This is a genomic window from Bacillus cereus group sp. TH152-1LC (assembly GCF_027710505.1).
In the GTDB taxonomy this organism is placed as follows: domain Bacteria; phylum Bacillota; class Bacilli; order Bacillales; family Bacillaceae_G; genus Bacillus_A; species Bacillus_A mobilis.
In genome coordinates this window covers 1-115,343 of sequence record NZ_JAQFNK010000003.1, presented here as the reverse complement: position 1 = coordinate 115,343, position 115,343 = coordinate 1, and the positions used below count along the sequence as shown (strand labels likewise).

Here is a 115,343-nt window from a genome sequence, read left to right as displayed (position 1 = left end):
TTTCGAGCTTGTTCGGAACTTGGATTAAAAACAGTTGCAATCTATTCTAAAGAGGATAGTGGTTCTTATCATCGTTATAAAGCCGATGAGTCCTATTTAGTTGGGGAAGGGAAAAAGCCAATTGATGCTTATCTAGATATTGAGGGCATTATTGAGATTGCGAAAAGTAATCATGTAGATGCAATCCACCCTGGATATGGTTTCTTGTCAGAAAATATTCAATTCGCAAAACGTTGTGAAGAAGAAGGAATTATCTTTATCGGTCCAAAGAGTAAGCATTTAGATATGTTTGGAGATAAAGTGAAAGCAAGAACACAAGCGCAGCTAGCACAAATTCCCGTTATTCCTGGTAGTGATGGACCAGTAAATTCAATAGAAGAAGTCAAAGAATTTGCTGAAAAGTATGATTACCCGATTATTATTAAAGCTTCCCTTGGCGGTGGCGGTCGTGGTATGCGTATTGTACGTACTAGTGAAGAATTAAGAGAGTCGTATAATCGAGCGAAGTCAGAAGCAAAAGCAGCCTTTGGTAATGATGAAGTATACGTAGAAAAATTCGTTGAAAAACCTAAACATATAGAAGTTCAAATTTTAGCAGATGAAGAGGGCAATGTTGTTCATTTATATGAGCGAGACTGTTCTGTACAACGTCGTCATCAAAAAGTTGTAGAGATTGCACCTAGTGTGTCACTTTCAGATGATTTGCGTCAGCGTATTTGTGATGCTGCTGTTAAGTTAACGAAAAATGTAAATTATTTAAACGCAGGAACAGTAGAATTTCTTGTAAAAGGTGATGAGTTTTACTTCATAGAAGTAAATCCACGTGTTCAAGTTGAACATACGATTACAGAAATGATTACAGGAGTGGATATCGTTCAATCGCAAATTTTAATAGCTGATGGACATGCATTACATAGTAAAATGGTAGGTGTTCCGAAGCAAGCGGAAGTAGTTGTACATGGATTTGCAATACAATCTCGTGTAACGACTGAAGACCCATTAAATAATTTCATGCCGGATACAGGGAAAATTATGGCATACCGATCAGGTGGTGGTTTCGGTGTTCGTCTTGATACAGGTAATAGTTTCCAAGGTGCTGTTATTACACCGTACTATGATTCTTTACTTGTAAAAGTTACAACATGGGCACTTACTTTTGAACAAGCTGCTGCGAAAATGGAACGTAACTTAAAAGAATTCCGTATTCGTGGTATTAAAACAAATATTCCATTCCTAGAGAATGTAGTAAAACATAAGAACTTCTTATCAGGAGAATATGACACTTCATTTATTGATGCGTCACCTGAACTATTCTTGTTCCCTAAACGTAAAGACCGTGGAACGAAAATGTTAAATTACATTGGGACAGTAACAGTAAATGGCTTCCCAGGAGTAGGGAAAAAAGAGAAACCAATCTTCCCGGATGCTCGTATACCGGATGTATTACATTCTGAGCCAATCCAAAATGGAACGAAACAAATTTTGGATGAGCGTGGAGCAGAGGGATTAGTAAAGTGGGTACAAGATCAAAACCGTGTACTTTTAACAGATACAACATTCCGTGATGCGCATCAGTCATTACTTGCGACGCGTATTCGTACAAAAGATTTACATCAAATTGCAGAGCCGACAGCGAGAATGTTACCGAACCTATTCTCAGCGGAAATGTGGGGCGGTGCAACGTTTGATGTTGCATATCGTTTCTTAAAGGAAGATCCATGGGAACGATTACTAGATCTTCGTGAAAAAATGCCAAACGTTTTATTCCAAATGTTACTTCGTTCTTCAAACGCAGTTGGTTACAAAAACTATCCAGATAATTTAATTCAAAAATTTGTGGAATGTTCTGCTCAAGCTGGAATTGATGTGTTCCGTATTTTTGATAGCTTAAACTGGGTAGAAGGTATGAGAGTTGCGATTGATGCTGTGCGAGATACTGGCAAAATTGCAGAAGCAACAATGTGCTATACAGGAGATATTCATGATCCGTTACGTAGTAAATATGATTTAAATTACTATAAAAACTTAGCAAAAGAGTTAGAAGCATCAGGAGCGCATATATTAGGAATTAAAGATATGGCGGGCTTATTAAAACCTAATGCGGCATATGATTTAGTTTCTGCATTAAAAGAGACGGTATCGATTCCGATTCACCTGCATACACACGATACGAGTGGAAATGGTATATTAACGTATACGAAGGCAATTGAAGCAGGTGTTGACATTGTCGATGTAGCAGTAAGTTCTATGGCTGGTCAAACGTCACAACCAAGTGCGAACACGCTATACTATGCATTAGGTGGAAACGAAAGACAGCCAGACGTTAATATAGATTCATTAGAAAAATTATCTCATTACTGGGAAGATGTACGTAAATACTACGCACCGTTTGAAAGTGGTATGAATGCACCCCATACAGAGGTATATATGCACGAAATGCCAGGCGGGCAGTATAGTAATCTACAACAACAAGCGAAAGCGGTTGGCTTAGGAGATCGCTTCGATGAAGTGAAAGTAATGTACCGCCGTGTGAATGACATGTTTGGCGATATTGTTAAAGTAACGCCATCATCTAAAGTTGTCGGTGATATGGCATTATTTATGGTTCAAAATCACTTAACAGAACAAGATGTTTTAGAGCGCGGGCACTCTATGGATTTCCCAGGATCTGTTGTTGAAATGTTCTCAGGAGATTTAGGACAACCATACGGTGGTTTCCCGAAACAATTACAAGAAATTATTTTAAAAGGGAAAGAGCCATTAACAGTAAGACCGGGTGAATTATTAGAGCCAGTAGATTTCGACGCGTTAAAAGAAGAGCTATTCCATAAACTTGGACGCGAAGTGACGATTTTTGATGTCGTTGCATATGCATTATATCCAAAAGTATTTATGGATTACGAAAAAGTTGCTGAGCTTTATGGAAGTGTATCAGTACTTGATACACCGACATTCTTCTATGGTATGAGACTTGGTGAAGAAATCAATGTGGAAATCGAACAAGGTAAAACATTGATGGTTAAACTAGTATCAATCGGAGAGCCTCAGCCAGATGGAAATCGTGTTCTTTACTTGGAGTTTAACGGACAACCACGTGAGATTGTTGTGAAAGACGAAAGTGTGAAAGCAACAGTGGCACAACGTGTGAAAGGAAACCGTGAAAATCCAAACCACATTAGTGCAACAATGCCAGGAACGGTAATTAAAGTAGTTGTAAAAGAAGGCGATGAAGTGAAAAAAGGCGATTCTATGGCAATTACAGAAGCGATGAAAATGGAAACGACAGTTCAAGCGCCGTTCAATGGTAAAGTGAAAAAAGTATATGTTAACGATGGAGATGCGATTCAAACGGGTGACTTACTCATTGAATTAGATCACTAAAATAGAAAAAGAGCTGTGTACATGCAGCTCTTTTTCTTTATTGCAAAAAATACCTTGCCAATTAGGCAAGGTATTTTAATTTGAATTTATTTTGTTTGTTTAGAAGTTGATTCAGCTTCTTTTGCATTCGCTTTACTTCTTGTACCTAACATAACTAAATAGCATAGTACAGCAAACAAGCAAGAAATGAATAGTGAATGTAATAATGCCATTGCTAAACTAGCATTTGTAAATACCACTAAAATTCCTACGATAGCTTGAAGTGTAACAAGGATAAATGAAATGATCCATCCCCAGTATACGACAGGCTGCTGTTTGTAATGGCGAATAGCGAGAATCATCGCGTATAGTATCCAAGCGAAAATTAACATCGCTGCAACTCTATGTCCCATTTGAACCCATTCATGGAGTTGAGTTGGCATAGGTCTATTTTTGCTACATAAAGGGAAGTCTGGACAGGCTAAGCTAGCTCGTTCGTGACGTACTAAAGCTCCTGTATAGACAACGAGATAACAGTAAATTGTTACACCATAAATATGAAATTTCATTTTTTTGTCCATAATAAGTGAACGTGCATCAAATTTTTGGTCAATTTCAAAGATAAGACACGTTAATAAAATAACAGAAGCAAATGAAATTAAGGAAATACCGAAATGGATAGCAAGTACAGCTGGCATTTGTCCCCAAACAACTGCTGCAGCCCCCATTAATGCTTGTGCAACTAAAAATACGAAGGATAAAATTGCTAACGTTTTTGTTTCGCGCACATGTTTATAATATTTCCAGGACAAAATACAAAGGAGAGTGACAAGAATTCCTGCGGATCCTGATGTAAGGCGGTGACTCAGTTCAATAATAGTTTCCATTGATAAATTAGATGGAACAAATTCACCGTTACAAAGTGGCCATGATTTACCGCAGCCTTGGCCAGAACCCGTTTTTGTAACTAAGGCGCCTCCTAGTAAAACTATTAATAAATCAAGACTCGTAATGACTGCTAACCATTTAATAAAGCGTTGCAATCTCTTTCACCATCTTTCTGCTATGAAGTTATTGCGAAATATTTTCATTCCATTATGTATAGAATAAAACGCGCTAGTTCCTATGATATATAAAAAATAATAAAATAGCAAAGAAATGGCGGGGGAAGACAGGGGAGAGAAAATGGGTGTAGAAATAGGATGTATAAGGAAAAAATTAGGGGGAAAATAGGCTATTTTGAAAAGAAATGGGGAGAATACGTGTTAAATATGACAAAAAAGTTTATGATAGAAGGTAACATCATGTTATGATAAGGACAAGTAAGAATTAAGTTTTTTATGTTCGACACAAAAAGTTCATGTTTTCTTCACAAAATGTTCGGGAAATATGATTTAATATATTGGAGTATGGGCGTAGATTAGTAGTAGAATGGGTTAACAATGTTTCTACTGTAATAATATTGCTATATAGAAGCGAAATATTTCATTCGAAATAGGCGCAAAAAGAAAGATGAAAGTTTTAAGAGGGGGTTAAAGTGATGAACCATGCAACAAGTGAGCTGCATGATGAGTCTGCTGTTACAAGTGTACCGGAAACAACTCGGTTACAAGATTTAAAAGCGCTCGTTAAAATGGGGATTGTAAACTCAAATACACTTACTGTATTTACAGGATTTTGGTTGGCATTACACTTTAATGGATTAAGTGTGATGGACAATCTGGATAAGTTATTTTTTACAATCGTTGGTTCTGGATTAGTTATGGCAGGGGTATGTTGTTTAAACAACTACATTGATCGAGACATCGATCCATTAATGGAAAGAACAAAGACCCGTCCAACGGTTACTGGAAAGTATAAACCAGGATTTGCACTTACATTTGGATTAGTTATATTACTTCTTGGGTTTGTATTTTTATTATTAACAACACCAATGGCAGTATTAATGGGCTTTATTGGTGCTTTCACATATGTTGTTCTATATAGTTTATGGACAAAGAGAAAGTATACACTAAATACTGTTGTAGGTAGTATCTCTGGTGCAGTTCCACCTTTAATTGGATGGGCAGCAATCGATCCATCTTTAGGCCATCCAATTGCTTGGATGCTATTTTTGATTATGTTTATTTGGCAAATCCCACATTTCCTTGCATTAGCAATGAAACGTGTTGATGAATATCGAAATGCAGGAATTCCAATGCTTCCTGTAGTTCATGGATTTGAAATTACGAAACGCCAAATTATGATTTGGACAGTATGTTTATTACCACTACCATTTTATATGAGTGGTCTAGGGATAACATTTATGGTAATTGCAACATTGTTAAACATCGGATGGATCGTTTTAGGATTTTATGGCTTCCGTAAGAAAGATGACATCAAATGGTCCGTACAAATGTTTGTTTATTCCCTAAATTATTTAACAATCTTATTTGTATCAATGATTGTAGTTACATTCTTCTAAGACAACGACATAATTGGATTTCTTTACGTTGAGATTTACTTTACTTAACTATAAAGTACAATCTAATTCACAAGGAAAGTGGGGGTTGTTTGTATGAAGAAACAGTGGCGACTGCTTTCGTTCGTTTCACTGCTGGCTTTACTGTTAGGGGGATGCGGTAAAGCCTTTCAATCTACTTTAATTCCGCAAGGAGAAGTAGCGAAAATGCAATATGATTTGCTCTTACTAGCAACTGCGATTATGGTAGGAGTAGTACTAGTAGTTACTATTATTTTCTTATATGTAATTGTGCGTTTCCGACAAAAGAAGGGTCAGGAAGATTATATTCCGGAGCAAGTTGAAGGGAATCACAAACTAGAAATTATATGGACAGTTATTCCGATTATTCTTTTGTTAATCTTAGCTGTTCCAACGGTTACATATACATTCAAACTTGCTGATGTAAGTGCGATGGAGAAAAAGAATATTGATAAAGATACTATCGTTGTTGATGTAACAGCGAATCTTTATTGGTGGGAATTTTCTTATAAATCAGAAAAAATAGTAACTTCTCAAGATTTAGTCATCCCCACAGGTAAGAAAGTGTATTTGAATTTGAAGGGTGCCGATATTAAACATTCGTTTTGGGTTCCATCTTTAGCTGGGAAAATGGATACAAATACAGATAATGTGAACAAAATGTGGTTAAAGGCAGATAAATCGGGCACTTATAATGGTTTTTGTACAGAATTTTGCGGCCCATCACATTCTTTAATGCAATTCAAAGTGAAAGCTTTAGATGAAAGCGAGTACAAAAAATGGCTTGCTGATATGAAGAAGATTGATGGGAAGAAAGAAGTAGCTTCAACAAAGGCGCAAGAGGGCCAAGAAATATTTAATAAAAGCTGTATTGGTTGTCACGCAGTTGGATCTAATGATAGTAGACCACCTTCCGCTCGTATCGCACCAAACTTAGCAAACTTTGCGGATCGCGATATGGTTGCCGGTATTGCCGAAAACAATGAAGAAAACTTAAAAAAATGGCTGAAAGATCCTGAAAATATGAAACCAGGAAATAAAATGACTGGTAAATATGGCAACTTAACGGATGATCAAATTGATGCATTAAATGCATACTTACAAACGTTAAAAGTTGAAAAGTAAAGAGGGATTATTCGCGAAGGGGAGGTTGAAAACGTGAGTTCTGTAGCAAAAAAACAGGGGATGGGTGCTGTCATATGGGATTATTTAACGACAGTAGACCATAAAAAGATTGCCATTCTCTATTTAATTGCAGGTGGATTGTTTTTTGTAATAGGCGGAATAGAAGCTCTATTTATTCGCCTTCAATTAGCGATTCCTAACAACGCTTTTCTTGTTGGGGATGCTTATAATCAAGTATTAACGATGCACGGTACAACAATGATTTTCCTCGCAGCTATGCCACTCGTGTTTGCATTTATGAACGCCGCTGTACCACTTCAAATTGGTGCACGCGATGTAGCGTTCCCGTTTTTGAATTCACTCGGATTTTGGTTATTTTTCTTTGGTGGAGTATTTTTAAATTTAAGTTGGTTTTTAGGTGGAGCACCTGATGCAGGATGGACATCTTATGCATCTTTAGCTTTAGCCTCTAAAGGCCATGGTGTTGATTTTTATGTACTCGGATTGCAAATCTCCGGTATTGGTACATTAATTGGAGGTATTAACTTCCTTGTAACCATTATTAATATGCGTGCGCCAGGAATGACGTATATGCGCATGCCGATGTTTACATGGACGACATTTGTAACATCTTCGCTAATATTATTCGCTTTTCCGCCGTTAACTGTAGGATTAGGACTTTTAATGTTAGATCGTTTATTTGGAACAAGTTTCTTTAATCCAGCATTGGGCGGGAATACAATTATATGGGAGCATTTATTCTGGATTTTCGGTCATCCAGAAGTATACATTCTTATACTCCCAGCTTTCGGAATATTCTCAGAAATCTTCGCGACATTTTCGAAAAAGCGATTATTTGGTTATTCATCGATGGTGTTTGCGACAGTATTAATTGGATTTTTAGGATTTATGGTATGGGCGCATCATATGTTTACTGTTGGGCTTGGTCCAGTTGCAAATGCTATTTTCTCAGTTGCAACAATGGCGATCGCGGTTCCGACCGGTATCAAAATATTCAACTGGCTCTTTACAATGTGGGGCGGAAGTATTCGTTTTACGACACCGATGATGTGGGCAGTAGCTTTCATTCCATCATTCGTAATGGGTGGAGTTACAGGTGTTATGCTAGCATCTGCACCAGCTGATTATCAATTTCATGATAACTATTTCGTAGTAGCACACTTTCATTATGTAATCGTTGGTGGTGTTGTATTTGGTTTACTTGCAGGGGCTCATTATTATTGGCCACTGATGTTTAATAAAGTGTTGAATGAAACGTTAGGGAAGATAACGTTTTGGCTATTCTTTATCGGTTTCCATTTAACGTTCTTTATTCAGCATTTCCTAGGGTTAATTGGTATGCCACGTCGTTACTACACATATCTTGAAGGGCAAGGATTGGAAATGGGGAATATGATCAGTTCTATTGGAGCGGTGTTTATGGCTCTTGGAACGATTGTTCTTCTATTCAATGTAATTAAAACAACAGTATCAAAAGAAAAAGCTGGTCGTGATCCATGGGATGCACGTACATTAGAATGGACAATGCCAGCACCTACACCGGAATATAACTTTAAACAATTGCCATTTGTTCGCGGATTAGATCCGTTTTGGATTGAAAAACGTGAAGGGAATAAAGAGATGACAGCGGCGGAACCAGTTGGTGATATTCATATGCCAAATCCATCGTTTTCACCATTTATTATTTCTTTAGGATTGTTTATAGCGGCATTCGGTGCAATGTATATGCAGGGCGGAAAAGATAAGTTTTGGTTATTAGTAGCAATTATTGGTTTAATCATTACCTTTGGAACGATGTTCCTACGTTCAGTAATCGATGATCATGGATATCATATTCATAAGGAAGATTTAGAAGATAAGGGGGGCAAGGCATAATGCATGTAGATGAAAAATTAACGAATGAAACATTTCCAGCAGAGCCTGAAAAAGCAACCCTTGAGGGAAAAAATAAGTTTGTCGGTTTTTGGTTATTTCTTGGAGGCGAAACAGTATTGTTCGCTTCCTTGTTTGGCACATATTTAGCGTTAAAGAATTCTACAAATGGTGGACCAACATCTCAAGAGATGTTCCAAATGCCACTCGTTTTCATTATGACGATGCTTTTATTAACGAGTAGCTTAACGAGCGTATATGCGATGTATCATATGAAAAACTTTAACTTTAAGAAAATGCAACTTTGGCTACTAGTAACAGTGTTGCTCGGTTTAGGATTTTTAGGGTTTGAGATATATGAGTTTTATCATTATACGCATGAATTTAAGCATACTATGAGAAGTAGTGCGTTTGGTTCCGCGTTTTATGCTCTTGTTGGTACGCATGGACTCCACGTATTGTTTGGATTGTGTTGGATTTTAACATTAATCTTTAGAAATGCGAAGAGAGGGCTAAATTTATACAATGCGCCTAAGTTTTATGTTGCATCGATTTATTGGCACTTTATTGACGTAGTTTGGGTGTTTATTTTCACTGTAGTATATTTAATGGGAATGGTGGGATAAACAATGGCGATAAAGCAAACGAATAATCCTAAAGTTGATCTTGTTTATCGGAAGAGAAAAAGTGCGGAGGAAATGAAACATCAAGTTATTACGTTTGCATTAATGATTTTTTTAACATTAGTTGCATTCGCAGCAGTAGCATATCCGAAAACTTTTAGTCCGACTTTCTCAGTACCATTTATATTACTATTAGCAGTGGTACAAGTAATTTTTCAATTGTATTATTTTATGCATATGAGTCATAAAGGCCATGAAGCGGCAAGTTTCTTTCTTTATTCTGGTCTGTTAATTGGGTTAATTACAATTTTAGCTTTTATGACAATTGTGTGGATTTGAAAAGTGAAAAATAAGGGAGCTTGTGTTGTCACAGCTCCCTCTTCATATTATGTGAAAGGGTAACCTTAAGAAGGTGGGTGTGACAATGAGTAACTTGTGGATATTTGGTTTTCAAGCTCTATGGAGTCCAATTTTTTTATTATTTATGCTTTCGATTCTTATTGGGTACTTTTTAATTATTGGGCCATATAGAACACGATTTGAAAATGCGACGAAGGTAAGTAAGAAGCAAATTTTTTATTTTACGACTGGGATTGTTCTTGTGTACTTTGTAAAGGGCGGGCCTATTGATTTAATTGGTCATATTATATTTAGTGCACATATGTTTGAAATGGCAGTCATGTATATTGCAGTTCCGCCGTTATTATTGCTTGGTATACCGGTTTGGTTATATCGTTATATTACTTCTTTTAAGTTCGTTCAAATTATATTAAAGATATTTGCTAAGCCACTTATTGCATTGTTTGTATTTAATGGCCTGTTTTCTTTTTATCATTTACCAGTTGTTTTTGATACAGTAAAACAAAGTCAAATTGCTCATCCTATTTGTCTCGCTATATTGTTCTTTACGGCAATCATGATGTGGTGGCCGATGCTAAATCCATTACCAGAATATCAAACGTTAAGTGATATAAAGAAACTTGGTTATATGTTTGCTAACGGTATATTATTAACGCCAGCTTGCGCGTTAATCATTTTTGCGACTGCACCGTTATTCGCAACGTATACGGATCCGGCTGCTTGGATGAAGGCGATGGAACTTTGTGTACCAGCGGGAACTTTATCAGATTTAAATATAACGGGACCAGAATTTTTGCACTGGATGCCAGTCGTACAAGACCAACAAACAGGCGGCATCATTATGAAAATTGTCCAGGAAATAGTGTATGGTACAATTATCGGCTATGTATTTTTTCGGTGGGCGGGTCGAGAGCGTGAAAAGGATAAAGAGCAGTTGCAACAATTGCCACCGTATTTACAAACGAAATAAAAGTGAGTGCATCCTATTGATGCACTCACTTTTATTTTATTCAATGATTTGGAACTCTTTTAACTCTTTTTCGACATTTTGTAGGAGTTGTTCGCTTTTTTGAAGTACATTCGTTGGGAAATTTTCACCATCACCGTACTCAACGCCGTGAGGATAATAATGTTTTCCTAATAAGGGAGGAAGTAGCTTTACTTCAGCGTGTCTACTACCAATGTCACCTTCAACAGCAAAACCTTGTACACGCAAATAATAAATGTCGTTTAATATTTCGAATTTATAATCGTATGTAACCCGCTCATAATCCCATTGTCCAGCAAGTACAAAATGGTTCTTTTCCATAATCTCTGTTAATAGTGTTAAATCAACGACTGCCCCATTAAATTTCGTATTTGTAAATTGCATATAATACCTCCTCTTTTCATGTTATATCATTATTTTTATAATAGTATGAATAATAAGAAAGCGCAATTCATATTGAGAGAAAAGGGATAATCCAGACTTTTTTTGCGAAAATATGATATAGTGAAAAGAGTACGGTACACACAAAAAAAGGAAAGAAAAGGATTTGTGTATATCTCAATTTTATGTTTTGTGCAGGAGGTATATCGATTGAAGAAATTATTGCGTATCGTAATGATTACATTTTTAATTTTAGCTATTGATTTATACGGGAAATTACTCGTTTCACAATATATATTAACCCCATCTCAATCAAAGCAAGAAAATAAAATTGTGAAAAAGAAAAAACAAGTAAATGAAGAATCTTCCGATACTGTTTTAAATATGATTGGTGGGGACTCTGAAAATTTATTAGCAAAATGGGGCGAACCATCTCGAATAGAGCCATCTGCTTACGGATATGAATGGTGGGTATACAATCAAGATTTAACTCAGTATGTGCAATTTGGGGTTGCGGAACGAAAAGTTGTAACGGCGTATGTTGCGGGAGAGCAAGTTAAGGTGCCGCCTTATTATATAAATGAAAAGTATGAAGAAGTGTATAAAAAGAATCCACTCTCGCATGAGATTTCGTTAAAAAGAGGGAAAAATAGTTATCAATTTGAGTTATCTGACACGGAAGTGATGGAACAACCATTAATACCTGTAGAAGATGGCTGGGCACAATTATATTTTGATCATTTTACACATGAGCTTGTTGGTGTTCGTTATATGGATGATGAAACATTATTACGCCAAAGACCGTATCAGCTTGTTTATTCAGGTGAATTACTAGCTGAACAACCATTGACTCCAGATAAAATGAAACAAATAGAGAATGGGAATATGCAACAAATTTTTGATTTAACAAATATTATTCGAAGTCGCCATAAGTTACCGTTGTTAGCTTGGGATCAACAAACAGCAGATGTGGCTATAGGGCATAGTAAAGATATGAAGGATAATAATTACTTTTCACACGATTCACCTACACAAGGCACGTTAGGAGATCGTTTACAGCGCGGGAAAGTAGGGTTTCAACTTGCTGGTGAAAACATAGCGGCGCAACATAGTGATGGAATTGCGGCGGTGCAAGGTTGGTTAAATAGTGAAGGGCATAGAAAGAATGTATTAAATGAACAATTTACAGGATTAGGTGTTGGGGTATACGATAAGTTTTATACACAAAACTTTATTCGAAAATAAAGTGAAGTTTTAAGTTGTGTAGGGACACCTCACGTTTAAGTACTTCGTATTTACTGAATTGTAGGTGGGAATCTTACCGTATGCAAATAGCAGGATAAAAAGGTGCATGAATCGTCTAAAAATAGGCGAACCATGTGCCTTTTTTTTCTTACTATATAGTAGATATACATGAAGAGGTGAGGATTATGCCAACAACAAAAGGACCGTTACATCCATCGGTTCAACAGTTTAAAGAGTTTGTAAACCATCACCCTAAAATGGTTCATGAGGTTAGAAGTGGTCATAAAACTTGGCAACAGTTTTATGAAGAATGGTACTTACTTGGTGAAGAAGATCCGATATGGGCGACGTTTAGACCTGATGGAGCACCAGCTTTTTCTTCAGTAAAAGAAAATAAACAAGAAAAAGAAAAAGAAAAAGATAATCGAACTGAAGAGGAAAAAACTGCTGATGTGATGGGACAAATGCTTTCTTTCTTTAAAAAGCTAGATGTGGAACAAATGCAACACCATTTAGCTAATGTGACGAGTGCTATTGGTAGTGTGCAACAAGTTTTTCAACAATTTCAAGGGAAGCCCGCGCGGCAAGAAGAAAGTACTTCCGAAAATAATCCATTTTTCTTTCAGAAGGATTAGGGGGAAAGCGGATGAGAGCAGAAATTATGGAGTTTATAAAGGCTGATGAGGATTTATCTCGCTATATTAGGGAGCAACCATACTGGTATAGAAAACTAACGCGAAACCCTGAAGAAAAAGAGGCATTTGAGTTAGCAGCTATGCAACATTTCAAAAAAACGATACCAGATAAAGTGGAGAAATTTCAAAATCAATTGGCAGTTGCTTCCATTATGATCGATATGTTTCAGTATATGAAGCAGCAAAATACAACATAATTGGAAGGGAAAACTATGTCCGTCATGCAGAACTTTTGATACAATAGAAGCGGATTATTTAAAAAGGAGTTGCAGCATGAGCATGACGGAAATTTGTTTAGTACGACATGGACAAACTGATTGGAATTTTCAAGAGATTATTCAGGGGCGTGAAGATATTCCACTTAATGAAGTGGGAAAGAAGCAAGCAAGTCAAAGTGCAGTTGCTTTGCAAGCGGAAGCATGGGATGTAATTATAAGTAGCCCATTAATTAGAGCGCACGAAACAGCTAAGGAAATTGCAGGGGCTACAGGATTGCAATCAATTTTATTAGATGAGCGATTTGTTGAACGTAATTTTGGTGAAGCTTCAGGGAAGCCGGTTGCGACTGTTAGGGAGCTAATTGCAGAAGGTAAAGTAGAAGGTATGGAGCAAGATGAAGAGATTGTGACTCGTTGCTTTGCTGCTGTAAAAGATGTTGCGGAAACTCATTCTGGCAAACGTATTATCATTGTAGCTCATTCACATGCGATAAAAGCAATTTTACATGCAATTGCACCGGAAGATATTTCATTTAAGACACCATTAAAAAATGCATGTATTAGTTATGTGAAAGAAAATAGTGGGCAATGGGATGTTCTGAAATATAATATTGCGGAACATATTAATGTATAAGTATGTGCTAGAATTGTATGGAAAATAGTTAGAGTAATATCTTTCTGTTTAGTGAGACACTTCAATTAGTAGTTCTATTCTAAATGTGGTATGATGAATATTCGGAGGTGTCTCTCATGATTGTAGCGACGCTGGAAAGCGTATTGATATTAGATAAGGCAGAGCAGCTTGCAAAAGCGATCATCTGTTCAGATATAGCAGAAGATTATCGTAAGTGTTATAAAGAATTGCATGAAGATATGGAAGTTCAGACGTTAATTCAGCAATTTACAGCGATGAAAGAACGATATGAAGAAGTGCAACGTTTCGGTAAATATCATCCTGATTATACTTTCGTTTCGACGAAAATGAGGGAGTTAAAGCGTTCTGTAGATTTACATGATAAGATTGCAGCTTTTAAACGAGTAGAAACAGCTTTGCAAAAGTTGTTAGATGAAGTTAGTGTCGCAATCGGTTCTGAGGTATCTTCTTCCATCAAAGTTCCAACAGGAAATCCATTTTTTGATGCTGGTGGCTGTGGTGGCGGTTGTGGTACCGGCGGAGGTTGTGGTTGTAAAACGGGGTAAATCACCCCGTTTTTTAGAAGATAGAAGAAAACGTATACAGAGTTTGTCCTATAATGTCATAAATTTCTGATTGGTTTTCATAAAATATAAAATATATGTTTTTAAAAGGAGAAGATGGAGAAGATTATGTTCGGGCAACGACAAAGTATGATTGTTTATTTACATTCATTGAAACATGCCAAGATTTTAAGGAAATATGGTAACATACATTACATATCAAAACGCTTAAAATACGCAGTAGTATATTGTGATATGGAACAAATTGAGCATATGATGCAAAAGTTGAACAAACTTCCTTTTGTGAAAAAGATAGAACCGTCGTACCGCCCGTATTTAAAAACGGAGTTTGAAAATTCACGTCCTGATCGGGCAAAAGAATACGATTATAGCTAATAAAAAATCCCCTGCTAATTTTAGCGGGGGATTTTTTATTTGAAATCAAGTGTTATTTCATTGGAGGAATGAAATTATTCATTCGTAAAATACCAATTAAATGATTGAAGAACAGTTCTTTTTCTGGGAAAGTTGTGGATGGTTTTACTGTAAAGGTAGTTACTTTTTTTCCTAGTTGTTCTGCTGTTTCTTCAAATAAAATGACGCGCTTACTTTTTTTATTTTCAAGTACAGGAATGCCTTCACGACATATGTATAATGGTTGGAAATCACCAGTAGTAGTCGGCTTTAATATTACAACAAGTGAGCACACTTTTTTTTCATTTTTAATCGTTTCAAATTGTAACATATGTGTTATACGTTCTTGATTTGATTTGGCAATTTCAAGTAATTCATATAAATCAGAGTAGCCTTCTCCGAGTTCTATAAAGCGTTGAATCATATTTTTTCCTCCTCTTTCTTTTACTTACTGTACCATCTCATTTTTTAAATGAAAAGTAGACAAAGAAAAAAAACCCTGCAAAGCAGGGCCCTTCTTATACTAGCTTGTACTAGTAAGAAGGCAAAGGGAGAGGAGAAACCGGAGGAAGAACTTATGGGGAAACGTAAGTCTTCTCCGCGGTTGGCAACAACATCGAAGGTGATGTTGTTATAATTATTTATGTCCAATCTAAATGAAGATATACATCATGAAATTAAATTTTATGTTTGGCTTTTTATTTTTCTTTTTTTTATTTTATGATAGGATAAAAAAGGTAAAGTGAAATGAATAGTTCGTGTTAGCGAATAGTGAGATGAATACATAAAAATGCTGAGCGGTTATTTTAAGTTAAGTTCTTCTAGTGTTCGTTGAAAGATGAATGGAATCGTATAGTTTGGTAGCGGTTACCGAATGGAGGAAGGCTTTCTATAGTTGCTCGATAGATTGAAATAAAGGTAGTGACAACAGATGAGAGTAGTTTCAGGAAAATGTAAAGGGCATCCACTTAAAGCGGTGCCAGGTAATACAACACGTCCAACGACAGATAAAGTAAAAGAATCAATTTTTAATATGATAGGTCCTTATTTTGATGGCGGTACCGCTCTTGATTTATTTGGCGGTAGTGGTGGTCTTGGAATCGAGGCTATAAGTAGAGGGATTGATAAAGCAATCTTTGTTGATCGAGATAACAAAGCGATAAAGGTAATCCATCAAAATTTAGAAAGTTGTCGCATACAGGAACAAGCTGAAGTATATCGAAATGATGCAGAACGTGCGGTAAAGGCTCTTATAAAACGTGAAATATCATTCGATCTTATATTAATTGATCCTCCATATAAAGATCAAAAAATTGTATCTTTAATTAGTGTGATGGATCAACATGGATTGTTACATAGAGATGGATTAATTATGTCAGAGCATGGTAATGATGTGGTTTTACCTGATTCTATAGGGAGACTTGTGAAAGTAAGAGCTGAAAATTATGGGATTACGGCAATATCGATTTATAAGTATGAAGGTGAGGGGACGGAATGACTAGTATAGCTATTTCTTCGGGAAGTTTTGATCCAATTACCCTTGGGCATCTGGATATTATTAAAAGGGGAGCAAAAGTATTTGATGAGGTATACGTAGTAGTTTTAAACAACTCGTCAAAAAAACCGTTTTTTTCAGTTGAAGAGCGTTTAGATTTAATTCGAGAAGCAACAAAGGATATCCCGAATGTAAAGGTAGATTCACATAGTGGACTATTAGTGGAGTATGCGAAAATGCGTAATGCAAACGCGATTTTACGTGGGTTACGAGCGGTTTCTGATTTTGAATATGAGATGCAAATTACTTCTATGAATCGAAAATTAGATGAAAATATTGAAACTTTTTTTATTATGACAAACAATCAATATTCATTTTTAAGCTCGAGCATTGTGAAAGAAGTTGCGAGATATGGCGGAAGCGTAGTGGATCTTGTACCTCCTGTTGTAGAACGTGCTTTAAAAGAAAAGTTTCAAACCCCGTTAAAGTGAACGGGGTTTTTCTTTGTTACTACGAAAAAATAATAAGATAACATATACATATAAACAAAATAATGTGAATATCGGTCCATAGTGCACAAAAGATGTCCAAATTTCATGCAATATAGAAGAATGATTTGGTAAAAATACGGGGATATCTTGTTGCATAGGTGAAAAAGAGGTTACTTTTTCATAAAATGGTTTCCAAAATATAAAAGTGAAAATAGGAGCAAGAATACTTTGAATAATTCGCGCGAAAAAATAAGGCTTAAATCGGATGTCTGTTTCAGCTAATATGCTAGCAACTTGTGCCTGAATAGAAAGGCCGCTAAATGCTAAAATAAAGCTAGTTACCATAGCTTGCTGCAAGAGGGGTGTTTCATTTACTTGACTAATCATTTGGCTTCCGAGTGTCATTTCAAAAATGCCTGATAATATCGGAATGCTAAATTCTGTAGTTAGTTGGAAGAATGATAAAATATGTTGCATAATAAAAGAAAGTGCTGCTGTAATATGAAATACAGTAATCATTTTATTTAAAACAGAGAATAAAATAATAAATCCACCAATCATAAGTAACGTTTGAATAGAAGAAACGATAGCGTCCCCAAGTAATTTTCCTATTGGTCTTTTTTCTTGTATGCGTGTCTCGTGTAGGATTGAAAAAGGGTTTTGAAAAGGACGTTTTTTAGTAGTATGTTTATCATTCGTGGAAACGTTGCTATTGCCGTAAAAACGCATCAATAACCCGACAGCAAAGTTACTTAAATAATGTGCAGCAGCTAATACGATTCCTAATTTCGGATTATTGAAAAAACCGATAGAAACAGCTCCAAAAATAAAGAGTGGATTAGATGAGTTTGTAAAAGATACGAGGCGCTCTGCTTCGATTTGTGTTAGCTGATTACTTTTACGCAGTCTAGCGCTTAATTTGGCGCCAGCAGGGAATCCTGAAGCCATTCCCATTGCCCAAACAAATCCACCTATCCCTGGAACGCGAAAAAGTGGTCGCATGAGTGGTTCTAATATAACACCTATAAATTTTACAACACCAATACTAATTAGAAGTTCCGCAATGATGAAAAACGGTAAAAGTGAAGGGAATACAACTTCCCACCATATATTTAACCCTCGAATGGAAGCTTGCAAAGCAGCTTGGGGGTGGAGTACAAGAGAAAAGGTTAAAAACAATGTTGATATGGTAAGGAAAGCCGTTTTCCATTTTTCATACATGTAAATAAATCCCCCTTTGTCCCAAAAAACGTTCATTTCAGTATACGTGGATACGTGGTGAATTTAGACCATAAGTATGAAAAAAGGAATGAAAAAAATTAAAGGGTGAGAAAAATGAAAGAACCGAAAATAGGTTTAGCTCTCGGATCTGGTGGCGCAAAAGGGTTTGCTCACATTGGTGTTATAAAAGTTTTAAGGGAAAATGGTATACCGATTCATATGATTGCAGGAAGTAGTATGGGGGCTTTAGTAGGTACATTTTATGCAGCTAGCTCAAACGTTGAAAGGCTGTATAAACTGGCAAATGTTTTTAAGAGGAAATATTATTTAGATTTTACGGTTCCGAAAATGGGATTTATTGCTGGAAAACGTGTCAAAGATATGATTAAAATGTTTACATATAATAAAAATTTAGAAGAGTTAGATATCCCGACGGCTGTTGTGGCTACTGACATCTTGAAGGGGGAAAAAGTAGTTTTTACAAGTGGTCCTGTTGCAGAGGCGGTAAGAGCTAGCATATCTGTACCTGGAGTGTTTGTACCAGAAAAAATAGATGGACGATTATTGGTGGATGGCGGAGTGATTGATCGCATTCCAGTATCGGTTGTGAAAGAGTTAGGTGCCGATATTGTTATTGCTGTTGATGTATCCCCGATTAAAGTGAATGGAGAGGTTACGTCTATTTATGATGTAATTATGCAGAGTATTGAAATTATGCAACATGAGCTTGTGATGAATCGGCAAATTGCATCGGATTTAATGATGCGACCAGCTGTAGAACAATTTAGTTCACGTGCTTTTACAAATATTGAAGACATTATTCGAGTTGGAGAAGTAGAAGCGGAAAAACATGTTGCAAATATTTTTTTATTAATTGAGCAATGGAAGGAGAAACATAATGTTTAAGCGTTTTCGGTTTATATATGCAATTTTAATAGGGGTTATATTGGCGATGTTACTGGTTTACGTACGTTTACCGTATTATGTAACAAAACCAGGAATGGCGGCCAAATTAGAGCCTTACGTTCAAGTTGAGGGTGGAACGAAAGAATCCGGTGATTTTATGCTTGTTACGGTTTCAATGGGACCAGCAAATGTGGTGAATTTAATAGCGGCACAGTTTAATAAATATACACATATTTCGAAAGCAGAAGAAATATTGCAAAAAGGTGAAAGTGATGAAGAATATCAATTTCGCCAAAATTATGCGATGAAAGATTCGCAAAATGCAGCAATTTATAATGCTTATAAACGTGCAAATCGTACTGTTTCTTTTGAAAATAAAGGTGTATTGGTTGCTGGTGTAGCGAAAGGGATGCCGTCAGAAGGAAAGCTTAAACTTGGAGATGTCATCGTAGCTGTCGACGGAAAAACATTTGAAAAGACGGAGCAATTTATTGAATATATGACAGGGAAAAAAGAAGGAGATACAGTAAATATTGAGTACAAGAGGAATGGAAAACAGTTAAAAGAAGATCTAAATGCAAAGACCATCCAAAATGGAAATGGACGCGTTGGTATAGGGGTTTCTATCGTTACAGAAAGAGAATTAGTGGTAGATCCGAAAGTGAAAATTGATTCTCATGAAATAGGTGGACCATCGGCGGGCCTAATGTTTACATTAGAAATATATAATCAACTTGTGGAAGATGATTTAACAAGAGGGCATGAAATAGCTGGAACAGGGACGATTAATGAAAAGGGAGAAATTGGCCCGATTGGTGGTATTCAGCAAAAAGTGGTAGCTGCAAGTGATGCTGGTGCTGAAGTGTTCTTTGCGCCAAATGAAAAAGATGCGGAGAAATCGAATTACAAAGATGCACTTGAGGCTGCGAAAGATATTAAAACAAAAATGAAAGTTGTGCCAGTGGATACGCTGGATGATGCATTAATGTATTTGGAAAAAATGGGCGAGAAAAAATAAACCTCTCTGAAAAAGAGAGGTTTTTTATAGAAATTTTGCAGTTGTTTCATCATAACGAATTGGATGGTGTGTTGCATCTTGTTTTAGTAGTTGTGTTCGTAATGGTTCTTGCATGATGGAGTAATATACAGAATTGGCTTTTCGCTCTATGCGTAAAGTAGGATGATCAAATGTTTTTGTATGGGTAAGGATGGGAAGTTCTATTTTTTTCTTGTTTTTTGAAAGGTAAGTTTGTCCTTTTTGTGACATGCCTAGTAGACGAATGTACGGTGCATGCTGCTCTATATTTGCTCTATGTATTTCTTCTTTTGTTGTATTTGTTAAAATGTGTGTACAAGCTCTTTGTAATCTAGTCCATGTATAACGCTTCGTTTTTAATGCTTCCATGAATGAATGGAAGGAGGAACTGGTTTGTATTTTTGATAAAATACGATGCTCTAAACCTTCCTCTATTTCATATATATGTCGTAAGTCCTCTGAAGACATCGTCATGAGTTTGTATTTAAAAAATGAAAAGTACTGTTCCCAATTATGTAAAATCCCGTAGTTTTGTTTGTAACTGGCTAAAAGAGAAGCGGTCGCTTTTGGGATAAAAGGCTCAATTTCTGTAAAAGAACTATTGTCGCTAAAAAGTTGTTTGCGAATACTAGTTGCGCTTGCAATATGTTGATCGCTAAATGTTTCATCATGATAATGAGATGCGAATCTTTTTATCGTTTGTGCTTGCATAGAACTATTTTGTAAGCAAATTGATTTCATGTATTGGAATCCTAATATGTTATTCGGTTGTGACATGTCTATGTTTTTTTCAGAAGATAAAATGTGTAGGAAAGCTTCAGATGTAGCTTTTGCGTAACTATTACCTGCATTCATGAATTGCTTTACAAGACGATTGAAAGTCTCTTCTTCCTTTTTTTGCACAGAAATGGTGTTATAAAAATTTTCGATTTGTCCATCTTCGCTACCAAAACAAATTTCAGAAACGTGTAGGGCGTTTAAAATGGAAATAGCGCCATTTGCAAAGGTTTCAGCCTTTTGTGTTGAAAAGGCATACGGAAGCTCTACAACAAGGTCTACGCCGCATGATAAGGCCATTTTGGTGCGATACCATTTGGATAGGAGTGCGGGCTCACCACGCTGTAAAAAAGGGCCACTCATAACGGCGATTGTAATATCAGAGTGTGTTAACTTTTTTGTTTGTTGCACATGATAATCATGACCGTTATGAAAAGGGTTATATTCAACAACAATACCACTGGCTTTTATGGTAATCTCTCCTTTCGATGTAGCATCTTTTTGAAAAACGTGATACTCTATATAATATTTACTATGATGACTTCATTATAGTGTAAAGAAAAAACATTGACAAATATAAAATGGCTAGCTATAATTTTGTTTGTTGCCTTGAGGTGATAGGATATGAAATGGTCCATCCATCAATTGAATAAATTGAGAAATAAAGGATTGACATTGGATGAGATGGTAGATGTAAGTGAGCTACAAGAGGTCGAGAAAGATATTCGTGAAATTAATCCTGTTCATGTAACAGGAAGAGTTGATTTTGGCTCCGGTAAGTTTACGTTCCATCTACATATAACTGGAAGCATGGTTTTACCATGTTCTCGCTCTTTAGTAGATGTGACATTACCATTTGACATTAAAACAACTGAGGTGTTCCAAACTTCACAAGAAGAATTTGAAACTGAAGCTGAAATTCATTGTTTAGAAGGAGAAGTACTTGACTTACTGCCCGTAATCAAGGAAAATATACTTTTGGAGATTCCAATGCAAATTTTCAGTGATGATGTTTCTGGTGGAGCACCGATGCAAGGTCAAGACTGGCAAGTGATTTCGGAAGAAAACAAAGAAAAGACTGTTGATCCACGATTAGCAGGACTTGCAAAGTTTTTTGACAAATAATCGGAAGACTGGTTTAGGCCTTCATATGAAAATAACTATTTCTTTTAAGGAGGTGGGAAGAATGGCTGTACCTTTTAGAAGAACTTCTAAAACAGTAAAAAGAAAGCGTCGTACGCATTTCAAATTATCAGTACCTGGTATGGTAGAGTGCCCAAGCTGTGGTGAAGCGAAATTAGCTCACCGTGTATGTAAAGCATGCGGTACTTACAAAGGTAAAGAAGTAATCAGCAAGTAATTGCGGGAAATAAACGTAGAAGATATCTTCTGCGTTTATTTTTTTTTTTTTTTTTTGTCTTATTCTTCATTTGTTGTATTCTATCTTTTCTAGTAACTGCATATGTTTAATAAAAAATGCATAGGGAGGACTAGAGAAATGGCGACAACAAGACAAGATGCTTGGACTGATGATGAAGATTTGCTTCTGGCAGAAGTAGTACTCCGGCATATTCAAGAAGGTGGAACGCAATTATCTGCCTTTAAAGAAGTGGGAAGACATTTATCTCGTACACCAGCAGCATGTGGCTTTAGATGGAATTCTTACGTTAGAAAGCAATACAAAGAACGTATCGAAGAAGCAAAGCAACTACGTAAAGTAGAAAATTATGAAGTGAAAGAGACGAAGGTATTAGAGCCCACGTCAATTACGTTGAATGATGTTATTGATTTCTTGCAAAATTATAAAGATGAAAACTCCTTAATGGTGTTGCAACAGCAAATTGAATCGTTACAAACAGAGAGAGAGAGTCTTTTGGAGCGATTATCAGTATATGAGGAAGAATATAGAACATTGCTTGATTATATTGATCAAAAAAGAAGTGTAATGGTAGCAGAAAGAAATAGCGCTCGTTCGAATGGGAAATTAGAAAAGTTAAAGAAATAAAAAAACAGCTGCTATGTAGCTGTTTTTTTATTTCTTATGCAGACTCTTCATTTGTAACCGTATTCAAATTTGTTTCTGGGTTCCAAACATAAAAATCACCATCAGGTACTGATACAGGCTGGAAATTTAATTTATCCCAAAAACCAGCTGAATGGATACGTGCGATCGTTTTAATTGGGAACTGTAGCCCCTTCGCATAATTTACAAGCATTTCTCCGAATCCTTGTTTTTGGAAAGTTGGTAACACTTCAAGTTTATAGAGTTCTAGGTAAGTACCTGTAATTTCGAATGGTTCCCCGCCGTTTCTTTTCATATATAGACTCATACGTGCAATTAATGATCCGCCATAATAAATACCGTAAAATGGAGATTCACTATCGTTTTCAATAATGTTTGCCTGTAATTCTTCTAACATGGATAGTTCTTGAGCTCCGCAACCTTTAAATTTTTTAAATTCGTCTAATGTTTTATAATTGATGAGCAAACGCTCAACTTTTGGGAATCCCATAACATCACATCCTTTTCTTGTCTCGTTGAATGCAGAAAAGTAAAAATATTTATAATAATATTATAACTCATTTTTTTAATTTTATGAAGATGATAGTATATTTCTTTTATTATTTTTTTGAGGATTTGCTAAACTAAGAGTAGAAGCATATTAATAGGTAGTATATACATATTGAAAGAAGAGGTTGCATTTGTTTGTCAAAGAGAAATGAAATTGTAAACTGTATTCATGGAATTGAGAAAGATAAAGTGAAACTGTAATCGGTGGGATTTGTTCACCTGTAGTTAATTATGATTCCGTACCAATCGGGTGTTTGCGGGATAAAAAGGGGAGGGAAAAGGGACTTGTGTATCGTATTTATATGAGTTCCTTGAGTGAAAATGAAAATCGGAGTTGTGGGACCAGGAGCTATCGGTCTGTTATACGCATTTTATTTACAAAAAAGTAATCAAGATGTTACGTTGTTTACAAGGACAGCTAAACAGGCTGATGAATTGAATATAACGGGTGTAACTTGTATGAGGGAGAGAAAACGCGAAACGGTATTTCCACCTGTTTTGCCAATAGAAAGTATGCTAGACCAGAAGCTAGACTATATATTTATTGCTGTTAAGCAATATCATATAACTGACATACTGCCTTTTGTACGAGGGGAATCCTCATTAATCTTGTTGCAAAACGGAATGTCGCATCTTCATGCTATGCAGAAAATTGGGAATGAAAATATTGCAGTTGGGATTGTAGAGCATGGTGCGAAAAAAGAAGAAAGGCATACTGTTTATCATACGGGGATAGGTGTAACGAAGTTTGGAATCGTGCACGGCCAGTCTATACATTTTGAAAAAATATTAAATTGCTTTCCTTTTCCTCATTTTCCGATTCAAATAGAAGATGATTGGAAGGATGTCATGCACAAAAAATTAGTAGTCAATGTATGTATCAATCCATTGACAGCATTATTACAAGTCCAGAACGGAGAGTTGATTACGAACCCGTTTTTTTATCGATTGATGGAGCAAGTATTTCAGGAAGTCGTTTTTCTCGTTAAAGAAGAAAAAGAAACGGTATGGGAAATGGTACGCCACGTATGCGAAAGAACGTCTCATAATACATCATCTATGCTGGCAGATGTAAGGGCGAATAGACAAACGGAAATTGGTGCGATTGTTGGATATGTATTAGAGGAAGCTAAGAAACAGCAACGATCCGTTCCGACACTTCAATTTCTGTTCGATGCAATAAAAGGATTAGAAGTAAAAGAATAAGTGTAATTCTTTGCTTTTACGTGCAACATTGACTACAATGTGGATTGGTGAGAGAACAGGATACGAAAGGAAGAATTATATGGAGATAAAAGAAATCTCTGTTCCGCAACAAGGTGTTGTAGCGGACTATATGAACGGTAAAAAAGAGATACAGTCGTGTTTTGACTATATGTTAACAGAAGATGCTTTTAAACAGCGTGTACATGATTTGCGTGAGAGGGAGTTTTTCCGCCAAGATTTAGTAGCGCATTTATTAGAATATAATACAAAATTACAAGCGGGAGAAGCTACGATTCAAAATGTAAAAGCGCTTGGAGATGAAAATACATATGTTGTTATAGCTGGACAACAAGCTGGGTTATTAACTGGACCACTTTATACGATTCATAAAATCATTTCAGTTTTACAGCTTGCGAGGGAAAAGGAAGAAAGTTTAGGTGTTAAAGTTGTTCCTGTTTTCTGGATTGCTGGTGAAGATCATGATATGGATGAAATTAATCATACTTTTGTAACGAAGAATAAAAAAATAAAAAAGACTATTTTTCATGATCGTAATCCGAAAAAGGCGAGTGCTTCAGAGTCTGAGCTTTCTTTGGAAGACTGTAGACAGTGGATTGAAGAAATTTTCAAAACATACCCTGAAACGAATTTTACAAAAGATGTACTGCAATTTATTGATGATTCTTTGGGGAAATCGAATACGTATGTAGATTTCTTTGGCCATCTTATTATGAAAATGTTCGTGAATTCTGGTTTAATTCTTGTCGATTCGCATCATCCTGAATTAAGAAAATTAGAAGTGCCGTTTTTCAAACAAATTATAGGTAAGTATAAAGAAATGCAAGAGGGACTTCATAACCAACAGGAAATAATTAAAGAATTAGGATATAAACCGATTATTGAAACAAAGTATAATGCAGTGCATATATTCATGGAAATTGATAATGAGCGAGTATTACTTGAAGATGATCAAGGGAAGTTTGTTGGGAAGGATGGTGCGTATTCCTTTTCGTATGAGGAATTGATGGAAGAGATGGAGAGAAGCCCGGAACGATTTAGTAATAATGTTGTGACGCGCCCTCTTATGCAAGAGTATCTATTTCCTACACTGGCGTTTATTGGAGGGCCAGGGGAATTAGCTTACTGGAGTGAATTACAACAAGTCTTCCATACTATCGGTTTCCGAATGCCACCTGTCGTTCCGCGTATTACAATCACTTATATAGAGAGGGATATAGCGACAGATGTACACGATTTACAATTGCAAGAGAGTGACCCGTTTTTAAATAAAGTAGATACGCTGCGTGAAAACTGGTTATCTAATCAAATAGAGGAATCGATAGATGATCGATTTGTAGAGGCGAAAAAAGAAATAATTGATATCCATACGTCATTACAACAGTTTGTGAAGAAAATAGATCCTGGATTAAGTGCGTTTGCGGGGAAAAATGAATTCAAAATTAATGAACAAATTGAACTGTTGGAAAGAATGTTGAAAAGAAATGTTGAGAAAAAACATGAAGTGCAGCTAAATAAATTCCGGCGCATACAATTTGCACTTCGTCCATTAGGGGCGCCGCAAGAGCGTGTGTGGAATGTATGTTACTATTTAAATCAATTCGGTTTGGATTTTGTTGATCGTGTAATGGAAAACACGTTTTCTTGGGACGGAAAACATCATGTTATAAAACTATAGAATCTTGCTCTTAGGAGCAGGATTTTATTTTTGTTCTGTTGAATTTACTGTGAAGTGAAATTTTTCTGAATTATTAATTTAAAAACTGTAGATATCGTAATTATGCAGGATACTTAAATATATGACAAAATAGCACAAAATGTAAACGTATTATTATCTTTTTCGACAGTTTTTTATTTAAATTCCCGCAAAAGATGATAAAATTTAGTATATAATAAAAGAAATTAGCGATTTGTATAGTATGTTGCCTTTGTAGGCAAGTTAAATGAGTCGTTCTTTCATAGTATTTCGTTCTCTAATCGTGAAATGTACGTTTAGGGGAGGAGATGCATTCAACATAATTAATTGGAAAAAGAGTAGGTGCAACAATGTTTAAACACGTAACAGTGCTTTTAAAGGAAACAGTAGACGGCTTAGATATAAAGCCAGGTGGTACATATGTAGATTGTACACTGGGGGGAGGAGGACATAGTTCTTATTTATTGTCCCAATTAACTGAAGGCGGAAAGTTAATCGCGTTTGATCAAGATGAGATAGCGATTCAAAATGCGAAAGAAAAATTCTCTTCATACGGTGAGCAGTTCATAACAGTAAAAAGCAATTTCCGTTATTTATCTGAAAAACTACAGGAATTAGGCATAACAGAAGTAGACGGTATTTTATTTGATTTAGGTGTTTCATCCCCGCAATTAGATACACCAGAGCGTGGCTTTAGTTATCATCATGATGCACCGTTAGATATGCGAATGGATCAAGATGCCCCATTAACAGCATATGATGTTGTAAATAGCTGGTCATATGAACAACTTGTAAGAATTTTCTTCCAGTATGGTGAAGAGAAATTTTCAAAACAAATAGCAAGGAAAATTGAAGCGTATCGTGAGAATAAAGCTATTGAAACGACAGGAGAATTAGTAGAACTAATTAAAGAGGGTATTCCAGCTCCTGCTCGTAGAACGGGTGGACATCCTGCGAAGCGAGTGTTCCAAGCGATCCGTATTGCTGTAAATGATGAATTGAAAGTATTTGAAGAAGCGTTGGAATCTGCAATTGAGATGGTCAAGCCAGGTGGAAGGGTTAGTGTTATCACATTCCATTCTTTAGAAGACCGTATTTGTAAAACGACGTTTAAGCGAAATAGTACAACGCCACAATTGCCACCAGGATTACCAATTATTCCTGATGAATTTAAGCCGAAATTAAAGCTTATTACAAGAAAACCGATTTTACCTTCTGATATAGAGTTAGAAGAAAATAATCGAGCGCGTTCTGCGAAATTGAGAATCGCTGAAAAACGATAAAAAGGGGAGAGAGGTATGAGTAACTTAGCTGTAAAGTACAAACAACAAGCGCAAGAAGAGGTACAGATTCAAACGCCCCCACAGCATAAGGTTCAGCCAAAAGCTAAAGCGAAGATTACAAGAATCGAAAAACTGTTGTATGTAGCATTTATTGGCTTTTTATTGTATGCCTGTGTAGCGTTTATTGGAAATAAAGCAGGCCTTTATCAAGTTAATGTAGAAGCAGCGACGATAGAACAAAAAATTGTACAGCAGCAAAAAGAAAATCAAGAATTACAGGCTGAAGTAGAGAAGTTAAGTCGCTATGAACGAATCGCTGAAGTTGCAAAAAAACACGGGCTAGAAATTAATGCGAATAATGTGAAGGGCCTAAAATAAGGCAATAGGTGTGAAGGGAAAATGAAGAGAAATATGACTAAATTTCATACCAATAAGGGAGCAGGGTATTTTATGATTTTATTCCTCCTGCTCTTTTTGCTATTATTAGGCCGATTTTTTTACATACAAGCAACAGGAACAGTGCATAATCAGGATTTGGACAAACTCGCTCAGCAAAAACATAGTAAAACAGGAGTTCTCGAAGCAAATCGAGGAACGATTTATGACCAAAATGGTCATGTGTTAGCGCAAGACGCAAACTCGTATAAACTTGTAGCGGAATTAAAAGGTGCGAATCAGGTTGAGAATAAAGAGGATACGGCAAAGAAAATTGCGGAAGTGCTCGGAAAAGATGCAGATAAGATTTTAGCTACTTTAAATAAAAAAGATAGAAGCCAAGTCGAATTTGGAACGCTAGGTAAAGATTTGACGAAAGAACAGAAGGAACAAATAGAAGCATTGAAATTGCCAGGCATATCCTTTATTACTGAAAATGCAAGAGTGTATCCGAATGGTGATTTTGCATCTTATGTTATTGGTCATGCTAAACCGAATGATGAGGGAACTTCGGTAGGACAATTTGGTTTAGAAAAAAGTTTAGATAAGTATTTAAGTGCTTCTAACGGAAAAGTAGCTTATACGGGCGATCGTAAAGGTGTGTCTCTTGACGGCGGGAAAGTGAATGTAGAGGCACCTAAAAACGGTGATAACGCGTATTTAACGATAGATCAACGTATTCAAAGTTATTTAGAAGATGCGATGAAAGCTGCGAGTAAGCATTATGAACCAGAAAGCTTAATAGGAATTGTTGCGGATCCAAAAACAGGGAAAATATTAGGAATGTCTAGTAAACCTAGTTATGATCCAAATAGTCGTCAAATTAAATATTTTTTCAATGACGCAATTGCAAATGCATTTGAACCTGGATCAACAATGAAAATTTTCACGCTAGCGGCAGCTATTAATGAAGGTGTGTATAAAGGGCAAGATTATTATCAGTCTGGTACATATCAAGTCGGAAACCGAAAAATAAAAGATCATAACGGCGGCGCTGGATGGGGATCTATCACATTCGATGAAGGGGTAGAGCGCTCTTCCAACGTAGCGTTTGCAATTTTAGGGGACCAAAAACTTGGCCCAGAACGATTCCGAAAATATATTCATAGTTTTGGATTAGATGAAAAAACGAATATTGATTTACCTGGTGAAGGTTCAAATACAATTGTATTCGATCAGCAAATACAGCAAGTAACAACAGCTTTTGGACAAGGTTCTACTGTAACACCAATTCAGCTTGTACAAGCTGCAACTGCTATTGCAAATGATGGGAAAATGATGAAACCTTATACAGTTGATAAAATTGTAAATCCAATAACAGGCGAAGTAAAATTAGAACATAAGCCAGAAGAAGTGGGAAAACCTGTTACAAAAGAAACAGCAGCGCAAGTAAGACAGTTATTAGAACGTGTTGTTACATCGCCGAAAGGAACAGGAACGGCTTATAAAGTCGATGGTTATTCAGTTGGTGGTAAAACAGGAACAGCGCAAATTCCGGATGGAAAAGGTGGCTATATGACAGGAAGAGAGAATTATATATTCTCGTTCTTAGGTATGGCACCTATGGATGATCCGCAACTTGTTGTATATGTAGCTGTTAAACAACCGAAATTGAAAGATGATGAGAGTGGCGCACAACCTTTAGCTGATATTTTTAAATATGTAACGAAGAATAGTTTAGAGTATTTAAAGATTAAGCCTAATGAAGTGAAAGATCCGAAGAAATATGTGAAAGAGCAGCAAACAGCTGTTCCAGATGTAACCGGAAAAACGATGGAAGAAGCGAAAAAAGCTATTGATAAAGCAAAACTTCGTCCAATCGTATTAGGTGAAGGGAAAGTACAGCAACAAGTACCGAAAGCGACTGAACAAACATTGAAGGGTGACCGAGTCTTCTTAGTAGGAGATAAACCTACAATGCCAAATATACAGGGCTGGGCACTGCGTGATGTTATGAATTTAGCGAAAACATTAAAGCTTAACCTAAAACCTACTGGTACCGGATACGTAACTGAACAAAGTGTGGCAGAAGGAACATTGTTGCAACCTGGTACAGAGTTAGGTGTAACACTTGTACCGCCACTTGAACCACAACAAGAAGCAGAAAAACCGTCATAGTAAAAGAGAAGAAGTTCTAATTAAATAAGTACAAGCATATATTGGAACAAGCTAGGCGTAAGGGAGGCTTGTTCCAATATGCGTGTATCAAATGTAACGGTTAGAAAACGACTTATTTTTATACTCATATCAGGTATACTTATTTTCACTATCATCGATATTCGTCTTGGATATGTGCAATTTTTTCTTGGCAATATGTTAACGGATCGTGCGAAAGATTCATGGAGTCGTAATATTACTTTTGAACCTGAACGTGGGAAAATTTTAGACCGAAATGGTGTGGAACTTGCTACGAATAAAAGTGCTCCAACTGTCTTTGTTGTACCGAGGCAAATTGAAAAACCAGCAGAGACTGCAGAGAAGTTAGCTGCAGTATTAGGTGTGGAAAAAGATGAGATTTATAAGAGGATTACGAAAAAAGAATCAATTGTAAGGTTAGATAAAGGCGGAAGGAAAATATCACATGATAAAGCGAAAGAGGTACGAGGATTAAGTTTGAAAGGTGTTTATATCGCAGAAGACTCTATCCGGTACTATCCATTTGGAAACTTTTTATCACATGTATTAGGGTTTGCAGGTAGTGATAACCAAGGTCTTATGGGACTAGAAAAATATTATGATAAAGAGCTAAATGGTGATGAAGGTCATGTGCGTTTCTTTGCAGATGCAAAAGGACAAAGGATGCCTAATGTTGGCGATGATTTCAAAAAACCAGAAGCTGGTTTGAATTTAGGTTTAACAATTGATGCACGTATTAATAGAATTATGGAAAGAGAAATGAATATTGCAGAGTCGACTTATAACCCAGATGGTATGATTGCGATTGCAATGAATCCAAAAAATGGTGAAATTTTAGGTATGTCGAGTCGGCCGAGCTTTGATCCAGCAGATTTTCAAAGTGTTTCTCCAGAAGTGTATAATAGAAATTTACCAGTATGGAGTACGTATGAGCCTGGTTCAACATTTAAGATCATTACGTTAGCAGCAGCCTTAAATGAAAATCTAGTAGACTTAGAGAAAGATACGTTTTATGATGATGGAGCAGCTGAAGTGGGTGGAGCTAGATTGAAATGCTGGAAAGCAGGAGGCCATGGTAGCCAAACGTTTTTAGAAGTAGTTCAAAACTCTTGTAACCCAGGATTTATTGAACTTGGTGATCGTCTTGGCAAAGACCGATTGTTTAAATACATTCGTAATTTCGGCTTTGGACAGAAAACGGGAATTGATTTGCAAGGTGAAGGTAGTGGGATTTTATTTAATTTAGATAAAGTTGGTCCGGTCGAGCAAGCAACTACTTCATTTGGTCAAGGAGTTTCTGTAACACCAATTCAACAAGTAGCAGCAGTAGCAGCGGCTGTAAATGGTGGGACATTGTATCAACCGTATATAGCTAAGGAATTTATTGATCCGAAAAATAATCAAGTTGTAAGTAAAAAGACACCTGTGGAAAAAAGAAAAGTTATTTCCAAGGAAACTTCAGAAAAAGTTCGGTATGCATTAGAGAATGTTGTAGCGAAGGGATCTGGTAAAGGTGCTTTCATTGATGGGTATCGTGTAGGTGGAAAAACAGGTACGGCCCAAAAGGTGAAAGATGGTAAATATTTAGAGAATAATTATATAGTATCTTTTATCGGTTTTGCTCCAGCAGATGATCCGGAAATTGTTGTCTATGTTGCTGTTGATAATCCGAAAGGTGTAACGCAATTTGGTGGAGTAGTAGCAGCTCCAATTGTTGGGAATATTCTTCGGGATGCACTTCCTGTTATGGGAGTGAAACCGAGAAAAGAACAAGTTGAGAGGGAATACAAATGGGGCGATACACCAAATGTGGAAGTTCCGAATTTAGTTGGTATGAAAAAGAAAGACTTACAGACACAACTCGTCGATTTGAAGCTTGATATAAGTGGAGACGGAGAGAAAGTAATTAAACAATCCCCAGAAGCAGGAGCTAAAGTGAAAGAAGGCTCAAAAATTAGAATTTACTTCGGGAATTAAAGGTAACCTAGTACGTTTTATGGTACAATTGGTGGAAGTGAGTTCTTTATAGAAGAGTTACTTAATTTGAGACCGTAAGAGTTTCAATTATAAATAAGTCTATTTATTAGACACATTAGCACTTACCTCCTATTTTACATATTTAGGAGGTAACGTGTTGCTTATTAAAAAAAGAGATAAATACACAATGTAGAGAGGGTTTAGTGAAATGAAGTTGCATACACTTTTATCATGTTTGCATGATTTTCCAGTTGTTCCAAAAGAAAATCCAGAAATCACATCTATAGAAGCTGATTCACGTAAAGTGAAAGAGGGAAGCTTATTTGTATGTATGAAAGGATATACGGTTGATAGCCATGATTTTGCTAAGCAAGCAGCGGCACAAGGAGCGGCTGCTATTGTTGCGGAAAGACCAATTGATGTTGACGTTCCAGTTGTACTTGTGAAAAACACTTTTCGTTCGTTAGCGGTTTTAGCTGATTATTTTTATGGTCAACCAACACACAAGTTACATTTAATCGGAATTACAGGTACAAATGGAAAGACAACAACATCGCATATTATGGATGAGATTATGCGCGCACATGGTCATAAAACGGGGTTAATTGGAACAATTAATATGAAAATCGGTGATGAAACATTTGAGGTGAAAAATACAACACCAGATGCACTAACACTTCAACATACATTTTCAAAAATGGTTGAGCACGGTGTAGATAGTACAGTAATGGAAGTTTCGTCACATGCTTTAGATCTTGGTCGTGTACACGGATGTGATTACGATGTAGCAGTATTTACAAATTTAACACAGGATCATTTAGACTATCACAAAACGATGGACGAATATAAACATGCAAAAGGGTTGCTATTTGCACAACTTGGCAATAGTTATAATCATAATCGTGAAAAGTACGCGGTATTGAATAACGATGATGCTGTAACTGCGGAATATATGAGAAGTACTGCGGCAACTGTTGTAACATATGGAATTGATACAACAAGTGATATTATGGCCAAAGATATCGTTATGACGAGTGGTGGAACTACATTTACGCTTGTAACACCGTATGAAAGTGTAAATGTTACGATGAAATTGATTGGGAAATTTAATGTATATAACGTACTAGCGGCAACAGCGGCAGGACTTGTTTCTGGTGTAAGTTTAGAAACGGTTATTGATGTGATAAAGCAACTAGCTGGAGTTCCAGGACGTTTTGAAGTAGTTGATGGTGGACAAAATTATACAGTTATTGTTGATTATGCACATACACCAGATAGCTTAGAGAATGTATTAAAAACAGCAAAACAGTTTGCAAAAGGCGATGTATATTGTATCGTCGGTTGTGGCGGAGATAGAGATCGAACAAAGAGACCAATCATGGCAAGTGTTGCAACAGAATATGCAACTCATGCAATTTATACTTCAGATAACCCAAGAAGTGAAGAGCCAGGGGCTATTTTAGATGATATGGTGCAGGGTGCAAATGGGAATAATTATGAAGTAATCATTGATAGAAAAGAAGCGATATACCATGCAATTGCTAACGCGAAAGCTGAAGATATTATCATTATTGCTGGTAAGGGTCATGAAACGTATCAAATTATTGGTAAAGACGTTCATCATTTTGACGATCGTGAAGTCGCTAAAGAAGCAATTACAGAGCGTTTAAACAACGAAGAGTAACAACGTGAGAGGAGGACTACATGTGCTTGAGCAAGGTTTATTAGTAACGGCTGGGGTAGCATTCTTAATTTCTGTTGCCCTTTCGCCATTGTTTATTCCATTTTTAAGGAAATTAAAGTTCGGACAGAGTATTCGTGATGAGGGACCAAAGTCACATCAAAAAAAATCAGGGACACCAACAATGGGTGGTATTGTCATATATGTATCTATGATGGTAACTTCACTTATTATGGCAATTAAATTTAATCATTTAGGTGCAGAGGTTTCTTTATTGTTATTAGTGACATTTGGCTACGGATTAATTGGATTTTTAGATGACTACATAAAGGTAGTTAAGAAGAGAAATCTTGGTTTAACATCAAAACAAAAATTAGTAGGTCAGCTTGTTATTGCTATTGCGTTCTTTTTAATTGGAAAAGGGCAAGCGTTCCACACATACATCATGATTCCGGGAACAGATGTTAAGTTTGAACTAGGTTGGGCGTATTTTGTACTTGTATTATTTATGCTTATTGGTGGATCAAATGCAGTTAACTTAACTGACGGTTTAGATGGTTTATTATCAGGAACAGCTGCTATTGCATTTGGAGCGTTTAGTATTATTGCAGTCGCACAAGAGCAATTTGGAGTAGCGATATTCTGTATGGCAGTTGTAGGAGCTGTACTTGGATTTTTAGTATTCAATGCAAATCCAGCGAAAGTGTTTATGGGAGATACAGGTTCTTTAGCTTTAGGTGGAGCCATTGCAGCTGTAGCGATTTTATTAAAACAAGAATTACTACTTGTAATCATTGGTGGAGTATTCGTAATGGAAACTTTATCTGTTATTATTCAGGTCATTTCGTTTAAAACAACAGGAAAACGTGTCTTTAAAATGAGTCCATTACACCATCATTATGAATTATGTGGTTGGTCAGAGTGGCGTGTTGTTGTGACGTTTTGGTCTGTAGGATTTTTATTAGCTGTGTTAGGAATTTATATCGGGGTGTGGATGTAATTGAAAACTGTAACTGAATTTCAAAATAAAAATATTCTTGTATTAGGCATTGCAAAAAGTGGTTATGCAGCTGCTACGCTGTTACAAAAATTAGGGGCAAATGTTATTGTAAATGACGGAAAGCCTTTAGCGGATAATGTACTTGCTGCAGAATTACAAGCAAAAGGAATGGACGTTGTATGCGGTGGTCATCCTTTAGAATTGTTAGAGAGAAATATTTCTCTTGTTGTAAAAAATCCAGGAATCCCGTATTCTAATCCAATATTAGTTGCTGCGAAAGAAAAGCAAATTCCGGTTGTTACGGAAGTTGAATTAGCATATCGTATTTCAGAAGCGCCATTTGTTGGGATTACGGGGTCTAACGGTAAAACGACGACGACAATGCTTGCATTTGAAATGCTAAAAGAAGGACAAAAGCATCCTATAATTGCAGGGAACATAGGAACTGTAGCGTGTGAAGTAGCACAGGATGCAAAAGAAAATGAAGTTGTAGTTACAGAACTTTCATCGTTCCAACTGATGGGAGTAGAATTGTTCCAACCTAAAATTGCTGCGTTTTTAAATTTATTCGAGGCCCACTTAGATTATCACGGGACGAAGAAGGAATATGGTTTAGCAAAAGCAAATATTTTTAAAAACCAAACAGAAAATGATTATAGTGTAATAAATGCAGATGATGCAGATGTGATGGCTTTATCTGCTTATAGTAAAGGGCAAAAAGTACTATTCTCGACAACGAAAGAAATTGAAGATGGTGCGTGTATAAAAGAGAATGCTCTTTATTTTAAAGGTGAAAAAGTTGTTGAAGTAGTTGATATCGTTTTACCTGGTCAACATAATTTAGAAAATATCTTAGCAGCGATGAGTATCGCGAAATTATTGGGTGTTTCTAATGAAGCGATTACGGGGGTGTTAAAACGTTTTACAGGTGTAAAACATCGTTTAGAATATGTAACAACTATTAACAATCGTAAGGTTTATAATGACTCAAAAGCAACGAATATGTTAGCGACTGAGAAAGCTTTATCTGCGTTTACACAACCGATTGTGTTATTAGCAGGTGGGCTTGATCGTGGAAATGAATTCGATGATTTAATTCCGTATTTCAAAAATGTAAAAGCAATTGTGACATTTGGACAAACAGCTCCAAAATTAGTAAGAGCTGCAGAAAAAGCGGGATTAGATACAATTGAAAGTGTCGATACTTTAGATGAAGCTGTAGTGAAAGCTTATGCTCATTCTACAGATGGTGATGTAATTCTTCTTTCTCCAGCATGTGCAAGCTGGGATCAATTTAAAACATTTGAAGAAAGAGGAGACATTTTTATACAAGCTGTGCATAAACTTATATAAAGTAAATCAAAACATCAGTAGGCTAACACCTACTGATGTTTTGTTACATAGGGCAAAAGTTTCTGCCTAAAGAGGTGGTGTTTATGGGTAATGAAGAAAACGCCTGATTTTATTCTCATCATCGTTACACTTGCGTTGTTAACAATCGGAATGATTATGGTGTATAGTGCGAGTGCGGTTTGGGCCTCTTATAAAATGGGGGACTCATTCTTTTTTGCAAAAAGGCAATTGCTATTTGCAAGTCTAGGTGTAGTGGCTATGTTTTTTATTATGAAAATTGATTATTGGGTGTGGCGTACGTATTCAAAAGTAATTTTGCTAGTTTGCTTCATTCTTCTTATTCTTGTTCTTATTCCTGGAGTAGGACTTGTTCGAGGAGGAGCGCGAAGTTGGATTGGAATCGGGGCATTTTCCATTCAACCGTCAGAATTTATGAAGTTTGCGATGATTATTTTTTTAGCGAAATTTTTAGCGGAACGACAAAAATTAATTACCTCGTTTAAACGTGGTTTACTACCAGCACTAGGTTTTGTATTTCTTGCTTTTGGAATGATTATGTTACAGCCAGATCTTGGTACAGGAACGGTAATGGTTGGGACATGTATCATTATGATATTTGTCTCGGGAGCAAGAGTCTTTCACTTTGCAATGTTTGGTTTGCTTGGTGTAGCAGGATTTGTAGGGCTAATTGCATCAGCACCGTATCGAATGAAACGTATTACATCATATTTAGATCCGTGGTCAGATCCGCTTGGAAGTGGATTTCAAATTATTCAATCGTTACTCGCAATTGGACCTGGTGGATTATTCGGGCTCGGACTTGGACAAAGTAGACAAAAGTTTCTTTATTTACCTGAACCACAAACAGACTTTATATTTGCAATCTTATCTGAGGAATTAGGTTTTATTGGTGGTTCATTTGTGTTATTATTATTTAGTCTGTTATTATGGCGTGGGATTCGTATAGCTTTAGGAGCGCCAGATTTATATGGTACGTTTTTAGCAGTAGGTATTGTGGCGATGATTGCGATTCAAGTAATGATTAATGTTGGTGTTGTAACAGGATTGATGCCTGTTACGGGTATTACTTTGCCGTTTTTAAGTTATGGTGGATCAAGTTTGACATTAATGTTAATGGCAGTAGGTGTACTGTTAAATATAAGTCGCCATTCTCGCTACTAAACCCTGTTTTATAAGACAGGGTTTTTCGTATGTGTGCGAAGAAACATGATGTATATAAAAATAAATACGACTGAAATTAGAAAAGAGAAGCGGAGGAGTTAGTAGTGCGTGTATTAGTAAGTGGTGGGGGCACTGGAGGTCATATTTATCCGGCTCTTGCTTTAATAAGAGAAATAAAAAAATTAAATCCGGAAGCAAGGTTTTTATATATTGGTACGGAGAGTGGATTAGAGAGCACAATCGTGCCAAAAGCAGGTATACCGTTTCAATCTATTGTTATAAGTGGATTTAAGCGTAAAATATCATTAGATAATGTGAAAACGGTGATGCGTTTCCTAAAAGGTGTACAAGATAGTAAACGATATATTCGTCGTTTTAATCCGGATATTGTGATTGGAACGGGTGGATATGTATGTGGACCAGTTGTATATGCTGCGGCAAAATTAGGTATTCCAACTATTGTACATGAACAAAATAGTGTACCTGGTGTAACGAATAAATTTTTAAGCCGCTATGTTGATAAAGTTGCAGTTTGTTTTGAAGCGGCTGCAGAACATTTTCCACAGTCAAAAGTGGTAATGACAGGAAATCCACGAGCATCAGAAGTAATGGATCAGAATGGAATGAAAGGAAAACGTTCCGTAGGTTTATCTCTTCCTAAAAAGTCCGTACTTATTTTTGGTGGAAGTCGTGGGGCTAGACCGATTAACGATGCTTTCGTAGAGGCAATTGAACAGTTTGGAAATAAAAGTTACGAAATATTGTATGTAACCGGTGAAGTTCATTATGATAAAGTGATGGAAGCTGTGAAGCAAAAAGGGAACCCGAATAATGTTATTATTAAACCTTTCATTCATAATATGCCAGAGGTACTTACAGGTGTAGATCTTGTTGTTTCAAGAGCGGGAGCAACAACACTTGCAGAATTAACCGCGTTAGGTAAGCCAAGTGTGTTAATTCCGAGTCCTTACGTAACAAATAACCATCAGGAAAAGAATGCACGTTCTGTTGTCGATAAAGGAGCAGCAAAAATGTTGCTTGAAAAAGATTTAACAGCAGAAACGCTTATTCGTGATATTGATGAGATTTTATTAGATGCACAAACATTACAAAATATGAAGTTGGCTGCTGAACAATTAGGTATTCCAGATGCAGCAAATAAGCTGTATGAAGTAATGAATAAGCTTGTAAAAAAATAACGTTAGGTGAAAGCCCTGCATACTACTGTAATAAGGATACTTAGTATGGGGGAGATTGTTTATGGAGCAATTAGTAAATGAGCTTATAGAAGCAAATGTTGGTCGCGTGTTAGTGAATGAGGCGTTAGCGCGTTATACCACTATGAAAATAGGTGGACCAGCTGATATTTTAATTGTGCCAAAGCATGTTGCCGGTATTGAAAAAACGTTGCAGTTAGTAAAAAAATATAAAACAAAGTGGACTGTAATTGGTCGCGGTTCGAACCTTCTTGTATCTGACCTAGGTATAGAAGGTGTCGTTATTCGTTTAGGAGAAGGATTAGACCACTTAGAAGTCGAAAAACATAGAGTAAGAGTTGGTGGTGGGTATCCCCTTATTAAATTATCAACTTTACTTAGTCGTCAAGGATTATCCGGTCTGGAATTTGCCAGTGGTATTCCAGGAAGTGTTGGTGGTGCAGTGTATATGAATGCAGGAGCACATCAATCGGATATATCAAACATATTATCAAAAGCTCTTATTTTGTTTGAAAACGGAACAATTGATTGGTTAACGCATGAAGAAATGGAGTTTTCCTATCGTACGTCTGTATTGCAAACGAAACATCCTGGTATTGTTTTGGAAGCTGAGTTTCACTTGCAGGTAGGAGAGCGTGAGGGAATCGTAAGCGTCATGCAAAAGAATAAAGATTATCGTCGTGAAACACAACCGTGGAATCATCCTTGTGCAGGAAGTATATTTCGGAATCCAATCCCATACTTTGCAGGAAACTTAATAGAAAGGGCAGGGCTTCGTGGTTATCAAATAGGCGGAGCTCAAATTTCTGAAATGCATGGGAATTTTATTATTAATACTGGGGGAGCCAGTGCGCAAGATGTCTTATCTTTAATTGCATTCATAAAACAAACAATCAAGGATAAATTTGGTGTAGAAATGCATACAGAAGTAGAAATCATTGGAAGATAACGGTTATTCGTTCCGCTCATTATCATTTATGTTATAATAAGAAGATAAGAACGGCATGAGGAACATGCCGTTCTTTATGTTACGTAGGGGGATCGTACATGAAAAATAGTAAAGTGATTAAACTACAGGATCGTGTACCAAAGTTAAAAAATCAACAGAAGAAAAACAAGAAAAATGTTAATCATCGGTTGATTTTATACATATCAATTTTATTTTTATTAGTGCTCTTTTTAATTTACTTTCGGTCTCCACTAAGCAATATCAAAAAGATAAGTGTGTTTGGAAATCATTATATGACAGATGAACAAGTGATGAAGGAATCAGGTGTGACGTATGATACAAGTTATTTCCGAGTGACAGCACATAAAGCAGAAGAAAACCTAACGAAACGAAAAGAAATTAAAGCGGTAAATGTAAAAAAACGTTTTCCAAATAAAATTGATGTTCATATCGAAGAATATTTAACGATTGGTTATATAAACAAAGATGGGAAATTACAACCGTTATTAGAGAACGGGAAAACACTCGATGTACTTCCGAACGGAAAACTCCCTGTTGCAGCGCCAATTTTTGAACCTTTTAAAGAAGAGAAAATGAAGGAGTTAATTGCCGAGCTTGAAAAATTAACACCAACTATTTTAAGGTCTATTTCTGAAATTCGTTATTCACCAACGAATGCGAATGAAGATCATCTTACTTTATATATGAATGAAGGGTACGAAGTGAGCACTACGATTCAAAATTTCGCAAAGCGTATGGAAGCTTATCCGCTTATCTTAAAAACAATTGAGCCGGGGAAAAAGGTATTAATTGACTTAGAAGTAGGAGCGTATACGAAAGAATTAGGAGCGGAAGAAAAAAAAGAATAGAAAGATAGTTTTCACTACGTTATTGTAGAAAAAACGAAACGAACGTTCTACTTGATGCATCTGAATTTACAAGAATGGTTCATTTGATGAAAAAGATGTAAAAATTCTTAGATTCATACTAGGATTGGTACAAGTTTCACTTTTCTATGAGTACATCTTAGTGTAGACTTATACTTGGCGGTAATCTTTACACTTGAAATAGAATTATTTCAAGATAAGCAGTTATTCACAGTTTACTGCGATATTCTTAAATGAATGTTAAATAAAAATAAGAAAAATATAGGGTTAAAAAAGGGAAACGTATAAAGACGTTGAATATTTTTCTTATAAATAGTAAAGTTGCGATTGTTGTTCCATATATTGAGTTGTATGGTATAAATAAAGAAGGAGGTGCCAAAGAATGAACAGCAATGAAATATATGTTAGTCTTGACATCGGTACATCCAATGTTAAAGTCATCATTGGTGAAATGGTTAATGACAGCTTAAACATTATTGGTGTTGGAAATGTAAAATCAAATGGTTTAAAGAAGGGATCGATAGTTGATATAGACGAGACTGTTCGATCAATTAAAAAAGCAATTGAACAAGCTGAGCGCATGGTGGGAATCCACATTGAGCAAGTTGTAGTAGGTGTCAATGCAAACCAGGTACAGCTACTTCCTTGTCATGGAGTAGTCGCTGTTTCAAATGAAGATCGTGAAATCGGGAATGAAGATGTCTTACGCGTTCTAGATGCAGCACAAGTTGTGTCAATTGCTCCAGAACGTGAGTTTATTGATGTGGTACCTCGACAGTTCATCGTAGACGGTCTTGACGAGATTAACGATCCACGCGGGATGATCGGTGTAAGATTAGAAATGGAAGGTACACTTATAACAGGCTCGAGAACTTTACTACATAACCTACTTCGTTGTGTAGAAAAAGCAGGTCTTGAAATAGTTGATATTTGTCTTCAACCTTTAGCGGCTGCAACAGTTGCTATATCTTCAGATGAAAAACATAGAGGAGTAGCCCTTGTTGATATGGGGGGAGGATCTACAACTTTATCTATTTTTAAAGATGGAGAGTTACAAGCAACGAGCGTATTACCGTTAGGTGGAGAACATATAACGAAGGATATTGCGATTGGGTTGAAAACTTCAACAGAAAATGCAGATCAAATTAAGTTGAAATATGGACATGCTTTTTATGATACAGCATCTGAAGAAGAGATGTTTACGGTTCCTATTATGGGAAGCGATCAAACAGAACAATATTCTCAGTTGGAATTATCGGATATAATAGAGGCTCGTGTAGAGGAAATTTTAATGTTTGTTCAAGATGAAGTGCGTAAGTTAGGAGTAAAGCAAGTAGCTTCTGGTTATGTACTAACTGGTGGAATTGCTTCTATGCCGGGTGTTCTTGATCTTGCATATGATATTTTACATGAAAATGTTCGTATAGCGACTCCTGATTATATTGGTGTGCGTGAGCCCCAATATACAAGTGGAGTAGGATTAATTAAACATTCTTATCAAAAAGCTAAATTACGTGGAAAAAATGTGCAGGAAAAACAAGAACATTTTGAACCAGTACCAGCACCAGCACCAACGCCGGTACAACAGCAACCTGCAAAACAAAAAACTCGTAATCAAAACAATAATAATCAAAATGATGACCGTATGATGTCAAAAGTAAAACGTGTATTCCGTTATTTATGGGATTAAAATTGGACACGAAAAATGAGGTTCTAGGGGGATTTCGACATGTTAGAGTTTGATACTACTCAAGATCAATTAGCGAATATAAAAGTTATCGGTGTCGGCGGTGGCGGAAACAATGCTGTAAACCGTATGATTGAACACGGTGTACAAGGTGTAGACTTTATCGCTGTGAATACTGATGCACAAGCATTAAATCTATCAAAAGCTGAAACAAAAATGCAAATTGGTGGAAAATTAACACGTGGACTTGGTGCAGGTGCAAACCCTGAAGTAGGGAAAAAGGCTGCAGAAGAAAGTAAAGAACAGATCCAAGAAGCACTTCGTGGTGCAGATATGGTCTTCGTAACTGCTGGTATGGGCGGCGGAACTGGAACTGGTGCAGCTCCAGTTGTTGCTCAAGTTGCAAAAGAATTAGGTGCATTAACAGTTGGTGTTGTAACACGTCCATTTACATTTGAAGGACGCAAGCGTGCAACACAAGCAGCATCTGGTATTGCGGCATTTAAAGAAAATGTAGATACACTTATTGTAATTCCAAATGATCGTTTATTAGAGATTGTTGATAAAAATACGCCGATGTTAGAAGCATTCCGTGAAGCAGATAACGTATTACGCCAAGGTGTTCAAGGTATTTCTGATTTAATTGCAACACCAGGTTTAATTAACTTAGACTTCGCAGACGTAAAGACAATTATGTCTAATAGAGGTTCTGCTTTAATGGGTATTGGTTCTGGTAATGGAGAAAATCGTGCTGCTGAAGCTGCGAAAAAAGCGATTTCTAGTCCATTATTAGAAACATCTATTGACGGAGCTCAAGGTGTTATCATGAACATTACGGGTGGAGCTAACTTAAGCTTATATGAAGTACAAGAAGCGGCAGACATTGTAGCTTCAGCTTCAGATCCAGAAGTAAATATGATCTTCGGTTCTGTTATTAACGAAGGATTAAAAGATGATATCGTTGTAACTGTAATTGCAACTGGTTTTGATGATAGTGCTGCAACACAGCCACCAAAACCGATTATTCGTCCGACTGCGAATCACACGCAACAACAGCAAGTAGCTCAACCTTCAAAACAACGTGAAGTTAAGCGTGAAATGAAACGTGAAGAGCCGGTTGTGCATGAGCGTCATACAGATTCAGATGACATCGATATTCCAGCATTCTTACGTAACCGTCGTAGACGATAAAAGAAAAGGAGCTTTTATGCTCCTTTTTTGTTTTATACAGGAAAAAGATCTGCTAAGCAGGTCTTTTTTTATTTTATATATTTCGATTTGTCCGGCTGCTCGTAAAAGCCCGATTTGTGAGGATTGTAAAGTTTCACTTTATATGTAAGCAAACAAGTATAGTATTCTATGAAATGTATACTTTTATTTTTTACCGACAGATTCTGTCTAGAAAGCACAAAATAACAAAAAAACACCTCCGCAAATTGACACACTTTCCTATTGGATATGCATTATACTAGTCTCAACTCAAAAAAAGAGGTGAATTGTTTGGTTGTTTACGCCGACGTTGTTTGGTTGTTAAACGCCTGCATTGATTTTCTTTTACTTTTATTAACAGCTACCGTGCTAAAAAAGAAGATCAAAAGATGGAGGCTTGTGTTAGGGGCATTTATAGGTTCAACCATTGTTATTTTTGCCTTTACTCCTTTTGCTTCTATGATGACACATCCAATTATGAAACTACTGTACTCGTTACTAATTGTGTATACAGCATTTGGGTTTACAACGTTTAGAAATTATGCACAAACTGTTTTTACTTTTTACTTTGTAACCTTTATGGTTGGCGGAGGGTTAATTGGCACTCATTTCTTTTTGCAAACGAATGAAATGGTAAATGGATTGGTTCAATCTCAATCCATTTCTTATGGTGACCCAATTAGCTGGTTGTTTGTTGTTTTTGGTTTTCCAGTAATTTATTATTTTTCTAAAAAGCGTATTGAAAGCGTAGAGGTTACAAAAATACACTATGATCAAATTGTGAAATTGAAAATTCAATTAGCTGAAGAGGAACTAGAACTCGCAGGTTTAATTGATAGTGGGAACCAACTTTATGACCCGTTAACAAAAACACCCGTTATGATTATGCATATTTCATCATTAGAACATTGCTTGCCAGCGTGGTTAACAGAACAAATTTATTCCAAAACAGAGATTCCTCAAATACCAGAGAATGATTCTGGGTGGGCGACAAAATTAAGATTAATTCCTTTCCGAGCAGTAGGAGTAGAGAGTCAATTTTTATGGGCCGTTAAGCCAGACAGTGTGCAAATTGATTATGAAGGTAGTTCTATTGTAGTTAGCAAAGTATTGATTGGATTAAATACACAACAGTTGTCAACCAATGGAGAGTATCAATGTATTGTGCATCCGAAAATGTTAATTTCGCAAAAAGTAGTAATTGCTTAATAATGGGAGGCGGGATAATATGATGAAATTAAAATTTTATTTAGTATACCTTTGGTATAAAGTATTGTTGAAATTAGGAATTAAGACCGATGAAATTTATTATATTGGTGGAAGTGAAGCGTTGCCACCACCGTTAACGAAAGAAGAAGAGGAAGTTCTTTTGAATAAATTGCCAAAAGGAGATCAGGCAGCAAGATCGTTACTGATTGAACGTAACTTACGGCTAGTTGTATATATAGCAAGAAAGTTTGAAAATACAGGGATAAATATTGAAGATTTGATTAGTATTGGAACAATCGGCCTTATTAAAGCGGTTAATACATTTAATCCAGAAAAGAAAATAAAATTAGCAACATATGCCTCACGTTGTATAGAAAATGAAATTTTAATGCATTTGCGCCGGAATAATAAAAACCGATCAGAAGTTTCTTTTGATGAACCGCTTAACATCGATTGGGACGGAAATGAACTTTTATTATCGGATGTATTAGGTACAGATGATGATATTATTACAAAAGATTTAGAAGCTACTGTAGATCGTCATCTTCTAATGAAAGCATTGCATCAATTAAATGATCGTGAAAAACAAATTATGGAACTCCGGTTTGGGCTTGCTGGAGAAGAGGAAAAGACGCAAAAAGATGTGGCGGATATGCTTGGAATTTCACAGTCATACATTTCACGTTTAGAAAAAAGAATCATAAAAAGATTACGAAAAGAATTTAATAAAATGGTGTAAAGAAGAAGACCAGCCGTTATCTAGGCTGGTCTTCTTCTCTTTCGTTGTATGAGAAGAGACAACGAAAATGAAAAATGAAGAGAAAACCGCATGCATAAAATCCCCTTCAAAGGAAATACTTTACACTGTACAGCAACTCCCGATAGGAGGGAACACTTTGACGAGAAACAAAGTAGAAATTTGCGGTGTTGATACAGCTAAACTTCCCGTACTAAAAAATGATGAAATGCGTAAATTATTTCGTGAAATGCAAAGTGGAGAGATAAGCGCAAGAGAGAAATTAGTGAATGGAAACTTACGTCTTGTACTGAGCGTCATCCAAAGATTTAATAACAGAGGAGAATATGTTGACGATTTATTTCAAGTTGGTTGCATCGGACTTATGAAATCCATTGATAATTTTGATTTAGGCCAAAATGTAAAATTTTCAACGTATGCTGTGCCGATGATTATTGGGGAAATACGCAGATATTTGCGTGATAACAATCCGATTCGCGTATCTCGATCATTACGAGATATTGCGTATAAAGCGTTACAAGTAAGAGAAAAATTAATTGCAGAAAATTCAAAAGAACCTACAGCAATGGATATTGCAAAAGTGCTTGAAGTGACTCATGAAGAAATTGTTTTTGCTTTAGATGCGATTCAAGACCCAGTTTCATTATTTGAGCCGATTTATAACGATGGGGGAGATCCTATTTTTGTTATGGATCAGCTAAGTGATGAAAAACAAAAGGACGAGCAGTGGGTTGAAGAGTTAGCCTTGAAAGAAGGGATGAAGCGTTTAAATGACCGTGAGAAAATGATTATTCGAAAACGTTTCTTCCAAGGAAAAACACAAATGGAAGTTGCAGAAGAAATTGGGATTTCTCAAGCGCAAGTGTCACGTTTAGAGAAATCGGCTATTAAACAAATGAATAAGACGATTCAAGGATAAGGTTTCACCATTTATGGTGAAACCTTTTTATATGTAATATAGTTTGTCTTCGCTCATAGTAGGGAAGTTGTGTTCATATAATGAAAATTATATGGGATTAGTAGAGGGTGCTTCCTGTAAATTTGAGAAATAGTGTTTTTTCAATTCGTCATATATAAGGGAGAGGATGCAAATGATCAGAATTTCGGAGTTGCAGATGAAAGAGATAATAAATGTTTCAGATGGAAAAAGGCTTGGGAATATTGGAGATATCGAAATTGATATGAACACAGGGAAGATCGGGTCTATTATTATTTCCAAACAGGCACGTATGTTAGGGATTTTTGGGAAAGATGTAGAAATTGTAATTCCTTGGAAGGAAATTGTGAAAATTGGGGAAGATGTCATACTTGTTAGAGTAAATCCTGTTAATTCTGTAACAGAATCAATACAAACACCGACAATTTCATAAAGAATATTACAAATTCCTCTTTTTTTTCTGTTGGGATTATGAAAAAATAAAAGTATGGTAAAATAGACAGGAAGTACCATGCTTTTTTATGATATTTTAATTAAAAAGGGGTCGCTTTGTTATGAGAGAACCATTTAAATATGTGGACGGTATACTGTATTTACAAGCGTGGAAAGAACTTGGAAACATTACTGCTGGATTTACGACAAAAGATGGTGGGGTAAGTACGGGCTCCTTTCATGCGATGAATTTAGGATTACATGTGAATGATATCGTGGAGAACGTTCATGAAAACAGACGCATTTTAGCAAATAAGTTACAAAAACCATTAGAAAACTGGATTTGCTCTGAACAAGTTCATGATCATCATGTTGAAAAAGTAGGACAACAAGAAAAAGGAAGTGGCGTCTATTCATATGAAGACGGCATTTCAAAAACAGATGGCATTTATACGACTAACAATGATGTTCTTCTAACATCTTGTTACGCAGATTGTGTTCCACTCTATTTTTATGCGCCATCACATGGTATGATAGGACTTGCGCATGCTGGATGGAAAGGGACTGTAAAAGAGATTGCAAAGGAAATGATTCAAAAATGGAATGCAGAAGGCATTTCAAGCGATGAAATTCATGTTGCAATCGGACCAGCAATTGGATCTTGTTGTTACGTTGTTGATGATAGAGTGTTAACAGCAGCAGAGCAAGTAGTAAACGGTTCTGTCCCTTATAAAAAAGTTTCTGATGGGCAGTACGCAATTAATTTAAAAGAAATTAATCGTATATTATGTGTACAAGCAGGCATAAAAGAAGAGAATATTGTAATGTCATCTCTTTGTACAAGCTGTGAAGAGCAACTATTTTTCTCTCATCGCCGTGATCAAGGTAAGACAGGGAGAATGTTGAGTTTCATAGGTTTTAAGGAGGAAGAAAGCAAGTGACAGTACAAAAAAAATTAACAACTGTAAACGAAGCAATTAAACAATCTTGCGTACGAGCGGGACGTTCGTTGCAAGATATTAAACTTGTTGCAGTTACAAAAACGGTAGGAATTGAAAAGACAAACGAAGTAATTGAAGCTGGAATTATCGATTTAGGTGAAAATAGAAATGAAGGTTTCTTACAGAAGTACGAACATTTCGGTTCGAAAGTGAATTGGCATTTTATTGGATCATTACAAACGAGAAAAGTAAAAGAAATCATTAATGAAATTGATTATTTACATTCGTTAGATCGTTTTTCACTTGCAAAAGAAATTCAAAAACGTGCTGATAAGAAAGTGAAATGTTTTATTCAAGTGAAAACATCATCTGAAGAATCAAAGCAAGGATTGGCAGTAGAAGAAACTATTTCTTTTATTCAAAGTTTGCAAGAACTGGATAAGATTGAAGTGGTTGGACTAATGACAATGGCTCCGTTTACAGGAGAAGAGGAAGAAATCAGACGCTGTTTTAAGGAGTTACGTAAGCTGCAAACAGAGGTGCAGGAGCTAGAATTATTACATGCGCCATGTAGAGAGTTATCAATGGGAATGTCTAATGATTACACGATTGCAATTGAAGAAGGTGCTACATATATTCGTTTGGGGACGATTTTAGTAGGAAAAGCGTAAAAGGAAGGAGAATCTTATTATGAGTTGGTCAAAAGTAAAATACTTCTTTTTTGATACACCGGAAGAAAAAGAAGCAGCTCAATATAGTTATGAAAAGGAGCAAACAGACATGAAGAAGCAGCAAGATCCGCCAGAACAACAAGATGTTACGTTTCCAAAAGCGCAACCGAAACAAAATGTTGTGAGCATTGAAACGGCAAAGCAATCTTCAAAAGTTGTTTTATTAGAACCACGCACATATTCAGAAGCGCAAGGGATTGCGGACCATTTAAAAGGTAGACGAGCTGTTGTAATTAATTTACAACGAATGTCTACTGATCAAGCTGTACGTATCGTTGACTTTTTAAGTGGTACTGTATACGCTATAGGCGGGGACATTCAAAAAATAGGACCGAAAACATTTATGTGTACCCCTGAAAATGTAGATATTGTTGGTGCAATTTCAGAGTTATTCGGTGAAGAAGAAGACACAAATATAAAGAGGTGGTAATACGCCATGGTAACAGTTTTAAACGTTTTAATTACTGCTATCGAGATTTACTCGTGGGCACTTATTATTTACATTCTCCTATCATGGTTCCCAGGTGCAAAGGAATCAACTTTTGGAGATATTCTTGCGCGTATTTGTGAACCGTATTTAGAGCCATTTCGCAGATTTATCCCGCCGCTTGGTATGATTGATATCTCTCCACTCGTTGCGATTTTTACATTAAAGCTTGCTACGAAGGGTTTAGTAAGTATATTCGGCTATTTCTTATAGTAAGAGGTTAAATACATGAGCATCTATGAACATTTCAGACCCGATGAAGAGGTCTTTGTGGATAAGGTGTTAGAGTGGAAGCGAGTAGCGGAGTACCATCAAGTGAAGTTAACAGACTTTCTTGATCCAAGACAACAACAAATTGTCACTATGGTGATAGGACAAGGGGATGTTGCTGTACAGTTTGATGGTGCAACGCCTCATGCGGAGCGTAAAAGAGCACTCATTTATCCGGACTATCTAGTAGTGAATGAAGAGGAATTTCAAGTAGAAGTATTGGAAATTGACTATCCTTCTAAGTTTTATACGCTAGAGCATAGGCAAATATTAGGTACATTTATGTCTCTCGGTTTAACGAGGGAAAAATGTGGTGATATTTTGCTTCAAGAAGATCGTGCCCAAATTGTAGTCGCAAAAGAAGTTCTATCTTATATTGAGATGAACTTACAATCTATAGGGAAAACGAAAGTTTCCTTATCACCAGTGCAAGGCGAAAAAATTCTACAGATGCAAGAAACGTGGGGAGAGAAATCTGGAACGGTTTCTTCACTTCGTTTAGATGTTATGTTAGCTGAAATGTTACATATATCCAGACAAAAAGTACAACCTTTCATAAAAAATGGTTTAGTGAAGGTTAATTGGAAAACAGTGGAGCAAACTTCTTATGAATGTTATCCAGGAGATGTTTTTTCAGTGAGAGGATATGGACGAAGTAAATTGTTTTCTGTAGAAGGTAGAACAAAGCGCGACAAATGGAGAATTTTGTATGGTATACTAAAATGATGGTTTTTTTAGAAGGAAACCCTCCTATTTTGTCGAAGAAAAGATATAATTGAAAGAGGAAATTTAGATAATTACTTGGAGGTGGCGTTGTGCCGTTAACACCATTAGATATTCATAACAAAGAATTTGGTCGCGGATTCCGTGGCTATGATGAAGATCAAGTAAATGAGTTTCTTGATCAAATTATCAAAGATTATGAATTAGTCATTCGTGAGAAAAAAGCTTTAGAAGAAAAAGTTGCGCAATTAGAAGGAAAGTTAGATCATTTCTCTAATATTGAAGATACGTTAAACAAATCGATCGTTGTTGCACAAGAAGCAGCGGAAGAAGTAAAACGTAATGCGCAAAAAGAAGCAAAATTAATCGTACGTGAAGCTGAAAAGAATGCAGACCGTATTATTAACGAAGCGTTAGTAAAATCAAGAAAAGTTGCTTTTGATATTGAAGAGCTAAAGAAACAAGCGAAAGTATTCCGCACTCGTTTCCGTATGTTACTAGAAACACAGCTTGAAATGTTAAACAACGATGATTGGGATAAACTAATTGAGTTAGAAGACGAAGTAGATGAACTGTTGAAAAAAGAAGAAACAGTGTAAGCTTGACGTTTTTCTCATTATTACATATAATTTTAAACAACATATTTATTAAGAAAAACGAAGATAGGGATAAGTACCTTTTCATACCTTATATAGCGAACTGAGGATGGTGTAAGCTCAGGATAAGGAGATAATGGGAATATCACCCTGGAGTTCCGCGCTGAACAAATAGAGTAAGCGTAGGCGTATATTCGCGTTAAGAATATAAAGAGGATTGTATACATATGTATAGGATCTACTAGGGTGGTACCGCGGGAGACTTTCTCGTCCCTTTTTGGGATGAGAAGGTCTCTTTTTTATTCCGTTTTTTAAGTGTTTCTTTTATACATGTAAGGAGGAATGGAGCATGGAGTACAAAAATACATTACTAATGCCAAAAACAGAGTTCCCAATGCGTGGGAATTTACCAAAACGTGAGCCTGCAATGCAAGAACAGTGGGCTGAAATGAATATTTATGAAAAGGTACAAGAACATACGAAAGGTCGTCCTTTATTTGTATTGCATGATGGACCTCCATATGCGAATGGTGACATTCATATGGGACATGCGTTAAATAAAGTGTTAAAAGACTTTATTGTTCGTTATAAATCAATGACTGGCTACTGTGTACCATATGTACCAGGTTGGGATACACACGGTTTACCAATTGAGCAAGCTTTAACAAATAAAGGTGTAAAGCGTAAAGAAATGACAGTTGCGGAGTTCCGTAAGTTATGTGCAGAGTATGCATATGAACAAGTAGAACGTCAACGTGAACAATTTAAGCGTTTAGGTGTACGTGCTGATTGGGATAACCCATACATTACTTTAGAGCCAGCTTATGAAGCGCAACAAATTAAAGTGTTTGGTGATATGGCGAAAAAAGGTTATATCTATAAAGGGCAAAAACCAGTTTACTGGTCTCCAACGAGTGAATCAGCTTTAGCAGAAGCTGAAATTGAATATCAAGATAAAAAATCAGCATCTATTTACGTAGCATTCCCTGTAAAAGACGGAAAGAACGTATTAGAAGGTGATGAGAAATTCATTATCTGGACAACAACACCTTGGACGTTACCTGCAAACTTAGGTATTTCTGTTCACCCAGAACTTGAATACGCTATTGTAAAAGTAAATGATGAAAAATATATTATTGCTTCTGAACTATTTGAGACAGTTGCAAAAACGTTAGAGTGGGAAAATACTGAAGTTGTGAAAACGGTAAAAGGTAGCGAACTTGAGTATACAGTTGCAAAACATCCATTCTACGATCGTGATTCATTAGTTATGCTAGGAGATCACGTAACAACAGATGCAGGTACAGGTTGTGTTCATACAGCACCAGGACACGGGGAAGATGACTTCGTTGTTGGTAAAAAGTATGGATTAGAAGTACTTTGTCCAGTTGATGATAAAGGTGTATTAACAAATGAAGCACCTGGATTTGAAGGCTTATTCTATGATAAAGCTAACAAGCCAATTACAGAGAAATTAGAAGAAGTAGGCGCGTTACTGAAATTAACATTCATTACGCATTCATACCCACATGATTGGAGAACGAAAAAACCAATTATTTTCCGTGCGACAGCACAGTGGTTTGCATCTATTGAAGCGTTCCGTAAAGAATTATTAGAAGCTGTTGCGGAAACAAAATGGGTACCAGCATGGGGAGAAACTCGTCTTCATAATATGGTTCGTGACCGTGGTGACTGGTGTATTTCTCGTCAACGTGCATGGGGTGTGCCAATCCCTGTATTCTATGCAGAGAATGGCGATCCAATTATTACAGATGAAACAATTAACCATGTAGCAGATTTATTCCGTGAGCACGGTTCTAACGTATGGTTCGAGCGTGAAGCGAAAGATCTATTACCAGAAGGATTTACACATACAGGTAGCCCGAATGGTGAATTCCGTAAAGAAACAGACATCATGGATGTATGGTTCGATTCAGGTTCTTCTCACCAAGCGGTATTAGAAGAGCGCGATGACTTACAACGTCCAGCTGATTTATATTTAGAAGGATCTGACCAGTACCGTGGTTGGTTTAACTCTTCATTATCAACAGCAGTTGCTGTAACAGGTAAAGCTCCATATAAAGGCGTACTAAGCCATGGTTTCGTATTAGATGGTGAAGGACGTAAAATGAGTAAGTCGATTGGAAACATCGTCGTACCGAAGAAAATTATGGATCAATTAGGCGGAGACATTTTACGCTTATGGGTATCTTCTGTTGACTATCAATCTGATGTACGTATTTCAGATGATATTTTAAAACAAGTAGCAGAAGTGTATCGTAAAATCCGTAATACATTCCGTTTCTTATTAGGAAACTTAGATGACTTTAAGCCAAGTGAAAATACAGTAGCTGTAGCTGAACTTCGTGAAGTAGATCGTTACATGTTAGTGAAATTAAATGACTTAATTACAAAAGTAAAAGAAGCATATGAAACATACGACTTCGCTGCTGTATATCATGCAATTCATAACTTCTGTACAATTGATTTAAGTTCATTCTACTTAGACTTTGCAAAAGATATTTTATATATTGAGGGTGCAAACCATGAAGATCGTCGTGCAATTCAAACTGTATTATATGATGTTCTTGTTGCGTTGACGAAACTTGTAACACCAATCTTACCGCATACGGCTGATGAAGTATGGCCATACGTTCCAGGTGTAACAGAAGAAAGTGTACAATTAACTGATATGCCAGAAGCTGTACAATTAGATGGTGCGGAAGAATTAAAAACAAAATGGGATGCATTTATGACATTGCGTGATGACGTATTAAAGGCGTTAGAAGTAGCTCGTAATGAAAAAGTAATCGGTAAGTCATTAAATGCAAGCATTACGCTATATCCAACTGCAGAAATGAAAGCTATGTTAGAGTCTATTAGCGAAGACTTAAAGCAATTATTCATCGTCTCTGAGTATAAACTTGGTGGCATGATGGAAGAAGCGCCAGCAGATGCGCCGAAGTATGAGCATACAGCGGTTGTTGTTGCTCAAGCAACTGGTGAAACATGTGAACGTTGTTGGGTAGTTTCAGAAACAATTGGTAAAGATGCGGAACATGAAACATTATGTGAGCGTTGTGCAACAGTTGTTAAAGAAAACTATGTAAAATAATAAAAAAACTGACTGTGCCTAAGTGCAGTCAGTTTTTTTATTGACGATATATTGAAATAACTTTCACTCTCTTTCCTATGAAGGAAAAATGTGTGTGAGGTAAGCATAGAAATTTCGGACACACTAATCGTACATTGCAGCTGGGAGGAATGTACACGTGAATGAAATGTATATGGAAATCAAAGAAGAATTGCAATTGATGCGAAAAGAGTTACAAGAGAGGCTAGCTAAAGAGGTCATGCACAAATATGATACAGAGTTTAGCGAAGAGCTTGGATATGAAATAAAGGAAAAGATAAAGAAAAAACTGTTATTACATGATATAAAAGAGGATTTAAAAGATGTAGAACGTGCATTATTTAAAATGGAAATAGATATGTATGGTATTTGTGAAGAAACAGGGAGGATAATTTCGGTAAAACAAATGAAGACGATGCCGACTGCCCGTACTATACATGAATTTTTCTATGAAAAAGTAAATGTATGAATGTGCACAACGATATTATATTACCTTTTTTTAATTTATTTTATTCTTCTATAAAGGTTCATTGTGAAAAGGTTGCAGCTATGCTAAAATTTTGAGGTACACTGTCTTTGTGGGGGAAATGAAAATGATATATTATGTAATAGCGTTATTTGTCATTGCCATCGATCAAATATCGAAATGGCTAATTGTAAAGAACATGGAATTGGGTACGAGCATTCCGATTATCGATAATGTATTATACATAACATCACATCGAAATAGAGGAGCTGCCTGGGGCATTTTAGAAAATAAAATGTGGTTTTTCTACATTATTACAGTTGTCTTTGTAGTATTTATCGTAATGTATATGAAAAAATACGCAAAAACAGACAAGCTTCTAGGAATTTCATTAGGTCTAATTTTAGGCGGAGCAATTGGTAACTTTATTGATCGTGTATTTAGACAAGAAGTAGTGGATTTCATTCACGTGTATATTTTTTCGTACAACTACCCAGTATTTAATATAGCTGATTCAGCATTATGTATTGGTGTTGTATTAATTATTATTCAAACATTATTAGAAGGCAAGAAAACGAAGGAGTAATTGAATGAGTGAAGTAGTACAAGTAACAGTTGCAGAAGAACAAAAAAGCGAGCGAATTGATAAATTCGTTGCAGAAATAAACAGTGAATGGTCACGTTCACAAGTACAACAATGGATTAAAGATGATGTTGTTACAGTTAATGGAAAGTCGGTAAAAGTGAATTATAAAGTTAGAGAAAACGATGAAATTACAGTAACGATTCCTGATCCAGAAGAGTTAGATATTCAAGCAGAAGATATGAACTTAGAAATTTATTATGAAGATGCAGATGTACTCGTTGTTAATAAGCCGCGTGGTATGGTTGTACATCCAGCACCAGGTCATACAAGTGGTACGCTTGTGAACGGTCTTATGCACCACTGTACAGACTTATCAGGCATTAACGGTGTGATGCGTCCAGGTATCGTGCATCGTATTGATAAAGATACATCAGGCCTATTAATGGTTGCTAAAAATGATGTGGCGCATGAATCACTTGTAAATCAACTTGTAGCAAAAACAGTAACAAGACGTTACAAAGCGATCGTACACGGTGTGATTCCGCATGATAAAGGAACTATCGATGCGCCAATTGGTCGCGATAAGAAAGAGCGTCAAAGCATGACAGTTGATGAAAATGGTAAGAATGCTGTTACGCACTTCCAAGTGTTAGAACGCTTTAAAGATTTTACACTTGTAGAATGTCGCTTAGAAACGGGACGTACGCACCAAATTCGTGTTCATATGAAATATATTGGTTATCCACTTGCTGGAGATCCAAAGTATGGTCCGAAGAAAACATTAGACATGAATGGACAAGCACTTCACGCAGGTATTTTAGGATTTGACCACCCTCGTACTGGTGAATATATTCAGTTTGAGGCACCGATTCCAGAAGTGTTCGAAGAAACATTAAATGTTTTACGAAAATAGTATTGACAAATCATAAGAAAACTGAGATACTGACAACAGTTAAATAATGATCCTTTAACACAGCCCCGTGAGGTTGAGAAGGTAACGGTTTGAAATACATAGGGTATGCTGTACCCTTTTTTCAAAAGTCCTCTCGCACACGTTGAGAGGACTTTTTTTATACCATTACTCTCACGCAAGAAAAAAAGCTTGGAGGTGTAGAGCATGCAAGAGAAAGCTGTCGTTTTAGATGACCAAATGATTCGCCGCGCTTTAACACGAATTAGTCATGAAATCGTGGAACGAAATAAAGGTGTCGATAATTGTGTTCTTGTCGGAATCAAAACTCGTGGAATTTTTATTGCACAACGTTTGGCAGAACGAATTGGTCAAATTGAAGGAAAAGAAATGGAAGTTGGAGAGCTAGATATTACGTTATATCGTGATGATCTAACACTACAATCGAAAAACGAAGAACCACTTGTAAAAGGTTCTGATATCCCTGTAGATATTACGAAGAAAAAAGTAATCCTTGTGGATGATGTATTATATACAGGAAGAACAGTTCGAGCAGCAATGGATGCTCTTATGGATTTAGGTAGACCATCACAAATCCAACTGGCGGTTCTTGTTGATAGAGGTCATCGTGAACTACCAATTCGCGCTGATTATGTAGGAAAGAACATTCCAACATCAAGTGAAGAGCGTATCGAAGTTGATTTGCAAGAGACAGATCAACAAGATCGAGTAAGCATATACGATAAGTAAAGCCCTTTTAAATGTAGTCCTGTGAGGCTGCCAAAGGGTCTTGGCTTTCATATGTCAAATTTGGCATACGAAAGTGTAGGACTCTTTGTGCACAGGCACAAAGAGTTTTTTTATTGCAAAGAATTAAACTGAAGGAGGATGTAACAATGGAACAAAAGCCAGTGTTAGACGTTAATGAAGTACCGAAACCGGGAAAATGGTTATTTTTAAGTATACAACATTTGTTCGCGATGTTTGGATCAACAGTGCTGGTTCCGTTTTTAACAGGATTGAATCCGTCAGTAGCATTAATATCAAGTGGATTAGGAACGCTAGCGTTTCTTCTTATAACGAAAGGTCAAGTACCTGCCTATCTAGGATCATCATTCGCCTTTATCGCACCGATAATAACAGCGAAAACAGCAGGTGGACCTGGAGCAGCAATGCTCGGTGGTTTGTTAGCAGGACTTGTGTACATCTTAATTTCACTCGGGATTAAGAAGTCAGGATCAGAGTGGATTATGAAATTACTTCCGCCAATCGTAGTTGGTCCAGTAGTAATGGTAATCGGTCTAGCTTTAGCACATACAGCAGTTAACATGGCGATGAACGGTGCGGATGGCAAATATAGCTTTACACACTTTTCAGTAGCGTTAGTAACATTAGCAATTACAATTATCTGCTCTATATTCGGAAGAGGGTTTTTCAGTATCATACCAGTGTTACTGGGCATTATCGGCGGATATATCTTCGCTTACTTCCAAGGGCTAGTAGACTTAAAGCCGATAGCTGAGGCAAAATGGTTTGTTGTACCAGATTTCACAGTACCATTTGTAACATATACTCCGGAGTTTTCGTGGAAGATTGTACTCTTGATGGTACCAGTTGCACTAGTAACAATTTCAGAGCATATCGGACATCAAATTGTACTTGGAAATGTTATTAAAAGAGATTTAATTGAAAAACCAGGTTTACACCGTTCAATCTTCGGTGATGGAGTAGCAACATTAATCGCATCACTTATCGGTGGACCACCGAATACAACGTATGGTGAAAACATTGGTGTGCTAGCAATTACGAGAGCATACAGTGTATACTTATTCATCGGGTCAGCAGTGTTCGCAATCATGTTCGGGTTTATCGGTAAGATTTCTGCACTGATTCATTCGATCCCAACACCGGTTATGGGTGGTGTATCAATCTTACTATTCGGTGTAATCGCATCAAGCGGATTACGCATGATGGTAGATGATAAAACAGACCTAAGTGACAAACGAAACTTAATGATTGCATCAGTAATACTAGTAATCGGTATTGGTGGAGCGGTACTTCACGTAGGAGAATCGTTCCAAGTAGAAGGAATGGCACTAGCAGCAATTGTAGGTGTACTATTAAATCTACTACTACCAGAAACGAAACAAATAACACAATCTAAGCAGATTGCTTCATAATAATAACCTTTTAATTCAGTCCTGTGAGACCGGAAAGGGTGGCTTCTTTCTTGCACCCTAGTCTCACACGACTAGGGTATTTTTATACAAAGATTGTTATAAAAATACAAAAGTGGTAACATAAAAATCAGAAAGATGAGGGATGACGATGAGCCATTTGTTAACGATGAGTGAATTATCGGAAGTAGAAATTTCAGAAATCCTAAAAGACGCAGAAGATTTCGCGAATGGAAAAGAGAGCAAAACGACAGAGCAAACTTTTGTTGCGAACTTGTTCTTTGAGAATAGTACGAGAACGAGATTTAGCTTTGAAGTTGCTGAGAAGAGATTAGGACTTGAAGTTTTAAACTTTTCAGCTGATGCATCTAGCGTACAAAAAGGAGAAACTTTATACGATACGATAAGAACACTAGAATCAATCGGAACAAAAGCGGTAATCGTCCGCCATGAGCAAGATCGCTACTTCGATGAACTGAAAGATCAGGTAAATATCCCAATCTTAAACGCTGGAGATGGATGTGGAAACCACCCAACGCAGTGCCTACTCGATCTTCTTACGATTAAACAAGAGTTTGGAAGATTTGAAGGATTAAAGATTGCGATAGTAGGAGATGTTCGTCATAGCCGAGTAGCACGTTCTAATGCAGAAGCATTAACGAAACTGGGTGCAACAATTTACTTTGCAAGTCCAGAAGAATGGAAAGATGAAGACAGCACATTTGGAACATACAAACCATTAGATGAACTTGTTCCAGAAGTGGATGTAATGATGTTACTTCGTGTACAACATGAGCGTCATGATCATTATGAAACAGACATTATGAAAGAGTATCATGAGAAACACGGATTAACAGTGGAAAGAGAAAAGCGTATGAAAGAAGGAAGCATTATTATGCATCCAGCTCCTGTAAACCGTGATGTTGAAATTGCAAGTGAACTTGTTGAGTGTGAGCGTTCACGCATATTTAAACAAATGGAAAATGGAGTTTACGTAAGAATGGCTGTACTAAAACGCGCCTTACCAAATGTATTAGGAGGAATGAAACATGAATTACTTGTTTAAAAATGGTCGTTATATGAATGAAGAAGGAAAAATCGTAGCAACAGATCTTCTCGTACAAGACGGTAAAATCGCTAAGGTAGCAGAAAATATTACGGCAGATAATGCTGAAGTAATCGAAGTGAACGGAAAGTTAATCGCACCTGGATTAGTAGATGTACACGTACATCTTCGTGAACCGGGTGGTGAACATAAAGAAACAATTGAAACAGGTACACTAGCAGCGGCAAAAGGTGGATTCACTACAATTTGTGCAATGCCAAATACACGCCCAGTACCAGATTGCAGAGAACATATGGAAGACTTGCAAAATCGTATTAAAGAAAAAGCGCATGTCAACGTACTACCATACGGAGCAATTACAGTACGCCAAGCGGGTTCTGAAATGACAGATTTCGAGACGTTAAAAGAACTTGGAGCATTCGCTTTCACTGATGACGGTGTAGGCGTACAAGATGCTAGCATGATGTTAGCTGCTATGAAGCGTGCAGCGAAATTAAATATGGCAGTGGTTGCGCACTGTGAAGAGAATACTCTTATTAATAAAGGTTGTGTACATGAAGGGAAGTTTTCTGAGAAACACGGATTAAACGGTATCCCATCAGTATGTGAATCTGTACATATTGCAAGGGATATACTGCTTGCTGAAGCGGCAGATTGTCACTATCACGTATGTCACGTAAGTACGAAAGGATCTGTACGTGTAATCCGTGATGCGAAACGCGCTGGAATTAAAGTAACAGCAGAAGTAACACCTCATCATCTAGTGTTATGTGAAGATGATATCCCATCAGCTGATCCTAACTTTAAAATGAACCCACCGCTTCGTGGAAAAGAAGATCACGCAGCATTAATTGAAGGTCTACTAGATGGAACAATCGATATGATCGCAACTGATCATGCACCGCATACAGCGGAAGAGAAAGCACAAGGAATTGAAAGAGCACCATTCGGAATTACTGGTTTTGAAACAGCATTCCCACTTTTATACACAAACCTTGTGAAAAAAGGAATTATTACATTAGAACAATTAATTCAATTCTTAACAGAAAAGCCAGCTGATACATTCGGCTTAGAAGCAGGTCGCCTGAAAGAAGGTAGAACAGCTGATATTACAATCATTGATTTAGAACAAGAAGAAGAGATTGACCCAACAACATTCTTATCAAAAGGAAAAAATACACCATTCGCAGGTTGGAAATGCCAAGGATGGCCGGTAATGACAATCGTTGGTGGTAAGATCGCATGGCAAAAGGAGAGTGCATTAGTATGAAAAGACAACTTATCTTAGAAGATGGAACAGTATTAATTGGAAAAGGTTTCGGAGGGGAAATCGAAAAGTCAGGTGAGGTTGTATTTACAACAGGAATGACTGGATATCAAGAAACATTATCTGATCCATCATATTGCGGTCAAATCGTAACATTCACGTACCCATTAATCGGAAACTACGGCATCAACCGTGACGATTTTGAATCGATTCATCCATCTGTAAATGGTTTAATCGTAAACGAAATTTGTGATCACCCATCAAACTTCCGTAATGAAATTTCGTTAAATGATTACTTAAAAGAAAGAAATATCCCAGGCTTAGCAGGAATTGATACGAGAAAATTAACGAGAAAAATTCGTCAATACGGTACATTACGTGGACGTCTATGTAACATGGATGCAGATGTAGAATACATCGTGAGCCAATTAAAAGCGACAGTATTTACAGATCACGTGAAACGCGTATCAACGAAAGATCCATACCCAAGCCCAGGCCGTGGACACCGAGTTGTACTTGTAGACTTCGGAATGAAACATGGTATTTTAAGAGAATTAAATAAACGTGATTGTGATGTAATTGTAGTACCTTACAATACAACAGCAGAAGAGATTTTACGCCTTAGCCCAGATGGAATTATGTTAAGTAACGGACCTGGAGATCCAAAAGATGTACCAGAAGCAATTGAAATGTTAAAAGACATTATCGGTAAAGTTCCTTTATTCGGAATTTGCCTAGGACATCAATTGTTCGCTCTAGCATCTGGTGCGAATACAAGTAAGTTAAAATTCGGTCACCGTGGTTTAAATCATCCAGTAAAACATCTTGCAACTGGAAAAGTAGCAATTACATCTCAAAACCATGGTTACGCAGTAGAAGAAGAATCAGTTAAAAATACAGAACTTGAAATTACACATGTCGCTTTAAATGATGGAACAGTAGAAGGTCTTCGTCATACGAAGTTCCCAGCATTTACAGTACAATATCATCCAGAAGCTTCAGCAGGACCAGAAGATGCAAATGATTTATTCGAAGATTTCTTAGCAATGATTGAAAACTTCAAGAAAGAAGGGGAAGAGTTATGCCAAAACGCCTAGACATTAACACAATTTTAGTAATCGGATCAGGACCAATTGTAATTGGGCAAGCAGCAGAGTTTGACTACTCTGGTACACAAGCTTGTCAATCTCTTAGAGAAGAAGGTTACAAAGTAATCCTTGTTAACTCTAACCCAGCAACAATTATGACAGATACTGCAACAGCAGATAAAGTATACATTGAGCCTTTAACATTAGAATTCGTAAGCCGAATCATTCGTAAAGAACGTCCAGATGCAATCTTACCAACATTAGGTGGTCAAACAGGTCTGAATATGGCTGTTGAACTTGCGAAATCAGGCATACTTGAAGAGTGCGGAGTTGAAATTTTAGGAACAAAATTATCAGCAATTGAGCAAGCGGAGGATCGTGATTTATTCCGTACATTAATGCAGGAATTAAATGAACCAATTCCATCTAGTACCATTATCCATACGCTAGAAGAAGCACATGAATTTGTAAAAGAAATTGGATATCCAGTTATTGTTCGCCCAGCATTTACAATGGGGGGAACAGGTGGCGGAATCTGTAGTAATGAAGAAGAACTAATTGAAATCGTATCAGGTGGATTAAAACATAGTCCAGTAACACAATGTTTATTAGAAAAGAGTATTGCTGGTTGTAAGGAAATTGAATATGAAGTAATGCGTGATTCAAATGATAACGCGATTGTAGTATGTAACATGGAAAATATCGATCCAGTTGGAGTTCACACAGGTGATTCTATCGTTGTAGCACCGAGCCAAACATTAAGTGACCGTGAATATCAAATGTTACGAAACACTTCATTACGAATTATTCGTGCATTAGGAATTGAAGGTGGATGTAACGTTCAGCTTGCACTTGATCCACATAGCTTCCAATACTATGTAATCGAAGTAAACCCACGTGTAAGTCGTTCATCTGCACTAGCATCTAAAGCAACTGGATATCCAATTGCGAAGCTAGCGGCAAAAATTGCAGTCGGTTTAACATTAGATGAAATTATAAATCCAGTAACACAAAAAACATACGCTTGTTTCGAACCAGCATTAGACTATGTTGTTTCAAAAATTCCGCGCTGGCCATTTGATAAGTTTGAATCAGCAAACAGAACGCTTGGAACGCAGATGAAAGCAACTGGTGAAGTTATGTCAATCGGACGTAACCTAGAGCAATCATTATTAAAAGCGATCCGTTCTTTAGAACTTGGCGTTTATCACTTAGAGTTAGCGCATTTAAAAGAGCTTGATAAAGAGACAATGAAAAAACGCATTATAAAAGCTGATGATGAGCGACTGTTTATTATAGCAGAAGCAATTCGTCAAGGTGTAACGAAAGAAGAGATCAACGATTGGTGTGAAATGGACTTCTTCTTCTTACAAAAAGTTGAAAACATCGTAAATATGGAACGCGAAGTAAAAGCAAATGTAGGAAATATGGAAGTACTACAATCTGCGAAAGAAATGGGCTTCAGTGATCACTACGTTGCAGCAGCTTGGAACAAAACAGAGCGTGAAATTTACGATATGCGTAAAGAAAGCAATATAACTCCTATTTATAAAATGGTAGATACTTGTGCGGCAGAGTTTGAATCTGCAACACCATACTATTACAGCACATATGGTGACGAGAATGAATCGGTTAGAACAGATCGTAAGAGTGTTGTCGTACTAGGGTCTGGTCCAATCCGTATCGGTCAAGGTGTTGAGTTTGACTATGCAACAGTTCACTCTGTATGGGCAATTAAAGAGGCTGGATATGAGGCAATCATTGTTAATAACAACCCAGAAACAGTTTCAACAGACTTCAGTATTTCTGACAAACTATACTTTGAACCATTAACAATCGAAGATGTAATGCACATTATCGATTTAGAAAAGCCAGAAGGTGTTATCGTCCAATTCGGTGGACAAACGGCAATTAACTTAGCTGCTAAATTAGAAGCTCACGGTGTGAAAATCTTAGGAACATCACTTGAAGATTTAGACCGTGCAGAAGATCGTGATAAGTTTGAAGCAGCTCTAACACAGCTTGGTATCCCGCAACCAGTTGGTAAAACAGCAACGACTGTAGAGCAAGCGGTAGCAATCGCTGACAAAATTGGGTACCCAGTATTAGTAAGACCATCTTACGTATTAGGTGGACGCGCGATGGAAATCGTATATCGTCAAGAAGAACTGCTGCACTACATGAAAAATGCGGTAAAAGTTCACGCTGATCACCCAGTATTAATCGATCGTTACATGGTTGGTAAAGAAATTGAAGTAGATGCAATTTCAGACGGTGAGAATGTATTCATTCCAGGTATTATGGAACATATTGAACGCGCTGGAGTTCACTCTGGTGACTCAATCGGAGTATATCCACCACAAAGCTTATCTGCAAAACTGAAAGAACAAATTATTGAACATACAATTGCACTTGGAAAAGGTTTAAATATTGTTGGATTACTAAATATCCAGTTTGTAGTATTCGAAGATCAAGTGTATGTAATTGAAGTAAACCCACGTGCGAGCCGTACAGTACCATTCTTAAGTAAAATTACAGGTGTACCGATGGCGAATGTTGCAACGAAAGTTATTTTAGGTCAAAATCTTGTAGAGCAAGGATACGGAACGGGTTATCACCCAGAAGAGAAAGAAGTGTATGTAAAAGCACCGGTATTCTCATTTGCGAAACTACGTTCAGTTGATACAACATTAGGACCTGAAATGAAGTCAACAGGGGAAGTAATGGGGAAAGACTTAACACTTGAAAAAGCATTATACAAAGGGTTAGTTGCTTCTGGAATTAACATTCCAACGCACGGATCAGTAATCATTACTGTAGCGGACAAAGATAAAGAAGAGGCGATGGAAATTGCAAAACGTTTCCATGAAATCGGCTATAACTTATTAGCAACAGCTGGAACAGCACAATCGTTAGCAGAGCAAAATATTCCAGTACAAGTTGTAAACAAAATTGATTCTGAAGACTACAACTTACTAGACATTATCCGTCAAGGAAAAGCGCAGTTTGTAATCAATACATTAACAAAAGGCAAACAACCAGCGCGTGATGGTTTCCGCATTCGCCGTGAATCAGTAGAAAATGGTGTGGCTTGCTTAACATCACTTGATACAACGAGAGCAATCTTACGAGTACTAGAATCTATGACATTCTCAGCTCATTCAATGAAAGAAATTACGCAAACGAAGCGTCACGAGGTGGTACATGCATGATGCAAAAGCAAAATATGATCGTCGTTAATCAAAAAGAAATCGCAAAAAACATTTACGAATTAGTGCTTCAAGGAACGTTAGTACAGCAAATGAACGAACCAGGGCAGTTTGTACACATTAAGGTAGCAGAGGGCATTGCGCCCCTTCTGCGCCGCCCGATTAGTATTTGTAATGTAGATCAAGAGAAGAACGAATTTACAATGCTATATCGTGCAGAAGGACAAGGGACAAAAACATTAGCAACTAGAAAACAAGGTGAAATGGTAGACGTACTAGGACCACTAGGACACGGTTTTCCTGTAGAAGAAGCAGAAGCTGGTCAAACAGCTTTACTAGTCGGCGGGGGGATTGGCGTACCACCACTTTATGAATTATCACAGCGCCTTGTTGCAAAAGGTGTACGCGTAATTCACATCTTAGGTTTTCAAACGAAAGATGTCGTTTTCTATGAAGAGAAATTTGCAGAACTTGGTGATACGTACGTTGCGACAGTAGACGGTACACACGGCACAAAAGGATTTGTCACAGATGTAATTGATAATTACGGAATTGACTTTGATATTCTTTATTCATGTGGTCCGTTAGCGATGCTTCGTGCATTAGAAGGACGTTACAAAGAGAAAAAAGCTTATATTTCTTTAGAAGAACGTATGGGCTGTGGCATTGGAGCTTGTTTCGCATGTGTATGCCACTTACAAGAAGATCCAAGTGGACATTCTTACAAGAAGGTGTGTAGCGACGGACCAGTATTTCCAATCGGGGAGGTTGTACTATGAACAGATTGCAAGTTGAATTACCGGGATTATCATTAAAAAATCCAATTATACCGGCATCTGGATGCTTTGGATTTGGTCGTGAATATGCACAGTTTTACGATTTAAGTGTACTAGGATCAATCATGATCAAAGCGACGACAGAACAACCACGTTATGGAAATCCGACACCTCGTGTTGCTGAAACACCGGGCGGCATGTTAAATGCAATCGGACTTCAAAACCCAGGGTTAGAAAAAGTAATGAATTCTGAATTACCATGGTTAGAACAATTTGATCTTCCAATCATTGCGAACGTTGCAGGCTCACAAGCTGAGGATTACGTAGCGGTTGCAAAGGAAATTTCTAAAGCGCCTAATGTCCACGCACTAGAATTAAATATTTCTTGTCCGAACGTAAAAACAGGTGGTATCGCCTTTGGTACAAATCCTGAAATTGCTGCTGATTTAACGAAGCGAGTAAAAGAGGTTTCTGAAGTACCTGTATACGTGAAGTTGTCACCGAACGTGGCAAACATTGTGGAAATTGCAAAAGCGATTGAAAATGCAGGTGCAGATGGTTTAACGATGATTAATACATTGCTTGGAATGCGTCTAGATTTAAAAACAGCTAAACCAATTTTAGCAAACCGTACAGGCGGATTATCAGGTCCTGCGATTAAGCCAGTAGCGATTCGTATGGTACATGAAGTAAGTCAAGCGGTTAACATTCCTATTATCGGAATGGGTGGTATTGAAACAGCGGAAGATGTAATTGAATTCTTCTACGCTGGTGCAAGCGCAGTTGCAGTAGGTACAGCGAATTTTATTGATCCGTTCGTATGTCCGACAATTATCGAAGAGTTACCAGCACTATTAGATGAATTAGGATTTGATCACATTTCGGAATGTCAAGGAAGGAGCTGGAAGCAAACATGTCACAGTCGTTAATCGTTGCACTAGATTTTCCAGGGAAACAAGATGTAGAGCAATTCTTGCGCCACTTTGAAGGGGAAGAGTTATTTGTCAAAGTTGGTATGGAGTTATTTTATAAAGAAGGCCCTGCAATTATTACGTACTTAAAAGAAAAAGGACATAAGATCTTTCTAGATTTAAAACTTCATGATATTCCGAATACAGTAAAAAGCGCTATGCGTAGCCTAGCTAGTCTAGATGTTGATATGGTAAATGTTCATGCTGCTGGGGGAAGCAGTATGATGAAAGCTGCGATTGAGGGATTAGAGGAAGGTAAGCAAGAAGGAAAAGAGAGACCGATTTGTATTGCAGTTACACAACTAACAAGCACTTCGGAAGCTATGATGAAAAAAGAGATCGGCATTGAGAAAACGTTAGAAGAAGCGGTTGCTCATTATGCAAAACTAACGAAAGAAAGTGGACTTGATGGCGTTGTTTGTTCAACACTTGAAGTTCCAAAATTACGTGAAGTATGCGGAAATGAATTTGTAACAGTAACACCGGGGATTCGTCTTGCAAGCGATGATGTAAATGACCAGGTGCGCGTAGCAACACCGAAACGTGCGAGGGAACTTGGCTCAAGCTACATCGTAGTTGGACGTAGTATTACAAAAGCAGAAAATCCGCTTGAAGCGTATAAAACAGTAAAACAACAGTGGGAAGGTGTAACAGTATGAAAAAAGAAATCGCATCGCATTTATTAGAAATTGGAGCAGTATTTTTACAACCGAATGATCCATTCACTTGGTCTTCAGGTATGAAATCACCAATTTATTGTGATAACCGTTTAACTTTATCTTATCCAAAAGTACGTCAAGCAATTGCAGCTGGATTAGAAGAGTTAATTAAAGAGCACTTCCCAACTGTAGAAGTTATTGCAGGAACAGCAACTGCTGGTATTGCGCACGCTGCATGGGTAAGCGATCGTATGGATTTACCAATGTGCTACGTACGTAGTAAAGCAAAAGGTCACGGTAAAGGGAACCAAATCGAAGGAAAAGCTGAAAAAGGTCAAAAAGTAGTAGTAGTAGAGGACCTAATTTCAACTGGCGGTAGTGCAATTACATGTGTAGAAGCACTTCGCGAAGCTGGCTGTGAAGTATTAGGAATCGTATCAATCTTCACATACGAGCTAGAAGCAGGAAAAGAAAAACTAGAATCAGCTAACGTAGCATCATATTCTTTAAGCGACTACAGTGCATTAACTGAAGTAGCAGCAGAAAAAGGTATGATCGGACAAGCTGAAACGAAAAAATTACAAGAGTGGCGTAAAAATCCAGCAAACGAAGCTTGGATCACAGCGTAACACGAAAAAAAAACGACCGCGGGGGAACGCGGTCGTTTTTTTATATTATTGTTACAATTTCATATGAAGTTCCATCAATATCAAAAAGAATCATATGACAATCTCCTCGTTAATAACTATTTAGCATTTTCCGCAACCTCATATCCTCTCACAAACAATAGCGTCATATAAGAAACAATAAATGAGAAGATGCTGTACATGCCAACCCAAAAGAAAAATTTTGGAGTAAAGGCGATAACACCTATTATTAAAAAACTAGCAAACGTTACAATCGGCATGACGTAATACGTTCTCGTCTTGCGTGTTCCAATAACAGAAACGATAAAGATAAGTAATGGACAAATTAATAAGACGAAAATCAATTCATTCATAGTTATGTCCCCTTTTCGAATGGAAGTAATCTGTTTCTCGTAAACGTTTTGAAATAAATACTCTCCTAATATAACTTCGCTAACATATACATAATCCCTTTTGAAAGCCAATAATTCATGATGAATTTTACAATGAAAAAACATAAGCAAGAGAACACTTGCTTATGTTATAGGATAAACATCGCAACGATGGTGGTTACAATTAAGCCAATCATAACTGGTAAAAAGTTTCGACGTGCAAGTTCAAACGGATCCACTTTACAAATGGCAGCGGCAGGAATAAGCGCCCAAGGAATTAAAGTCCCGCCTCCGGTCCAGATTGCAGCAATTTGTCCAAGTGCTGTTAATGTAGCTGTTCCATGCCCAAGTGCTGTTCCGAAAAGATTGGCAATCGAACCAGCAAGTGATATACCAGAAAAGCCAGATCCATCTAAGCCTGTTATGACACCAACGATAGTTAATGTTCCCGCTGATACATATTGGTTTAAAGGGACAGTTTGAGATAAGGCGATCCCTAAGTCGTTAATGATTCCATGTGAACCTTTCGGTAAATAGTCCCCGATAATTTTCACAAACCCGCTATCTCCTAAATAAAAGAGTGCGGCAATTGGGATAACTGGACCAAAGATTTTAAATCCAAATTGTAGCCCTTCTATAAAATAATCGGTCGTTTTATTTAGTCCATTACCTTTGTAGGCGATAAGGGAGATGATGATAATCATAATAACAGTCGTCCCGCCGATAAGTGCAGTTGCGTCGCTGCCTTGTAGTTTAAATTGAATCATGCAAAGGATATCGATGGCATATATGATTGGAATGCAAATAGCGAGCCATTTTTTTGTCCGAGAAGATAATGAAGTGAGCGTTTTAGAAGACTCGGTTGATGGAATAGATTCTTGCATCGATAAGCCTGTATGAAATTCTTTTCGTAAGAAGAAAAATGCGACGGAAGTTGTCACAATGCCCATAACGATAACGAGCGGAACACTGGCAGAAACAACGCTGGAAACAGGAAGACCAGCAGCATCTGCTGTTAATTTCGGTGCACCTTGAATAACGAAGTCTCCAGATAAAGCGATGCCGTGCCCGAATAAGTTCATAGCAATGGCAGCTCCAATTGGGGGGAGACCGACGCGTACAGCGACAGGCAATAAAATAGCTCCCATTAAGGCGACAGCCGGAGAAGGCCAAAAGAAGAAAGAAATAGTCATCATTAAAAGGCCGATAATCCAGTAGGCGAGGGTAGGGGTACGAATTATCTTTGTAAATGGTGAAATCATCGTATCATTTATGCCAGTATGAACGAGTAGATTGCTCATGGATACGATAATGGAGATGATTAATATAGTTGGTAATAGTTCAGTAATAGCATAAATGAAACTTTGAAAAATACCGCTAATGGCAAGAGGGATAGAACTTGTAGCAGTTAATGCTAATAAAAAGATAAAAACGATACAAATAATCGTCGTATCTTTCCGGAGAATAAAAAAGGTAATAATAGTGAGTAAACAAAGAATATAGAGAGCATGTAACAGCGTTAATTCAACTCCCATAACATTCACATCCTTTAGGCGTTCGTGTAGTTCATTGTATGAAAGCAGTGAAAGTATGTGAGTATAGGAAAAAGAAAAAGTGAAATTTCATGTACTGTAATAGTAAATGGATGTTACAATACAATTAATCCTAAAAATGGAATTTAAGGAGGGCTTATGCACAAAAAAATTGGATTTTGGGGATTCGTTATATCTTGTAGTCTATTAATCATTTTAAACCTGTTTACAAACAATGAATGGATCAGTATCATACCTGTTTTCGGGTTTGTGTTTATATTTTTATATAACTGGGATGATATGAAACAATATAGTAAGAAAAGTATTGGAGTTATGATAGGTATCATTGTTGTTAGTTCGTTTGTCGTAGGGTTTATTTTAATAGAAGGGCAGAAGCAAATGGAGAAAATGTCTATTTTTCAAGAATGGATGTCGTCTGTAAAAGGTCTTTATATTGTCATTGTAGTAGTTATTTTTCTAAAAATTGTTATAAGCATAGCAAGTTACATATTAAAGAAGAAGTAGAATGGGGGATTATGAATGAGAGAGAGAATAGGGTATTATGGCGTGCTCGTTTGTTTACTATTATCAGTTGTTTCAGGGCAATTTCTTAAAAGTGAATGGGTGCCAGTTATATTATGTATAGGAGTATTGATTTTTGCACCTATGTATCGCTGGAAAGAATGGAAGGCATATAGCCGAAAAAAGAAAATTGTTTTCAGCATCGAGTTTATCATTGTAATAAGCACGATTCCATTTTTGTTATTGAAAGGAAATGAGATAATAGATGGAATTGTAATGTTTCAAGGGTGGTTATTTATTGCGAAATTGATATATTTAATATGCATTTTAACGTTGGTAGCGGTAGTCGCCAAAAAAGTAAATGAAAAGCTATTCACTAATGAATAAAAGAAAATGCCACCTTATTCGGTGGCATTTTCTCATTTTACTGAAGGAGCTTTTTGCATCTTTTTAATTAAACGAATTTGTCCGCGATGATTGATTTCATCTTCAAAAACGTGAAACCATTTAAAGTAGTTGTTTGCTGGTTTGTCATACCAAAAGTCTGTCGTTTTAAATAGCCATTCATTAGGTAACGATTGAAAAGTCTCGATCGTTTTAGAACGTATTTCTTGTAATGTGTTTATGTAAAATTCTATAGAGTTTCCTTTTATTTTCTCGCGGCCAAGAGCTCCTAACTCAATAGCAGGTAACCACCGTTCTAACTCGGCCTCCGTAGGTTCACGGTCTTCAAAAGTATGAATCTGGTAGTAAAATTCAATAGCGGCCATATGGTACAATAACATGCCGACTGAATTTGCTTCTTCATCATACAAATAATCAAGTTTTTCAATTGTTAAACCTTCCACCGCTTGCATTGTTGTGTAGCGAGCATAATTCATCATGGAAACAAGTTTTGAAAATTCAGGCTGTAAACCATCTATTTTATCAATTACAAAATTCAATTTAAATTCCCCCTCTTTAAACGATGACTCCAGAGAAAGAATTCTATGTGCAACGAAAAACTCCTTTAAAAAGGCTATGATTTTAACAAGGGATAACAATTAGTTCCCGATTTGATTTTGTAATAACTTCATATCCGTCTTTTGTAATGACAATATCATCTTCAATCCTACAACCGCCCCAGTTTGGTATATAAATGCCTGGTTCCACTGTAACAACCATACCTTCTTCTAAAGTAGCTTTACTTTCTTGGGATAAGCGGAGAGGCTCATGAATTTCTAACCCAAGACCATGACCAGTAGAGTGTCCAAAATATTGACCGTATCCATGTTCTGTAATGTAATCTCTCGTTATATCATCGATATTTTTCGCAGTTTCCCCAGGTTTAATTGCTTCCGTCCCACGTTTTAACGCTTCTCGTACAATATTGTATATCTTTTTGAATTCTTCTGACGGTTCCCCAATTGCTACAGTACGTGTTATATCGGAACAATATCCATTATAAAGTGCACCGAAATCTAATGTAACGACGTCGCCTCGTTCGATTATTTTATTTGATGCAACTCCATGAGGAAGTGAAGAACGGACGCCAGAAGCTACAATGATTTGGAAGGAAGAGGATGTAGCCCCTTTTTTTCGCATGAAAAATTCTAATTCATCTCGTACATCATTTTCACTAATTCCTGGTTTTAGAAACGTAAGGATGTGGTGAAATGCTTCGTCAGCAATATTAGCTGCGATTTTCATTGTTTCTATTTCAGGCGTGTCTTTAATGATACGAATATTTTCGATGATTTCGCACACTTGAACCATTTCCGCATGTACGTATTTTTGTAAGTTTTTATATTGTTGCAATGTCATGTTGTTTTCTTCAATTCCGAGTTTTTGAATGTTTAATTTCGATACTTGATTTGCAATTTCTTTTTCTAAATTTCCTGTATGCATAATAATTTCAGCATCTTTTATTTGTGATTTCGCTTGATCTACATAGCGAAAATCAGTGATAAAAACAGCTTTATCCGCAGAGATTAAGACGACGCCAGCACTACCTGTAAAGCCTGTTGCATATTGGCGATTTTCTTTTTTTGTAATCAGTAATCCGTCAATTTCATAGTTTTGTAGTTGATTTTGGATTTTATTAATTTTTAAAATCATGTTCATTCCCCCTATTCACAGTATTGAATAAAGCAAATAGTGTGCCAAAATGTATATTTGAAGAAAGGATAGTAGGGAAAACATATATTTTAGGGGAGATAAGAAAATAGCCCACCATTTGCGGGAGACGGTTTATTCATAAAATCCAGATTGCTTCAATAAATAGCAGGGGGATAAAAAAATATTGATTGGAGTTACCCTCGTACTTTATTTACATGCTGTAAAAAAATTTATACAAACGTGAAATGACACTGTCAATTTTTTTGACAATATTGAATGGATATAGCAACTAAATTGAAAAAAAATAAAAAATGCGTTGCTTATAAACAACGCATTTTTTATATTTACGCTTTTAATTTCATTACAGTATCAGCATCCGGTGTTACATATACGGTTTGCTGATTATCGTACGTAACAAACCCAAGCTTTGCACCACTCGGTTTTTTGACATGGCGTACTTTGGTGAAATCTACAGGAACAGAACTAGAATCTTTTGCTTTACTAAAATAGGCAGCGATTTTAGCAGCTTCTAACAAAGTTTCTTCGGTAGGTTCAAGAGAACGAATGACAACATGAGACCCAGGTATATCTTTCGTATGTAACCAAATTTCATCACGACGGGCAAACTTAGTTGTTAAATAATCATTTTGTTTATTGTTTTTACCAACGAAAATCTCTGTACCATCACTTGCAAAATATTTATCTAATACTGGTTTGGTAGGTTTTTTCTTTGCGTTTTTCGTTTTACGATTGCGCATATAACCTTCTTCAGCTAATTCCTCACGAATTTCTTCAATATCTTTTGAAGAAGCAGCTTCCATTTGTTGAAGTAAGCTATCAAAATAAAGAATTTCTTCATTTGTTTTTTCGATTTGTTCTTCTACAACAACAACTGAATTTTTCGCTTTTTGGTACTTTTGAAAATAGCGTTGCGCATTGTCAGATGGTGTTTTTAAAGGATCTAATGTAATTTTTACAGTTCCGCCATTTTCGTCGTAATAGTTAACGACTTCAATATCTTTATCACCTTTTTTCAAAGCGTACATATTGGCTGTAAGTAGTTCTCCAAATAGCTGATATTTATCTGCTTTTCCGGCATCTTGTAATGTTTTTTCTAGTTTAATGAGCTTCTTCTCATTTTTATTTTTTTCGTTTTGCATAAAGCGCTCTAAATCATAAGCTTGTTGTTTTACACGGTCGCGCTCTGCTTTTCCGAAAAAGAAACGGTCTAGCAATTCACTAACAGATGAGAATGTCTTGTTTTCTCCTTGCAAGTGTGCAAGAGGGAAAAGATAAAAGAATTCTTTCCCATTTGAAGTAGTCATTGTTGGTGAATATGTATGGGTTAGTAAAGGTTTTTGTATGGAGAAAAATGCGTCCGCTAATGCTTTTTCATTTACCATACCTGCTTTTTTCACTACTTCTTTTGCAAATAACGGCGATATTCCCGTAAAGGTGCCGACAAGCTGTTTATCCATGTTTCCAGATAGAAAGTCTAGCGGTCTAATAAATTCATCATTTGTTTCGATCTGAAGTGGGTTAATTTTATGTTGTGCTGGTGGTGCAACATATTCCGCTCCAGCATATACAGTTCGATGTCGGTTTACTGCTAAAGAAACGTGTTTTAAGCTATCTAAAATATTGTTTGTTTTTGTGTCTACTAAAATGATGTTACTATGTCGTCCCATTATTTCAATTACTAATGTTTTTTGCGATTCGTCACCAATTTCATTTCTACTGCGAACTGTAATTTGAATAATGCGCTCTAAATCAATTTGTTCAATTTTTTCAATGAATCCACCTTCCAAATGCTTACGAAGAAGCATACAAAACATTGGCGGAAGTGCAGGTGAATCGTAATTTTGATTTGTTAAGTGTAAACGTGCATATGTCGGATGAGCGGAAAGAATCAGTTTTTGATTTTTTCCGTTTGCTCGAATATGTAATAAAATCTCGTATTTTGAAGGTTGGTATATCTTAGAAATTCTTCCTGTGTAAAGAGAATTTGCAATTTCATGTGTAATTGCTCTTGTAAATAATCCATCGAATGCCATAAATGAACACTCCTTTCTAACTAAAAGTTAATTATAGCATTTTTTTGGACGAGGCTGAATAAGCTTTCAATAGAGTATGTCTGGAATCAGGAGGTCGATAGCAGGATGAACTGGTATGGAATGCGCGCACATGAAGTAGAAGAAAGAACGAATACGAATGTGAAGGTTGGACTGACAGAGAAAGAAGCAGAAGGGCGAATAAAGAAATTTGGTACAAATGAATTGGATGAAGCAAAAAGGCCTTCTGCACTAATGGTCTTTTTAGCGCAATTTAAAGATTTCATGGTACTTGTTTTATTTGGTGCAACAATCGTTTCGGCTTTTTTAGGGGAATACATTGATTCTATTGCGATTGTGGCAATTGTTATTATCAATGGTATTCTCGGCTTTTTCCAAGAAAGAAAGGCTGAAAAGTCATTGGAAGCTTTAAAAGAGCTAGCCGCCCCGCAAGTTACTGTACTGCGGAATGGAAAGTGGGTAAAGGCACCGTCTAAAGCACTCGTTTTAGGGGATGTTATTAAATTTTCTAGTGGTGATCGTATTGGAGCGGATGTACGTCTTGTTGAGGCATCGAGTTTATATATCGAAGAATCAGCTTTGACAGGAGAGTCAGTACCGGTGCAGAAGAAGGTAGAAGCTCTGCAAGGGCAAGATGTTTCAATTGGTGATCAAAAAAATATGGCTTTTATGGGTACGATGATTACACGAGGAGCTGGAACAGGGGTCGTTGTAGCGACGGGTATGAATACAGCGATGGGTCAAATTGCAAATATGTTACAAAATGCAGAGCAAATGGAAACACCACTGCAAAGAAGATTAGAGCAACTCGGAAAAATATTAATTATTGTGGCTCTTATTTTGACAGCACTTGTCGTATTAGCCGGTGTGTATCAAGGGAATGAAGTGTATCATATGTTTTTAGCAGGCGTGTCGCTAGCTGTTGCTGCTATTCCTGAAGGGTTACCAGCAATTGTTACAGTAGCTTTATCGCTTGGTGTACAGCGTATGATTAAAAAGAGGGCAATTGTAAGGAAGTTACCAGCGGTAGAAACGTTAGGATGCGCTTCTGTTATATGCTCTGATAAAACAGGAACAATGACGCAAAACAAAATGATGGTGACACATATGTGGTCAGGTGGAGAGTTATGGAAAGTGACGGGGCAAGGATATGAACCTAATGGTTCTTTTTTGAAAGGTGAAAAAGAATTCGATCCAGCTAAAACAAAAGCACTGTATCAACTACTTACATTTGGCTTACTATGTAATAACGCAAATATTATTCAAAAGAAAAAGGCGTATGTATTAGATGGAGATCCAACTGAGGGAGCACTTGTAGCTGCAGCAATGAAAGCGGGGATAACGCGTGAGGCACTGAAAGGGAAATTTGAAATTATTCGTGAATTTCCATTCGATTCAACTCGAAAAATGATGAGTGTTATTGTGCGAGATAGAGAGGGGAAAAAATTTCTTGTTACGAAGGGAGCACCAGATGTCCTCCTGCAAATGAGTCAAACGATTTTATGGAGGGATAAGCAACAACCGTTAAGTGAGTTGTATAGAAAAGAAGTACAGGCGGCTATTCATAGTTTAGGTAGTCAAGCGCTTCGAACAATTGCAGTTGCATTTAAGCCATTAAAAGTAACAGATTCTATTGAACATGAACGAGACGTTGAAAAAGATTTTATGTTGGTCGGGATACAGGGAATGATTGATCCGCCAAGACCAGAGGTAGAACAGGCTGTAAAAGAGTGCAGAGAAGCTGGTATTCGAACAGTGATGATTACAGGAGATCATAAAGTGACAGCAATGGCAATTGCGGAACAATTAGGGGTTTTACCACCTGGTGGACGTGTTGTTGAAGGAGTAGAACTCGCGAATATGGATGTAGAGGAACTAGAAAGTGTTGTAGAAGATACGTATGTATTTGCTCGAGTATCACCTGAACATAAATTGAAAATTGTTAAGGCGTTGCAAAATAAAGGGCATATAGTAGCGATGACAGGTGATGGAGTAAACGATGCTCCGGCTATAAAAACAGCGGATATTGGGATAGCGATGGGAATTACAGGAACAGACGTTGCGAAAGAAGCTTCTTCTCTTGTTTTGCTAGATGATAATTTTGCTACGATTAAATCAGCAATTAAAGAAGGTAGAAATATATACGAGAATATACGTAAGTTTATTCGTTATTTATTAGCATCAAACGTAGGAGAGATTTTAGTCATGTTATTTGCCATGTTACTTGCATTACCGCTGCCAATGGTTCCCATTCAAATTTTATGGGTGAACTTAGTTACTGACGGTTTACCGGCGATGGCATTAGGATTGGATAAGGCGGAAGGAGACGTGATGAAGAGAACGCCGCGTCATCCGAAAGAAGGGGTATTTGCTAGAGGGCTTGCCTGGAAAATTATAAGTCGTGGCTTTCTAATTGGGGCAGTGACGTTAGTGGCGTTTATTATTGCATATAATCAACATCCAAATGAACTAAAATATGCACAAACTGTGGCGTTTGCGACGTTGGTGCTTGCGCAACTTATTCATGTATTTGATTGCCGAAGTGAACATTCTATTTTCCACCGTAATCCGTTTGGGAACGTGTATTTAGTAGGAGCGGTTATCATTTCTTTACTGTTAATGTTGGTGGTTATATATTACCCACCACTACAACCGATCTTTAGTACAATGCCAATACAAGCGAGAGATTGGTTGTTAATTGGAGGTTTGTCATCAATTCCGACCTTCTTACTAGTAGGTTCTTTATTAACAGGGAAAAAGGGGAAGAAGGAAAAGCCAGTATTATATAAGAAGGGATTAAACTTGAAATAGTCAATGATATGAAAATGTGATATAATTTACAGAAGGTAGTAGAGCCTTGTCTCTATTACCTTTTTCATTGAGTTATTTCATGGCTTGGATGTGATAAAAATGATTTGTAGTATGACAGGATTTGGAAGATCGAAAGTAGAAAATGATACTTTTCAAATTACAGTAGAAATGAAATCGGTGAACCACCGTTTTTTAGAGATGAGTATTCGACTTCCGAAGCAAATGATGGTATTTGAAGACAAAATTCGTAAAATAATTGCAGAGCAAGTTCGGCGTGGACGCATTGAAGTGTCTATTAGTATAACGGGTGAAGGGCTTGTTGAAAGAAAATTAAGTGTGAATTGGTCGCTTCTTGAGCAGTACCAATCGATTATGGAAGATATAAAAGGAAAATTTCAATTACAAGATTCTATTACACTTCAGCAATTAATGGCAATGCCAGAAGTAACAGCGATTGAAGAAGTAGAAAATGTAAATGAACAATTTGAGAACAGTTTATATGAGGCTGTTCGCCAAGCTGCTCATATGTTAAAAACGATGAGAGATGGCGAAGGAGAACGATTACATAAAGATATAGCGTATCGTTTACAAGAGATTCACAATTGTGTAAATGCAATTATTCCGCATGCACCGATTGTTACGCAAAAATATCGTGAACGATTAGAAAATCGCTTAAAAGAATTACATAATCAAGAACTAGATGAACAAAGATTGTTAACAGAAGTCGCAATCTTTGCAGAGCGTTGTGATATTCACGAAGAGTTAGTTCGTTTGCAAAGTCATTTAGAGCAATTTCGTGAAACACTGCAGATTGGAGAGCCTGTTGGAAGGAAAATGGATTTCATCGTGCAAGAGATGCATAGAGAAATTAATACGATTGGTTCTAAGGCAAATGACTTAACAATTTCGAAATATGTTGTAGAAATGAAAAATAACCTTGAAAAAATTCGTGAACAAGTACAAAATATTGAGTAGCTTTCAAAAAATATATAAAGTTATACGTGGTGGAGAAATCGGATAGACTTACTAGGAGGCGCAAACTATGGCCATGCGGTTTTTAAATATTGGATACGGAAATATTGTATCTGCTCATCGAATTATTGCTATTGTAAGTCCGGAGTCAGCTCCTATTAAACGAACAGTACAGGAAGCACGCGAACATAATGCTTTACTTGATGCTACGTATGGGAGAAAAACAAGGGCGGTTATTGTTATGGATGATGGGCATGTGGTATTAAGTCCAATTCAGCCAGAGACGATTGCACATTGTTTGAATAATAAAGAAGATTTAAGTGAGGAAGGGTAGGTTTTACATATTTATGAGAAGTAGAAGAGGATTGCTCATCGTTCTTTCAGGACCTTCTGGGGTTGGTAAAGGAACGGTTCGAAAAGAGCTGTTTAGTCATGAGGATACACGTTTTCAGTACTCAATTTCAGTAACGACACGTAAGCCACGTGAAGGTGAAGTAGATGGTGTGGATTATTTCTTTAAAGAAAGAGAAGAATTTGAGGAAATGATTCGTAACGAAAAATTACTTGAGTGGGCTGAATTCGTAGGTAATTATTACGGAACACCGATTGACTATGTTGAAAAAACATTACAAGAAGGAAAAGATGTATTCTTAGAAATTGAAGTGCAAGGAGCAATTCAAGTTAAGAAAGCATTCCCAGAAGGTGTATTTATTTTCTTAGCACCTCCAAGTTTATCTGAACTAAAGAACCGTATTGTCGGTCGTGGTACAGAAACTGAAGATGTTATTGAAAATCGTTTAACGGTAGCGAAAGAAGAAATCGAAATGATGGACGCTTACGACTATGTTGTAGAAAACGATCAAGTTGAACTAGCTTGTGAAAGAATTAAAGCAATTGTGGTTGGTGAACATTGCCGCCGCGAAAGAGTAGCAAAATATTATAAAGAAATGACGGAGGGTCTATAATTATGTTAAATCCATCAATTGATTCATTATTAACAAAAATCGATTCTAAATATACACTTGTAACAGTAGCTGCAAAACGTGCGCGTGAAATGCAACTTGCTGATAACTGTGTTATCGAGCAACCTGTTTCTCATAAATGTGTAGGTAAATCACTTGAAGAAATCGATGCAGAAGTATTAAAATATGTACCAAGCGAAGGCAAAATCATCGATTAAGACATTCTTTTCGACAAATTAAAACATAGACTTTATAATTTTCTATGTAACGGTAACAACCTATTTACAAGTAGGTTGTTATTTTTTTACGATAGGGAAGAAATATTGGTACTGACGAGCTGGGAATTCTGTTTCAGTATTATAAGTTTGAAAAAGAAAGAGGACGAGCCATATGCTAAAAGGGAAAAAGATACTTCTATGTGTAACAGGAGGCATTGCGGTCTTTAAAGCGGCTGCGTTAACTAGTAAATTGACACAAGCTGGTGCTATTGTAAAAGTAATGATGAGTGAGTCGGCAATGAAGTTTGTTACGCCTCTTACATTTCAAGCACTTTCTCGCCATGACGTATATACAGATACATTCGATGAGAAAGACTCAGCTGTTATTGCACATATCGATTTAGCAGATTGGGCAGATGTAGTACTTGTTACACCTGCTACTGCCAATTGTATTGGGAAGTTAGCTGGCGGTATTGCAGACGATATGATTACAACTACTTTGTTAGCTACTACAGCCCCAGTGTGGATTGCACCTGCTATGAATGTGCATATGTATGAAAACAAAATTGTTCAAAAAAACATGATGACATTAAAAACGTTAGGATATACATTTATTGAGCCTGGAGAAGGTTTTTTAGCGTGTGGTTATGTAGCGAGGGGGAGACTAGAAGAACCGGAGGCAATTATTGCACGGTTAGAAGAGGCTTTTTCAGAACAAAAACCATTGCAAGGAAAAAAAATATTAATAACTGCTGGCCCAACTCGTGAAAAGATTGATCCAGTGCGTTTTATGACCAATTTTTCTTCTGGGAAAATGGGATATGCAATTGCGGAAGTGGCAGCGGACTTAGGTGCTGATGTCATACTTGTTTCGGGACCGACAGCATTAAACCCGCCATTACATGTAAATACGGTACAAGTGGAATCTGCACAAGATATGTTAGAAATAGTTCTGCAACAGTATCAAAACGTAGATGTTGTCATTAAAACAGCAGCAGTTGCAGATTATCGCCCGAAATATGTTCATGATAATAAAATGAAAAAGAAAAATGGTGATGCTGTAATCGAACTCGAGAGAACAGTAGATATTTTAAAAACGTTAGGTGAGATGAAGGACAAACAGTTACTGATCGGTTTTGCGGCTGAAACGACAAATGTAGAAGAATACGCAACAAAAAAATTACGTGAGAAAAATGCGAATATGATTGTTGCGAACGATGTAAAGGCGCAAGGAGCTGGATTTGGTACAGATACGAACATTGTAACAATGTATAGAAAAGATGGAGAAGTTATAGAGTTGCCACTTTTAACGAAGAAAGAGGTTGCTCGTGAAATATTAAAGCAAATTGAAATGATGTTAGAAGATGATCGTCTATGAAATTTGCAAGTGTAATTGTTGATGTACCTGCACGTCAGACAGATCGACCATTTGATTATATTATCCCTAAAAAGTGGGAAGATATTGTCCAGACAGGCATGCGTGTAGTAGTTCCATTTGGTCCAAGGAAATTGCAAGGCTTTATTATTGGGATCAAAGATTCGGCTGAAGTAGAAAGTAAGAAATTAAAGACAATCCATGAAATATTAGATGTAACACCAGTTTTAAACGAGGAATTATTAAAGCTTGGATATTGGCTTACAAGCGAAACGTTATGTTATATGATTTCAGCCTTTCAAGTCATGCTTCCAACGGCGATAAAAGCGACGTATAAAAAGCGTCTACAACTTCGTAAACAAGAAGAAGTAGCACCTGAACTACTGTTTTTATTTCAGGACAAAGAAGCGATAGATTGGGAAGTTATTGAGAGGCAGCCACATCTATACGGCACGATTCAACAAGAAATTAAAAATGGCACGATTGAAGTTGTTTATCAAGTAAAAGATAAAGTGCAAAAGAAGAAACAAAGAGTCGTCCAACCGGAGTTGCCAGAAGATAAATTGGAATTAGCAGCATTTGAACTGAAAAGTAAAAAACAACAAGATGTACTCTATTATTTTGTGGAAAATTATAAAAGTGTACCGTTGAAAGTGATAACAGAAGAGCTGCAAATAACAGATGCTCCGATTAAAGCACTTGTTAAAAAAGGGATAATCTCAGAAAAGTATGTGGAAGTATATCGGAATCCGTATGACGATGATGATTTTGAACAAACGAAACCATTCCCACTTACGGAGGAACAAAAGCAAGTTATTACACCGATTTTATCATCAATTACAAATGAAACTTACAATCCATTTTTACTATATGGTGTTACAGGAAGCGGAAAAACAGAAGTATATTTACAATCTATAGCAGCGGTGCTTGCGAAAGGGAAAGAAGCTATTGTGCTTGTTCCTGAAATTGCACTAACGCCTCAAATGGTAGATCGTTTTAAAGGTAGATTTGGCTCGCAAGTTGCGGTTCTTCATAGTGCGCTGTCTGTTGGAGAAAAATATGATGAATGGCGTAAGATTTTAAGAAAAGAAGTGAAAGTTGTAGTTGGTGCACGTTCAGCCGTATTTGCACCTTTTGAAAATTTAGGGATTATTATTATTGATGAGGAGCACGAATCGAGCTATAAGCAAGAAGATAATCCGAGGTATCATGCAAGGGATGTAGCTGTGTGGAGGGGACAATATCATAAATGTCCTATTGTTCTTGGTAGTGCAACACCGACACTTGAATCGTTTGCAAGGGCGAAAAAAGGTGTGTATGAATTACTAACGATGGAAAAACGTATGAACGAACAAGCTTTACCAACAGTAGAGATTGTTGATATGCGTGAGGAACTTCGTGACGGGAATCGTTCCATGTTTTCGAAGGCACTGCATGAAAAAATAGCAAATCGATTAGAAAAGAAAGAACAGATGGTGCTCTTTTTAAATAGAAGAGGTCATTCTACATTTGTTATGTGCCGTGATTGCGGGTATGTTGTACAATGTCCGCATTGTGATATCTCGCTGACATATCATAAAATGAACCATCGTTTAAAATGTCATTATTGCAGTCACGAAGAGAATATGCCGACTGAGTGTCCTGCTTGTCAAAGTACATATATTCGTTTCTTTGGTACAGGTACACAAAAGGTAGAAGAAGAAATTACAAAACTATTTCCAGAGGCACGAGTCATTCGAATGGATGTAGATACGACAAGTCGCAAAGGAATGCATGAAAAATTATTAAAGGCGTTCGGGGAAGAAAAAGCAGATATACTACTTGGAACACAAATGATTGCGAAAGGATTAGATTTTCCTAAAGTAACGCTTGTCGGGGTTTTAACTGCAGATACGATGCTTCACTTACCTGATTTTCGAGCGAGTGAAAAGACGTATCAGTTATTGACCCAAGTAAGTGGACGGGCAGGCAGACATGAATTGCCAGGGGAAGTTATAATTCAAACGTATACGCCAGAACATTACAGTATAGAATTAGCAAAGAACCAACATTATGATGTGTTTTTTGACCAAGAAATGCAAATGAGACGAACAAGACAATATCCACCTTATTACTATGTTGTACTTGTAACAGTATCTCATCCAGAATTATTAAAGGCAGTGCAAGTGACGGAAAAAATTGTCGGTCATTTACGAGCGCACTGCACGCAGCAAACGATGGTGTTAGGACCGGTTGCTTCAGCAATTCCAAGGATAAAAGATAGATATCGTTATCAATGCATGATAAAATACAAACGGGAACCAAACTTAAAGAACGTGCTCAAAATGGTAAATGAACATTATCAAGCAGAAATGCAAAAAGAGCTACAAATCTCAATTGATTTTAATCCAACAATGTTAATGTAGCGGAGGGAAATATGGCAGTTTTAGAAATAGTAAAGCATCCAAATGAAGTGTTAGAAACACCATGCGAAAGAGTAATTAACTTTGATAAAAAGTTAGTGAAATTGTTGAAAGATATGCATGAAACAATGTTAATTGCGGACGGAGTCGGTTTAGCTGCGCCTCAAGTAGGTGTAAGCTTGCAAGTAGCGGTAGTTGATATCGATGATGATACGGGGAAAATCGAGTTAATCAATCCATCGATACTAGAAAAACGTGGTGAACAAGTAGGTCCCGAAGGTTGTCTAAGCTTCCCGGGACTTTATGGTGAAGTGGAACGTGCGGATTATATTAAAGTACGTGCGCAAAATCGCCGAGGTAAAGTATTTTTACTAGAAGCAGAAGGATTTTTAGCACGTGCCATTCAACATGAAATCGATCATTTACACGGTGTGTTATTTACATCGAAAGTGACAAGATATTATGAAGAAAACGAATTAGAATAGGTATTAAAAGGAGCGGTTTTTTAATGATAAAAGTAGTATTTATGGGAACACCGGACTTTTCAGTGCCGGTGCTTCGTCGTCTTATCGAAGATGGCTATGATGTAATAGGTGTTGTGACGCAACCCGATCGTCCGGTAGGTAGAAAAAAAGTATTAACACCTACACCTGTTAAAGTTGAAGCAGAAAAACATGGTATTCCGGTGTTACAACCGTTAAGAATTCGTGAAAAAGACGAATATGAACAAGTCTTGGCGTTAGAGCCAGATTTAATTGTAACAGCTGCTTTCGGTCAAATTGTACCAAATGAAATTTTAGAAGCACCGAAGTATGGATGTATTAACGTCCACGCGTCTTTACTACCTGAACTTCGTGGTGGTGCACCAATCCATTATGCAATTATGGAAGGTAAAGAAAAAACGGGTATTACAATTATGTATATGGTAGAGAAATTGGATGCTGGTGATATCTTAACGCAAGTAGAAGTGGAGATTGAAGAGCGTGAAACGACAGGCTCTTTATTCGATAAGTTAAGTGAAGCAGGGGCACACCTTCTATCTAAAACAGTACCTTTATTAATCCAAGGTAAGTTAGAACCAATTAAACAAAACGAAGAAGAAGTAACGTTTGCATATAATATAAAACGTGAGCAAGAGAAAATTGATTGGACAAAAACAGGTGAAGAAGTATACAATCACATTCGCGGATTGAATCCATGGCCAGTTGCTTATACGACTTTGGCAGGACAAGTTATTAAAGTATGGTGGGGAGAGAAGGTCTCTATTACAGAGAAAGCTGAACCAGGTACAATAGTAGCTCTTGAAGAAGATGGATTTGTTGTTGCAACAGGGAATGAGACAGGTGTTAAAATCACTGAATTGCAACCTTCTGGTAAAAAACGTATGAGTTGTTCACAATTTTTACGCGGCACAAAACCTGAAATTGGAACGAAGTTAGGAGAAAATGCATGAGTAAAAATGTTCGTGAGTTAGCTCTTGATGGCTTAATTCAAGTAGAAAAAAGTGGTGCATACAGTAACTTACTTTTAAACAATCTAATTGAAAAAAATGCAATTGATAGAAAAGATATTGGTTTGTTAACTGAAATTGTATATGGAACGATTCAACGTCGTGACACATTAGATTATTATTTACAGCCTTTTTTAAAAAAGAAGGTTGAGGCGTGGGTAAGAGTATTACTTCGCTTATCTTTATACCAAATGATTTATTTAGACCGAGTGCCCGAAAGAGCGGCTATTCATGAAGCAGTTGAAATTGCAAAACGTCGCGGGCATAAAGGGATTGCTGGTATGGTAAACGGGGTATTACGTTCGATTCAAAGAGAAGGGGTACCTTCTGTAGATGAAATCAAGGATCCAGTAGAACGTTTGGCAATTGCAACAAGTCATCCAATGTGGCTTGTTCAAGACTGGGCTTCTGAATATGGTTTAGAGACAGCAGAGAAAATGTGTGAAGTGAACATGTTACCCCCAGTACCAACAGCGCGTGTAAATGTTGATAAAATAACAGTAGAAGAAGCAATTGAGTTGTTGGCTAGTGAAGGTATTGAAGCGAAGCGTGGCGATTTATCAGAGGATGCAATTCAAATTGAAAGAGGGAATGTAGCGCATACAGATGCGTTCAAAAAAGGTTTTCTTTCTATTCAAGATGAAAGTTCTATGCTTGTAGCACGCGCTTTAGAACCGAATGAGGGAGATGTAGTTCTTGATAGTTGTGCTGCTCCGGGCGGAAAAACAACGCACATTGCAGAGCGATTAAAAGGAACAGGTCAAGTTATGTCTCTTGATTTACATGCACACAAAGTACGTTTAATTAAACAGCAAGCAGAGCGACTTGGTTTAGAAAATGTCGAAACAAAAGCACTAGATGCTAGAAAAGTGCAAGAACACTTTGCGAATGAAACATTTGATAAAATATTAGTAGATGCACCATGTTCTGGATTTGGTGTGATTAGACGTAAACCTGATATTAAGTTAGGTAAAAATAAAGGCGATAGTGAAAGATTATCGACGATCCAACTTGCAATACTAGAAAAAATAGCACCATTGCTTAAACAAGGGGGTCGCCTTGTTTATAGTACGTGCACAATAGAAAAAATAGAAAATGAACAAGTAATTAAGCAATTCTTACAAGAGCATCCTGAATTTGAATGGGATACTACGATAAAAGATCGCATGCCAGAAAAGTTAAATCCGTATATTGATGAAGGTCAAGTACGAATTTTACCGCATTATTTTGCAACAGATGGCTTTTATATTGCTTGTTTAAGGAAGAAGGTGTAGCATCGTGGAAACGACTGTGAGAAAACAAAAGAAAAATCTAGAAACGAAGAAACCATCAATTTATTCTTTACAACTTCATGAAATGCAAGATTGGTTAAAGGAACAAGGAGAACCGAAGTTCCGTGCAGGACAAATCTTTGATTGGCTATATAAGAAACGTGTAAAAAATTATGACGACATGTCGAATCTTTCTAAAGGATTACGCGATAAATTGTCGAATTCCTTTGATATTACTACTTTAAATACATTGGTAAAACAAACGTCTTCTGATGGAACAATTAAATTCTTATTCCAATTATATGATGGTTATTCTATTGAAACAGTGTTAATGCGACATGAATATGGAAATTCTATTTGTGTAACAACACAGGTCGGATGCCGTATTGGTTGTACGTTCTGTGCATCTACACTTGGTGGGTTAAAACGAAACTTAGAGGCTGGAGAGATTGTAGCACAAGTAGTAGAAGTGCAACGTGCACTAGATGAAACAGAAGAACGTGTAAGTTCGCTTGTTGTTATGGGAATTGGAGAGCCGTTTGATAATTATGACAACTTAATGTCATTCTTACGCATTATAAACCATGAAAAAGGAATTCATATTGGCGCAAGACATATGACAGTTTCAACAAGTGGAATTGTTCCAAAAATTTATAAGTTCGCTGAAGAAGATATGCAAATTAATTTTGCGATTTCATTGCATTCTGCAAATACAGAGTTACGTTCAAAATTAATGCCGATTAACCGTGCTTATAAGCTACCAGATTTAATGGAAGCTGTTAAATACTATGTAAATAAAACAGGGCGTCGTATTACGTTTGAATATGGCTTATTTGGAGGAGAAAATGACCAAGTTGAGCAAGCGGAAGAACTTGCTGCGCTTTTAAAAGGTGTAAAATGTCATGTAAACTTAATTCCGGTAAACTACGTACCTGAACGTGATTATGTACGTACGCCACGTGAACAAATTTTCTTATTTGAAAAAACGTTAAAAGATCGTGGAGTGAATGTAACAATTCGCCGTGAACAAGGTCATGATATTGATGCAGCCTGCGGTCAGTTACGTGCGAAGGAGCGTAAAGAAGAGACGAGGTGACGAGATGAAAGCCGTGTTTCTATCGGATAAAGGAAAAGTTCGTCAACATAATGAAGATAGTGCAGGAGTTTTTCACAATTTAGATGGAAATATATTAGCGGTAGTAGCAGATGGAATGGGAGGTCATCGAGCTGGTGATGTAGCTAGCTCGATGACTATTCAATTATTCCATGATTATTGGAAGCAAACGCATAATATGAATGAACCAAAAAAAGTAGAAGAGTGGTTACATACGAGTGTTGGGATTATTAATGAGCGTATATATGAGTACTCTAAACAACATGTAGAATGTAATGGTATGGGAACAACACTTATAATAGCGATTTGTACGCCAAACTTTGTGACAATAGGTCATATAGGAGATAGTCGTTGTTATATGATATCAGAGGGAGAAATCTCGCTTGTAACAGAAGATCATTCCCTTGTAAATGAACTTGTGAGACATGGTGAAATTTCAAAAGAAGACGCAGAATATCACCCGAAAAAGAATGTTTTGTTAAGGGCATTAGGAACAGAAGAGAAAGTCGGATTAGATGTGAAAACATTGGTGCTTGAGGAAGATGATCAGTTACTTCTTTGCTCTGATGGATTATCTAACAAAGTTTCTATTGCTGATATGCAACAAATTTTACAGCTAAATGAACAGCTTGAAACGAAGGGACAACGTCTCATTCAATTGGCGAATGATCGTGGCGGGGAAGATAATATCACCCTTGTTCTTATTGATTATGCGGGTTCGACAAACGAAAGTAGGTGAAGTGCAACGTGCTGATTGGAAAACGCTTAAATGACCGTTATAAGCTACTGAAAATGATTGGTGGCGGTGGAATGGCCAATGTGTATTTAGCTCATGATGATATACTTGGTCGAGATGTAGCGGTAAAAATATTAAGACTCGACTATTCAAATAACGAAGAGTTTATTAAACGTTTCCATCGAGAAGCGCAGTCTGTTACAACGTTGTCGCATCCAAATATTGTGAATATGTATGATGTCGGAGAAGAAGATGGTATATATTATCTTGTAATGGAGTATGTACCAGGACAAACATTGAAGCAATACATAATTGAGCGAGGGATGTTACCTATAGGAGAAGCTCTTGATATTATGGAGCAGTTAACATCCGCCATGGCACACGCCCATCATTTTGAAATTGTGCACCGTGATATTAAACCGCACAATATTTTAATTCGAGCTGATGGAGTAATAAAAGTAACAGATTTTGGAATTGCGACAGCTACAAGTGCAACAACAATTACACATACAAATTCGGTACTCGGTTCGGTGCATTACTTATCACCAGAACAAGCGCGCGGTGGGATAGCAAATAAACAATCAGATATTTATTCTCTAGGAATCGTTATGTTTGAGTTGTTAACAGGGAGACAACCGTTTTCTGGCGAATCTGCTGTTGCTATAGCTTTAAAACATTTACAAAGTGAAATTCCGTCTCCAAAGAGATGGAATGAAAATATTCCGCAAAGTGTCGAAAATATTATATTAAAGGCAACTGCGAAAGATCCGTTTCACCGATATCAATCTGCCAATGCGATGAAACGAGATATTGAAACTGCGCTATATCCAGAGAGGATAAATGAGCAGCCATTTTACATACCGGAAGATATGGAAGCGACAAAAGCGATTCCTATTATTCAACAAGAACAATTATTCGAAAATGTAACTGATGAAACAATTGTTTTAAAAGGAAGTAAAGTGGATGAACAGAAAAGAAAAGAAGAAACGGAATTAAATAAGAAGAAAAAACGAAGTAATAAATGGATCAAGGTTTTAATAACGACATTTTTACTTTTAGCAATTGGAATAACGTTAGCGCTTACTGTTATTCCAGGATTCTTTATTCCAAAAGATGTAAAAGTCCCTGATGTGGCTGGTATGAAGTACGCGACAGCGGTAAATAAATTAGTTGAAAAGGGTTTTGAGGTTACGGAACCTAATATTGTATATACAGATGATGTTGAAGCCGGTGATGTGATAAAAACAGACCCTGTGGCAGGAAGAGTCGTGAAAGAAAACTCTAAAATTACTATCTATCAATCAGGCGGAAAAAAGAAAAGTAAGATGAGTGATTTCACAGGAAAAGATTTTGAGAGTATAAGGGCTGAATTAGAAGAAAAATATAAGCAAGTTACAATAAATTATATTGAAAATGATAGGCCAAAAGGTGAAATCGTAGAGCAAATTCCAACGCCGGATCAAATGGTAGTAGAGGCGGAACAAGAACTGAAAATTTGGGTAAGTAAAGGTCCTTATCAAATTAGACCAGGTGATTTTTCAGGATGGACTGAAAATAGCGTAAATGGTTATTTGAATGAGAGAAAACTAACTCCAGATATAAAACGAGAGTATTCTGATACTGTTGATAAAGGACTTGTAATTTCGCAATCTCCAAAACCAGGAACGCCGTTAAAAGAAGGAGATAAAGTGACGATTGTCATCTCAGAGGGGCCTAAGCCGAAAGTAACGAAAACAGTGAAAGTGGATAATATTTCTATTCCGTATGAGTCTTCTATAATTGGTGAGAAAAAACCGCAAACAATAGAAATTTATAAAGAAGATATGCAACAAAAAATGGATAGACCAATTGAAACTAGAACAATTTCAGAATCGGCAACTATTTCTTTAGAATTTGTAATTCAAGAAGGTACAAAAGGACACTATAAAGTTGTACGAGATGGTGTAACGATTATGGACAAAGAAGTACCATACCCAACTCAATAATAATGACTTCCATTTTCTTTCTAAAGGGGATGGAATGTATGACTCTTGCCTGTTATGCTGTCTACTTATAGTGGACTGTATAACAGGCAAAAATATATGATTCAAAAAGCTATAAAAGTGATACTGTTATAAATAATATGTTGAATTTGATGGTAGATTAAATATATTAACTTGTATATATGACGGGTTTTGAAATAAGTATTTAAAGAATTCTAATCCATTCAATATGAATTACAGCTTCACTTTATACAAAATAAAGGAGAATTATATGCCAGAAGGAAAAATTGTAAAAGCTCTAAGTGGGTTTTATTATGTGCAGCATGAAGAAGGGATTACACAATGCCGCGGGCGTGGTGTGTTCAGAAAAAATAAAATTACACCACTGGTAGGAGATCAAGTTGTTTTTCAAGCAGATAACCCAAGTGAAGGATACGTGCTTGAAGTATTTGATCGAAAAAATGAACTTGTTAGGCCACCTATTGCTAATGTTGATCAAGCAATTCTCGTTTTCTCAGCAGTAGAACCAGATTTTAATCCGGGACTGTTAGATCGATTTTTAGTGCTGATTGAATATCATAATATTAAGCCGATTATTTGCATTAGTAAGATGGATTTAGTGGATGAAAGAATGAGAGAGACTGTTGAATCTTATGCGAATGACTATCGTGAGATGGGATATGATGTATTATTTACTTCTATAAATACATCGGAAAGTATTGATATTTTAAAACCATTCTTAGAAGGCTGTGTTTCTGTTGTAGCAGGGCAATCTGGTGTAGGGAAATCTTCTATGCTTAACGTTTTACGTCCAGATTTAGAACTGAAAACGAATGATATTTCCTCGCATTTAGGACGCGGGAAACATACGACAAGACACGTGGAATTAATTGCGGTTGGAAGCGGACTAGTTGCAGATACACCTGGTTTTAGTTCACTTGATTTTATAGATATAGAGGTAGAAGATCTTACATATTGTTTTCCAGAGTTGAAAGAAGCGAGCCAATACTGTAAATTTAGAGGGTGTACACATCTTTCCGAACCGAAATGTGCTGTGAAGGCTGCGGTTGAAGAAGGAAAAATTACAGAATATCGTTATAAGAATTACAAACAATTCGTAGAAGAAATTAGAGAGAGAAAGCCGAGGTATTAGTTATGATTAAAATTGCACCATCGATCTTATCAGCAGATTTTTCAAAATTAGGGGAAGAGATTAAAGATGTAGAAAAAGGCGGAGCGGATTACATTCACGTCGATGTAATGGATGGACATTTCGTACCAAATATTACGATTGGACCATTAATTGTAGAAGCGATCCGTCCGATTACATCTTTACCATTAGATGTACATTTAATGATTGAAAATCCTGATAACTATATCCCGACTTTCGCAAAAGCGGGAGCGGATATTATTACTGTTCATGTAGAGGCGTGCCCTCATCTGCATCGTACAATTCAGTTAATTAAATCTCATGGCATTAAAGCCGGAGTTGTATTAAATCCGCATACGCCAGTTTCAACGATTGAGCATGTATTAGAAGATATAGATATGGTATTACTTATGACAGTAAACCCAGGATTTGGTGGCCAGAAATTTATCCATTCTGTATTACCGAAAATTAAACAAGTTGCAGAAATGGTTAAAGAGCGCAATCTAGAAGTAGAAATTGAAGTTGATGGTGGTGTAAATGCTGAAACAGCAAGACTTTGTATTGAAGCAGGAGCAAATGTACTTGTAGCTGGATCAGCAGTATACAATCAAAAAGACCGCGGTGAAGCAATTCGCGTCATTCGTGGATAATGAATGAACGAGTCTTTATCCCAGTGAAACTTCTAGTGTAGTAAGTTTTCACTATTTATAAAGGATAGAGAAAAATATGTAAAAAGGCAATCTACCGAATGGCAGATTGCCTTTTTACAATAGAAGGGGAAGGAAACATGATTATTCATATTTTAGCGGGCGGACCTGTGGAATATTGTGCAGATTTTTCTCGATATGAAAGTGAGAAAGTAGTGTGGGCGGCAGTTGATAGAGGCGTATATCGTTTATTAAAAGGAGGAATTACTCCAGCTGTTGCGTTTGGAGATTACGATTCAGTTACTGAAGAAGAATTAGTATGGATGGGCCAGCAAACAAATGACTTACATATTGTTCCTCGCGAAAAAGATCAAACAGATTTAGAAATTGCGATTAACTGGGCGTTAGAACAAAAGCCGACATTGATTCGTATTTTTGGTGCCACTGGTGGAAGGCTGGATCACGGTTTAGCAAATATACAGATGCTTTTAAGAGGGTTAGAAGTAGAGATAGAAATGTGTATTGTAGACAATAAAAATGAAATAAGCGTGAAAAAAGTGGGTACACATATAATTGAAGATAATAAAAATTTCCCTTATGTATCTTTTGTGCCGGTTACTGAAATAGTGGAAGGGATTACATTGCTTGGATTTAAGTATCCTCTAACTAATAAAACAATAGAATGGGGATCAACACTTTGTATTAGTAATGAACTCGTTGAGGAAAAAGGTACTTTTTCATTTACTTCTGGCATATTAATGGTGATAAGAAGCACTGATTAAAGAAACAATTTTGCTCCTTACATCATATAGTGAACAAGTGGAGTAATGGGGATTAGGAGGGAAACCATGAGATTTTATACAATTAAGTTACCTAAATTTCTTGGTGGAATTGTTCGTGCCATGTTAAATACCTTCAAAAAAGATTAAAAAAAGCACCTATTACCGGTGCTTTTTCCATTGTCATAGTAAAAAAAGAGCCTAGCGGCTCTTTTTTTTATTATTAAACACGTTCGATTTTGCCAGATTTTAATGCTCTAGCAGAAACGTAAACACGTTGAACTTTTCCGTCGATGCGTACGCGAACTTTTTGAAGGTTAGCGCCCCATTTACGTTTTGTAGCGTTCATTGCGTGAGAACGAGAGTTACCAGAACGAGCTTTTCTTCCAGTGATAGCACAAACACGAGCCATTTATATTTCCCTCCCTTGATACCTTACCATACGTAATTTTTCAATGTTAGTCTTTTTTGCGATGCTAAAAACACTACTATAATTTAACACAACTAAAAAGAGAATGCAACACCGTAGAAAAAAGAAATCAAGAAAATTTACTTGACACCATATGTCGATGAGGAAAAGTTGAAATCAAGAAAAATTGCTTGACATATTATAGTGGTACATGTTGTATAATAACAATGGACTATTTTGCTCATCATAAAAAATGTGGTTTAAAACATAAAATATGAGAGTGAAAAGAAAGAACGATGGAATTTTCTTTAAAAAGATTATATGATAGTAACTAAAGTAGTCTAGCTCACTTTCACCATTTATGAAGGGGGAAACGAGATGTCAATTGAAATTAAAACGAAGTATGGTCAAATTGATATTAGTACAGATGTAATTGCAACAATTGCTGGAGGTGCCGCAGTAGATTGCTACGGTATCGTAGGTATGGCATCAAAAAATCAGTTAAAAGATGGTTTAACAGACATTTTACGAAAAGAAAACTTCACTAGAGGTGTTATTGTTCGTAAAGATGAAGATGAAGTACATATTGATATGTATATTATTGTGAGCTATGGTACGAAAATTTCAGAAGTAGCACATAACGTGCAGACGAAAGTGAAATATACATTAGATCAAACTGTAGGACTAGCAGTAGATTCTGTAAACATCTACGTACAAGGAGTTAAAGTAATAAACTTGTAATGTGCATTAAGGAGGAAAATCTGTGTCAATTCAAAAAATTGATGGGAAACGTTTATCACAAATGATCATGCAAGGAGCGAATAATTTAACAAATAATGTTCAGCTTGTTGATGCATTAAACGTATTTCCAGTTCCAGATGGCGATACCGGTACAAACATGAACTTATCAATGACTTCAGGCGCACGTGAAGTGAAAGCAAACCCTTCACAGCACGCTGGTAAAGTCGGTGTAAGTTTAGCCAAAGGATTATTAATGGGAGCTCGTGGTAACTCTGGGGTTATTTTATCTCAGTTATTCCGTGGTTTCTCTAAATCCATTGAACAAAAAGAAGAATTAACAACAGTTGATTTTGCTGCAGCTTTAGATGCTGGGGTAGAAGCGGCTTACAAAGCGGTTATGAAACCGATTGAAGGAACGATTTTAACGGTTGCAAGAGAAACGGGTAAATATGCAGTGACAGTTGCGAAAAAACAGCGCGACTTTGTTTTGTTTATGGAAGACGTTGTGAAAGAAGCGAATGCATCGTTAAATCGTACGCCAGATTTATTACCTGTATTAAAACAAGTTGGCGTTGTAGATAGCGGTGGTAAAGGTCTTGTTGTTGTATATGAAGGATTTTTAGCTGACTTAAAAGGAGAAACGATTTCTTCTAATGTATCTGCCCAACCATCTATGAATGACATGGTACGCGCAGAACATCACCGTAGTGTACAAAGCCAATTGAGTACAGAAGATATAAAGTATGGATATTGTACGGAATTCATGGTGAAATTAGAGCCTGAAAAAATGAAAGAACATAATTTCTCTGAACAAAAATTCCGTGAAGATATTAGTGTATACGGAGATTCACTACTTGTTGTATCAGATGATGAGGTTGTTAAGGTTCATATTCATGCGGAACATCCTGGAGATCCTATGAATTATGGACAACGCTATGGTAGTTTAATTAAGATTAAAGTAGAAAATATGCGTGAACAGCATACTGCTTTATTAGATGAGCCTACTATGATGCCTGAGCCGACTAGCCAGTCTAAAGAGAAACAACCGTACGGTATCGTCACTGTAGCTATGGGATCTGGTATCAAAACTTTATTTGAGAGCATTGGCGCGACGAAAGTGATCGAAGGTGGCCAAACGATGAATCCAAGTACGGAGGATATTGTGAAGGCGATTGAAGAAGCGAACGCTGAAAAAATCATTATTTTACCGAACAACGGAAATATCGTGATGGCAGCAGAACAAGCAGCGTCAGTTGTTGATCAAGAAGTGATTGTGATTCGTTCAAAAACAGTTCCTCAAGGTATGGCTGCAATGTTAGCATTTAATCCAGTTGGAACGTTAGAAGAGAATGAAGAAAACATGAAAGAAGCTTTATCTCATGTGAAAACCGGTCAAATTACGTATGCGGTACGTGATACGGAAATTGATGGTGTAGCAATTCAAAAAGATGATTTCATGTGTATCGCAGATGGAAAAATCGTATCAACAAATGCTGCAAAAGTAGGAGCTGCAAAGCAATTACTAGAAGCACTTATTGATGAAGATTCTGAAATCGTAACGATTCTACAAGGTGAAGATGCAACTGACGAAGAAGTAGCTGAGTTAGTTGAATTTGTAGAAGAGAACTTTGAAGACGCAGAAGTAGAAGTGCATGCTGGAAACCAACCGGTGTATTCTTTCATCTTCTCTGTAGAATAAGAAGAAATTCGTTTTGAAAATAAATGGATTGCTTACTTGCTAATGGATAAGAAGTAGTAATATGAAGTTTATTACTAGTTTTTATTCAAAAGGCTAGCATATTGAAGATAAAAAAGAGCCTTGCTGCTAATAGTGAGGCTCTTTTCTTTCGTGTTGCTTATGAGGGATTTGAGTAGTTTCTCTTAGAATGCCTATGATAGAATATATAAGGTGAAATAGAGCGATTACAGATGTTAATCGCGTTAATGGATAATGAATCAAAGAAAATAATGTGACGGAGCGTGAGAATCTTGAATGAAGTTGTACAAGTTCCTGTTACGGATGTAAAGGGAATCGGAGGAGAAACATCTGAATTACTACACGAGATGGGAATTTATACAGTTTCTCATCTATTAGAACATTTTCCGTACCGTTATGAAGATTATGCGATGAAAGATCTTGCTGAAGTAAAGCATGATGAACGGGTAACAGTTGAAGGGAAAGTTCATAGTGCTCCTTTACTACAATATTATGGGAAGAAGAAGTCGCGTCTTACGGTTCGTGTCCTCGTCGGTCGTTATTTAATTACAGCTGTATGTTTTAATAGGCCGTACTATAAGCAGAAGTTAAACTTAGATGAAACGGTAACGATTACTGGTAAATGGGATCAGCATCGTCAAACGATTGCGGTATCAGAGCTTCATTTTGGACCGGTTGCGCGTCAACAAGAAGTAGAGCCTGTATACTCAGTGAAAGGGAAACTTACAGTAAAACAGATGCGCCGTTTTATTGCCCAAGCATTCAAGGAGTATGGAGAATCTATAGTTGAAGTGTTGCCTGATGGATTGCTAAGTCGATATAAATTATTGCCGCGTTATGAAGCGCTTCGGGCGTTGCATTTTCCAGCAGGGCAGGAAGATTTAAAACAAGCACGTCGCCGTTTTGTATATGAGGAGTTTTTCTTATTTCAGCTGAAAATGCAAACATTACGGAAAATGGAGAGGGAAAATTCGAAAGGGACGAAAAAAGAAATTCCTTCAGCAGAATTGCAAGAGTTTATCGATGCACTTCCGTTTCCGTTAACTGGTGCACAGAGCCGGGTAGTAGATGAAATTATGAAAGATATGACATCTCCTTATCGGATGAATCGTCTGTTGCAAGGTGATGTAGGTTCTGGGAAAACAGTCGTTGCAGCGATTGGCCTTTATGCAGCGAAATTAGCACATTATCAAGGTGCTTTAATGGTTCCTACAGAAATTTTAGCGGAGCAACATTATCAATCGCTCGCAGAGACGTTCTCACACTTTGGTATGAAGGTTGAATTGCTAACAAGTTCTGTTAAAGGTGTAAGGCGTCGAGAGATTTTGGCTAAATTAGAACAAGGAGAAATAGATATCCTTGTCGGAACACATGCTTTAATTCAAGATGAAGTTATCTTTCATAGGTTAGGTCTCGTTATTACTGATGAACAACATCGATTTGGTGTAGCGCAGCGACGAGTTTTAAGGGAGAAAGGTGAAAGTCCAGATGTATTATTTATGACAGCGACCCCAATTCCGCGTACGTTAGCAATTACTGCATTTGGAGAGATGGATGTTTCTATAATCGATGAGATGCCAGCTGGTAGAAAGGTAATTGAAACATACTGGGCAAAACATGATATGTTAGATCGAGTTCTTGGTTTTGTGGAGAAGGAGATAAAAAAAGGAAGACAAGCATATGTAATTTGTCCCCTTATTGAAGAATCGGAGAAACTTGATGTACAAAATGCGATTGATTTACATAGTATGCTGACTCATCATTATCAAGGGAAATGTCAAGTCGGATTAATGCATGGAAGATTATCATCTCAAGAAAAAGAAGAGATAATGGGACAATTTAGTGAAAATAAAGTGCAAATTCTTGTGTCGACAACGGTTGTTGAAGTAGGTGTGAACGTACCGAATGCGACTGTAATGGTTATTTATGATGCAGAACGTTTCGGTTTATCGCAGCTTCATCAGCTCAGGGGACGTGTTGGGCGTGGTAGTGAACAATCATATTGTTTATTAATCGCGGATCCAAAATCGGAAACGGGAAAAGAGCGAATGCGTATTATGACCGAAACGAACGATGGATTTGTATTGTCAGAAAAAGATTTAGAGTTAAGAGGTCCTGGAGATTTCTTTGGAAGTAAGCAAAGTGGTTTACCAGAATTTAAGGTTGCTGATATGGTACATGATTACCGAGCGTTAGAAACTGCGAGACAAGATGCGGCGTTACTAGTAGATTCTGAAGCATTTTGGCATAATGATCAATATGCTTCGTTGCGTACTTATCTTGACGGGACAGGTGTGTTCCAAGGAGAGAAGCTCGATTAAAGAGAGGCAACAAAAGTTTTTGTTGCATTCTACTTTTAATGATTATATACTACTGTTAGTACCTAGTCATAAAAATGGATGGTGCGGTATGAAAAAAAGAAGAAGTAAAAAAGAAAGACAAGAATTATTACAACAAACAATAGAAACGAATCCTTTTATTACGGATGAAGATTTAGCAGAAAAATTTCAAGTGAGTATACAAACCGTACGTCTTGATCGTATGGAATTATCTATTCCTGAATTAAGAGAAAGAATTAAACATGTAGCTACGAAGCAACATGAAGAAGATGTGAAATCTTTACCGTTAGAAGAGGTTGTCGGAGAAATTATCGATATAGAATTAGATAGACATGCGATTTCTATCTTTGAAGTGAAGGTAGAACACGTATTTAAAAGAAATCAGATTGCCCGTGGGCATCATTTGTTTGCACAAGCAAACTCACTAGCTGTTGCAGTTATTGATGAAGAATTAGCTTTAACTGCAAAGTCTACCATTCGATACATTCGTCCTGTAAAATTAGGAGAGCGTGTTGTTGCAAAAGCACGCGTTGAAGATGTAGAGAATGATAAAGGACGGACCGTTGTAAAAGTGCGTAGCTTTGTTGGAGAAGAACTTGTTTTTACAGGCACTTTTGAAATGTATCGATCTAGTAATTATAGTGAGGAAGGTAACAACTTATGAAAATCGCAATAGATGCAATGGGCGGCGATCACGCTCCAAAGGCTGTCGTATTAGGAGCAATGAAAGCTATTAAGGAATATTCTGATTTACATATTACGTTAGTAGGGAAAGAAGAGGAAATTCGTCAATACTTAACGAGTGAAGAACGAATTACTATACTTCATACAGATGAAAAAATCGAATCGACAGATGAACCAGTAAGAGCGGTTCGTCGAAAAAAACAAGCTTCAATGGTACTAGCAGCGCAGCAAGTGAAAGACGGCGTAGCGGATGCTTGTATATCAGCTGGTAGTACAGGAGCTTTAATGGCGGCTGGATTGTTTGTTGTAGGTCGTATGGAAGGAATTGAGCGACCAGCTTTATCCCCTACAATGCCAACTGTTGATGGAGAAGGTTTTGTTATGTTAGATGTTGGAGCGAACGTTGATGCAAAACCAATTCATTTATATCAATATGCAGTAATGGGATCTGTATACGCTGAGAAAGTAAGAGGAATTAAAAATCCTCGCGTTGGACTTTTGAACGTTGGAACAGAGGATGGCAAAGGGAACGAGCTTTCAAAACAAGTCTTTGCAATGCTTAAGGATGCCCCAATTCATTTCGTTGGGAACGTTGAATCAAGAGATTTATTGCAAGGTGTAGCAGATGTTGTTGTGTGTGATGGTTTTACAGGGAATGTAGCGCTAAAATCATTAGAAGGAACGGCACTTGCATTATTCTCTATGTTAAAAGAGCAGTTAATGAGTTCGTTTACGAGTAAATTAGCAGCAGCGGTATTAAAGCCAAAACTTATGGTATTAAAAGATAAAATGGATTATTCGGAGTATGGGGGAGCGGCATTGTTTGGATTGAAAGCTCCTGTCATTAAGGCTCACGGTTCTTCCAATGACCAATCGATATTTAGTGCGATTCGTCAAACGAGAGAAATGGTAGCGAAAGAAGTAATTCCTACTATTTCAAGTGTAATGGAGAAAGAGCCACTCCAATAAGAGGAGGGTTTGAAATGGGAAAACTAGCATTTCTTTTTCCGGGCCAAGGTTCACAGGCAGTTGGAATGGGTAAACAGTTAGCGGAGAATAATAAAGAGGTTGCAAATGTGTTTGCAAAAGCAGATGAGGTGTTGCAAGATTCACTTTCAGAAGTGATTTTTGAAGGACCGCAGGAAAAGCTTACGTTAACGACAAATGCGCAGCCTGCCTTATTAACAACGAGTTTTGCTATTTTGACAGCTTTGAAAGAGTATGATATTACACCAGACTTTGTTGCAGGACATAGTTTAGGTGAATATAGCGCTCTTGTAGCAGCGGGTGCAATAACTTTTGAAGACGCTGTATACGCTGTAAGGAAACGTGGGGAATATATGGAAGAAGCTGTTCCTGGCGGAGAAGGTGCAATGGCGGCTATTTTAGGTGCTGATCCACATATGCTGAAACAAGTTACAGAAGAAGTAACAAGTGAAGGATATGCAGTACAAATCGCTAATATGAATAGTACGAAGCAAATTGTGATTTCTGGAACAAAGCAAGGAGTCGAGATTGCTTCTCAAAGAGCGAAAGAAAATGGTGCAAAGAGAGCAATTCCGCTTAAGGTAAGTGGACCGTTCCACTCTTCACTTATGAAGCCGGCAGCTGAGAAGTTCCAAAGTGTCCTAAATGAAATTACAATTCAAGATACGAATATTCCTGTTATCGCAAATGTAACAGCAGACGTTATTACAAGCGGTACACATATTCAAGAAAAGCTAATTGAACAGCTCTATTCGCCTGTCTTATGGTACCCGTCCATTGAAAATATGGTGAGTCAAGGGGTAGATACATTTATTGAGATTGGACCGGGGAAAGTACTTGCTGGACTTATGAAGTCAATTGATTCATCAGTGAAAGCATATGCGATATATGATGAAGAGACATTAAAAGATACCATTTCAAATTTGAGAGGAGAAAACTGATGTTAAAAGGGAAAGTAGCATTAGTAACTGGCGCTTCACGTGGAATTGGTCGTGCGATTGCGATTGATTTAGCGAAACAAGGGGCAAATGTTGTAGTAAATTATGCTGGTAATGAGCAAAAGGCAAATGAAGTAGTTGATGAAATAAAGAAATTAGGTTCGGATGCAATTGCTGTAAGAGCAGATGTTGCAAATGCTGAAGACGTTACAAATATGGTGAAACAAACTGTAGATACTTTTGGACAAGTTGATATTCTTGTAAATAACGCAGGTGTAACAAAAGATAATTTATTAATGCGTATGAAAGAAGAAGAATGGGATACAGTTATTAATACAAACCTAAAAGGTGTATTCTTATGTACGAAGGCAGTATCTCGATATATGATGCGTCAACGTCATGGGCGTATTATTAATATCGCTTCTGTTGTTGGCGTAACAGGTAATCCAGGACAAGCAAACTATGTTGCTGCTAAAGCGGGTGTAATTGGATTAACAAAAACATCCGCAAAAGAGTTAGCGAGCCGTAATATTACTGTAAATGCAATTGCTCCTGGGTTTATTGCCACAGATATGACAGACGTATTAGATGAAAATATAAAAGCTGAAATGTTAAAATTAATTCCTGTAGCTCAGTTTGGTGAAGCGGAGGATATCGCAAATGCTGTAACTTTCTTTGCTTCTGATCAAAGCAAATATGTTACAGGTCAAACGTTAAATGTTGATGGCGGTATGGTAATGTAATAAAAGAATTGATTTCAGCTAGTTTTTTTGGCCAATATTTAATATAATATTTGAGGGGAGGTGAATGGAATGGCAGATGTTTTAGAGCGTGTAACAAAAATCATCGTTGATCGTTTAGGTGTAGAAGAAACTGAAGTAGTACCAGCTGCGAGCTTTAAAGAAGATTTAGGCGCAGACTCCCTAGATGTAGTAGAACTTGTAATGCAATTGGAAGATGAATTCGAAATGGAAATTTCTGATGAAGATGCTGAAAAGATTGCTACTGTTGGCGATGCTGTGACTTACATAGAGAGTCATCTATAATGCTTAAGTGAAGTCCCGTTTTTTAGCGGGGCTTCTCGGCTTATATCTGGAGGGACTTATGCCGTACCGAAAACATAGAGAAAAAAAATATGAAACAAAATATCGTGAAGCGTTTAAAGTATTTCAAGAAGAAATAGGTATTACGTTTTCAGATGAAAAATTATTGATTCAAGCATTTACGCATTCATCGTATGTGAATGAGCATCGAAAAAAACCGCATGAGGACAATGAGCGTCTTGAATTTCTTGGTGATGCTGTATTGGAACTCACTGTATCGCAGTATCTGTTTCAAAAATATCCGACAATGAGCGAAGGAGAGTTAACAAAACTACGTGCAGCTATTGTATGTGAACCATCTCTTGTTCGTTTTGCAAACGAATTGTCATTTGGTAGCCTTGTTTTATTAGGAAAAGGCGAGGAAATGACGGGTGGACGTGAACGACCAGCTTTATTAGCGGATGTCTTTGAAGCGTTTATTGGTGCCCTTTATCTTGATCAAGGGCTTGAAACAGTTTGGGGATTCTTAAAAGAAGTTGTATATCCGAAAATTAATGAAGGTGCTTTTTCTCATGTGATGGATTATAAGAGTCAATTACAAGAGTTGATTCAGCGTGATGGTAGTGGCAATATTGAGTATCAAATTTTGCAAGAAAAAGGACCGGCTCATAACCGAGAATTTGTGTCACGTGTTACGTTAAATAACGTGGCTTTAGGTCTTGGTAGTGGCAAGTCGAAAAAAGAAGCAGAGCAACAAGCTGCTGCAGAAGCATTGAAAAAATTAAAAGAACAACTATAAGGAATCCCCCTTTGAATGAGGGGGATTCCTTATGCATAGAATGAAACTTTCTTTTGTTTGTGAATAAAGGGAAGGGAAATCCGTATAATAGCTCGTTTTTGTATAGATAACAGTTATAACAACGGAGAATAGGAGGAAGGCCTTTCGTGTTTTTAAAAAGATTAGAAATAGCAGGATTTAAGTCGTTTGCTGAGCGCGTATCTGTTGATTTTGTCCCAGGTGTAACTTCTGTAGTAGGACCTAATGGAAGTGGGAAAAGTAATATTACTGATGCGATTCGCTGGGTACTTGGTGAACAATCTGCAAAATCGTTACGTGGTGCAAAGATGGAAGATATTATTTTTGCGGGCAGTGATACGAGAAGAGCAGTTAATGTTGCTGAAGTAACATTAACTTTAAATAATGAAGATCAACGTTTACCGATTGAATATAATGAGGTGTGTGTAACACGTCGTGTATCTCGTTCTGGTGATAGTGATTTTTATATTAATAAACAATCATGTAGATTGAAAGATATTATCGATTTATTTATGGACTCTGGTATGGGAAGAGAAGCTTTTTCGATTATTAGCCAGGGGAAAGTTGAAGAGATTTTAAGTAGTAAATCGGAAGAACGTCGTGGTGTATTTGAAGAAGCTGCTGGAGTGCTGAAATACAAACTTCGTAAAAAGAAAGCTGAAGCAAAATTAGCAGATACACAAGAAAACTTAAATCGTGTACAAGATATCATTCACGAATTAAGTAGTCAAGTAGAACCTTTAGAAAGACAAGCTTCTATTGCGAAAGATTATCTTGAGAAAAAAGAAGAATTAGAGAAAGTAGAAGCGGCGCTTATTGTACATGAAATTGAAGAATTACATGAGAAATGGGAAGCGCTTCGAAATCAGTTTGGACATAATAAAAACGAAGAAGCTAAAATGTCAACGCATTTACAAAAAGGTGAAGAAGAGCTAGAGGAATTACGAGGACAATTACAAGCAGTAGATGAGTCTGTAGATTCCTTACAAGAAGTACTTCTTCTTTCTAGTAAAGAGCTAGAAAAGTTAGAAGGACAGCGTGAGTTATTAAAAGAGAGAAAACAAAATGCAACGACGCATTGTGCGCAACTCGAGCAGTTAATTGTTGAATTAACAGAGAAAGCTACAAGTTATGATGGTGAAATTGAATCCAGTACAGAAGTGTTGATGCAATTTGTAAATCAAGTAAAAGAGTTGGAAACGAAATTGCATGATAATGAGTTACTGCTTGCAACTTTTGCTGACAATTTAGAGGAACAAATTGAGAATTTAAAAGGTGACTATATTGAACTTTTAAATCAACAAGCTAGTCATCGCAATGAGTTATCTATGATTGAAGAACAATCTAAACAACAAAACTCTAAAAATGAACGCCTTGATGAAGAAAATGCGAAATATGTAGAAATGCGTATGGAAATTACCGCGAAAAAGACGAAGCTTGTGGAAAGTTATGAACAAGTGAAAGAAAAAGTAGCTGGTATCCTTTCGAATATACAAAAGACAGAAGCGGCACTTGGGAAATGCAAGACGCAGTATAGTGAAAATGAAACAAAACTGTATCAAGCGTATCAATTTGTAGAACAGGCACGTTCCCGAAAAGAAATGCTAGAAGAGATGCAAGAAGATTACTCTGGTTTCTATCAAGGAGTACGTGAAGTATTAAAAGCTAGAGAAAATAAGTTGCAAGGCATCGAGGGTGCTGTCGCAGAACTGCTAACAGTACCGAAAGAATATGAAATTGCAATGGAAATTGCTCTAGGTGCAGCAATGCAGCATATTGTCGTACAAAAAGAAGAACATGCTCGTAATGCAATTGCGTTTTTAAAACAAAATAAACATGGGCGAGCAACGTTTTTACCGCAAGCTGTTATTAAAAGTAGATCGTTATCATTTGAACAATTACGTATTGTAAATCAACACCCATCGTTTGTAGGTGTGGCGGCAGAACTTGTGCAATATAACAATAAATATGAAAATGTAGTTTCGAATTTATTAGGTACTGTTATTGTTGCGAAAGATTTACGCGGGGCAAATGAGTTAGCGAAACAACTGCAATACCGTTATCGCATTGTAACAATCGAAGGTGATGTAGTGAACCCTGGTGGTTCTATGACAGGTGGAGCGGTAAAACAGGCAAAATCTTCTTTATTAGGACGTCAACGTGAACTAGAAGAGTGGACGAGCAAGTTAACTGATATGGAAGAGAAAACAACGAAGTTAGAAAACTTTGTTAAAGCAGTAAAGCAAGAGATTCAAGAAAGAGAAGTGCAAATACGCGAACTAAGGCAAAGTGTAGAAGTAGAGCGTGTAGATGAACAGAAATTAAGAGAAGAAATTAATCGCTTAGAATTAGAAGAACATCGTATTAATGATCGTTTATCTATTTACGATTTAGAGATTGAAGGATTCTTACAAGATCAAGTGAAGATACAAGGGCGTAAAGAAGAGTTAGAAAAGATTTTAGCGACTCTTCAAGCAGAGATTACGGGATTAGATAGCAAAATTGTCGCTTTAACTAAACAAAAAAGTGAGCAGCATTCTTCGAAAGAAAAAGTTCAAAAAGAAATGACTGAGTTGAAAGTGTTGGCGGCTGAAAAGCAACAACGCTTATCTAATCAAAAAGAAAAAGTTGAACGATTGACGAAAGAAAAAGAAGAAACGGATGCAACGCTTGTCAAAACGAAAGAGGATTTAGCATTTTTAAAACAAGAAATGACATCGAATTCAAGTGGTGAAGAGCAAATTACGAATATGATTGAGAAGAAAGCATATGATCGTAATCAAACTTCAGAGTTAATTCGCTCTCGTCGCGAACAACGCGTATCGTTACAAGAGAGAGTAGAACAGTTAGAGCGTAACCTAAAAGAAACAACAGGTAAGCATAAATACATTCTTGAGATGTTGAAAGATCAAGAAGTAAAAATAAACCGACTTGATGTAGAGTTAGAAAATAGATTACAGCATTTACGTGAAACATATACAATTTCATTTGAAGCAGCAAAATTGAAGTATACAATGATAATGCCTGCTGAGGATGCACGTAAAAAGGTGAAACTAATTAAACTATCCATCGAAGAGTTAGGCACAGTAAACTTAGGGGCAATTGAAGAGTATGAGCGTGTAGCAGAGCGTCATACATTCTTACTGGAGCAAAAAGATGATCTAGAAGAAGCGAAAACGACATTGCACCAACTTATTACTGAAATGGATGAAGAGATGAAAAAACGCTTTTCTACTACGTTTGAAGGAATTCGAATGGAGTTTCAATCAGTATTCTCTGAATTATTTGGAGGCGGTAGAGCGGATTTAGTCATGACGAATCCAGAGGACTTATTAAATACTGGTATTGATATTGTAGCGCAACCGCCAGGGAAGAAACTGCAAAACTTAGGTTTACTTTCAGGTGGAGAGCGTGCTTTAACAGCCATTGCGCTGCTATTTGGTATTTTAAAAGTGCGTCCAGTTCCATTCTGTGTACTAGATGAGGTAGAGGCGGCTCTTGATGAGGCGAATGTTGCCCGTTTTGCACAGTATTTAAAGAAATTTAGTGATGAGACACAGTTTATTGTCATTACACATAGAAAAGGTACAATGGAAGAGTCTGACGTATTGTACGGTGTAACGATGCAAGAGTCAGGGGTATCTAAACTTGTTTCGGTTCGTTTAGATGATGGAGAAGAACTAGTGGCAAGTAATTAGGAAGGATGGGACAGTATGAGCTTTTTTAAAAAATTAAAAGAAAAAATTTCAAAACAAACAGATACGGTAACAGAGAAATTTAAACAAGGGTTAGAAAAGACGAGAAATTCGTTTGCAGATAAAGTAAATGATTTAGTTTATCGTTATCGTAAAGTAGATGAAGATTTCTTTGAGGAACTAGAAGAAATTTTAATTGGTGCAGATGTCGGAGTTTCGACGGTAATGGAATTAATTGATCAATTGAAAGAAGAAGTGCAACGTCGTAACATCCAGGATCCAAAAGAAGTACAAGCTGTTATTTCAGAAAAGTTAGTAGGAATTTACAAAGGTGACAGTGAATTTAGCAACGAAATTAATATGCAAGAGGATCAATTAACAGTTGTTTTATTTGTCGGTGTTAATGGCGTAGGAAAAACGACGACGATTGGTAAACTAGCACATAAATTCAAAACAGAAGGTAAGTCTGTCCTATTGGCGGCAGGAGATACATTCCGCGCGGGAGCGATTGAACAATTAGAAGTATGGGGCGATCGCGTTGGTGTAGAAGTGATTAAACAAGGATCAGGATCTGATCCAGCGGCGGTTATGTATGACGCTGTACAAGCTGCGAAAGCACGTAAAGTAGACGTATTACTATGTGACACAGCAGGGCGCTTACAAAATAAAGTAAACTTAATGAAAGAGTTAGAGAAAGTGAAGCGTGTAATTGAGCGTGAAGTACCGGGGGCTCCTCATGAAGTATTACTTGTTATTGATGCAACAACAGGACAAAACGGTTTAAGTCAAGCGAAAACATTCCGTGAAGCAACGAATGTTACTGGTATTGTTTTAACGAAGTTAGATGGAACTGCTAAAGGTGGTATTGTATTAGCGATTCGTAACGAAATGGATGTACCGGTGAAATTTGTTGGATTAGGGGAGCAAATGGATGACTTACAGCAGTTTGATCCAGAACAATATGTGTATGGTTTATTTGCGAACTTAGTAGAAACAGAAGAAGTATAAGTGAAAGAAGCGGTATTTTCCGCTTCTTTTTCTATAAAAAATATGTGATGTTAAGAAAAAAACTTGACACTCTTTTGTACTCCATGTAAACTAATTCATGTAAAGGGAAATCACTTAACAAAGGATGATCCAACATGCTCGAGAAAACAACGAGAATGAACTATTTATTTGATTTTTATCAATCGTTGTTAACGCAAAAACAAAGAAGTTATATGTCGCTTTATTATCTAGATGATTTATCTCTTGGTGAAATTGCGGAAGAATTTGATGTAAGTCGCCAAGCCGTGTATGATAACATTAAACGGACTGAAGCGATGCTTGAAGAATATGAAGATAAATTAGTATTACTTCAAAAGTTTCAAGAGCGACAGCGACTTGTTGCAAAGCTAAAACAGCTAATCAGCGAAGAAGAGCATGTGAATGAAGAAATGAAACAAGTTGTTGAAGCTATCGAAAAATTAGATTAGGAGGGCGGCAATATGGCATTTGAAGGATTAGCCGACCGACTTCAACAGACAATGCAAAAAATCCGCGGCAAAGGAAAAGTTTCTGAAGCCGATGTGAAAGAAATGATGAGAGAAGTTCGTCTAGCTCTTTTAGAAGCGGACGTTAACTTTAAAGTAGTAAAAGATTTTGTAAAGCGTGTGTCTGAACGTGCTGTCGGACAAGATGTAATGACAAGTTTGACACCTGGACAACAAGTAATTAAAGTCGTACAGGAAGAACTTACAGAACTTATGGGCGGAGAGCAAAGCAAAATTGCTGTTGCTAATAGGCCACCGACTGTTATAATGATGGTTGGTCTGCAAGGTGCGGGTAAAACAACGACGACAGGTAAGCTTGCGAATTTGCTTCGTAAAAAGCATAATCGTAAACCAATGCTTGTTGCAGCGGATATTTACCGTCCAGCAGCGATTAAACAGCTTGAAACATTAGGGAAGCAATTGGACATGCCTGTATTCTCTTTAGGAGATCAAGTAAGTCCTGTTGAAATTGCGAAACAAGCGATTGCAAAAGCAAAAGAAGATCATCACGATTATGTTTTAATCGATACAGCGGGTCGTCTGCATATTGATGAAGAACTAATGGATGAATTAGCGAAAGTGAAAGAAGTTGCGAAACCGGATGAAATTTTCCTTGTTGTCGATGCGATGACGGGTCAAGACGCGGTAAATGTTGCACAAAGTTTCCATGAACAGTTAGGTTTAACGGGTGTTGTATTAACGAAATTAGATGGTGATACGCGCGGTGGTGCGGCATTATCTATTAAAGCTGTAACAAATACACCGATTAAATTTGCTGGTATGGGTGAAAAACTAGATGCGATTGAAGCGTTCCATCCAGAGCGTATGGCATCCCGTATTTTAGGGATGGGAGACGTCTTAACATTAATTGAAAAAGCGCAAGCTACAGTTGATGAAGAGAAAGCAAAAGAACTTGAGCAAAAAATGCGTACGCTTTCGTTTACGCTTGACGATTTCCTAGAACAACTTGGACAAGTGCGTCAACTTGGACCGCTTGATGAATTGTTAGGAATGCTTCCTGGTGCAAATAAAATTAAAGGGCTGAAAAATGCGCAAGTTGATGAAAAACAAATTGGGCATATTGAGGCAATTATTCGTTCTATGACTAAATTAGAGCGAGAACAACCGGAAATAATCAATGCTAGTCGCAAAAAGCGCATTGCCAAAGGTAGCGGTACAACGGTACAAGAGATCAATCGTTTAATCAAGCAATTTGATGATATGAAAAAGATGATGAAAACGATGACTGGAATGCAAAAAGGTAAGAAAAAAGGACTAGGTGGATTGAAGTTTCCATTCATGTAAGGAAAAAAGATGGCTCTGTTAAGAAAAAATACTTTACAAAGCAATAGTCTTTTTGCTAATATAATTATCTGTGTGAAATAAATTCGGAGGTGCTTTATAAATGGCAGTTAAAATTCGTTTAAAACGTATGGGAGCTAAAAAAACTCCTTTCTATCGTGTAGTTGTTGCAGATTCTCGTTCTCCTCGTGACGGACGTTTCATTGAGGAGATCGGTACTTACAATCCGGTTGCTCAACCAGCTGAAGTTAAGATCAACGAAGAAGCAGCATTAAAATGGTTAGGAAATGGTGCTAAACCATCTGATACAGTTCGTAACTTATTCTCTAACCAAGGTATCATGGAGAAATTCCACTTATCTAAACAAGGTAAGTAATTGAGGCAATGACTATGAAGAAGTTAGTCGAGACGATTGTCAAGCCTCTTGTCGATCATCCTGAAGATGTAAAAGTTACACAGGAACTTTACAACGGAGAGATAAAGTATCGATTAACTGTACATCCTGAGGATGTTGGAAAAGTCATTGGAAAGCAAGGGAGAGTTGCAAAAGCAATTCGAATGCTCTTGTATTCAGTGGGACATCATAATGATGAAAAAGTAACACTGGAAATTCAATAAACGTAAAAAGGGCGAGGAGTTATTTCCTCTCCCTTTTTTAACATTTAAAGAGAAGTTGCATGTTCCATATATGAAATGGAAATGCTTAATTTATATAGAAACCAGGGGTGACATACTATTTATGACAAAGTGGTTTAACGTAGGGAAAATTGTAAATACTCATGGCGTAAGAGGAGAAATTCGTGTTATTTCTCGTACTGATTTTCCAGAAGAGCGATATAAAGTAGGAAACACATTATACATAAGTAATGAGAAAAGTACAGACTACCTTCCGGTGAAAGTAACTTCTCATCGTCAACATAAGACATTTGATTTATTAACATTTGAAGGATACAACAATGTAGATGAAGCAGAGAAGTTTAAAGGTTCTTTAATAAAAGTACCAGAAGAGCAGTTAGGCGAACTAGCTGAAGGCGAATACTACTACCATGAAATTATTGGTTGCAGTGTTGTAACGGAAGAAGGAGAAGCGTTAGGAACAATAAAAGAAATTTTATCTCCTGGTGCAAATGATGTTTGGGTAATTAAACGTCCAAAAGGTCAAGATCTATTAATTCCTTATATTGATGATGTTGTACTTCAAGTTAACATTGAGAATAAATTAGTAACCATTCATGTAATGGAAGGATTGCTATAATGAAAATTGACATTTTAACATTGTTTCCAGATATGTTTACGGGTGTGTTTGGATCTTCAATTTTAAAGAAAGCACAAGAAAAAGAAGCGGTAGAGCTTCGTGTTGTCAATTTCCGCGATTATACAACGAGTAAGCATAATAGCGTAGATGATTATCCGTATGGTGGTGGAGCTGGGATGGTATTGACCCCTCAGCCTATCTTTGATGCAGTGGAAGAGTTAACGAAGGAAACAGAACGTAAACCGAGAGTTGTTTTAATGTGTCCACAAGGAGAGCGTTTTACGCAGAAGAAGGCAGAAGAGCTTGCTGAAGAAGAGCATGTTATTTTTGTGTGTGGTCATTATGAAGGGTACGATGAACGAATTCGTGAGCATCTCGTAACAGATGAGATTTCTATTGGTGACTACGTATTAACCGGCGGAGAGTTAGCCTCTATGGTTATTACTGATAGTGTCGTGCGTCTTCTGCCAGGAGTGTTAGGAAATCATGCTTCACAAGTTGAGGATTCGTTTAGTACAGGTTTATTAGAGCATCCTCATTATACACGTCCAGCTGATTTTCGTGGTATGAAGGTACCGAATGTATTAATGTCAGGAAATCATAAAAATATTGATGAATGGCGACACAAAGAATCACTACGTCGTACGTACACGCGTAGACCGGATTTACTAGAAGAACGAGAATTATCTAAGCAAGAAGTGAAATGGCTAAAACAGATTAAAGAAGACAAGTAAGGGCTAGATATATTTTCTATTGCAACAGTCCTAGCAATATGCTATTATAACACTTGTGCTACTGAAATCAGTGGCCGTATTAACGATGTTCCGCTGTAATTTATTAAGACTTTATAAGAGCATCTGTTTAAAGGAGAGAATTTAATATGCAACAATTAATCGCAGAAATTACTCAAGGCCAATTAAAAACTGACCTTCCTTCATTCCGTCCTGGAGACACTTTACGTGTACACGTAAAAGTAGTTGAGGGAACTCGTGAAAGAATTCAGCTTTTCGAAGGTGTTGTAATTAAACGTCGTGGTGGCGGAATCAGTGAAACATTCACAGTTCGTAAGATTTCTTACGGTGTAGGTGTTGAGCGTACATTCCCAGTTCACACGCCAAGAATCGCGAAACTTGAAGTACTTCGTCGTGGTAAAGTACGTCGTGCTAAGTTATACTACTTACGTAACCTTCGCGGTAAAAAAGCACGTATTAAAGAAATTCGATAAGACATGTATGGGAGCTTGTAAATGCACAAGCTCCCTTTTTCCAATCTATATAAAATTTTGATATAATACGAGCAGCTTACATAATCGTGGAGGGGAAATGCATGAAGAAAGAAAAGAGTTCACTTTGGGAATGGATCAAGGCAATTTTGATTGCTGTTGTATTAGCGGGTGTTATTAGACAGTTTTTCTTTGCGCCAATTCTCGTAGATGGAGTGTCGATGGCGTCTACTTTACATGATCGCGATCGAATGATTGTCAATAAAATTGGTTATCACATAGGAGATCCGAAACGATTTGATATTATCGTATTCCGAGCAACGGAAGATAAGGATTATATTAAGCGTATTATCGGCCTGCCAGGCGATGAAATAGAGTATCGTAATGATAAACTATATGTTAACGGAAAGGCTTATGAGGAGCCGTATTTAGACAAGCAGAAAAAACAAATTGCTGACGGACCGCTTACATATGATTTTACTCTTGAAGAAATGACAGGGAAGAAAACTGTTCCAGAAGGTCAATTATTTGTTTTAGGCGATAATCGTCGTTTTAGTAAAGATAGTCGCTCGATTGGTACAATTTCAATGGACCAAGTGATTGGAAAAGCAAATATACTATATTGGCCGTTAAAAGATGCTCGTATTGTGAAATAAAAGAAAAAGAAGGTGGCAACATGGTAATTCAATGGTTCCCGGGACATATGGCAAAGGCTAGACGCCAAGTAACAGAAAAATTAAAGTTAATTGATGTTGTAATTGAGCTTGTAGATGCTCGATTACCTTTATCTTCTCGAAATCCAATGATCGACGAGATCATTACACATAAACCGAGGCTTGTTGTTTTAAATAAAGCAGATATGGCAGATGATCGTTTAACAAAGCAATGGATCGCATATTTTAAAGAAAAAGACCAAATGGCAATTTCAATTAACGCACAAGCTGGACAAGGTATGAAGGAAATTGCAGCGGCTTGTAAAGTGTTGGTGAAAGAAAAATTTGATAAAATGGCTGCAAAAGGTATTAGACCGAGAGCGATTCGTGCATTAATTGTAGGTATACCGAATGTTGGTAAATCTACGTTAATTAATAAGTTAGCGAAGAAAAATATTGCTAAAACAGGAGATCGCCCTGGTGTGACAACAGCTCAACAATGGATTAAAGTTGGGAAGGAAATGGAACTGTTAGATACACCTGGTATTTTATGGCCTAAATTTGAAGATCAACTAGTGGGTCTTCGTTTAGCGACAACAGGCGCAATTAAAGATTCAATTTTAAATTTACAAGATGTTGCTGTTTACGCACTACGTTTTATGGAGAAACATTATCCAGAACGTTTGAAAGAGCGATATAATTTAAATGAAATTCCAGAAGATATTGTAGAGTTATTCGATGCAATTGGAAAAAATAGAGGCTGTTTAATGGGCGGCGGAATGATTGATTATGATAAGACATCTGAGCTTGTACTTCGTGAGCTTCGTGGTGGAAAACTTGGAAAAATGACGTTTGAAACACCGGAAGAGTTTGCAGAGCAGACAGAAGATGTAGAAAAAATAGAAGAAGTATAAGACGTGCGTTAGTACGTCTTTTCTTTTTTGTATATAAAGGGAGTGGCATGAATGCAAAAAGTGACTATTCAAGAAGCGGAACGTTTACTGCATGAAATAATGAGTGAAGAAGATGATCGCTTTCAACTATTAATGAAAGACGAGCGAAAAGGGATACAAAAGCTCATTTTGAAGTGGCATAAACAAAAAGAATTAGCGCAGAAAGAAAAAGAAAAGTTTTTCGAAATGTCTAGGTACGAGATTGCATTACGTGAAAAAGGGCTTACACTTATCGCGGGTATAGATGAAGTAGGGCGTGGGCCACTAGCTGGGCCTGTCGTGACGGCAGCTGTTGTCCTTCCGGAAGGTTTTTATATTCCAGGGTTAAATGACTCGAAAAAGCTGAGTGAGGCGAAGCGAGAGCGTTTTTATGATGAAATCAAAGCACAAGCAATTGCAATTGGAGTTGGAATTGTATCACCACAAATTATTGATGAAATAAATATTTATCAAGCGACGAAACAAGCGATGTTAGATGCTGTTGCGAATTTATCTTGTGCACCAGAGTATTTATTAATTGATGCGATGAAACTTCCTACACCAATTCCGCAAACATCCATTATTAAAGGTGATGCGAAAAGTATTTCTATTTCAGCTGCATCCATTATTGCGAAAGTAACGAGAGATCGTATGATGAAAGAACTTGGAGAAAAGTATCCTGCATATGGATTTGAACAACATATGGGATATGGTACAAAACAACATTTAGAAGCGATTGAAGCGCATGGAGTATTAGAAGAACATCGGAAATCGTTTGCACCAATTAAAGATATGATTCAAAAATAAGCTGCGAATATGCAGCTTATTTTTTTATTTTGGTATATGAACATTACTATTTTCAAAAAAGAATAAAGCGATTTCAGTTTTCTGACACTTTATTGTAGACAGCGTGCCAATCATCTTATACAATGGCAATGTAATGTTTTTTAAACATTAAAAAACTTTTCGAGTAAAACAGGAAAACAGGGGAGGATGGGACCATGAATATCCATGAGTACCAAGGTAAGGCAGTCCTTAGAAGCTATGGGGTTAGCGTTCCGAACGGGAAGGTTGCATTTACAGTAGAAGAAGCTGTAGAAGCAGCGAAAGAATTAGGAACGGATGTATGTGTAGTAAAAGCACAAATTCACGCTGGTGGACGCGGCAAAGCTGGCGGAGTAAAAGTTGCAAAAAATTTAGATGAAGTTCGTACATATGCAGAGAGCATTTTAGGAACTACACTTGTGACACATCAAACAGGTCCTGAAGGTAAGGAAGTAAAACGCTTACTTATCGAAGAAGGTTGCGATATTAAAAAAGAATATTATGTTGGTCTAGTTTTAGATCGTGCAACTTCTCAAGTTGTTTTAATGGCATCTGAAGAAGGTGGAACAGAAATTGAAGAAGTAGCAGAACAAACACCTGAAAAAATCTTTAAAGAATATATTGATCCAGCAGTAGGCTTACAAGGCTTCCAAGCGCGCCGAATCGCATTTAACATCAATATTCCAAAAGAGCTTGTAGGACAAGCTGTGAAGTTTATGATGGGCTTATACCGTGCGTTTATCGAAAAAGATTGCTCTATCGCGGAGATTAATCCACTTGTTACAACAGGTGACGGTAAAGTTATGGCATTAGATGCAAAATTAAACTTTGACTCTAATGCTTTATATCGCAATAAAGACATTTTAGAACTTCGTGATCTTGATGAAGAAGATTCGAAAGAAATTGAAGCTTCTAAATATGACTTAAACTACATTCCTTTAGATGGAAATATCGGTTGTATGGTTAATGGTGCAGGTTTAGCGATGGCTACAATGGATATCATTAAACATTACCATGGCGATCCAGCTAACTTCTTAGATGTTGGTGGCGGTGCAACAGCTGAAAAAGTTACAGAAGCATTCAAAATTATCCTTTCTGACAAAAATGTAAAAGGTATCTTCGTTAACATTTTTGGTGGCATTATGAAGTGTGATGTTATCGCAGAAGGTGTTATTGAAGCGACGAAACAAGTAGGTCTTGAATTGCCTTTAGTTGTACGTCTTGAAGGCACAAACGTAGAGTTAGGTAAGAAGATTTTAAATGAGTCTGGCTTAAATATTGTTGCAGCAGAATCTATGGCAGACGGTGCACAAAAAATTGTTTCACTAGTGGGCTAATAGAAAGCGGGGGAGAAAAATGAGCGTATTAGTTAATAAAGATACAAAAGTTATTGTTCAAGGTATTACAGGTTCTCAAGGATTATTCCACACAAAACAAATGATTGAATACGGTACGAAAATTGTCGGTGGTGTAACGCCAGGTAAAGGTGGCACTGATATTGAAGGTGTACCAGTATTTGATACTGTAGAAGATGCAGTGAAAGCAACAGGCGCAAATGCTTCAGTTGTATACGTTCCACCCGCTTTTGCGGCTGATGCAATTATGGAAGCAGTTGATGCAGAAATCGATTTAGTAGTATGTATTACTGAAGGAATTCCTGTATTAGATATGGTAAACGTAAAGAGATATATGGCAGGTAAACATACACGTTTACTTGGACCAAACTGTCCTGGTGTTATTACGCCTGATGAATGCAAAATTGGTATTATGCCAGGTTACATTCATAAAAAAGGTCATGTAGGTATCGTATCTCGCTCTGGTACATTAACGTATGAGGCTGTACATCAGTTAACACAAGAAGGTATTGGCCAATCTACTGCTGTAGGTATCGGTGGGGACCCAGTTAACGGTACGGACTTTATTGATGCGTTAAAAGCATTTAATGAGGATGAAGAAACGCATGCTGTAATTATGATTGGTGAAATCGGTGGTACAGCGGAAGAAGAGGCAGCTGAATGGGTGAAAGCTAATATGACAAAACCTGTTGTAGGCTTCATTGGTGGCCAAACAGCGCCTGCAGGCAAACGTATGGGCCATGCTGGTGCAATCATTTCTGGTGGTAAAGGAACTGCTGCTGAAAAGATTAAAACGATGGAAGCTTGTGGTATTAAAGTAGCAGAAACTCCAGCGGTTATGGGCGAAACGCTAATCTCTGTCTTAGAACCTGTTTAGAATCTATGGTATAATCTGTACAAAAAAGGATATTTTTTATGATACATAATTATACAAGTAACGT

General features: G+C 37.0%; 113 protein-coding genes and 1 other annotated feature (1 of these 114 running past the window's edge). Of the genes, 101 read left to right on the top strand and 12 right to left on the bottom strand.

The window, feature by feature from the left end:
- Window positions 1–3,381 carry the 3' portion of a pyruvate carboxylase gene (gene pyc / locus PDL00_RS10240; protein ID WP_242256303.1) on the top strand. Its footprint begins 66 nt before the window's first position, so only the last 3,381 of its 3,447 coding nucleotides appear in the window; the start codon falls outside the window, past its left edge; its stop codon occupies window positions 3,379–3,381.
- 86 nt (window positions 3,382–3,467) lie between these two features.
- Here pyc and ctaA read toward each other — a convergent pair whose 3' ends face one another.
- Window positions 3,468–4,403 (bottom strand): heme A synthase, encoded by a 936-nt coding sequence (ctaA, locus tag PDL00_RS10235; protein ID WP_061678266.1) that lies wholly within the window; start codon window positions 4,401–4,403, stop codon window positions 3,468–3,470.
- Window positions 4,404–4,900: 497 nt separating this feature from the next.
- Between ctaA and ctaB the strand changes: the two genes are divergently transcribed.
- The 6 genes from ctaB (at window position 4,901) to ctaG (ending at window position 10,813) form a co-directional block, all read left to right on the top strand.
- The gene (ctaB, locus tag PDL00_RS10230) at window positions 4,901–5,824 is read left to right on the top strand and encodes a protoheme IX farnesyltransferase (protein ID WP_001015058.1); all 924 of its coding nucleotides are present in this window, start codon (window positions 4,901–4,903) and stop codon (window positions 5,822–5,824) included.
- Between the two features lie 93 nt (window positions 5,825–5,917).
- Window positions 5,918–6,967, top strand: coding sequence for a cytochrome c oxidase subunit II (coxB, locus tag PDL00_RS10225; protein WP_000745278.1), 1,050 nt, complete (start codon window positions 5,918–5,920; stop codon window positions 6,965–6,967).
- Window positions 6,968–7,027: 60 nt separating this feature from the next.
- Window positions 7,028–8,863, top strand: coding sequence for a cytochrome c oxidase subunit I (ctaD, locus tag PDL00_RS10220; RefSeq protein WP_170955056.1), 1,836 nt, complete (start codon window positions 7,028–7,030; stop codon window positions 8,861–8,863).
- The gene (gene ctaE, locus PDL00_RS10215) at window positions 8,863–9,486 is read left to right on the top strand and encodes a cytochrome c oxidase subunit III (RefSeq protein ID WP_000557861.1); all 624 of its coding nucleotides are present in this window, start codon (window positions 8,863–8,865) and stop codon (window positions 9,484–9,486) included. The genes ctaD and ctaE overlap by 1 nt, the downstream gene beginning before the upstream one ends.
- A 3-nt stretch (window positions 9,487–9,489) precedes the next feature.
- On the top strand, window positions 9,490–9,822 hold the full coding sequence (ctaF, locus tag PDL00_RS10210; protein WP_000985699.1) for a cytochrome c oxidase subunit IVB: 333 nt from the start codon (window positions 9,490–9,492) through the stop codon (window positions 9,820–9,822).
- A gap of 85 nt (window positions 9,823–9,907) precedes the next feature.
- Window positions 9,908–10,813, top strand: a complete 906-nt coding sequence (gene ctaG, locus PDL00_RS10205) for a cytochrome c oxidase assembly factor CtaG (RefSeq protein ID WP_270728926.1) — start codon at window positions 9,908–9,910, stop codon at window positions 10,811–10,813.
- Window positions 10,814–10,849: 36 nt separating this feature from the next.
- On the opposite strand, the gene PDL00_RS10200 is transcribed toward ctaG, so the two are convergent.
- Entirely contained in the window at window positions 10,850–11,215 is a 366-nt protein-coding gene (locus PDL00_RS10200; protein WP_242256307.1) for a YugN family protein, read from the bottom strand.
- A 207-nt stretch (window positions 11,216–11,422) separates the two neighbouring features.
- On the opposite strand from PDL00_RS10200, the gene PDL00_RS10195 reads away from it, so the two are divergent.
- From PDL00_RS10195 to PDL00_RS10170, 6 genes are all read left to right on the top strand, one after another.
- Window positions 11,423–12,457, top strand: coding sequence for a CAP domain-containing protein (locus PDL00_RS10195; RefSeq protein WP_242256309.1), 1,035 nt, complete (start codon window positions 11,423–11,425; stop codon window positions 12,455–12,457).
- A 185-nt stretch (window positions 12,458–12,642) separates the two neighbouring features.
- A complete protein-coding gene (locus tag PDL00_RS10190; protein WP_001143337.1) occupies window positions 12,643–13,092 on the top strand; it encodes a YlbD family protein in 450 nt (149 codons plus the stop codon).
- Between the two features lie 11 nt (window positions 13,093–13,103).
- Window positions 13,104–13,349: a YlbE-like family protein gene (locus PDL00_RS10185; RefSeq protein ID WP_001200991.1), complete on the top strand. Its 246-nt coding sequence runs from the start codon at window positions 13,104–13,106 to the stop codon at window positions 13,347–13,349.
- 82 nt (window positions 13,350–13,431) lie between these two features.
- A complete protein-coding gene (locus tag PDL00_RS10180) occupies window positions 13,432–14,004 on the top strand; it encodes a histidine phosphatase family protein (protein WP_242256320.1) in 573 nt (190 codons plus the stop codon).
- Between the two features lie 116 nt (window positions 14,005–14,120).
- Window positions 14,121–14,570: a YlbF family regulator gene (locus PDL00_RS10175; RefSeq protein WP_166701979.1), complete on the top strand. Its 450-nt coding sequence runs from the start codon at window positions 14,121–14,123 to the stop codon at window positions 14,568–14,570.
- Between the two features lie 126 nt (window positions 14,571–14,696).
- Window positions 14,697–14,963, top strand: a complete 267-nt coding sequence (locus tag PDL00_RS10170; RefSeq protein WP_061678315.1) for a YlbG family protein — start codon at window positions 14,697–14,699, stop codon at window positions 14,961–14,963.
- 52 nt (window positions 14,964–15,015) lie between these two features.
- On the opposite strand, the gene PDL00_RS10165 is transcribed toward PDL00_RS10170, so the two are convergent.
- Complete coding sequence (locus PDL00_RS10165) at window positions 15,016–15,405, bottom strand: DUF7147 family protein (protein ID WP_000616014.1); 390 nt, start codon at window positions 15,403–15,405, stop codon at window positions 15,016–15,018.
- A gap of 507 nt (window positions 15,406–15,912) precedes the next feature.
- On the opposite strand from PDL00_RS10165, the gene rsmD reads away from it, so the two are divergent.
- Window positions 15,913–16,479, top strand: coding sequence for a 16S rRNA (guanine(966)-N(2))-methyltransferase RsmD (rsmD, locus tag PDL00_RS10160; protein WP_073516240.1), 567 nt, complete (start codon window positions 15,913–15,915; stop codon window positions 16,477–16,479).
- The gene (coaD, locus tag PDL00_RS10155; protein ID WP_000200598.1) at window positions 16,476–16,967 is read left to right on the top strand and encodes a pantetheine-phosphate adenylyltransferase; all 492 of its coding nucleotides are present in this window, start codon (window positions 16,476–16,478) and stop codon (window positions 16,965–16,967) included. Before rsmD ends, coaD begins: the two co-directional genes overlap by 4 nt.
- Here coaD and ylbJ read toward each other — a convergent pair.
- Window positions 16,959–18,188 carry a sporulation integral membrane protein YlbJ gene (gene ylbJ, locus PDL00_RS10150; protein WP_242256311.1) on the bottom strand — a complete coding sequence of 410 codons (1,230 nt, stop codon included), beginning with the start codon at window positions 18,186–18,188 and terminating at the stop codon, window positions 16,959–16,961. The genes coaD and ylbJ overlap by 9 nt on opposite strands.
- 114 nt (window positions 18,189–18,302) lie before the next feature.
- On the opposite strand from ylbJ, the gene PDL00_RS10145 reads away from it, so the two are divergent.
- Both PDL00_RS10145 and PDL00_RS10140 read left to right on the top strand, forming a co-directional pair.
- Window positions 18,303–19,094, top strand: coding sequence for a patatin-like phospholipase family protein (locus tag PDL00_RS10145; protein WP_061678258.1), 792 nt, complete (start codon window positions 18,303–18,305; stop codon window positions 19,092–19,094).
- Complete coding sequence (locus PDL00_RS10140; RefSeq protein ID WP_270728914.1) at window positions 19,087–20,112, top strand: SepM family pheromone-processing serine protease; 1,026 nt, start codon at window positions 19,087–19,089, stop codon at window positions 20,110–20,112. Before PDL00_RS10145 ends, PDL00_RS10140 begins: the two co-directional genes overlap by 8 nt.
- A 24-nt stretch (window positions 20,113–20,136) precedes the next feature.
- Here PDL00_RS10140 and PDL00_RS10135 read toward each other — a convergent pair whose 3' ends face one another.
- Entirely contained in the window at window positions 20,137–21,378 is a 1,242-nt protein-coding gene (locus PDL00_RS10135; protein WP_270729191.1) for a nucleotidyltransferase, read from the bottom strand.
- A gap of 153 nt (window positions 21,379–21,531) precedes the next feature.
- Between PDL00_RS10135 and PDL00_RS10130 the strand changes: the two genes are divergently transcribed.
- From PDL00_RS10130 to PDL00_RS10120, 3 genes are all read left to right on the top strand, one after another.
- Complete coding sequence (locus tag PDL00_RS10130) at window positions 21,532–22,032, top strand: YceD family protein (protein ID WP_061678255.1); 501 nt, start codon at window positions 21,532–21,534, stop codon at window positions 22,030–22,032.
- A 61-nt stretch (window positions 22,033–22,093) separates the two neighbouring features.
- A complete protein-coding gene (gene rpmF / locus PDL00_RS10125; protein WP_001984764.1) occupies window positions 22,094–22,267 on the top strand; it encodes a 50S ribosomal protein L32 in 174 nt (57 codons plus the stop codon).
- Between the two features lie 138 nt (window positions 22,268–22,405).
- Window positions 22,406–22,912: an RsfA family transcriptional regulator gene (locus tag PDL00_RS10120; RefSeq protein ID WP_061678254.1), complete on the top strand. Its 507-nt coding sequence runs from the start codon at window positions 22,406–22,408 to the stop codon at window positions 22,910–22,912.
- Between the two features lie 34 nt (window positions 22,913–22,946).
- Here PDL00_RS10120 and PDL00_RS10115 read toward each other — a convergent pair whose 3' ends face one another.
- Window positions 22,947–23,420 carry an N-acetyltransferase gene (locus PDL00_RS10115; protein WP_000506704.1) on the bottom strand — a complete coding sequence of 158 codons (474 nt, stop codon included), beginning with the start codon at window positions 23,418–23,420 and terminating at the stop codon, window positions 22,947–22,949.
- Between the two features lie 374 nt (window positions 23,421–23,794).
- Between PDL00_RS10115 and panE the strand changes: the two genes are divergently transcribed.
- The 39 genes from panE (at window position 23,795) to pyrE (ending at window position 67,415) form a co-directional block, all read left to right on the top strand.
- Entirely contained in the window at window positions 23,795–24,685 is an 891-nt protein-coding gene (gene panE, locus PDL00_RS10110; RefSeq protein WP_270728911.1) for a 2-dehydropantoate 2-reductase, read from the top strand.
- A gap of 79 nt (window positions 24,686–24,764) precedes the next feature.
- A complete protein-coding gene (bshC, locus tag PDL00_RS10105; RefSeq protein ID WP_270728909.1) occupies window positions 24,765–26,381 on the top strand; it encodes a bacillithiol biosynthesis cysteine-adding enzyme BshC in 1,617 nt (538 codons plus the stop codon).
- 368 nt (window positions 26,382–26,749) lie between these two features.
- Complete coding sequence (gene rsmH / locus PDL00_RS10100; RefSeq protein WP_242252978.1) at window positions 26,750–27,682, top strand: 16S rRNA (cytosine(1402)-N(4))-methyltransferase RsmH; 933 nt, start codon at window positions 26,750–26,752, stop codon at window positions 27,680–27,682.
- A gap of 15 nt (window positions 27,683–27,697) precedes the next feature.
- Window positions 27,698–28,060, top strand: coding sequence for a cell division protein FtsL (ftsL, locus tag PDL00_RS10095; protein ID WP_242252988.1), 363 nt, complete (start codon window positions 27,698–27,700; stop codon window positions 28,058–28,060).
- 21 nt (window positions 28,061–28,081) lie between these two features.
- Window positions 28,082–30,235: a penicillin-binding protein gene (locus tag PDL00_RS10090; RefSeq protein WP_442868322.1), complete on the top strand. Its 2,154-nt coding sequence runs from the start codon at window positions 28,082–28,084 to the stop codon at window positions 30,233–30,235.
- A gap of 78 nt (window positions 30,236–30,313) precedes the next feature.
- A complete protein-coding gene (locus PDL00_RS10085) occupies window positions 30,314–32,230 on the top strand; it encodes a stage V sporulation protein D (RefSeq protein ID WP_270728904.1) in 1,917 nt (638 codons plus the stop codon).
- A gap of 208 nt (window positions 32,231–32,438) precedes the next feature.
- Window positions 32,439–33,914, top strand: coding sequence for a UDP-N-acetylmuramoyl-L-alanyl-D-glutamate--2,6-diaminopimelate ligase (murE, locus tag PDL00_RS10080; protein WP_270728902.1), 1,476 nt, complete (start codon window positions 32,439–32,441; stop codon window positions 33,912–33,914).
- A gap of 22 nt (window positions 33,915–33,936) precedes the next feature.
- A complete protein-coding gene (gene mraY, locus PDL00_RS10075; protein ID WP_000893058.1) occupies window positions 33,937–34,911 on the top strand; it encodes a phospho-N-acetylmuramoyl-pentapeptide-transferase in 975 nt (324 codons plus the stop codon).
- On the top strand, window positions 34,912–36,264 hold the full coding sequence (gene murD / locus PDL00_RS10070) for a UDP-N-acetylmuramoyl-L-alanine--D-glutamate ligase (protein WP_270728900.1): 1,353 nt from the start codon (window positions 34,912–34,914) through the stop codon (window positions 36,262–36,264).
- Between the two features lie 90 nt (window positions 36,265–36,354).
- On the top strand, window positions 36,355–37,446 hold the full coding sequence (gene spoVE / locus PDL00_RS10065) for a stage V sporulation protein E (protein WP_000753515.1): 1,092 nt from the start codon (window positions 36,355–36,357) through the stop codon (window positions 37,444–37,446).
- Between the two features lie 104 nt (window positions 37,447–37,550).
- Window positions 37,551–38,645: an undecaprenyldiphospho-muramoylpentapeptide beta-N-acetylglucosaminyltransferase gene (murG, locus tag PDL00_RS10060; RefSeq protein ID WP_001265423.1), complete on the top strand. Its 1,095-nt coding sequence runs from the start codon at window positions 37,551–37,553 to the stop codon at window positions 38,643–38,645.
- Window positions 38,646–38,706: 61 nt separating this feature from the next.
- Window positions 38,707–39,612 (top strand): UDP-N-acetylmuramate dehydrogenase, encoded by a 906-nt coding sequence (murB, locus tag PDL00_RS10055; protein ID WP_270728897.1) that lies wholly within the window; start codon window positions 38,707–38,709, stop codon window positions 39,610–39,612.
- 98 nt (window positions 39,613–39,710) lie between these two features.
- Window positions 39,711–40,481: a cell division protein DivIB gene (gene divIB / locus PDL00_RS10050; protein ID WP_000798232.1), complete on the top strand. Its 771-nt coding sequence runs from the start codon at window positions 39,711–39,713 to the stop codon at window positions 40,479–40,481.
- Window positions 40,482–40,881: 400 nt separating this feature from the next.
- Complete coding sequence (ftsA, locus tag PDL00_RS10045; protein ID WP_242252998.1) at window positions 40,882–42,189, top strand: cell division protein FtsA; 1,308 nt, start codon at window positions 40,882–40,884, stop codon at window positions 42,187–42,189.
- A 39-nt stretch (window positions 42,190–42,228) separates the two neighbouring features.
- Complete coding sequence (gene ftsZ / locus PDL00_RS10040) at window positions 42,229–43,377, top strand: cell division protein FtsZ (RefSeq protein WP_097816879.1); 1,149 nt, start codon at window positions 42,229–42,231, stop codon at window positions 43,375–43,377.
- Window positions 43,378–43,686: 309 nt separating this feature from the next.
- Window positions 43,687–44,604, top strand: a complete 918-nt coding sequence (gene spoIIGA / locus PDL00_RS10035) for a sigma-E processing peptidase SpoIIGA (protein ID WP_061678244.1) — start codon at window positions 43,687–43,689, stop codon at window positions 44,602–44,604.
- Between the two features lie 19 nt (window positions 44,605–44,623).
- Window positions 44,624–45,343, top strand: a complete 720-nt coding sequence (gene sigE / locus PDL00_RS10030; protein WP_000976947.1) for an RNA polymerase sporulation sigma factor SigE — start codon at window positions 44,624–44,626, stop codon at window positions 45,341–45,343.
- A 157-nt stretch (window positions 45,344–45,500) separates the two neighbouring features.
- Window positions 45,501–46,280: an RNA polymerase sporulation sigma factor SigG gene (sigG, locus tag PDL00_RS10025; protein WP_000197753.1), complete on the top strand. Its 780-nt coding sequence runs from the start codon at window positions 45,501–45,503 to the stop codon at window positions 46,278–46,280.
- Window positions 46,281–46,452: 172 nt separating this feature from the next.
- Entirely contained in the window at window positions 46,453–46,731 is a 279-nt protein-coding gene (locus tag PDL00_RS10020) for a YlmC/YmxH family sporulation protein (protein WP_142285755.1), read from the top strand.
- A gap of 121 nt (window positions 46,732–46,852) precedes the next feature.
- Window positions 46,853–47,671 carry a peptidoglycan editing factor PgeF gene (gene pgeF / locus PDL00_RS10015; protein WP_242253005.1) on the top strand — a complete coding sequence of 273 codons (819 nt, stop codon included), beginning with the start codon at window positions 46,853–46,855 and terminating at the stop codon, window positions 47,669–47,671.
- The gene (locus tag PDL00_RS10010; protein WP_270728892.1) at window positions 47,668–48,342 is read left to right on the top strand and encodes a YggS family pyridoxal phosphate-dependent enzyme; all 675 of its coding nucleotides are present in this window, start codon (window positions 47,668–47,670) and stop codon (window positions 48,340–48,342) included. Before pgeF ends, PDL00_RS10010 begins: the two co-directional genes overlap by 4 nt.
- A gap of 19 nt (window positions 48,343–48,361) precedes the next feature.
- Window positions 48,362–48,832, top strand: coding sequence for a cell division protein SepF (locus tag PDL00_RS10005; RefSeq protein ID WP_000119136.1), 471 nt, complete (start codon window positions 48,362–48,364; stop codon window positions 48,830–48,832).
- Window positions 48,833–48,838: 6 nt separating this feature from the next.
- Window positions 48,839–49,102 carry a YggT family protein gene (locus PDL00_RS10000; RefSeq protein ID WP_097816876.1) on the top strand — a complete coding sequence of 88 codons (264 nt, stop codon included), beginning with the start codon at window positions 48,839–48,841 and terminating at the stop codon, window positions 49,100–49,102.
- Between the two features lie 15 nt (window positions 49,103–49,117).
- Window positions 49,118–49,885 carry a YlmH family RNA-binding protein gene (locus PDL00_RS09995; protein WP_242253009.1) on the top strand — a complete coding sequence of 256 codons (768 nt, stop codon included), beginning with the start codon at window positions 49,118–49,120 and terminating at the stop codon, window positions 49,883–49,885.
- An 89-nt stretch (window positions 49,886–49,974) separates the two neighbouring features.
- On the top strand, window positions 49,975–50,481 hold the full coding sequence (gene divIVA, locus PDL00_RS09990; RefSeq protein WP_001131611.1) for a septum site-determining protein DivIVA: 507 nt from the start codon (window positions 49,975–49,977) through the stop codon (window positions 50,479–50,481).
- A gap of 51 nt (window positions 50,482–50,532) precedes the next feature.
- Window positions 50,533–50,756: a binding site (T-box leader), on the top strand.
- 71 nt (window positions 50,757–50,827) lie between these two features.
- Window positions 50,828–53,593: an isoleucine--tRNA ligase gene (ileS2, locus tag PDL00_RS09985; RefSeq protein ID WP_270728888.1), complete on the top strand. Its 2,766-nt coding sequence runs from the start codon at window positions 50,828–50,830 to the stop codon at window positions 53,591–53,593.
- Between the two features lie 157 nt (window positions 53,594–53,750).
- Window positions 53,751–54,080, top strand: a complete 330-nt coding sequence (locus PDL00_RS09980; RefSeq protein WP_270728886.1) for a TraR/DksA family transcriptional regulator — start codon at window positions 53,751–53,753, stop codon at window positions 54,078–54,080.
- A 124-nt stretch (window positions 54,081–54,204) separates the two neighbouring features.
- The gene (gene lspA, locus PDL00_RS09975; protein WP_001980603.1) at window positions 54,205–54,663 is read left to right on the top strand and encodes a lipoprotein signal peptidase LspA; all 459 of its coding nucleotides are present in this window, start codon (window positions 54,205–54,207) and stop codon (window positions 54,661–54,663) included.
- Window positions 54,664–54,667: 4 nt separating this feature from the next.
- On the top strand, window positions 54,668–55,576 hold the full coding sequence (locus PDL00_RS09970; RefSeq protein WP_242253013.1) for an RluA family pseudouridine synthase: 909 nt from the start codon (window positions 54,668–54,670) through the stop codon (window positions 55,574–55,576).
- Between the two features lie 204 nt (window positions 55,577–55,780).
- Window positions 55,781–56,323: a bifunctional pyrimidine operon transcriptional regulator/uracil phosphoribosyltransferase gene (pyrR, locus tag PDL00_RS09965; protein ID WP_001156490.1), complete on the top strand. Its 543-nt coding sequence runs from the start codon at window positions 55,781–55,783 to the stop codon at window positions 56,321–56,323.
- Window positions 56,324–56,469: 146 nt separating this feature from the next.
- Window positions 56,470–57,753 (top strand): uracil permease, encoded by a 1,284-nt coding sequence (gene uraA / locus PDL00_RS09960; RefSeq protein WP_097816872.1) that lies wholly within the window; start codon window positions 56,470–56,472, stop codon window positions 57,751–57,753.
- 148 nt (window positions 57,754–57,901) lie between these two features.
- Entirely contained in the window at window positions 57,902–58,816 is a 915-nt protein-coding gene (gene pyrB, locus PDL00_RS09955; protein ID WP_000018864.1) for an aspartate carbamoyltransferase, read from the top strand.
- Window positions 58,800–60,086: a dihydroorotase gene (pyrC, locus tag PDL00_RS09950; RefSeq protein ID WP_061678235.1), complete on the top strand. Its 1,287-nt coding sequence runs from the start codon at window positions 58,800–58,802 to the stop codon at window positions 60,084–60,086. Before pyrB ends, pyrC begins: the two co-directional genes overlap by 17 nt.
- Window positions 60,083–61,180, top strand: coding sequence for a carbamoyl phosphate synthase small subunit (locus tag PDL00_RS09945; protein ID WP_000828668.1), 1,098 nt, complete (start codon window positions 60,083–60,085; stop codon window positions 61,178–61,180). Before pyrC ends, PDL00_RS09945 begins: the two co-directional genes overlap by 4 nt.
- Complete coding sequence (gene carB / locus PDL00_RS09940; RefSeq protein WP_270728881.1) at window positions 61,165–64,383, top strand: carbamoyl-phosphate synthase large subunit; 3,219 nt, start codon at window positions 61,165–61,167, stop codon at window positions 64,381–64,383. Before PDL00_RS09945 ends, carB begins: the two co-directional genes overlap by 16 nt.
- Window positions 64,380–65,159, top strand: coding sequence for a dihydroorotate oxidase B electron transfer subunit (pyrK, locus tag PDL00_RS09935; protein ID WP_000983359.1), 780 nt, complete (start codon window positions 64,380–64,382; stop codon window positions 65,157–65,159). The genes carB and pyrK overlap by 4 nt, the downstream gene beginning before the upstream one ends.
- Window positions 65,156–66,085: a dihydroorotate oxidase B catalytic subunit gene (gene pyrD / locus PDL00_RS09930; protein ID WP_001081057.1), complete on the top strand. Its 930-nt coding sequence runs from the start codon at window positions 65,156–65,158 to the stop codon at window positions 66,083–66,085. The genes pyrK and pyrD overlap by 4 nt, the downstream gene beginning before the upstream one ends.
- Window positions 66,070–66,786: an orotidine-5'-phosphate decarboxylase gene (pyrF, locus tag PDL00_RS09925; RefSeq protein WP_000083496.1), complete on the top strand. Its 717-nt coding sequence runs from the start codon at window positions 66,070–66,072 to the stop codon at window positions 66,784–66,786. Before pyrD ends, pyrF begins: the two co-directional genes overlap by 16 nt.
- Window positions 66,783–67,415: an orotate phosphoribosyltransferase gene (gene pyrE, locus PDL00_RS09920; protein WP_063260442.1), complete on the top strand. Its 633-nt coding sequence runs from the start codon at window positions 66,783–66,785 to the stop codon at window positions 67,413–67,415. The genes pyrF and pyrE overlap by 4 nt, the downstream gene beginning before the upstream one ends.
- A 116-nt stretch (window positions 67,416–67,531) precedes the next feature.
- Here the strand turns inward: pyrE and PDL00_RS09915 are convergent, their stop codons facing one another.
- Both PDL00_RS09915 and PDL00_RS09910 read right to left on the bottom strand, forming a co-directional pair.
- Entirely contained in the window at window positions 67,532–67,786 is a 255-nt protein-coding gene (locus PDL00_RS09915; RefSeq protein ID WP_270728878.1) for a YbeF family protein, read from the bottom strand.
- Window positions 67,787–67,953: 167 nt separating this feature from the next.
- Complete coding sequence (locus PDL00_RS09910; protein ID WP_270728875.1) at window positions 67,954–69,339, bottom strand: hypothetical protein; 1,386 nt, start codon at window positions 69,337–69,339, stop codon at window positions 67,954–67,956.
- A gap of 156 nt (window positions 69,340–69,495) precedes the next feature.
- Between PDL00_RS09910 and PDL00_RS09905 the strand changes: the two genes are divergently transcribed.
- Window positions 69,496–69,861, top strand: a complete 366-nt coding sequence (locus PDL00_RS09905) for a YoqO family protein (RefSeq protein ID WP_270728873.1) — start codon at window positions 69,496–69,498, stop codon at window positions 69,859–69,861.
- Between the two features lie 15 nt (window positions 69,862–69,876).
- A complete protein-coding gene (locus tag PDL00_RS09900; protein ID WP_242253031.1) occupies window positions 69,877–70,245 on the top strand; it encodes a YoqO family protein in 369 nt (122 codons plus the stop codon).
- 32 nt (window positions 70,246–70,277) lie between these two features.
- Here PDL00_RS09900 and PDL00_RS09895 read toward each other — a convergent pair whose 3' ends face one another.
- The 3 genes from PDL00_RS09895 to PDL00_RS09885 form a co-directional block, all read right to left on the bottom strand.
- Window positions 70,278–70,802 (bottom strand): DinB family protein, encoded by a 525-nt coding sequence (locus tag PDL00_RS09895; protein WP_270728871.1) that lies wholly within the window; start codon window positions 70,800–70,802, stop codon window positions 70,278–70,280.
- Window positions 70,803–70,884: 82 nt separating this feature from the next.
- Window positions 70,885–71,955 carry a M24 family metallopeptidase gene (locus PDL00_RS09890; RefSeq protein ID WP_242253035.1) on the bottom strand — a complete coding sequence of 357 codons (1,071 nt, stop codon included), beginning with the start codon at window positions 71,953–71,955 and terminating at the stop codon, window positions 70,885–70,887.
- 344 nt (window positions 71,956–72,299) lie between these two features.
- Window positions 72,300–74,009, bottom strand: coding sequence for an Rqc2 family fibronectin-binding protein (locus PDL00_RS09885; protein ID WP_242253046.1), 1,710 nt, complete (start codon window positions 74,007–74,009; stop codon window positions 72,300–72,302).
- A gap of 105 nt (window positions 74,010–74,114) precedes the next feature.
- Between PDL00_RS09885 and PDL00_RS09880 the strand changes: the two genes are divergently transcribed.
- The 17 genes from PDL00_RS09880 (at window position 74,115) to spoVM (ending at window position 92,106) form a co-directional block, all read left to right on the top strand.
- Entirely contained in the window at window positions 74,115–76,838 is a 2,724-nt protein-coding gene (locus PDL00_RS09880) for a calcium-translocating P-type ATPase, SERCA-type (protein ID WP_270728868.1), read from the top strand.
- A 99-nt stretch (window positions 76,839–76,937) separates the two neighbouring features.
- Complete coding sequence (locus tag PDL00_RS09875; protein WP_242253063.1) at window positions 76,938–77,813, top strand: YicC/YloC family endoribonuclease; 876 nt, start codon at window positions 76,938–76,940, stop codon at window positions 77,811–77,813.
- Between the two features lie 67 nt (window positions 77,814–77,880).
- Window positions 77,881–78,144, top strand: a complete 264-nt coding sequence (remA, locus tag PDL00_RS09870) for an extracellular matrix/biofilm regulator RemA (protein ID WP_270728865.1) — start codon at window positions 77,881–77,883, stop codon at window positions 78,142–78,144.
- 13 nt (window positions 78,145–78,157) lie between these two features.
- Window positions 78,158–78,775, top strand: a complete 618-nt coding sequence (gmk, locus tag PDL00_RS09865) for a guanylate kinase (RefSeq protein WP_001257740.1) — start codon at window positions 78,158–78,160, stop codon at window positions 78,773–78,775.
- A 2-nt stretch (window positions 78,776–78,777) separates the two neighbouring features.
- A complete protein-coding gene (gene rpoZ, locus PDL00_RS09860) occupies window positions 78,778–78,990 on the top strand; it encodes a DNA-directed RNA polymerase subunit omega (RefSeq protein WP_000933965.1) in 213 nt (70 codons plus the stop codon).
- A 172-nt stretch (window positions 78,991–79,162) separates the two neighbouring features.
- Window positions 79,163–80,368: a bifunctional phosphopantothenoylcysteine decarboxylase/phosphopantothenate--cysteine ligase CoaBC gene (gene coaBC / locus PDL00_RS09855; protein WP_270728862.1), complete on the top strand. Its 1,206-nt coding sequence runs from the start codon at window positions 79,163–79,165 to the stop codon at window positions 80,366–80,368.
- A complete protein-coding gene (priA, locus tag PDL00_RS09850) occupies window positions 80,365–82,770 on the top strand; it encodes a primosomal protein N' (RefSeq protein ID WP_242253076.1) in 2,406 nt (801 codons plus the stop codon). Before coaBC ends, priA begins: the two co-directional genes overlap by 4 nt.
- Window positions 82,771–82,781: 11 nt before the next feature.
- The gene (gene def / locus PDL00_RS09845) at window positions 82,782–83,252 is read left to right on the top strand and encodes a peptide deformylase (protein WP_061678221.1); all 471 of its coding nucleotides are present in this window, start codon (window positions 82,782–82,784) and stop codon (window positions 83,250–83,252) included.
- A gap of 23 nt (window positions 83,253–83,275) precedes the next feature.
- Complete coding sequence (gene fmt, locus PDL00_RS09840) at window positions 83,276–84,220, top strand: methionyl-tRNA formyltransferase (protein ID WP_000598793.1); 945 nt, start codon at window positions 83,276–83,278, stop codon at window positions 84,218–84,220.
- Window positions 84,217–85,551 carry a 16S rRNA (cytosine(967)-C(5))-methyltransferase RsmB gene (rsmB, locus tag PDL00_RS09835; RefSeq protein ID WP_071721380.1) on the top strand — a complete coding sequence of 445 codons (1,335 nt, stop codon included), beginning with the start codon at window positions 84,217–84,219 and terminating at the stop codon, window positions 85,549–85,551. The genes fmt and rsmB overlap by 4 nt, the downstream gene beginning before the upstream one ends.
- A gap of 4 nt (window positions 85,552–85,555) precedes the next feature.
- Complete coding sequence (rlmN, locus tag PDL00_RS09830; RefSeq protein WP_000450538.1) at window positions 85,556–86,644, top strand: 23S rRNA (adenine(2503)-C(2))-methyltransferase RlmN; 1,089 nt, start codon at window positions 85,556–85,558, stop codon at window positions 86,642–86,644.
- 4 nt (window positions 86,645–86,648) lie between these two features.
- Window positions 86,649–87,401 carry a Stp1/IreP family PP2C-type Ser/Thr phosphatase gene (locus tag PDL00_RS09825; protein ID WP_242253090.1) on the top strand — a complete coding sequence of 251 codons (753 nt, stop codon included), beginning with the start codon at window positions 86,649–86,651 and terminating at the stop codon, window positions 87,399–87,401.
- A gap of 8 nt (window positions 87,402–87,409) precedes the next feature.
- Window positions 87,410–89,383 (top strand): serine/threonine protein kinase PrkC, encoded by a 1,974-nt coding sequence (gene prkC, locus PDL00_RS09820; RefSeq protein ID WP_270728857.1) that lies wholly within the window; start codon window positions 87,410–87,412, stop codon window positions 89,381–89,383.
- Between the two features lie 268 nt (window positions 89,384–89,651).
- Window positions 89,652–90,533, top strand: a complete 882-nt coding sequence (gene rsgA / locus PDL00_RS09815; RefSeq protein ID WP_001113938.1) for a ribosome small subunit-dependent GTPase A — start codon at window positions 89,652–89,654, stop codon at window positions 90,531–90,533.
- A 2-nt stretch (window positions 90,534–90,535) separates the two neighbouring features.
- Window positions 90,536–91,180, top strand: a complete 645-nt coding sequence (gene rpe / locus PDL00_RS09810; protein ID WP_071713222.1) for a ribulose-phosphate 3-epimerase — start codon at window positions 90,536–90,538, stop codon at window positions 91,178–91,180.
- A gap of 98 nt (window positions 91,181–91,278) precedes the next feature.
- Entirely contained in the window at window positions 91,279–91,959 is a 681-nt protein-coding gene (locus PDL00_RS09805; protein WP_242253104.1) for a thiamine diphosphokinase, read from the top strand.
- A 66-nt stretch (window positions 91,960–92,025) separates the two neighbouring features.
- Window positions 92,026–92,106, top strand: coding sequence for a stage V sporulation protein SpoVM (spoVM, locus tag PDL00_RS09800; RefSeq protein WP_001213599.1), 81 nt, complete (start codon window positions 92,026–92,028; stop codon window positions 92,104–92,106).
- A 73-nt stretch (window positions 92,107–92,179) separates the two neighbouring features.
- Here the strand turns inward: spoVM and rpmB are convergent, their stop codons facing one another.
- Window positions 92,180–92,368 carry a 50S ribosomal protein L28 gene (gene rpmB / locus PDL00_RS09795; protein ID WP_000124776.1) on the bottom strand — a complete coding sequence of 63 codons (189 nt, stop codon included), beginning with the start codon at window positions 92,366–92,368 and terminating at the stop codon, window positions 92,180–92,182.
- Between the two features lie 375 nt (window positions 92,369–92,743).
- On the opposite strand from rpmB, the gene PDL00_RS09790 reads away from it, so the two are divergent.
- From PDL00_RS09790 to sucD, 23 genes are all read left to right on the top strand, one after another.
- The gene (locus PDL00_RS09790; protein ID WP_000021109.1) at window positions 92,744–93,106 is read left to right on the top strand and encodes an Asp23/Gls24 family envelope stress response protein; all 363 of its coding nucleotides are present in this window, start codon (window positions 92,744–92,746) and stop codon (window positions 93,104–93,106) included.
- A 22-nt stretch (window positions 93,107–93,128) separates the two neighbouring features.
- Entirely contained in the window at window positions 93,129–94,805 is a 1,677-nt protein-coding gene (locus PDL00_RS09785) for a DAK2 domain-containing protein (RefSeq protein WP_000027124.1), read from the top strand.
- Between the two features lie 290 nt (window positions 94,806–95,095).
- Window positions 95,096–97,144 carry an ATP-dependent DNA helicase RecG gene (gene recG, locus PDL00_RS09780; RefSeq protein WP_262740389.1) on the top strand — a complete coding sequence of 683 codons (2,049 nt, stop codon included), beginning with the start codon at window positions 95,096–95,098 and terminating at the stop codon, window positions 97,142–97,144.
- 88 nt (window positions 97,145–97,232) lie between these two features.
- Window positions 97,233–97,826: a transcription factor FapR gene (gene fapR, locus PDL00_RS09775; protein ID WP_000747352.1), complete on the top strand. Its 594-nt coding sequence runs from the start codon at window positions 97,233–97,235 to the stop codon at window positions 97,824–97,826.
- Window positions 97,823–98,815 (top strand): phosphate acyltransferase PlsX, encoded by a 993-nt coding sequence (gene plsX / locus PDL00_RS09770; RefSeq protein WP_046956482.1) that lies wholly within the window; start codon window positions 97,823–97,825, stop codon window positions 98,813–98,815. The genes fapR and plsX overlap by 4 nt, the downstream gene beginning before the upstream one ends.
- A gap of 14 nt (window positions 98,816–98,829) precedes the next feature.
- Window positions 98,830–99,774, top strand: coding sequence for an ACP S-malonyltransferase (fabD, locus tag PDL00_RS09765; RefSeq protein ID WP_061678212.1), 945 nt, complete (start codon window positions 98,830–98,832; stop codon window positions 99,772–99,774).
- Window positions 99,774–100,514, top strand: coding sequence for a 3-oxoacyl-[acyl-carrier-protein] reductase (gene fabG, locus PDL00_RS09760; protein ID WP_061678211.1), 741 nt, complete (start codon window positions 99,774–99,776; stop codon window positions 100,512–100,514). The genes fabD and fabG overlap by 1 nt, the downstream gene beginning before the upstream one ends.
- Before the next feature lie 69 nt (window positions 100,515–100,583).
- Entirely contained in the window at window positions 100,584–100,817 is a 234-nt protein-coding gene (acpP, locus tag PDL00_RS09755; RefSeq protein ID WP_000786062.1) for an acyl carrier protein, read from the top strand.
- A gap of 58 nt (window positions 100,818–100,875) precedes the next feature.
- Window positions 100,876–101,613 (top strand): ribonuclease III, encoded by a 738-nt coding sequence (gene rncS, locus PDL00_RS09750; RefSeq protein ID WP_001146868.1) that lies wholly within the window; start codon window positions 100,876–100,878, stop codon window positions 101,611–101,613.
- A gap of 146 nt (window positions 101,614–101,759) precedes the next feature.
- Window positions 101,760–105,329, top strand: a complete 3,570-nt coding sequence (gene smc, locus PDL00_RS09745; RefSeq protein WP_270728852.1) for a chromosome segregation protein SMC — start codon at window positions 101,760–101,762, stop codon at window positions 105,327–105,329.
- 15 nt (window positions 105,330–105,344) lie between these two features.
- Window positions 105,345–106,334 carry a signal recognition particle-docking protein FtsY gene (ftsY, locus tag PDL00_RS09740; protein ID WP_000007660.1) on the top strand — a complete coding sequence of 330 codons (990 nt, stop codon included), beginning with the start codon at window positions 105,345–105,347 and terminating at the stop codon, window positions 106,332–106,334.
- A gap of 134 nt (window positions 106,335–106,468) precedes the next feature.
- Window positions 106,469–106,801: a putative DNA-binding protein gene (locus PDL00_RS09735; protein ID WP_000891061.1), complete on the top strand. Its 333-nt coding sequence runs from the start codon at window positions 106,469–106,471 to the stop codon at window positions 106,799–106,801.
- A gap of 12 nt (window positions 106,802–106,813) precedes the next feature.
- On the top strand, window positions 106,814–108,163 hold the full coding sequence (ffh, locus tag PDL00_RS09730; RefSeq protein WP_000863466.1) for a signal recognition particle protein: 1,350 nt from the start codon (window positions 106,814–106,816) through the stop codon (window positions 108,161–108,163).
- A gap of 100 nt (window positions 108,164–108,263) precedes the next feature.
- On the top strand, window positions 108,264–108,536 hold the full coding sequence (gene rpsP, locus PDL00_RS09725) for a 30S ribosomal protein S16 (RefSeq protein WP_000268750.1): 273 nt from the start codon (window positions 108,264–108,266) through the stop codon (window positions 108,534–108,536).
- Between the two features lie 14 nt (window positions 108,537–108,550).
- Entirely contained in the window at window positions 108,551–108,778 is a 228-nt protein-coding gene (locus PDL00_RS09720; RefSeq protein ID WP_000737399.1) for a KH domain-containing protein, read from the top strand.
- A gap of 121 nt (window positions 108,779–108,899) precedes the next feature.
- Window positions 108,900–109,415, top strand: a complete 516-nt coding sequence (rimM, locus tag PDL00_RS09715; protein ID WP_000170282.1) for a ribosome maturation factor RimM — start codon at window positions 108,900–108,902, stop codon at window positions 109,413–109,415.
- Complete coding sequence (trmD, locus tag PDL00_RS09710) at window positions 109,415–110,149, top strand: tRNA (guanosine(37)-N1)-methyltransferase TrmD (protein WP_270728845.1); 735 nt, start codon at window positions 109,415–109,417, stop codon at window positions 110,147–110,149. The genes rimM and trmD overlap by 1 nt, the downstream gene beginning before the upstream one ends.
- A gap of 146 nt (window positions 110,150–110,295) precedes the next feature.
- Window positions 110,296–110,640 carry a 50S ribosomal protein L19 gene (gene rplS, locus PDL00_RS09705; RefSeq protein WP_001186518.1) on the top strand — a complete coding sequence of 115 codons (345 nt, stop codon included), beginning with the start codon at window positions 110,296–110,298 and terminating at the stop codon, window positions 110,638–110,640.
- Window positions 110,641–110,741: 101 nt separating this feature from the next.
- Window positions 110,742–111,293 (top strand): signal peptidase I, encoded by a 552-nt coding sequence (gene lepB, locus PDL00_RS09700; protein WP_000711857.1) that lies wholly within the window; start codon window positions 110,742–110,744, stop codon window positions 111,291–111,293.
- 20 nt (window positions 111,294–111,313) lie between these two features.
- Window positions 111,314–112,204 carry a ribosome biogenesis GTPase YlqF gene (gene ylqF, locus PDL00_RS09695; protein WP_000236692.1) on the top strand — a complete coding sequence of 297 codons (891 nt, stop codon included), beginning with the start codon at window positions 111,314–111,316 and terminating at the stop codon, window positions 112,202–112,204.
- 51 nt (window positions 112,205–112,255) lie between these two features.
- Entirely contained in the window at window positions 112,256–113,029 is a 774-nt protein-coding gene (locus tag PDL00_RS09690; protein ID WP_242250665.1) for a ribonuclease HII, read from the top strand.
- 194 nt (window positions 113,030–113,223) lie between these two features.
- Entirely contained in the window at window positions 113,224–114,384 is a 1,161-nt protein-coding gene (gene sucC / locus PDL00_RS09685; RefSeq protein ID WP_001020792.1) for an ADP-forming succinate--CoA ligase subunit beta, read from the top strand.
- 19 nt (window positions 114,385–114,403) lie between these two features.
- Window positions 114,404–115,279, top strand: a complete 876-nt coding sequence (gene sucD, locus PDL00_RS09680; protein WP_270728838.1) for a succinate--CoA ligase subunit alpha — start codon at window positions 114,404–114,406, stop codon at window positions 115,277–115,279.
- Window positions 115,280–115,343 lie beyond the last annotated feature (64 nt).

What these genes read in the sequence shown, in the direction of transcription:
- ctaB (WP_001015058.1), top strand. Translation starts at nt 4,901, where the DNA reads ATGAACCATGCAACAAGTGAGCTGCATGATGAGTCTGCTGTTACAAGT.
- coxB (WP_000745278.1), top strand. Translation starts at nt 5,918, where the DNA reads ATGAAGAAACAGTGGCGACTGCTTTCGTTCGTTTCACTGCTGGCTTTA.
- ctaD (WP_170955056.1), top strand. Translation starts at nt 7,028, where the DNA reads ATGGGTGCTGTCATATGGGATTATTTAACGACAGTAGACCATAAAAAG.
- ctaE (WP_000557861.1), top strand. Translation starts at nt 8,863, where the DNA reads ATGCATGTAGATGAAAAATTAACGAATGAAACATTTCCAGCAGAGCCT.
- ctaF (WP_000985699.1), top strand. Translation starts at nt 9,490, where the DNA reads ATGGCGATAAAGCAAACGAATAATCCTAAAGTTGATCTTGTTTATCGG.
- ctaG (WP_270728926.1), top strand. Translation starts at nt 9,908, where the DNA reads ATGAGTAACTTGTGGATATTTGGTTTTCAAGCTCTATGGAGTCCAATT.
- PDL00_RS10200 (WP_242256307.1), bottom strand. Translation starts at nt 11,215, where the DNA reads ATGCAATTTACAAATACGAAATTTAATGGGGCAGTCGTTGATTTAACA.
- PDL00_RS10190 (WP_001143337.1), top strand. Translation starts at nt 12,643, where the DNA reads ATGCCAACAACAAAAGGACCGTTACATCCATCGGTTCAACAGTTTAAA.
- PDL00_RS10185 (WP_001200991.1), top strand. Translation starts at nt 13,104, where the DNA reads ATGAGAGCAGAAATTATGGAGTTTATAAAGGCTGATGAGGATTTATCT.
- PDL00_RS10180 (WP_242256320.1), top strand. Translation starts at nt 13,432, where the DNA reads ATGACGGAAATTTGTTTAGTACGACATGGACAAACTGATTGGAATTTT.
- PDL00_RS10175 (WP_166701979.1), top strand. Translation starts at nt 14,121, where the DNA reads ATGATTGTAGCGACGCTGGAAAGCGTATTGATATTAGATAAGGCAGAG.
- PDL00_RS10170 (WP_061678315.1), top strand. Translation starts at nt 14,697, where the DNA reads ATGTTCGGGCAACGACAAAGTATGATTGTTTATTTACATTCATTGAAA.
- PDL00_RS10165 (WP_000616014.1), bottom strand. Translation starts at nt 15,405, where the DNA reads ATGATTCAACGCTTTATAGAACTCGGAGAAGGCTACTCTGATTTATAT.
- rsmD (WP_073516240.1), top strand. Translation starts at nt 15,913, where the DNA reads ATGAGAGTAGTTTCAGGAAAATGTAAAGGGCATCCACTTAAAGCGGTG.
- coaD (WP_000200598.1), top strand. Translation starts at nt 16,476, where the DNA reads ATGACTAGTATAGCTATTTCTTCGGGAAGTTTTGATCCAATTACCCTT.
- ylbJ (WP_242256311.1), bottom strand. Translation starts at nt 18,188, where the DNA reads ATGTATGAAAAATGGAAAACGGCTTTCCTTACCATATCAACATTGTTT.
- PDL00_RS10145 (WP_061678258.1), top strand. Translation starts at nt 18,303, where the DNA reads ATGAAAGAACCGAAAATAGGTTTAGCTCTCGGATCTGGTGGCGCAAAA.
- PDL00_RS10140 (WP_270728914.1), top strand. Translation starts at nt 19,087, where the DNA reads ATGTTTAAGCGTTTTCGGTTTATATATGCAATTTTAATAGGGGTTATA.
- PDL00_RS10130 (WP_061678255.1), top strand. Translation starts at nt 21,532, where the DNA reads ATGAAATGGTCCATCCATCAATTGAATAAATTGAGAAATAAAGGATTG.
- rpmF (WP_001984764.1), top strand. Translation starts at nt 22,094, where the DNA reads ATGGCTGTACCTTTTAGAAGAACTTCTAAAACAGTAAAAAGAAAGCGT.
- PDL00_RS10120 (WP_061678254.1), top strand. Translation starts at nt 22,406, where the DNA reads ATGGCGACAACAAGACAAGATGCTTGGACTGATGATGAAGATTTGCTT.
- PDL00_RS10115 (WP_000506704.1), bottom strand. Translation starts at nt 23,420, where the DNA reads ATGGGATTCCCAAAAGTTGAGCGTTTGCTCATCAATTATAAAACATTA.
- bshC (WP_270728909.1), top strand. Translation starts at nt 24,765, where the DNA reads ATGGAGATAAAAGAAATCTCTGTTCCGCAACAAGGTGTTGTAGCGGAC.
- rsmH (WP_242252978.1), top strand. Translation starts at nt 26,750, where the DNA reads ATGTTTAAACACGTAACAGTGCTTTTAAAGGAAACAGTAGACGGCTTA.
- ftsL (WP_242252988.1), top strand. Translation starts at nt 27,698, where the DNA reads ATGAGTAACTTAGCTGTAAAGTACAAACAACAAGCGCAAGAAGAGGTA.
- PDL00_RS10090 (WP_442868322.1), top strand. Translation starts at nt 28,082, where the DNA reads ATGAAGAGAAATATGACTAAATTTCATACCAATAAGGGAGCAGGGTAT.
- PDL00_RS10085 (WP_270728904.1), top strand. Translation starts at nt 30,314, where the DNA reads ATGCGTGTATCAAATGTAACGGTTAGAAAACGACTTATTTTTATACTC.
- murE (WP_270728902.1), top strand. Translation starts at nt 32,439, where the DNA reads ATGAAGTTGCATACACTTTTATCATGTTTGCATGATTTTCCAGTTGTT.
- spoVE (WP_000753515.1), top strand. Translation starts at nt 36,355, where the DNA reads ATGAAGAAAACGCCTGATTTTATTCTCATCATCGTTACACTTGCGTTG.
- murB (WP_270728897.1), top strand. Translation starts at nt 38,707, where the DNA reads ATGGAGCAATTAGTAAATGAGCTTATAGAAGCAAATGTTGGTCGCGTG.
- divIB (WP_000798232.1), top strand. Translation starts at nt 39,711, where the DNA reads ATGAAAAATAGTAAAGTGATTAAACTACAGGATCGTGTACCAAAGTTA.
- ftsA (WP_242252998.1), top strand. Translation starts at nt 40,882, where the DNA reads ATGAACAGCAATGAAATATATGTTAGTCTTGACATCGGTACATCCAAT.
- ftsZ (WP_097816879.1), top strand. Translation starts at nt 42,229, where the DNA reads ATGTTAGAGTTTGATACTACTCAAGATCAATTAGCGAATATAAAAGTT.
- sigE (WP_000976947.1), top strand. Translation starts at nt 44,624, where the DNA reads ATGATGAAATTAAAATTTTATTTAGTATACCTTTGGTATAAAGTATTG.
- PDL00_RS10020 (WP_142285755.1), top strand. Translation starts at nt 46,453, where the DNA reads ATGATCAGAATTTCGGAGTTGCAGATGAAAGAGATAATAAATGTTTCA.
- pgeF (WP_242253005.1), top strand. Translation starts at nt 46,853, where the DNA reads ATGAGAGAACCATTTAAATATGTGGACGGTATACTGTATTTACAAGCG.
- PDL00_RS10005 (WP_000119136.1), top strand. Translation starts at nt 48,362, where the DNA reads ATGAGTTGGTCAAAAGTAAAATACTTCTTTTTTGATACACCGGAAGAA.
- PDL00_RS10000 (WP_097816876.1), top strand. Translation starts at nt 48,839, where the DNA reads ATGGTAACAGTTTTAAACGTTTTAATTACTGCTATCGAGATTTACTCG.
- PDL00_RS09995 (WP_242253009.1), top strand. Translation starts at nt 49,118, where the DNA reads ATGAGCATCTATGAACATTTCAGACCCGATGAAGAGGTCTTTGTGGAT.
- ileS2 (WP_270728888.1), top strand. Translation starts at nt 50,828, where the DNA reads ATGGAGTACAAAAATACATTACTAATGCCAAAAACAGAGTTCCCAATG.
- lspA (WP_001980603.1), top strand. Translation starts at nt 54,205, where the DNA reads ATGATATATTATGTAATAGCGTTATTTGTCATTGCCATCGATCAAATA.
- PDL00_RS09970 (WP_242253013.1), top strand. Translation starts at nt 54,668, where the DNA reads ATGAGTGAAGTAGTACAAGTAACAGTTGCAGAAGAACAAAAAAGCGAG.
- pyrR (WP_001156490.1), top strand. Translation starts at nt 55,781, where the DNA reads ATGCAAGAGAAAGCTGTCGTTTTAGATGACCAAATGATTCGCCGCGCT.
- uraA (WP_097816872.1), top strand. Translation starts at nt 56,470, where the DNA reads ATGGAACAAAAGCCAGTGTTAGACGTTAATGAAGTACCGAAACCGGGA.
- pyrB (WP_000018864.1), top strand. Translation starts at nt 57,902, where the DNA reads ATGAGCCATTTGTTAACGATGAGTGAATTATCGGAAGTAGAAATTTCA.
- pyrC (WP_061678235.1), top strand. Translation starts at nt 58,800, where the DNA reads ATGAATTACTTGTTTAAAAATGGTCGTTATATGAATGAAGAAGGAAAA.
- PDL00_RS09945 (WP_000828668.1), top strand. Translation starts at nt 60,083, where the DNA reads ATGAAAAGACAACTTATCTTAGAAGATGGAACAGTATTAATTGGAAAA.
- carB (WP_270728881.1), top strand. Translation starts at nt 61,165, where the DNA reads ATGCCAAAACGCCTAGACATTAACACAATTTTAGTAATCGGATCAGGA.
- pyrK (WP_000983359.1), top strand. Translation starts at nt 64,380, where the DNA reads ATGATGCAAAAGCAAAATATGATCGTCGTTAATCAAAAAGAAATCGCA.
- pyrD (WP_001081057.1), top strand. Translation starts at nt 65,156, where the DNA reads ATGAACAGATTGCAAGTTGAATTACCGGGATTATCATTAAAAAATCCA.
- pyrF (WP_000083496.1), top strand. Translation starts at nt 66,070, where the DNA reads ATGTCACAGTCGTTAATCGTTGCACTAGATTTTCCAGGGAAACAAGAT.
- pyrE (WP_063260442.1), top strand. Translation starts at nt 66,783, where the DNA reads ATGAAAAAAGAAATCGCATCGCATTTATTAGAAATTGGAGCAGTATTT.
- PDL00_RS09915 (WP_270728878.1), bottom strand. Translation starts at nt 67,786, where the DNA reads ATGAATGAATTGATTTTCGTCTTATTAATTTGTCCATTACTTATCTTT.
- PDL00_RS09910 (WP_270728875.1), bottom strand. Translation starts at nt 69,339, where the DNA reads ATGGGAGTTGAATTAACGCTGTTACATGCTCTCTATATTCTTTGTTTA.
- PDL00_RS09905 (WP_270728873.1), top strand. Translation starts at nt 69,496, where the DNA reads ATGCACAAAAAAATTGGATTTTGGGGATTCGTTATATCTTGTAGTCTA.
- PDL00_RS09900 (WP_242253031.1), top strand. Translation starts at nt 69,877, where the DNA reads ATGAGAGAGAGAATAGGGTATTATGGCGTGCTCGTTTGTTTACTATTA.
- PDL00_RS09890 (WP_242253035.1), bottom strand. Translation starts at nt 71,955, where the DNA reads ATGATTTTAAAAATTAATAAAATCCAAAATCAACTACAAAACTATGAA.
- PDL00_RS09885 (WP_242253046.1), bottom strand. Translation starts at nt 74,009, where the DNA reads ATGGCATTCGATGGATTATTTACAAGAGCAATTACACATGAAATTGCA.
- PDL00_RS09880 (WP_270728868.1), top strand. Translation starts at nt 74,115, where the DNA reads ATGAACTGGTATGGAATGCGCGCACATGAAGTAGAAGAAAGAACGAAT.
- PDL00_RS09875 (WP_242253063.1), top strand. Translation starts at nt 76,938, where the DNA reads ATGATTTGTAGTATGACAGGATTTGGAAGATCGAAAGTAGAAAATGAT.
- remA (WP_270728865.1), top strand. Translation starts at nt 77,881, where the DNA reads ATGGCCATGCGGTTTTTAAATATTGGATACGGAAATATTGTATCTGCT.
- gmk (WP_001257740.1), top strand. Translation starts at nt 78,158, where the DNA reads ATGAGAAGTAGAAGAGGATTGCTCATCGTTCTTTCAGGACCTTCTGGG.
- rpoZ (WP_000933965.1), top strand. Translation starts at nt 78,778, where the DNA reads ATGTTAAATCCATCAATTGATTCATTATTAACAAAAATCGATTCTAAA.
- coaBC (WP_270728862.1), top strand. Translation starts at nt 79,163, where the DNA reads ATGCTAAAAGGGAAAAAGATACTTCTATGTGTAACAGGAGGCATTGCG.
- priA (WP_242253076.1), top strand. Translation starts at nt 80,365, where the DNA reads ATGAAATTTGCAAGTGTAATTGTTGATGTACCTGCACGTCAGACAGAT.
- def (WP_061678221.1), top strand. Translation starts at nt 82,782, where the DNA reads ATGGCAGTTTTAGAAATAGTAAAGCATCCAAATGAAGTGTTAGAAACA.
- fmt (WP_000598793.1), top strand. Translation starts at nt 83,276, where the DNA reads ATGATAAAAGTAGTATTTATGGGAACACCGGACTTTTCAGTGCCGGTG.
- rsmB (WP_071721380.1), top strand. Translation starts at nt 84,217, where the DNA reads ATGAGTAAAAATGTTCGTGAGTTAGCTCTTGATGGCTTAATTCAAGTA.
- PDL00_RS09825 (WP_242253090.1), top strand. Translation starts at nt 86,649, where the DNA reads ATGAAAGCCGTGTTTCTATCGGATAAAGGAAAAGTTCGTCAACATAAT.
- rsgA (WP_001113938.1), top strand. Translation starts at nt 89,652, where the DNA reads ATGCCAGAAGGAAAAATTGTAAAAGCTCTAAGTGGGTTTTATTATGTG.
- rpe (WP_071713222.1), top strand. Translation starts at nt 90,536, where the DNA reads ATGATTAAAATTGCACCATCGATCTTATCAGCAGATTTTTCAAAATTA.
- PDL00_RS09805 (WP_242253104.1), top strand. Translation starts at nt 91,279, where the DNA reads ATGGCAGATTGCCTTTTTACAATAGAAGGGGAAGGAAACATGATTATT.
- spoVM (WP_001213599.1), top strand. Translation starts at nt 92,026, where the DNA reads ATGAGATTTTATACAATTAAGTTACCTAAATTTCTTGGTGGAATTGTT.
- rpmB (WP_000124776.1), bottom strand. Translation starts at nt 92,368, where the DNA reads ATGGCTCGTGTTTGTGCTATCACTGGAAGAAAAGCTCGTTCTGGTAAC.
- PDL00_RS09790 (WP_000021109.1), top strand. Translation starts at nt 92,744, where the DNA reads ATGTCAATTGAAATTAAAACGAAGTATGGTCAAATTGATATTAGTACA.
- fapR (WP_000747352.1), top strand. Translation starts at nt 97,233, where the DNA reads ATGAAAAAAAGAAGAAGTAAAAAAGAAAGACAAGAATTATTACAACAA.
- plsX (WP_046956482.1), top strand. Translation starts at nt 97,823, where the DNA reads ATGAAAATCGCAATAGATGCAATGGGCGGCGATCACGCTCCAAAGGCT.
- fabD (WP_061678212.1), top strand. Translation starts at nt 98,830, where the DNA reads ATGGGAAAACTAGCATTTCTTTTTCCGGGCCAAGGTTCACAGGCAGTT.
- fabG (WP_061678211.1), top strand. Translation starts at nt 99,774, where the DNA reads ATGTTAAAAGGGAAAGTAGCATTAGTAACTGGCGCTTCACGTGGAATT.
- acpP (WP_000786062.1), top strand. Translation starts at nt 100,584, where the DNA reads ATGGCAGATGTTTTAGAGCGTGTAACAAAAATCATCGTTGATCGTTTA.
- rncS (WP_001146868.1), top strand. Translation starts at nt 100,876, where the DNA reads ATGCCGTACCGAAAACATAGAGAAAAAAAATATGAAACAAAATATCGT.
- ftsY (WP_000007660.1), top strand. Translation starts at nt 105,345, where the DNA reads ATGAGCTTTTTTAAAAAATTAAAAGAAAAAATTTCAAAACAAACAGAT.
- PDL00_RS09735 (WP_000891061.1), top strand. Translation starts at nt 106,469, where the DNA reads ATGCTCGAGAAAACAACGAGAATGAACTATTTATTTGATTTTTATCAA.
- ffh (WP_000863466.1), top strand. Translation starts at nt 106,814, where the DNA reads ATGGCATTTGAAGGATTAGCCGACCGACTTCAACAGACAATGCAAAAA.
- rpsP (WP_000268750.1), top strand. Translation starts at nt 108,264, where the DNA reads ATGGCAGTTAAAATTCGTTTAAAACGTATGGGAGCTAAAAAAACTCCT.
- PDL00_RS09720 (WP_000737399.1), top strand. Translation starts at nt 108,551, where the DNA reads ATGAAGAAGTTAGTCGAGACGATTGTCAAGCCTCTTGTCGATCATCCT.
- rimM (WP_000170282.1), top strand. Translation starts at nt 108,900, where the DNA reads ATGACAAAGTGGTTTAACGTAGGGAAAATTGTAAATACTCATGGCGTA.
- trmD (WP_270728845.1), top strand. Translation starts at nt 109,415, where the DNA reads ATGAAAATTGACATTTTAACATTGTTTCCAGATATGTTTACGGGTGTG.
- rplS (WP_001186518.1), top strand. Translation starts at nt 110,296, where the DNA reads ATGCAACAATTAATCGCAGAAATTACTCAAGGCCAATTAAAAACTGAC.
- lepB (WP_000711857.1), top strand. Translation starts at nt 110,742, where the DNA reads ATGAAGAAAGAAAAGAGTTCACTTTGGGAATGGATCAAGGCAATTTTG.
- ylqF (WP_000236692.1), top strand. Translation starts at nt 111,314, where the DNA reads ATGGTAATTCAATGGTTCCCGGGACATATGGCAAAGGCTAGACGCCAA.
- PDL00_RS09690 (WP_242250665.1), top strand. Translation starts at nt 112,256, where the DNA reads ATGCAAAAAGTGACTATTCAAGAAGCGGAACGTTTACTGCATGAAATA.
- sucC (WP_001020792.1), top strand. Translation starts at nt 113,224, where the DNA reads ATGAATATCCATGAGTACCAAGGTAAGGCAGTCCTTAGAAGCTATGGG.
- sucD (WP_270728838.1), top strand. Translation starts at nt 114,404, where the DNA reads ATGAGCGTATTAGTTAATAAAGATACAAAAGTTATTGTTCAAGGTATT.